The sequence below is a fragment of the Streptomyces coeruleorubidus genome, from assembly GCF_008705135.1.
Lineage (GTDB): Bacteria > Actinomycetota > Actinomycetes > Streptomycetales > Streptomycetaceae > Streptomyces > Streptomyces coeruleofuscus.
The window spans coordinates 7,948,432-8,062,004 of sequence record NZ_CP023694.1 but is presented as its reverse complement, the minus strand read 5'-3'; the positions used below and the strand labels follow the sequence as shown (position 1 = coordinate 8,062,004).

Genomic DNA, 113,573 nt, shown 5'->3' with positions numbered 1-113,573 from the left:
AGGCGCCGAGCGTGGAGTACTGGAGGGAGTAGCGGGCGAGCTGGCCGTCGGTGCAGTCCAGTACGAAGGACGCGATCAGCAGGACGCCGGCCGCGACGAAGCCCCCGCGGGTGCCGGTGGCCGCGCAGGCCGCCGCTATGAGGGCGGTGAGGAGTGAGGCGGTGGTGACCTGGTTGGGGGTCAGGCCGCGGCGGGCGCACCAGCGGGCGATGTAGCGGGAGTACGGGCTGATGCAGTAGGTGGTGAAGAAGCCGTCGCGGGACTTCACTGCCGACTTCAGGCGTACGGCCTCGTCGTCGACGTCCGCCACCGCCTGCCGTGCCTCGTTGCGGGCCTGCGGGTCGGCGGGGACGGTGGCGACGAGGCTGCCCAGTTCGGGGCGGTGCACGTCGGCGCCGTCGGCGTCGAGGGCGGTGAGGATGCGGTCGGCGAGGCTGTCGACGAGGGTGGTGCCGCCGCCCGCGGAGTTCTCGCGGGCCATCGCCCGGGTCAGGGCCTGGCGGCCGGCCGGCTGGGCGGTGACGGCGCCCGGGATCGCGGCGAGCGGGAAGCGGGGGTCGGTGAGACCGAGGCGCAGCGCGTGCACATGCCCCACGAATCGGGCGTCGACCAGGGCGACCCTCTCCTCGCCCGGCACCCCGGCAAGCAGGGTCTCGGCCTCGGCGGCGTCGGCCGCCACCCGCACGTCGAAGCCGAGGGACCGCAGATCGCCCTCGATCGACGATCCGGGGACCGGCTGACCGGTGAGGATGGCGGTCGACAACCGAATTCACTCCCTGGGGACCGACGCGTCCGCGCCAGTGCTGTACATGGTGGGGGCGCCCGCGCCGGAAGCTCCCGGCCGGCATGTCGGCAGAGGCTATCGGATGCCGGGAGGGCCACGTTCACCGCCTGTTCGGCAGATCGATCTACGTGGTTCGCATAAGCCCTTGCCGCGATCATCATCGTGGATCCGGGGCCCGCCCCACAAACCGCGCCCCCCAGACCGGACATCGGGGACATCGCGCCGGGTCCGGCCCTGGCCGCATAGGGTGGACGACCATGACTTGGCTGATCACCGGCGGGGCCGGCTACATCGGGGCCCACGTGGCCAGGGCCATGAACGAGGCCGGGGAGCGCGTCCTCGCCCTGGACGACCTCTCGTTCGGAGTGCCCGCGCGGCTCCCGGCGGACGTACCGCTCGTCGAGGGCTCCTCGCTCGACGGTGACCTGCTGAAGCGGGTGTTCGCCGAGCACGGCGTGACGGGTGTGGTGCATCTCGCGGCGCGCAAGCAGGTCGCCGAGTCGGTCGCGCGGCCGACGCGGTACTACCAGGAGAACGTGGGCGGTCTGGCGACCCTCCTGGACGCGGTCGCCGAAGCCGGGATCGAGCGCTTCGTGTTCTCGTCGTCGGCGGCGGTGTACGGCGACCCGGGGGTGGACCTCATCACAGAGGACACACCCTGTGCGCCGGTGAACCCGTACGGCGAGACCAAGCTCGCCGGGGAGTGGCTGGTGCGGGCGGCCGGCCACGCGCACGGGATCTCCACCGTATGTCTGCGCTATTTCAACGTGGCGGGCGCGGCCGCGCCGGAACTGGCCGACACGGGTGTCTTCAACATCGTCCCGATGGTCTTCGACCGGCTGACGCGCGACGAGGCGCCCAGGATCTTCGGTGACGACTATCCGACCCCTGACGGCACCTGTGTCCGTGACTACATTCACGTCGCCGACTTGGCCGAGGCGCATCTCGCGGCGGCGCGGCGGCTCGCCGGCGAGGACGTCACGGGCGATCTGACGGTCAACATCGGCCGGGGCGAGGGCGTCTCGGTGCGCGAACTCATCACGGTCATCGGCGAGGTCACCGGCGACCGCCGGTCACCGCTCGTCGAGGGACGCCGCCCCGGGGACGCCCCGCGGGCGGTCGCCTCGGCGGCCCGGGCGGCCGGGGAGCTCGGGTGGACCGCGCGGCGCGGGGTGCGCGAGATGGCCGAGTCGGCATGGCGGGGCTGGCTCCTGCACCACGGCTCGTGAGCGCGGCTCCCGACCGGTTGAGGGTGCCCTGACCTGCGCATCGTTTCCGCAGGTCAGGGCACATGACAACGGTGTTCAGTGCCGCGTTGCGCATACCCCCTCCCCGTAGTTCACTGGGTGCCCGAGCGGGATCAGACGGGTACTCGGACGGACACAGGAGGGGCTTTCATGGGGGCTGGGCACGATCACGGGCACGCGCACGGCGCGCCGGCCGGCGGTACGGCGACCTCGGCGTACCGCGGCAGGCTGCGGGTCGCGCTGGCGATCACGCTCGGCATCGTGGTCGTCCAGATCGTCGGAGGGGTGCTCGCCGACTCGCTCGCGCTCGTCGCGGACTCGGCGCACATGGCGACGGACGCGCTGGGCCTGGGCATGGCGCTGCTGGCGATCCGCTTCGCGAACCGCCCGCCCAGCGACCAGGCGACCTTCGGGTACGCCCGCGCCGAGATACTCGCCGCCCTGGCCAACTGTCTGCTGCTGCTCGGGGTCGGCGGGTACGTCGTGTACGAGTCGGTCCAGCGCTTCGTCACCCCGGCGGGCACCGAGGGCCACCTCGCTGTCGTGTTCGGTGCCATCGGCCTGGTCGCGAACATGGTGTCGCTGGCGCTGCTGATGCGCGGCCAGAAGGAGAGCCTGAACGTGCGCGGCGCGTTCCTGGAGGTGGCGGCGGACGCCCTGGGCTCGGTCACGGTGATCGTCTCGGCCCTGGTGATCATGTTCACCGGCTGGCAGGCCGCCGACCCGATCGCCTCGCTGGTCATCGCCCTGATGATCGTGCCGCGCACGGTGAAGCTGCTGCGCGAGACCCTGAACGTCCTGCTGGAGGCGGCGCCCAAGGGCGTCGACATGGCGGAGGTGCGGGCCCACATCCTGGCGACCGACGGGGTGGAGGACGTCCACGACCTGCACGCCTGGACGATCACCTCGGGCATGCCGGTGCTGTCGGCGCACGTGGTCGTCAGCTCGGAGGTGCTGAGCGCGATAGGCCACGAGAAGATGCTCCACGAGCTCCAGGACTGTCTCGGCGGCCACTTCGACGTGGAGCACTGCACCTTTCAGCTGGAGCCGAGCGGGCATCGGGAGCACGAGGCGCACCTCTGTCACTGACGCGTTCGCCTCTGAGGCGTGTGGGACTGATGGCGCTGGTGGGGCGCATTCGGTCTTGAGTGCGCCGGGGTACGCAGCCCTCCGGCGCGCGCCCGCGCCCTGGCTCTCACCGCACCGGCGGGGACGATTTTCGGCCCATCGTGCCGGGCACGCTCACCTACTGGGTCCCTCTTCCGGGGCCGAGCGGCGCCGTCCGCGCTCCGCGCCGCCGCGCGGGACATGCGGGCGCGGCGCGAAGTGCCGGGAGTGCCGGATTCGTACGGCAGACTTGGGGCGCGAAGACCGATGTGAAGGATGGGTATGCCGATCACACCTGCCACCGCGACGCACAGCCCGTCGAGCGGCACCGCAGACGCGATTTTGCTGGAACTGGTCGACGAGGACGGCGTGACGATCGGCACCGCGGAGAAGCTCGCCGCCCACCAGCCGCCCGGGCAGCTGCACCGCGCGTTCTCCGTGTTCCTCTTCGACGAGTACGGCCGGCTGCTGCTCCAGCAGCGGGCGCTGGGCAAGTACCACTCCCCCAGTGTGTGGTCGAACACCTGCTGCGGCCACCCCTACCCCGGTGAGGCGCCCTTCGCGGCGGCGGCGCGGCGGACCTTCGAGGAGCTCGGCGCCTCACCCTCCCTGCTGGCCGAGGCGGGCACGGTCCGCTACAACCACCCGGACCCGGAGTCCGGGCTGGTGGAGCAGGAGTACAACCACCTCTTCGTCGGGATGGTGCAGGCCGTGCTGCGGCCGGACCCGGCGGAGGTGGCGTCGACGGCGTTCGTGACCCCGCCCGAGCTCGCGGAGCGGCACGCCAAGGACACCTTCTCGTCCTGGTTCATGACCGTCCTGGACGCGGCCCGGCCGGCGATCAGGGAGCTGACCGGCACGTCGGCCGGCTGGTGACGACGGCCCTGACGACAGGGTCTACAGGAAGCGCACGGGTTTGAGCGGCAGGGTGGCCCAGATCACCTTGCCGCCGCTCGCGGTGTAGTCGACCTCGCACACCCCGCCCGCTTCCCGGGTGATCTCGCGCACCAGCAGCAGTCCGCGGCCGCCGGTCCGGCCGTGGTCGGTCTCCAGTGCGGTCGGCCGGTACGGGTGGCTGTCCTCCACGGACACGCGCAGCCACTCGGCGCCGACGGCCAGCTCGACGGCGATGGTCGGCGAGAGCACCGCCGCGTGTTTCACGGCGTTCGTCACCAGCTCCGAGACGATCAGCAGCAGCCCCTGGGCCAGGTCGTCAGAGACGGGCACCCCCTGACGCAGCAGCAGGTCCCGTACGGCATGCCGCGCCTGCGGCACCGAGGCGTCGACCGCTGGTGCGGTGAACCGCCAGACCCCTTCGTACGGCAGCGGATCCTCGGGCCCCTGGCCGAGGGGCGCCGCGCCGCCCTCTGGGCGTGGACCGAACCCACGCCCGTCGTCGTCCATCGTCCGGTCGCCACCCTCGCGCTCGATTGTCGCCACACCCCGAGTGTTGGTAACGATGCGCTCCGTACCCCAGAGTTGACCAGAAGTCAGCAAGTATCGAGCACTTCTGACCGTTGGCGTATGACACGGTCAGTTGTGGGACTGGTCCTGTCCCTGTTGTGCCGTCTCGGCGAACTATTCGGGTTGTACGGGTTTGGCATCCGGATAGCATCCGGCGCATGGAGCCGCAGCTGCTGTACAGCGTGACCGACTCGGTCGCGACGGTCGTCATCCGTCATCCCGAGAAGCGCAACGCCATGACGTCCGCCATGTGGCGCTCCCTGCCGCCGCTGCTGGAGGGGCTCGCGGGCGATCCGGCCGTGCGGGCGCTGGTGCTCACCGGCGAGGGCGGGACGTTCTGCGCCGGGGCCGACATATCGACGCTGCGGGGCTCGCCGCAGGAGGCGCAGCGGCTGGCGGTGGAGGCGGAGGAGGCGCTCGCCGCGTTCCCGAAGCCGACGCTGGCGGCGGTGCGCGGGCACTGCGTGGGCGGCGGGGCGCAGCTGGCGGCGGCCTGTGATCTGCGGTTCGCCGAGGAGGGGGCGCTGTTCGGCGTGACCCCCGCGAAGCTCGGCATCGTCTATCCGGCGTCCTCGACCAGGCGGCTGGTCTCCCTGGTCGGGCCGGCCACCGCCAAGTACCTGCTGTTCTCCGGGGAACTGGTCGACGCGGAACGGGCGCTGCGTACCGGGCTGGCCGACGAGGTGCTGCCCGAGGGGGAACTGGGCAAGCGGGTCGCCGAGTTCACCCGGATCCTGGCGTCCCGTTCGCAGCTCACCCAGGCCGCGGCCAAGGAGTTCGCGAACGGGCGCACGGACCGCGACGCCCACTGGGCCGCACAGGCACGCGAGAGCGGCGACACCGCCGAGGGCGTCGCCGCGTTCCTGGAGCGCAGGCAGCCGCGGTTCGGCTGGAGTGTGCCTACGTCAGGATGACGTCCGCGTGTGACCGGAGCAGTTCGACGATGTGCGTGGGCGCCTTCTCGGGTGATCCGGCGTCGTAGGGCGGCTGCGGGTCGTACTCGGTGGCGAGCTGGACGATCTGCGCGTGGTCGTCGCCCGCGATCCGGCCGAGCAGGGTCAGTCCCATGTCGATGCCGGAGGAGACGCCGGCGGCGGTGACGTACTTGCCGTCGGTGACGACCCTCTCCCCCGTGGGCTCGGCGCCGTGGCGCTTCAGCTCCTCCAGGGCCAGCCAGTGGGACGTCGCGCGGCGCCCCTGGAGGAGTCCGGCGGCGGCGAGCAGCAGGGAGCCGGTGCACACGGATGTCGTCCAGGTGCTGGTGGCGTCGGCGGAACGCAGCCAGGTGAGCAGGGGCCCGTCCGCCGCCAGGGGGAGCGGGCCCGGGCCGCCGGGGACCACGATGATGTCGGGGTTCGGCACGTCGGCCAGGGTCCGTTCGGCGAGTAACGCGAGGTTCCGGGAGTCGTTCCGTACGGGGCCGGTCTCCTCGGCGACGAAGACGGTCTCCGCGTCCGGGAGCCGGCCGAGGGTCTCGTAGGGGCCGATGGCGTCGAGGGCGGTGAAGCCGTCGTAGAGGACGATGGCGATCTGCATGGGTCCCTTTCGTCGGTTCGGCGGGTTCAGGGGGTGGTCGCCGGGCGGAAGCGGCGGCGGTACTCGGCCGGGGGTGCGCCCAGAGCCTTGACGAAGGCCCGGCGCATGGCCTCGGGGGTGCCGTAGCCGCTGGTGCGGGAGATCTCCTCGATGCCGTCGGTGGTGTCCTCCAGCAGGCGGCGGGCGTGTTCGAGGCGGACCCGGTCCACGTACCGGCCCGGCGTCATGCCGGTCTCGGACCGGAAGGCGCGGGCGAAGTGCCGGGGCGACAAGCGGGCGCGGGCGGCGAGGGCCTCGACGGAGAGGTCGGCGTCGGGGCGTTCGGCGATGAAGTGCTGGACTTCCCTCAGCGGCTCGCGGTGTGCCGTCTGGGCCGCGAGCTGGGCGCTGAACTGGGCCTGGTTGCCGGGCCGGCGCAGGAACACGACCAGGTGGCGGGCGATGGTGAGGGCGGCGTCCCGGCCCAGATCTTCCTCCACCAGGGCGAGGGCGAGGTCGATGCCGGCGGTGACACCGGCCGACGTGGCGATGGGTCCGTCGCGTACGTAGACGGGATCGGGGTCGATGTCGACGTCCGGGTGGTCACGGGCGAGCCGGTCGCAGTACGCCCAGTGGGTCGTGACCCGGCGGCCGTCCAGCAGGCCGGCCGCGGCGAGCACGGCTGCGCCGGTGCACACGGAGACCAGCCGGGCGGCGCGCGGCCCGTGCTCGCGCACCCAGTCGACCAGGCGCGGGTCGGGGCGCAGGGAGCCCGTTCCGCCGGGGACGAGGAGGATGTCCGGGTCGGACGCGGTGGTCAGGGACTCGTCGGGTACGAGGGTCAGGCCGCTGGTGGTCCGCACCGGCGCGCCGTCGAGGGACGCCGTGCGGATCCGGTACGCGCCCGGGGAGAGCAGCTCCGCGCCCGCGAAGACCTCCACGGGCCCGGTGACGTCGAGGCTCTGCACGCCCTCGAAGAGGACGGCGAGAACGGTGCGCTGGGCCATGCCGTCGATTCTTCGCGGGTCCGGAGTGTGGCCGCAATGACGAGTCCCCCACCTTTTCTGCCATGAGGCGGCCGCAGAGGGCATACCAAGCGGTTGGTAACCTGCCCGGCATGACGACTGCCGCCCTCTCGCCGCTCGCCGGCCGACGCTGCCAGAACGTGCTCAATTCCCTGCACGCGACGCACTACTTCTCCCCGGATCTGGGGCGGGAACTGGGTGCTGCCGGGATCACTCATCCCCACGCCGTGAACTTCGCCGTGCGGGCCGCCGCCCTCGGGCCGGTCGGAGCCGGAACGGTGGCGGCGGCCTTCTACAACTACAAGTACGAGCTCGTGGCCCGGCACGTGCCGGCGGTGTGGGAGACCGCGACGCCCGCCCAGGTGCTGGCGGCACGCGCGCGTGCGGTCGACGCGACGCTGCGCCGCCTGCTGGGCGACGAGGCCCTGGCCTCGGCGGAGATGGCCGAGGCCGCGCGGCTCGCGCTGCGCGCCGCCGAGGCCTGCTCGCGCGGGGCGCGGCCGCTGTACGCCGCCCACGCCGACCTGCCCGTCCCCGAGGAGCCGCACCTCGCGTACTGGCATGCGGCGACCCTGCTGCGCGAGCACCGGGGCGACGGGCATCTGGCCGTGCTGGTGTCCGCGGGGCTGGAAGGGCTGGAGGCCATGGTGACCCACACGGCGACGGGCAAGGGCACGGCACCGAAGTGGATCTTCAGCAGCCGGGGCTGGACCCAGGAGGACTGGGACGCGGCGGCGGGCCGACTGCGTGAGCGCGGGCTGCTGGACGCGGCCGGCGAACTCACCGAGCGCGGTGTCGCCCTGCGTGAGGAGATCGAGCGGGAGACGGACCGCCTGGACCGGGCACCGTACGAGCACCTGGGCGCGGAGGGGGTGGCGCGGCTGACCGAGCTGGGGGCGGCGTTCGCGCAGGCGGCGCTCACGGCCGGGGCCTATCCGGCGGATCTGCTCGGCAAGCGCTGACCGGGGCTCCTGGAAGCGGCCCGCCCCTCATCCGCGCACCGCGCCGACCACATGTGTTCGGCCGTGACGCATGGTGAGGCCTTGGCGAGGTACCCGTTCCCTCCCGGCCGCTGCGGCCGGGAGAGGAGAAAGGGGAATTTCGTGTTCCGTGCCATTGCAGATGTGCTGCGCCAGATCGGCGGTGCCATCGCCACCGTCGTGACGCTGCCCTTCCGGGCCCTGGCCCGGCTCTTCGGCGGCGCTTCGTCCTCCACCCGCAGCCGCAGGGTCTGATTAGAACGGTCCCGACGTGCCGGGTGCCGCCCTGACCCCCGAGTGTCGGTGTCACCTGCCACAATTGCCGCGCAACCTCAGTGGATAGGCGGTACGGGATCGTGACGACACCCGGGTCCCTCGAAGTAGGGTCCATCGAAGGCAGGATCGCCGAGGAGCTCGGCGTACGGGAGCGGCAGGTCAGGGCTGCCGTGGAACTGCTGGACGGCGGTTCTACGGTGCCCTTCATCGCCCGCTACCGCAAGGAAGCGACCGAGATGCTCGACGATGCGCAGCTGCGCACGATCGAGGAGCGGCTGCGCTATCTGCGGGAGCTGGAGGAGCGGCGGGCGGCGATCCTGGACTCGGTGCGCGAGCAGGGCAAGCTCACCGAGGAACTTCAGGCGCGGATCCGGGGCGCGGAGACCAAGGCGCGCCTGGAGGACATCTACCTCCCGTACAAGCCCAAGCGGCGCACCAAGGCGCAGATCGCGCGTGAGGCCGGTCTCGAGCCGCTGGCGGAGGGGCTGCTCGGTGATCCGTCCGTCGAGCCCCTCGCCGCGGCCGCCGCGTTCGTCGACGCCGACAAGGGCGTTGCCGATCCGCAGGCGGCCCTCGACGGCGCCCGGGCGATCCTCACCGAGCGGTTCTCGGAGGACGCCGACCTGATCGGCGAGGTGCGCGAGCGCATGTGGGTGCGCGGACGGCTGGCCGCCAAGGTGCGGGAGGGCAAGGAGGAGGCGGGCGCGAAGTTCGCCGACTACTTCGACTTCGCGGAGCCGTTCACCGAGCTGCCCTCGCACCGCATCCTGGCGATGCTGCGCGGCGAGAAGGAGGAGGTCCTCGACCTCGTCCTGGAGCCCGAGGAGCCGACGGACGGCCCGTCGTCGTACGAGGGGATGGTCGCGCACCGGTTCGGGATCGCCGACCGGGGCCGCCCCGGCGACAAGTGGCTGCTGGACACGGTGCGTTGGGCCTGGCGCACCCGCATCCTCGTCCACCTCGGCATCGATCTGCGGCTGCGGCTGCGCACGGCCGCCGAGGACGAGGCGGTGCGGGTCTTCGCGGCCAACCTGCGCGACCTGCTACTCGCCGCCCCGGCGGGCACGCGCGCGACGCTCGGCCTCGACCCCGGTTTCCGTACGGGCGTGAAGGTCGCCGTCGTCGACGCGACCGGCAAGGTCGTCGCCACGGACGTCATCCACCCCCACGTCCCGGCCAACCGGTGGGACGAGGCCATCGCCAAGCTGGCCCGGCTGGCGAAGGAGCACGCGGTCGAGCTGATCGCCATCGGCAACGGCACGGCGTCCCGCGAGACCGACAAGCTCGCCGGGGAACTGATCGCCAAGCACCCGGAGCTGAACCTCACGAAGGTGATGGTGTCCGAGGCCGGCGCGTCCGTGTACTCGGCGTCCGCCTTCGCCTCGCAGGAGCTGCCCGACATGGACGTGTCGCTGCGCGGCGCCGTGTCGATCGCCCGGCGGCTCCAGGACCCGCTGGCCGAGCTGGTGAAGATCGACCCGAAGTCGATCGGTGTCGGCCAGTACCAGCACGACCTGTCCGAGGTGAAGCTGTCGCGTTCGCTGGACGCGGTGGTGGAGGACTGTGTGAACGGCGTGGGCGTGGACGTCAACACGGCGTCGGCCCCCCTGCTCGCCCGGGTCTCCGGCATCACCTCCGGGCTCGCCGAGAACATCGTGGCGCACCGGGACGCCAACGGCCCGTTCAAGTCCCGTGGTGAGCTGAAGAAGGTGACGCGGCTGGGCCCGAAGGCGTACGAGCAGTGCGCGGGCTTCCTGCGGATCCGCGGCGGTGACGACCCGCTGGACGCCTCCAGCGTGCACCCGGAGGCGTACCCGGTCGTCCGGCGCATGGTGAAGACCGCCGGGCAGGAGGTCGCGGGTCTCATCGGCAACACCGGGGTGCTGCGCTCGCTGAAGCCGCAGGACTTCGTGGACGAGACGTTCGGTCTGCCGACGGTCACCGACATCCTCAAGGAGCTGGAGAAGCCCGGCCGCGACCCGCGCCCGGCCTTCAAGACGGCCGCCTTCAAGGAAGGCGTGGAGAAGATCTCCGACCTGTCGGCCGGGATGGTCCTGGAAGGTGTCGTGACGAACGTCGCCGCGTTCGGCGCGTTCGTGGACGTCGGTGTCCACCAGGACGGTCTGGTGCACGTCTCCGCGATGTCGAAGACGTTCGTCAAGGACCCGCGGGACGTGGTGAAGCCCGGGGACATCGTCAAGGTGAAGGTCCTCGACGTCGACATCCCGCGCAAGCGGATCTCGCTGACCCTGCGCCTGGACGACGAGGCGGCCCCGCAGGGGCAGGACGGCACCGGCGAGCGCAGGCAGCGGGGCGGGCGTCCGCCGCAGCAGCGGCAGGGTGGTCGTGGAGGCGGCCGTGGTGGTGGCGGCGGTGGCGGTTCGCGTCAGGCGCCTCCGCCTGCCAACGGCGCGATGGCCGACGCGTTGCGCCGCGCGGGCCTGGTCGACCCCAAGAACGGCAAGCGTTGACCGTTCGGCTGTGGGGAGCTGCGGGTCCGTTGTGGCTGGTCGCGCCCAGGCGGCGGTAGCCGCATATCGAACGCAGCCCCGCGCCCCTGGTGAAGAGGCGCTTCGCGCCCTTCACGATCTAGAGTGGCCGGTATGTCTGCTTCGCGTGTCATCACCTGGGACGTTTCCGCAAGCCGGGGGGTCGAGACCGCTTGGGTCGAGCTCGGGGACGGAGTGATGCGGGCGCGTGGGCGGGCCGTCGGGACCGTCCCCCAGCCGTACTGGGTCTCCTACGAACTCGAAACCGCTGAAGGGTTCGTGACCCGGCGACTGAGCGTCACGGTGGAGACAGAGGCGCAAGACCACGTCCTCGACCTGCGGCACGACGGCGGGGGCGGGTGGACCGCGAACGGCCACCCCCTCCCCGCCGTCGACGGCGCCCTCGACTGCGATCTCGGGCTGTGTCCGCTCACCAACACCATGCCGGTGCTCCGGCACGGCCTCCATCGGGGGCCGGGCGAGCTGGAGTTCCTGATGGCCTGGGTGTCCGTTCCGGACCTGGCGGTGCGGCCGTCCCGGCAGACCTACACCCACCTCGCCCCGGGGCGGGTCCGGTATGCCTCCGGTGACTTCCGCAGCGACCTGGAGATGGACGAGGAGGGGTACGTCGTGGAGTACCCCTCGCTGGCCACCCGCCTGACGGTTCGTTAGCGCTCGGTCACCTTGCCGGCCGCCACCTCGAGGCGGCGCGTGACGTGTACGGCGTCGAGCATGCGGCGGTCGTGGGTGACCAGCAGGAGGGTGCCCTCGTAGGCGTCGAGGGCCGACTCCAACTGCTCGATGGCGGGCAGGTCGAGGTGGTTGGTCGGCTCGTCGAGGACCAGGAGGTTGACGCCCCGGCCCTGGAGCAGTGCCAGGGCGGCTCTGGTGCGCTCGCCCGGGGAGAGGGTCGCCGCGGGGCGCAGGACGTGGTCCGCCTTGAGGCCGAACTTGGCCAGGAGGGTGCGGACCTCGGCCGGTTCGGTGTCCGGGACGGCCGCGCGGAAGGCGTCCATCAGGGGCTCCTGGCCGTGGAATAGCTTGCGGGCCTGGTCGACCTCGCCGAGCAGGACGCCCGAGCCGAGCGCCGCGTGCCCGGCGTCGAGCGGGACACGGCCGAGCAGGGCGGCGAGCAGGGTGGACTTGCCGGCGCCGTTCGCGCCCGTCACCGCCACCCGGTCCGCCCAGTCGATCTGGAGGGACACCGGGCCGAGCACGAAGCCGCCGCGACGCACCTCGGCGTCCCGCAGGGTCGCGACGACGGCGCCCGAGCGCGGGGCCGACGCGATCTCCATGCGCAGCTCCCACTCCTTGCGGGGCTCCTCGACGACGTCCAGCCGCTCGATCATGCGCTGGGTCTGCCGGGCCTTGGCGGCCTGTTTCTCGCTGGCCTCGCTGCGGAACTTGCGGCCGATCTTGTCGTTGTCGTTGCCCGCCTTGCGGCGCGCGTTCTTCACGCCCTTGTCCATCCAGGAGCGCTGCATCTGCGCGCGGTCCTGGAGGGCCGACTTCTTGTCGGCGTACTCCTCGAACTCGTCGCGGGCGTGCCTGCGGGCGACCTCCCGCTCCTCCAGGTAGGCCTCGTAGCCACCGCCGTAGAGGTTGATCCGCCGCTGGGCGAGGTCGAGTTCGAGGACCTTGGTGACGGTGCGGGTGAGGAACTCGCGGTCGTGGCTGACGACCACCGTCCCGGCGCGCAGGCCGCTCACGAAGCGTTCGAGGCGCTCCAGCCCGTCGAGGTCGAGGTCGTTGGTGGGCTCGTCCAGGAGGAAGACGTCGTAGCGGGACAGGAGCAGGGAGGCGAGGCCGGCCCGGGCGGCCTGGCCGCCGGACAACGACGTCATCAACTGGTCCAGATCGACCGCGAGGCCCAGCGAGTCGGCGACCTCCTCGGCACGTTCGTCGAGGTCGGCGCCGCCGAGTCCGAGCCAGCGCTCCAGGCTCGTGGCGTAGGCGTCGTCGGCGCCGGGCGCCCCGTCGACCAGGGCCTGGGTCGCCTCGTCCATGGTGCGCTGGGCCTCGGCGACGCCGGTGCGACGGGCCAGGAACGCCCGTACGGTCTCGCCGGGGCGGCGGTCCGGCTCCTGCGGCAGATGGCCGACGGTGGCGGTCGGCGGGGACAGGCGCAGCTCGCCCTGCTCGGGGGCGGTGAGTCCGGCGAGCATCCTGAGCAGGGTGGACTTGCCGGCGCCGTTGGCTCCGACCAGGCCGATCACGTCGCCGGGCGCGACGACGAGGTCGAGTCCGGTGAACAGGGAGCGGTCGCCGTGGCCGGCGGCGAGGTTCTTGGCGACGAGGGTGGCAGTCATCAGACCGCGATCCTAACGGCCGTCCCGGGCGGTCCGCGGCTGGGTTTCAGGAGGTCACGGCTGTCACCAGCACGCTGGTGGCGGTGCGCGCCACCAGGAAGGACCGCCCCTTCACCGCCTTGGTGTCGAGGGCGATGCGGTGGCGGCCCGGTTCCAGGACGCCGTCGAAGATCTCGTGGGTGTGGGTGCGGGAGAGCCGGTCGAGGCGGTACGCGGTGAGGGTGACCCGGCAGGCGGAGGTGACCTCGACGTCGGCCTCGCCGTCGGTGGCGGTCAGGCCGGTGAGGCGGCGCAGCTCCAGTGGGCTGCGGTCCAGGGCGTGTTCGATCTGGGCGACGAGGAGGGGGACGATCGGGGCGAGGCCGTCGACGTAGGCGACGGGGACCTCGGCACGTTCGAAGGCGCGGCGGACGGCGGCACGTTCCCGCTCGTCGGTCCCGCGGCCGAAGGCGACCGCGCCGTAGCCGCGCAGTTCGTCGGCGGGCACGTGGTCGGCGTCGTGGGCGATGTCGGCGCCGACGCCGATGGTGCGCAGGGCCGCGGCGAGCTTGGCCGGGACGGCGACGCGGGCGCCGATCAGCAGGACGCGGCGGCGGGTGTCGGGGGCGGAGCCGTTCAGCAGGGCGCTCAGCGCCGCGCGGTACTCGGCGCCGCGGAAGCGGAACGGGCCGATGCCGTGGTAGCCGTTGAGCTCCAGATCGGCGTGTTCGTCGGTCTGCCAGGCGAAGTCCCGCCAGATGAAGTCCTCGCCGTCCCGGCGGATGACCGCGGTGACGGCGCCGCAGGCCAGGTCCTCGCACTCGGGGCAGCCGTAGACGACGTAGCGGCCGCCGGGCAGCGGTGCGGGGCTCTCCAGGAGCAGGCTGCGGACCTGCGCGGTGAAGATCGAGGGTGGTACGTCGGAGGCGAGCGGGGAGACCGCGTCGAGGTCGGAGAGCCGGAACAGCAGCGGGCGTCCGTCGACGATGAAGTCCACGAAGTCCCGGTGGACCTGGTAACCACCGTCTGTGAGGACGCCGCCGGCCCGCATCGCGGGTGCCAGGCCGAAGGTCGTGTACTCGGCACACATGCTGTGAGTATTCCCATACTGCGCGTGATGTGAGCACGGCATGACACATTCCGCTACGGTCCGGGCATGACGGGTGAGCGCGGTGGCGAGATCGTGGTGGTCGGTGGCGGCGTGGTCGGGCTGACGACCGCGGTGGTTCTCGCCGAGCGGGGGCGGCGGGTACGGCTGTGGACGCGGGACCCCGTCGAGGCGACCACGTCAGCGGTCGCGGGTGCGCTGTGGTGGCCGTACCGGATCGAGCCGATCGCGCTGGCGCGGGTGTGGGCGCTGCGGTCGCTCGAGGTGTACGAGGAGCTGGCCGCGCGGTCCGGGGCGAGCGGCGTACGCCTGGTCGAAGGGGTGCTGGGCGAGACGCGTCTCGACGAGGTCGACGCGTCGCTGGCGGAACGGATGCCGGAGCTGCGGGCGGCCACGGCCGGGGAGTACGCGGGGTCGGGGATCCGGGCCCGGTTGCCGCTCATCGACATGCCGGCCCATCTGCCGTGGCTGCGGGAAAGGTTGGCGGCGGCTGGCGGTGTGGTCGAGGCTCGTACGGTGTCCGGGCTGGCCGAGGCCGACGCGCCGGTCGTGATCAACTGCACGGGGCTCGCCGCGCGGGAGCTCGTGCCGGATCCGTCCGTGCGGCCCGTGCGCGGGCAGCTGGTCGTCGTGGAGAACCCCGGGATCGACACCTGGCTGGTCTCCACCGACGCGGCCGGGGAGCACGCGTACATGTTTCCGCAGCCGGGCGGGCTCGTCCTCGGCGGTACGGCGGAGGAGGACGCGTGGTCGCTGGAACCCGACCCGGCGGCGGCCGAGGCGATCATCCGCCGCTGCGCGGCCCTGCGGCCGGAGATCGCCGGGGCGCGCGTACTGGAACACCGGGTGGGACTGCGCCCCACCCGCCCGGCCGTCCGCCTGGAGCGCGACACCCTGCCGGACGGCCGCCTGTTGATCCACAACTACGGCCATGGTGGTGCGGGTGTGACGGTGGCCTGGGGGTGCGCGGAGGAGGCGGCCCGGCTGGTCGGCTAGGACCGCCTGCCGTGAGCTGCCGGGACTGGGCTGCTTGACGTGGCCTGCTTGACCTCGACGCCCCCGGCCGAGGGCGTCGAGGTCAAGCGGCTGGGGCGGTCGGGTCAGTGCTTGCCGATCGGGTCTCCCTCCACGTCCGGGCCGCGGCCCGGGCCGACGCGGAACTCGAACTCGCCGTCGTACTTCTTGTGGCCTTCCATGACGGCCATTTCGACGGCCTCGGACCCCATCTGCTCACGCACGATCACCGGGTCGCGGCGAAGGTCGCGCATCAGGGCGATACACATGAAGATCATCACGATGACGAACGGCGCCGCCGCGAGGATCGTGAGGTTCTGCAGACCGGTCAGCGCGTCGCCCTGGCCACTGCCGACCAGGAGCATGATCGCGGCCACCGCACCGGTGACCACGCCCCAGAACACCACCACGAACCGGCCCGGTTCGAGCGCGCCCTTCTGCGACAGGGTGCCCATGACGATCGAGGCCGCGTCGGCGCCCGAGACGAAGAAGATGCCGACGAGGACCATCACGAGCAGGCTCGTGGCGGTCGCGACGGGGAACTGCTGGAGCACACCGAAGAGCTGCCCCTCCGGGGTGGCCTCCTTGCCGAGCTGCCCCTGCTCCTGCATCTTCATCGCCGAGCCTCCGAAGATCGCGAACCAGATCAGGCTGACGGTGCTGGGCACGAGGATGACACCGCCGACGAACTGGCGGATCGTGCGGCCCCGGCTGATGCGGGCGATGAACATGCCGACGAAGGGCGTCCAGGAGATCCACCACGCCCAGTAGAAGACCGTCCAGCTGCTCAGCCAGTCGGCGACACCCTCGCCACCGCTCGCCTCGGTCCGGCCGGCCAGCTGGGGCAGGTCGCCGAGGTAGGCGAAGACGGAGGTGGGCAGCAGGTCGAGGACGATGATGGTCGGGCCGGCCACGAACACGAACAGGGCGAGCACGAGCGCCAGCACCATGTTGGTGTTGGACAGCCACTGGATGCCCTTCTCCACACCCGAGATCGCGGACGCGACGAAGGCCAGGGTCAACACCGCGATGATCGTGACGAGCAGCCCGGTGCTCACCTTGTCCATCCACTTCAGCTCCTGCACACCGGAGCCGATCTGGAGCGCGCCGAGACCCAGCGAGGCGGCGGAGCCGAAGACGGTCGCGATGATCGCGAGGATGTCGATGGCCCGGCCGATGCCGCCGTTGGCGTTCTTCGTGCCGATGAGCGGGGTGAAGACGGCGCTGATGGTCTGGCGGCGCCGCCGGCGGAAGGTGCTGTAGGCGATGGCGAGGCCGACCACCGCGTAGATCGCCCATGGGTGGAGCGTCCAGTGGAACAGGGTGGTGGCCATGGCCGTCTCCATGCGGTCACCCGAGTCGGCCGGGTTCGTGCCCGGCGGGGGCGTGCCGTAGTGCGACAGCGGCTCGCTCACGCCGTAGAACATCAGGCCGATGCCCATGCCCGCGCTGAACATCATCGCGACCCAGGACACCGTGCGGAACTCGGGTTCTTCGCCCTCCGCACCGAGATGGATACGGCCGTAGCGGCTGATCGCGAGCCACAGGGCGAACACGACGAAGCCGGAGGCCGCGAGCATGAACGCCCAGCCGCCGTTGTGCATCAGCCCGCCGAGCATGCTGGTGGAGACGTCTTCGAGCGAGTCGGTAGCCGCGGCTCCCCAGACCACGAAGGCGAGGGTGAGCACGGCCGTGACCCCGAAGACAATACGGTCGGTTTTAGGGCGTTCCTGACCGGGGAGGCCCGCTTCCGAACCCGGAAGCGCGGGCCCCTCTTGGTGATCGCTCTCACTTGGTCGGTCGTGCGTCACAGGCGGCACCTTTCATCGGGACGTAGGAGGAACGTAAGTCCTCCGTACGCCCCTACCACGTGTGGCGCAATTTCACCCCCCTCAACATTGCGTTTCCGGATTCCCTGCCGTCAGGTGGTACGTTCCGCGCTCGTCGAGCAGCAGCGGCACGAGCGCCCGCAGGGACTGGCGCAGGGGTACGAGCACGCCCTCCGCGTCCCGGCGTACGCGCACACCGTGCAGCGCGAGTTCGTCTCCCACCTCGGCGTACTGCGCGGCCGTGAGCCGGTAACCGCAGGGCGGGTTCTGGATCACCTCGGCCGGTTCGGGCGAGTCGTTGTCGGCGCCTCCGACGTACACGGGGCCGGTGGTGACGTAGCCCGCGAGCCGGGCCCTGCCCGTCGCCGCCTCGACCGCGCCGCGGCGCTGGTCGACGTATCCGAACAGGCCTCCCAGTGCGTCCAGTTGGGAGGTGACACGGCGGCGGTTGTTCAGCGCCTCGTCCGCCTTCTCGGCCTCGGTGAGCGGGTCCACGCGGCTCTCGATGAGCAGCCCGATGCCATGCTTGGTGCCGGACATATTGCGCAAAATGCGCTCCTGGCCGTCTCCGGCGACCTGTTTGACCGGCTCGCCGGTCTCGGGGTCGGTCCAGATGCCGTAGGTGCCGGTCGAGTGGCCGGCCCGCTGCGCCGCGGGGCGGACGTACTTCTCGGAGAGGGTCTTCGCCTCGTCGTGGACCGCCTCATGGGTGTTGAGGTTGCGCGGCCACAGGTCGAAGAGGTCCTTGTCGTAGTACGGGGGTGTGGCGCCGTACTCGTGCAGGTCGTAGACGAGGTCGGGACGCTGGTCGCGGAGGAGCTTCGCCAGCGCACGGCCTTCGGCGGTCCGGAGCGCCAGGTGGTCGCGGTTGATGTCCACGCCGTCGCTGTTGCCCCGGGTGTCGGCGGCCCGGCCGTCGGGGTTGGCGGTGGGCACGACGAGGACCGTGGTGCGGTCCAGGAAGCGCCGGGTGCGGCTGTCACGGGCGTACGCGAGGTCGCGGATGGTGGTCAGACAGGCCTCGCGGCCGGAGGGCTCGTCGCCGTGCTGGCTGCACACGAGCAGCACCTTGTTGGGCGTCGGGTGGGTGCCGATGCGGACCAGCTGAAGCGGGCGGCCCTGCTTCGTCGTACCGAAGCGGGTCATGGAGACGCGGCTGCTCGACCGATCGACGGCGTTGAGGAAGTCCTGTTCCTCGGGCTGGGTGGTCCAGCGGGCGCCGTTCGTCTGCTCGAAGCCGGTGCGGGGCGGGGAGTCGGTGGCGGCCTGGGCCGGGACGGCGACCAGGGACGCGGCGACGGCCGCGGCGGTCAGGGCCAGGGCGCGGACGCGCGTCGCGCCCCTGCCTGCCGCCTTGCGGGCCACGCGCCCGGCCACGGTGTCGCGGGGCGCGCTCCTGGCTGCGGTGTCGCGGATCACTGGCTTCCCTCCGGGACGCGGTGAGCGGTGCGCGGATCCCGTACGCCGTCCAGCGGGGTGGCGTCGGGCGTGGCGGCCGCTGCGCCCGTGGTGGCGCGGGCGAAGGCGGCGGCTCCGCCGACGAACGGCACGCGGGCCGAGGTGCGGGACAGGTCGACGGTCAGCTTGGGCTTGTCCGCGGGAGGGTCGATGAGGCCCTTGTCGGTGCCCGCGACGATCAGCGCCAGGCGGTGGCCCTTGGGGACGACATGGTCGGTCGCCGCCAGGTCGAGGGTGATCGTGTACCGCTTGCCCGGAGTGAGCGGGGCGCCCGTCAGGTCGGAGGCGTGGTTGCCGAGGTCGGCCCAGCCGCGGCTGACGATCGTGTAGTCGACGTCGGCGGTCTTCGCCTTCGTCTCCTTGAAGCAGGAGCTGTCGCCCGCGGTGCTCGCGCCCCAGCAGGTGCGGTCGGTGAGCGTGGTGATGCCCTCGCCCGCGTCGGCGTAGTCGCGGATGGTGGCGGGGCCGATGTCCACGAGGACGGCGGAGAGGTGGGCCGTCGGGGTGGAGGGCGTCGCGGTGACGGTGACCTCGGAGGAGCCGGACAGACGCAGGTCGCGGGTGAGCGGCCTGGTGACGAACCCGGCCTTCTCCGGTGTCGGCTTGTCGATCTGCGCGGCCCAGTCGGTCTCGCTCAGCTTCGGGTCGTCGGTGAAGGTCGCGGTGCCGTGGCCGCGGTGCAGGCCGAGGGTGCCCACGCCTGCCTGGGCGCCTCGGTCGGGGCGCAGGGTGGCGGCACGGGTGCCGTTCGGCGGCCAGGTCTGCGAGGTGGTCCATCGATCGGGCGCGCGTTCGATGTCGGCCATGGGCTCGCGGTCGATGCCGTTGTCGTAGCCCTTGAGTTCGTGGTCGAACCAGCGGTGGAGCGTCTCGACCCAGGTGGCGCGGCGGAAGTCGAAGGGGTCGACGTGGCCCGTCTGGGAGAGCCAGATCTTGCGCTCGACGCCGTTCTTCGCGAGGGCGTCCCACCACTGGCCGACGTGCTTCATCCGCACGTTGAGGTCCTGCATGCCGTGCACGAGGAAGACACTGGCCTTGACCTTCCGCGCGGCCCTGACGTAGTCGCGCTCGGTCCACAGCGGGGTCCAGTCGCCGGTGCGCGGGGCCCCGTCGACGAGCTTGCGCTGCACGGCGGCGCACTTGGCGCGGGCGTCGGGGCTGTTGACGTAGTCGGACAGCCATTCGGGGCCGGAGTCGTAGAGCGGGGCGCCCTGCTGGAAGTAGTAGTCGTACCAGGAGGAGATGGCGCTGATCGGGACGATGGTCTTCAGGCCCTCGACGCCGGTCGCGGCGACGCCGTTGGCGATGGTGCCGTCCCAGCTCTTGCCGATCATGCCGGTCTTGCCGTTGGTCCAGGCCGCTTTGGCGCGGGTGGTGCCGGTGCGGGTCGTGTAGGCCTTGGCACGGCCGTTGAGCCAGTCGACGACGGCCTTCGCGGACTGGATGTCGGAGCGGCCGCCGACGTCGACGCAACCGTCGGAGCGATTGGTTCCGGCCAGGTCGACGCCGACGAAGGCGTAGCCGCGGGGCACGAAGTAGTTGTCGTAGTACAGCGGCATCTGGTTGACGTCGCCGTTCGCGTCGTACGTCTTCTTCTGGCTCTCGTTGCCGCGCCCGCAGCAGGAGTAGTACGGGCTGGCGTCCATGATGACGGGGACCTTGCGGCCCTGCCGGGCGGGTTCGCGGGGGCGGACGATGTCCACGGCGACCCGGTCGGCCTTGCCGTCGCGGTCCCCGTCGAGTCCGGTGTCCACCCAGACGGCCTCGCGGATGGCGTTGTCGTACGAGTGGACGGGTCGGCTCTCGCGCGGGGCGGCGTCCGCCGCTGCCGGGGTGAGCAGCGTGGCCACCAGGGCGGCCGTGGCCGCCGTCGCGATCGGTCTCCAGGTCGTGAAGCGCGTGCGTTTCGGCATGCGGCGGACGCTACATCGGTGAACTCCCGTTCAGAAGAGGGCAGCTGACGGACCGGCGTGTCCGGAACGGCCCCCTGGGTCCGGTGTCTCATGTCGGCCGAATGGCGATCGTGTGACAGCAGGGGCCATGGACATGATCAGAGAGACAGGGAGTCAATAGGCTCCGGACAGCCCTCGGGACCCTACGACTTGGAGTTTTGCGTGCACCGCAGCATCATCGCGCCGGGAGCCCTGGCCGCGGCCGTTCTCCTGCTGGCGATCCCGGCATCGGCCGCGCCCCGCTCCCCCGGCGCGCCGGGTATCGGTGACCCCTACTACCCGGCCTACGGCAACGGCGGATACGACGTCTCCCACTACGACCTGAGGCTGAAGTACCAGCCGGCCACGGACGAGCTCGAGGGCACGGCGACCCTCGTGGCCCGCACCACGCAGGACCTGTCCAGCTTCAACCTGGACTTCCTGCTGGACGTCGGCGAGGTGCGCGTCAACGGCGCGAAGGCGTCGTTCCGGACGTCCGGCGAGCACGAGCTGGAGATCACGCCGAAGACCCCGCTGGCCAAGGGCACGCCCGTCACGGTCGTCGTGCGCTACCGCGGCGTGCCGTCGTCGAAGAAGGCCTACGGCTTCACGAGCTGGCACCGCACCCCGGACGGGGGCGTCGCGGCGAACGAGCCCGAGGCGGCGGCATGGTGGTTCCCGAGCAACGACCACCCGCTCGACAAGGCCACCTACGACGTGTCCGTACTGGTCCCGGACGGCACGCAGGCCATCTCCAACGGCACGCTCCAGTCGACGAGTTCGCGTCTCGGCTGGACTCGCTGGAACTGGCGCTCCGACAAGCCGCAGGCCACGTACCTCGCCACGCTCGCGGTCGGGAAGTTCGACATCACGACCGGCACGACCGAGAGCGGCATCCCGGTCCTCAACGCCTACAGCAAGGACCTGGGCGGCCACGCCGGCGCGGCGCGGGCGAGCCTCGAGCGGACCGGGGAGATCGCCGACTGGCTGACGGGCTATTTCGGGCCGTACCCCTACAACGCGCTCGGCGGATACGTGCCGAACACCACCACCGGGTACGCGCTGGAGACCCAGACCCGGCCGTACTACAGCCCGCGGCAGTTCGCCAACGGGTCGAACGTCTCCCTCGTCGTCCACGAGCTGGCGCACCAGTGGTACGGCGACGACGTGTCGCTCAAGCGCTGGAAGGACATCTGGATCAACGAGGGCTTCGCGCGCTACGCGCAGTGGCTGTGGTCCGAGCACGAGGGCGAGGGCACGGCACAGGAACTCGCCGACTACGTGTACGCCTCGCATCCCGCCGACGACCCGTTCTGGACGGTGAAACCCGGGGACCCGGGTCCCGAGAACCAGTTCGACATCGCGGTGTACGACCGGGGCGCGCTGGCCGTCCAGGCGCTGCGCAACGAAATCGGCGACGAGTCGTTCTTCGCGATCCTCAAGGGCTGGCCGCAGAAGTACGCCCACGGCAACGCGTCGGTCGCCGACTTCCGGCGGTACGCCGAGGATGTGTCCGGCAAGCCCCTGGCGGCGCTGTTCGACACGTGGCTGTTCCAGCCGTCGAAGCCGGGGGCACCGGCGGCTCGGGCCGCGGCGGTCGCGAAGGGGGTGGGGGCTGTGCCGCAGCCGAGGTCGTGGAAGAAGATCGCGGCGACGAACGGGGTGCACGAGCACGCGGGTGCGGAACACGTGCACTGAGGCGGCTTCCCGCCCCGCTGCGCCCAGTCGCGCACGCGCCCGGCCTGCTGAACGCCGTCCCTCGGTCTACGGTGGAGGGGCTGACGAAGGAGCCGGACGTGCGGAACGTGGCGATCGTCGAGGCACCGTCCGTACTGGGGCTGCGCCCGACCGGCGTCGAGCAGCTGCCGGACGCACTCCTCGGCACCGGGCTCGCCGAAGGGCTGGGCGCGGTGCGCGCCGGCCGCGTCGAGCCGCCCCCGTACAACCCGCAGCGCGACCCGGACACCGGCGTCCTGAACCCCGGCGGCATCGCCGCGTACTCCACCGCGCTCGCCGACACCGTCGGCGCTGTCCTCGACGACGGCCGCTTCCCCGTCGTGCTGGGCGGCGATTGCAGCGTGCTGCTCGGCAACCTGCTCGCGCTGCGCCGCCGCGGCCGGAACGGGCTGCTGTTCCTCGACGGGCACACCGACTTCTACCAGCCGTCGGCGGAACCGGCCGGCGAGGTGGCCTCCATGGAACTCGCCCTGGCCACCGGGCGCGGCCCGCGCCTGCTGGCCGACCTGGAGGGCCGGGGCCCGCTGGTACGGGACGAGGACGTCGTCGCGCTGGGGTTCCGGGACGCGGAGGAGTCCGCGGCGTACGGAATGCAGCCGCTGCCGTCCGCGCTGCACGCGCTGGAGCTGGACATCGTGCGCGCCCTGGGGGCGGGCGAGGCGGCCCGGCGCGCGGTCGGGCTGCTGACCGGCGACGGCGCGGGCGCCGGGTACTGGATCCACCTCGACGTCGACGTGCTGGACGATGCCGTGATGCCCGCCGTCGACTACCGGCTCCCGGACGGGCTGACCTGGCAGGAGCTGGAGACCGTCCTGCGCGGGGCACTGTCCGGCGGCGGTGCCGTCGGCCTCGACGTGGCGATATTCAACCCCTGTCTGGATCCCGACGGGGCGATCGCGCAGCGCCTCAGCGACTGTCTGGTGCGGGCGTTCGACAGGGACGGCCAGGGCTGAGCGCGGCGCCGGTCAGTCCCCGTGGTCGTGCACCGTCGCCTGTATCCCCCGCCGTATCAGCCGCTCCTCGATCAGCGGCTCGACCCGGGACCACTTGCCGCCGGCGAGACCGCAGCCGATGCGGGGCATGTGGACGGTCGCGCCCAGTTCACCCCAGCCCCCGAGGTCGTTGCAGACATGGGCGATGACCTTGGCGCCCTTCACCGACGGAACGGTGGCGTCACCCCGGACATACCTGATCCCCGACATGACGCCACCGTAGGCCCTGCCACCGACAGTGGCTTGGGCCTGCTACTTCGTGAACTGCGACAGCTCCTGGTCGGCCGTCTGCGACACCCGGCGGCGGATGCCGAACCAGCCCGCGACCAGCGCGGCCGCGATCAGCGGGACGAGCAGCAGCGTCTTGCGGCCGACCTCGGGGTCGTTCCACATCATGCCGAGGCAGGCCAGCAGGAAGGCGATCGTGGTGATCTCCGTGACCGGGCTGCCGGGGAGACGGAAGGAGGGGCGGGTGACCAGGCCCTCCTTGGCGCGGCGGACGAAGACCAGGTGGCAGATCATGATGATCACCCAGGTGCTGATGATGCCGAGCGAGGCGACGTTCAGCACGATCTCGAAGGCCTGGGCCGGCACGAGGAAGTTCAGGCCGACGCCGAGCACGCACACCGCGCAGGTCAGCAGGATGCCACCGTAGGGGACCTGGCTGCGGTTCATGCGGGCGGTGAACTTCGGCGCCGAGCCGGCCATCGCCATGGAGCGCAGGATGCGGCCCGTCGAGTACAGGCCCGAGTTCAGCGAGGACATCGCGGCCGTGAGGACCACCAGGTTCATCACGTCGCCCGCCGCCGGGACGCCGATCTTCGACAGCACCGTGACGAAGGGGCTCTGGCCGGCCGAGTAGACCGAGCCGGGCAGCAGCAGGGCCAGCAGGACGACCGAGCCGACGTAGAAGAGACCGACCCGCCACATGATCGAGTTCACCGCGCGCGGGACGACCTTCTCCGGCTCGGCGGTCTCACCCGCGGCGACACCGACCAGCTCCAGCGCGGCGTACGCGAAGATCACGCCCTGCATGACGAGGACGACGGGCATCATGCCGTGCGGGAAGACGCCGCCGTTGTCGGTGATGACGCTCAGGCCGGGCGTCTGGCCGCCCACCTCGTGCTGGGTGGCGAGCAGGAAGATGCCGATGAACATGAAGCCGACGAGGGTTGCGACCTTGATGATCGCGAACCAGAACTCCATCTCGCCGAAGATCTTCACCGAGATCAGGTTCACGGCCAGCACCACCGCGAGGGCGATCAGCGCGAGCACCCACTGCGGGATGTCGGTGAACATGCTCCAGTAGTGCGTGTAGAGCGCGATCGCGGTGATGTCGGCGATGCCGGTGGTCGACCAGTTCAGGAAGTACATCCAGCCGGCGACGTAGGCGCCCTTCTCACCGAGGAACTCGCGCGCGTACGACACGAAGGAGCCCGAGGAGGGGCGGTAGAGCACGAGCTCGCCGAGGGCCCTGACCACGAAGAAGGCGAAGATGCCGCAGACCAGGTAGGCGATCGCCAGGGCCGGGCCCGCGTTGTGGAGGCGACCGCCGGCGCCGAGGAAGAGGCCGGTGCCGATGGCCCCGCCGATGGCGATCATGTTGACGTGGCGGGCCTTGAGGTCCTTGCTGTAGCCGGCGTCGCCCGCGTCCGCGGGCACCTGGGCCGCATCGGTACGCGGCGTGGCCGCAGCCGTGTTCACGGCGTCCTTGCTCACGGGTGGTTCCACTCTCTGGTGCGCCCGGACGTCGTGGGCCCGGGGTCCGTACAGTGCAGTGGCCCGTACCACCCTTGTGACGCGGCACAGACCAAGCCAGCACCTTCCCACACCGATCCGCTCGCATACGGTGACCGGCGTCACAGAGCGTGACTCCTCACAAGATCCATCAGGGAGCGGCACAGCCGCCACCCGACGTTCACTTCAGGGTCACGAGGGAATGCGGAGGAGGTTTCACAGCACTGGTGAGACAGCGATACTGCTGCACATGACGACCGACACCGAGGAACCGACCCTCACGATCGACGAACTGGCCGCCCGGGCCGGTGTCACGGTGCGCACGGTCCGCTTCTACGGCACGAAGGGGCTGCTGCCGCCGCCGGTGCTCGGTCCCCGGCGCGTGGGGCACTACGGGCGGGAGCACCTGGCCCGGCTGGCGCTGATCGAGGAGTTGCAGCACCAGGGCATGACGCTGGCGGGCATCGAGCGCTATCTGCACCGGTTGCCGCCCGACCTCAGCGCGCGCGACCTCGCCGTTCACCGGGCGGTGGTGGCCTCCTGGGCGCCGGACACCGTCGAAACGGTCACGCGGGAGGAGCTGGAGCGCCGGGCCGGGCGGCCGCTCGGCGACGAGGACGTCGAGCGGCTGGTCGCGATGGGCGTGCTGCGGGCGGCGGACGGCGACTACGAGGCCGATCTCGGCCTGCTCCGGCTGGGCGTCGGGCTGCTGGACGTGCCGCTCTCCCAGGAGGCGATCTTCGCGGCGCGCAAGGTTCTCATCGAACACTCGCGCGCCGCGGCCCGTGAACTCTCCCAGCTCTTCCGCGGCGAGGTGGCGGAGCGTGACGCGCGGGACGTGCGGTCCCTGTCGGCGCACATGCAGCCTTTGGTGGTGCAGGCGCTCCTCACCGCTTTCCAGCGGTCGCTGAAGGAAGAGCTGGGCGAGTGGCTCACCGAGCCCTCGGAAGAGTCACGCTGAGTCGCTGAACCGCTCCCCCTTCTCCGCCTTCTCCACCAGCAGCGCGGGCGGCGTGAACCGGTCGCCGTAGCGCTCGGCGAGTTCACGCGCGCGTGCCACGAACCCGGGCAGACCGCCCTCGTAGCCGTTGATGTACTGGAGCACGCCACCCGTCCAGCCCGGGAAGCCGATGCCGAGGATGGAGCCGATGTTGGCGTCGGCGACGGAGGTCAGCACGCCTTCCTCCAGCAGCCGGACGGTGTCCAGCGCCTCGGAGAAGAGCATGCGCTCCCGCATATCCTCGAACGGGATCCGATACCCCGGCTCGGTGAAGTGCTCGCGCAGGCCCGGCCAGAGTCCGGTGCGCTTGCCGTCCTCCCCGTAGTCGTAGAAGCCGGCGCCGCCGCTGCGGCCCGTGCGGCCGAACTCGTCGACCATGCGGTCGATGACGGCCTCGGCGGGATGGGGCGTCCACGTGCCGCCCGCCTCCTCGACCGCCCGCTTCGTCTCGGCGCGGATCTTGCGGGGCAGGGTCAGCGTCAGCTCGTCCATCAGGGACAGCACCTTGGCCGGGTAGCCGGCCTGGGCGGCGGCCTGTTCGACCGAGGCGGGCTCCACGCCCTCGCCGACCATGGCGACGCCCTCGTTGATGAAGTGCCCGATGACGCGGGAGGTGAAGAAGCCCCGCGAGTCGTTGACGACGATCGGTGTCTTGTTGATCTGCCGGACCAGGTCGAAGGCGCGTGCCAGGGCCTCCTGCCCCGTGCGCTCGCCCTTGATGATCTCGACGAGCGGCATCTTGTCGACCGGCGAGAAGAAGTGCAGTCCGATGAAGTCGGCCTGGCGCTCGACGCCTTCGGCGAGCGCGGTGATGGGCAGCGTGGAGGTGTTGGAGCACAGCAGCGCGTCGGGCGCGACGACATGCTGGATCTCCTGGAACACCTTGTGCTTGAGGGACGTGTCCTCGAAGACGGCCTCGATGACGGCGTCGCAGCCCGCCAGGTCCTGCACCTCGGCGGTGGGAGTGATGCGGGCGAGCAGCGCGTCTGCCTTCTCCTGCGTCGTACGGCCCTTGGCGACGGCCTTGGCGCAGAGCTTCTCGGAGTAGCCCTTGCCCTTGACGGCCGCCTCCAGGGAGACGTCCTTCAGCACGACGTCGATGCCGGCGCGGGCACAGGAGTAGGCGATACCCGCGCCCATCATCCCGGCGCCGAGGACGGCGGCCTTGCGGACCTGGCGGGGCTCGATGCCCTGGGGGCGGTTGGCGCCGGAGTTGACCGCCTGGAGGTCGAAGAAGAAGGCCTGGATCATGTTCTTCGACGTCTGCCCGGCCGCGAGTTCCACGAAGTAGCGGGCCTCGATGACCTGGGCGGTCTCGAAGTCGACCTGGGAGCCCTCGACGGCCGCGGCGAGGATGTTGCGCGGGGCCGGGTAGGGGGCGCCGTTCGTCTGCTTGCGCAGCGTGGCCGGGAAGGCGGGCAGGTTGGCCGCGAACTTGGGGTGGGCCGGGGTGCCGCCGGGGATCTTGTACCCCGGCTTGTCCCAGGGCTGCTGCGACTCGGGGTTGGCGTCGATGAAGGCGCGGGCCTTGGCCAGCATGTCCTCCTGGGTGTCGGCCACCTCGTCGACGAGGCCGTTCTCCAGGGCGCGGCGCGGGTTGTACTGGGTGCCCTGGAGGAGGACCTTCAGCAGGGCGTCGGCGATACCGAGCAGGCGGACGGTGCGGACGACGCCGCCGCCTCCGGGCAGCAGGCCGAGGGTGACCTCGGGGCAGCCGATCTTGGAGCCGGGCGCGTCGAGGGCGACGCGGTGGTGGCAGGCCAGGGCGATCTCGTAACCGCCGCCCAGGGCGGCGCCGTTGAGCGCGGCGACGACCGGCTTGCCGAGGGTCTCGATGCGGCGCAGGTTCCGCTTGATCGCCATGCCGCCGTCGAACAGCTCCTGGGCCGTCTCGGGCGTGACCCGGATCAGGTCGCGCAGGTCGCCGCCGGCGAAGAACGTCTTCTTCGCGGAGGTGATGATGACGCCCCGGATGGTGTCCTTCTCGGCCTCCAGGCGGTCGGTGACGGCGGCGAGCGAGTCGCGGAACGCCTGGTTCATGGTGTTCGCCGACTGGTTCGGGTCGTCGATGACCAGGGTGACGAGGCCGGTGCGGTCCTGTTCCCAGCGGATGGTGGTGGATTCAGTGCTCATGTGGAGGTGCTCCGTGTGATCCGTCGGGAGGGGGTCAGATGCGCTCGACGATCGTGGCGACGCCCATGCCGCCGCCGACGCACAGCGTGGCGAGGCCGTAGCGCTTGTCCTGGCGCTCGAGTTCGTCGACGAGGGTGCCGAGGATCATCGCGCCGGTCGCGCCGAGGGGGTGGCCGAGCGCGATGGCGCCGCCGTTGACGTTGACCTTGTCCAGGGACAGGCCCATGTCCTTCACGAAGCGCAGCACGACCGCCGCGAACGCCTCGTTGATCTCGACGAGGTCGATGTCGTCGATGGTGAGTCCGGCCTTGGCGAGGGCCTTGCGGGTGGCGGGGGCGGGGCCGGCCAGCATGATGGTCGGCTCGGAGCCGGACACGGCGGCGGAGACGATCCGCGCGCGGGGCGTGAGCCCGTAGCGCTCGCCGACCTCCTTGGAGCCGATCGCGACGAGCGAGGCGCCGTCGACGATGCCGGAGGAGTTGCCCGCGTGGTGGACGTGGTCGATCTTCTCCACCCAGTGGTACTGCTGGAGCGCGACCGCGTCGAAGCCGCCGAGTTCGCCGATGTCCGCGAAGGACGGCTTCAGCTTGGCGAGGGAGTCTGCGGTGGTGCCGGGGCGCATGTGCTCGTCGTGGTCGAGGACGACGAGGCCGCTGCGGTCCTTGACCGGGACGACGGACTTGTCGAAGCGACCCTCCTTCCAGGCGGTGGCCGCGCGCTCCTGGGAGAGGGCCGCGTACTCGTCGACGTCGCGCCGGGAGAAGCCCTCGATGGTGGCGATGAGGTCGGCGCCGATGCCCTGCGGCACGAAGTTGACCTGGAGGTTGGTCATCGGGTCGTTGAACCAGGCACCGCCGTCGGAGGCCATCGGCACCCGGGACATCGACTCGACACCGCCCGCGAGGACGAGGTCCTCCCAGCCCGAACGGACCTTGGCGGCGGCCAGGTTGACGGCCTCCAGGCCCGAGGCGCAGAAGCGGTTCTCCTGCACACCGGCCACCGTGTCGGGCAGCCCTGCGGCGATGGCGGCGATCCGGGCGATGTCGGAGCCCTGGTCGCCGACCGGGCCGACGACGCCGAGCACGATGTCGTCGACGGCGGCCGGGTCCAGGTCCGGGAAGCGGGCGCGGATCTCGTGGATGAGTCCGACGACCAGGTCGATGGGCTTGGTGCCGTGCAGGGCGCCGCCTGCCTTGCCGCGCCCGCGCGGGGTGCGGATCGCGTCGTACACATACGCTTCGGTGCTCACGAGGAGGCCTTTCACTGAGGGTTGCGGGACGACGGCAGAAGCCCGGGGACGTCCCAGTCCCGGGCGACGTCCGCCGTGTCGGCGCCCGGCCGGGCCGGGCCGGTGCGGACGGAGGTCGGGGTCGTGGAGAAGCGCGGGGCCGGGGCGGGCTGGGTGATGCCGCCGTGGTCGGTGAAGGTGCCGCGGGCGGCCAGGTGCGGGTGGTGCGGGGCCTCGCGCAGCGACAGCACGGGCGCCACGCACGCGTCGGTGCCGTCGAAGACGGCCGTCCACTCGTCCCTGGTACGGGTCTTGAAGCGGGCGGCGACCTGTTCGCGCAGTTCACCCCAGCGGGTGACGTCCTTGCGGGCCGCGGCCTGGTCCTCGATGCCGAGGAGGGTGAGGAACTCCTCGTAGAACTGCGGCTCCAGTGCGCCGACGGCCATGTACCGGCCGTCGGCCGTCTCGTACGTCCCGTAGTAGGGGCAGCCGCCGTCCAGGAGGTTGGCGCCGCGGCGGTCCTGCCAGCCGCCGGCGGCGAGCATGCCGTGGATCATCGTGGCGAGGTGGGAGACGCCGTCGACGATGGCGGCGTCGACGACCTGGCCTGTGCCGGTGGCGCGCGCGTGGTGCAGGGCGGCGAGGACGCCGACGACGAGGTAGAGGGAGCCGCCCGCGTAGTCGCCGAGGAGGTTGGCCGGGACCGCCGGCGGCTCGTCGGGGCGGCCGATCATGCCGAGGGTGCCGGTGGGGGCGATGTACGCGATGTCGTGCCCTGCGCGGTCGGCGAGCGGGCCGTCCTGGCCCCAGCCGGTCATCCGGCCGTAGACGAGGGACGGGTTGCGGGCGTGGCAGGGCTCGGGGCCGACGCCGAGGCGCTCGGCGACACCGGGGCGGTAGCCCTCCACCAGGACGTCGGCGCGGGCGGCGAGGCCGAGCACCCGGTCCGGGCCGTCCGGTGCCTTCAGGTCGACGACCACCGAGCGCTTGTTGCGGTTGGTGACGTCGTACGCCGGGTCGATCGCGAGGCCGGGGCCGCCCGGGCGGTCCACGCGCACGACGTCGGCGCCGAGGTCGGCCAGGAGCATGGCGGCGAACGGACCGGGCCCGATGCCGGCCAGCTCGACGACGCGCACGCCGGTGAGCGGGCCGTGTCCGGGCGTCGTTGCCGTGGTCATCCAGCCCCCAGTGCTGTGACACAAGTGATGTAACACCAGTGATGCTAAGAACACGTTCCACTCGGCACAAGAGCCGAACGAGCAAGCGCTTAGCAATCTGCCCGACGCGTCAGCTTCCGTCCAGCTCCGCTATCAGCCGCTTGGGTGCGATCACCCGGTAGCTCTCCTCCACCCAGTCGCAGAGCACCTCCGCGGCCGGGGCGTCCTGCTGCTCCAGGGGGATGCTCACCCAGCCCGCCTTGCCCAGGCCGTAGCCGGCGGGCTCGGCTCCGGGACTCGCCAGCGCGTGCGCGTGCGCCGTCTCGTCCTTGAGCTTCACGGTCACACCCAGGGGGTAACTGCCGTCCTCGACACCGAGGAAGACGAACACCTTCTTGTTGACCTTCGCGACGGACTCGCCCCAGGGGAACTCCTCGACGGCGCCCGGCAGTCCCAGTGCGAACGCGCGCACTTTCTCCCACTTCTTCAGGGCATTCCTGGGCACGGCCATCGTCGTCCTCCGGGCTCGTCGTCGGGCTCCGCACTCCTCACGCTAGCCTCGGCCACCGACAGCGGCACGGGCTGCACGACCGAGGGGTGTCATGAGCAGGCTGAACAGGACGGACCGTCCGTACGACATCGTGCTCTTCGGAGCCACGAGTTTCGCCGGAGCGCTCACCGCGGAGTACCTAGCGGCCCACGCGCCCGAGGGGCTGCGGTGGGCGATCGCGGGCCGCAGCGCGGAGAAGCTGGAGCGGCTGCGGGAGCGGCTGCCCGGCGGCGAGGAGGTCGGGGTGCTGCGGGCGGACGTCTCCGACCCGGCCTCGGTGCGCGCCCTCACCGAGCACGCGCGCGTGGTGGCCACGACGGTCGGCCCCTACATCACGTACGGCGAGGAACTCGTGGCCGCCTGCGCGGACACCGGGACCGACTACCTCGACCTCTGCGGCGAGCCCGAGTTCGTGGACCTGATGTACGTGCGGCACGACGCACGCGCGCGTGAGACCGGGGCACGGCTGGTGCACGCCGCCGGGTTCGACTCGATCCCGCACGACCTGGGCGTGTATTTCACCGTGCAGCAGCTGCCGGAGGACGTGCCCCTGACCGTGGAGGGCTTCGTCACCGCGGACGCGGCGTTCTCGGGCGGGACCTTCGCCTCCGCTCTCAACCAGTTCGCGCGGCAGCGGGAGATGGCGGCGGCCGCGCGGGACCGGCGGCGGCACGAGCCGCGGCTGGTGGGCCGGCGGGCGTCGGCGCCGGCGGGTGCACCGCGGTTCGCCAAGGAAGTGGGCGCGTGGGCGCTGCCGATGCCGACCATCGACCCGCAGATCGTGCGGCGCTCGGCGTCGGCCCTCGACCGGTACGGCCCCGACTTCCGCTACCGGCAGTACGCGGCCGTCCGGCACCTGCCCGTCGCGGTGGGCGGTGTCGCGGCCGTCGGCGCCCTGGTCGCGGCGGCCCAGGTGCCGCCGGCGCGGCGCTGGCTGTCGGGCCGGCTCAGGCCCGGGGCCGGGCCGAGTCCCGAGAAGCGGGCGAAGAGCTGGTTCTCCCTGCGCTTCGTGGGCGAGGGCGGCGGCCGGCGGGTGTACACGGAGGTCTCGGGCGGCGATCCCGGCTACGACGAGACGGCGAAGATGCTCGCCGAGTCGGCGCTGTGCCTGGCCTTCGACGATCTTCCGAAGACGGCGGGGCAGGTCACCACGGCGGTGGCGATGGGCGACGCGCTGATCGGCCGGCTGCGCGCGGCGGGCATCCGCTTCCGCGTCGTGTCGACCCGCTGAAGGGACCCCGAGGGCTTCTGGCCTAGAGCGGCCACTCGACGATGGTGTAGATCATCCCGGCGATCCAGCCGATCCCCGCCAGCACGGCGAGGATCAGCCCTATGGTGACGGCCCGCTCGACAGTCTGGGTCGGGCCGGCAACAGGCTTGGGGGCGCGGTGCGTTGTCATGGCCCCAGCCTGCCGACGGGGGCGGGGGCCGGGCATCCGTACAGGTACTCAGAGCCGGTACTCAGATCTGCCGCCCCCGCCCGGGCAGGCCCATTCCCCTGGTTTGAGACTTTCCCGCCTTCCGCTCCTGGCGATAGCTCGAAAAGCGCCAAGAAGGAGTTCAATGAAACCATTGAAGGCATGAAGTTTCTTCTGGAAGTCACCATGGACGACGCGGCGTTGGCGAAGGACCCGGCGGGCGAGCTGGGCCGGATCCTCAGGTACTGGGGCGGCAACCTGCGCCACTACTCACTACGGCCCGGGGACGGGTCGGTCATCTACGACTCGGAGTACCGCGAGGTGGGCCGCTGGAGCGTGGCCGGTCAGGCGGAATAGGTCTCCCGCAGCGCCGTCCGGCAGAGCGCGTCCGCCCTGCGCGTGGTCTCCGGGAGGCGGTACTCGGGAGTCAGCGCGAGGGTGTGGGCGCAGGCGTTCGCCAGGGACACGCGGTGGCCGACGGAGACGAAGACCGGCTTGACGCCGTCGCGCGTGCGCAGGGCCCGGCCGACCTCCTCGGGACCGGCGAGCAGCGCGGAGGTGCTGCCGCGCGGGGTGTCCGGGTCGTCGTAGGTGAAGGTGAAGGGGTTCTTGGCGACGCCGATCGTGGGCAGGCCGGTGAGGACGCCGAGGTGGCTGGCGAGTCCGAAGCGGCGGGGGTGGGCGAGGCCGTAGCCGTCGCAGACCACCAGACCGGGCGGGCACGGCAGGGCGTCGAGGGCGGCGAGGACCGTGGGGACCTCGCGGAAGGCGAGCAGTCCGGGCACGTAGGGGAAGGAGACCCGGCCCACGGCCGTGGCCTCGGCGACGACGTCGAGGCTCGACGCGTCCAGGACGACCGCGGCCGCCGCCACGACGTCCCGTTCGTCGTCGTAGGCGACGTCCACCCCTGTCACATGGCCCGTCCCGGGCGGCGGCCCCGGTTCGTCGAGGATCACGCGCTCGCGGAGTTCGTCCTGGACTGCGCGGGCCTGTTCCTCGGTGGCGGGCCAGTCCTCGGGGATGCGTACGGTCGTCATGGTGCCCCCGAGCCTATGGGCTCCTGAGGCCGTGGGCTGCTGGGGCTGCGGCCTGATGGGACTGCGGGCCGCGCGGAGGCCGGCGGGACCCGGGAGTCCCGCCGGCCTCGGGGGGTGTGCGGCTCACTTGCCCAGCGCGCGCTGGAGCTGGCTCTTGTTCATGTGGGAACGGCCTTCGACGCCGCGGCGCTTGGCCTCCTGGTACAGCTGGTCGTAAGTGGGCCCCTGGGAGCCCTGGCCGGAGCGCTGACCGCCACGCTTGCCGGACGACATGTCCTTGGTGGAGGTGCGGCTGGCCGTCTTCGACTCGCCGGAGCGGGCGCGTTCCTTGTTCACCGTCCGCGAGGCGATCTCCTTGGCGCGGCCGGTGCTCTCGCCCCGGTCCTGCGCACTCTTCTTGATGTGCTCGTACTGGCGCTCCCGCTTGGAGCTCGAACCGCGTGGCATGACCGCTCACTTCCTTTCAGCTTCAGTGAACGAGTACCCACACTGCCAACAATCAGGGCATAGCGCGCGCTCAATGCTCCAGGCGGGCAACCCGCCCCTTCTCGCCGGCCGCCCAGCACCCTTGGTCCGGGGTGCAGTCGACGGTGTCGTAGGAACCGGTGTCGACCGTGCGCCAGGTGCGGCCGCCGTCCGTGGTGAGGTCGGTGCCGGTGGGGCCGACGGCGAGGGCGGCGGTGCGGCTGTGCGGGAGCCAGGCGACGCCGGAGCGGTAGGCGGGCGGGGGCGCGGCGGCGGGGCGCCAGGTGCGGCCGCCGTCGCCGGTGCGCGCCGCGGCGTTCGGTGAGGGCCGGCCGGGGGTGAAGTCGCCGCCGACGGCAAGACCGTGGGTGCGGTCACGGAAGGCCAGCGCGAAGACGCCCCGGGCCGGGTCGCCCGCCGGGACGGGCGTGTCGGTGGCCGTCCAGGTCCGACCCCGGTCGGCGGAGTGCAGCACGCGCGCGTGCGCGGCCCCGCCGGTGGCGAGCCAGACGTCCTTCGGTCCGGAGGTCACCAGACACTGGCCGCTCGCGGCGAATCCGGCCTCGCCGTCCTGCGCCGCCGGCATGCCCTCGTCCGGCAGCACCTTCCAGGTGCGGCCGCCGTCGCCGGTCGACAGGATGCGGAACTTCCCGTCCACCGGGTCGCTCATCGCGAGGCCGTGACGGTGGTCGAAGAAGGCGAGGCAGTCGTAGAAGGCCTTCGGGTCGGTGTTGCGGAAGGACTCCGTCCACGTCGCCCCGCCGTCGTCGGTGCGGTACACGCGGGACGCCTCGCCCTCGCCGATGGCCAGGACCACGGCCCGCCGCGCGTCGAACGCCTCGACGTCCCGGAACTGCAACTCCGCCGCGCCCGGGGGCGAGACGTTCCGCCAGGTCGCCCCGCCGTCGGTGGTGCGCAGGACGGTGCCGCCGGTCCCGGCGAGCCAGGCGGTGTTCCGGCTGACGGCGGCCAGGCCGCGGAACCGTACCTCCGGGGTGCCGGTGTTCTTGAGCTCCCAGTGCGGCACCCGGCGTTCCGGTTCGTGCGCCTGCGCCGGTACGGCCGTCAGGGCGGCGAGCGCGACCAACGCCGCCGTCCCCGCCGCCACTCCGGTCGCCCTGCTCCGTGTCCGGCCCGTCCGTCGCGTGATCCCCAAGCGCCTCATGGCCGGCGAAGCTAGCCCACCCCCCGGGTGCCGTCCAGATGGCCTCGCCCATGCCGCGGGTGGTCCGGTGGGCGCCACAAGTGCCCTGCGAGGAACACGAGGAGAGCCACATCACTCTGGTGCATGAACGCGGTGACAGAGGTCACTCGCACTTCGTGTGCACGGATTGGCTGATTCCGTCGTCTCTTCCAGTGCCCGGCCTCATCCGCCCGGAAGTGTCCCGTCCAGCCGTCACAAGGGAGCAAGGCGTTGTCCATCGTCATCGAGCAGCCCGTGGAGGCCCGCCTCGTCGCCGCCGCGCCGCGTATGCCGAGCATTCCCGCGACGCTCCACTACGACCGACGTGATCCGTTCGCCGTCCGCATGACCTTCCCCGCCCCGGCCACGCTGGAGGGCGTCGAGGTCTGCTGGACCTTCTCCCGCGAGCTGCTCGCCGCGGGCCTGAGGAACGCCGAGGGCCACGGCGACGTGCGGGTGCGGCCGTACGGGTACGACCGCACGGTGCTGGAGTTCCACGCTCCCGAGGGCACCGCCGTCGTGCACGTCCGCTCCGGCGAGGTGCGCCGGTTCCTGGAGGCCACGAGCGAGCTGGTGCCGGTCGGGCTGGAGCATCTCCAGCTTGATCTGGACCACGGCCTGGCGGAGCTGATGCGGGACGCGTGCTGAGCCGACGCGTGCCGGGCTGACGTGCCCGCTCCAGCAGGGCGTGGGATGGCCTGGGCGATGCCCGAACCCCGCGGGCAACCCGACCAGCGGCGGCTGGGCCACGGCCGGCAGGAATCCGACGTGGACGTGGGTCAGGGCGGGGTCGTCGCCGTCGCCGTCGCGGCGAGCGCCGTACTGATCTCGCGGACGATCTCCCCGAGCCCGGGCACCGACGACACGGCACGTCCCGCCAGCTCCCGCACGCGCTGCTCGTGGGCGCGGACGTCCTCTCCGGGGAGCAGTTCCGCCGAGGCGGCCAGCGTCACGAGCGCCGCGTCCCGCTCGGAGATCCCGGCGACCGGCTGCGGCCCCCGGAGGACCTGACGCGTCTCCTCCCGCAGCGCCTCCACGGCGGCGACGCGCTCCAACGCGTACTCCACGGACGGGAACACCCCGAGGACCCGCTTCTTCTCCGCCCGCAGAAACCCCTCGGCCACCAGTTGCTCCCGCACCGCGTCGAGGGTCACCCGCGAGCGCAGCGTCACCCAGGTCCGCCAGGGGTGCGGGCACGACTCGCGGACGAGTTCCAGCAGCCCGTCGAGGACCGCGTCACCCGTGCCGGAGTCCAGGTCGACCGGCGTGGCGATGCCGTCCTCGTCGACGAGCAGGCCGCGCCGGGCCAGCTCGGTGAGGGCACCGGCCCGTACCGGGCCGAGCAGGTGGGCGGTGCCGGTGTCGGCCGGCCACGCGGGGTGCCAGGCCAGCAGGCAGAGCCGGGCCGGCAGCGAGAGCGGGCCGTTGGGCACGGGGCCTCCTCGGGGAGGGAAGATCGGGTCTCACGTTAATCCGTTGACAGGCCCGACGCCCCCTCGTACGTTGTACAGCGTCCTGTTGCCGCCGATTGGAGAAGGACGTTGCTCGTCTGAGGTCCTGAGACACCGCGTCACCCACATCCGATGGGTGCGCTGCGTGCGACCTCGGCGTTCGAGCCGTCCTCCGGTGCAGGGCTTTTCTCATGCCCCCTGGAGCCTCCTCCCTGGTCGCAGGTGTCTCGACACGCGTTTGCCCCTGACCGCATCAAGCAACCGCGAAAGAGGCCCGCATGCCTACTTCCATCACCGTCACCTCCCTCGCCTTCACCTGGCCCGACGGCACCCCCGTCTTCGAGGACCTCGACGTCTCCTTCGGCCCGGGCCGGACCGGCCTGGTCGGCGTCAACGGGTCCGGCAAATCAACCCTGTTGAAGCTGATCGCCGGTGAACTCGCTCCGGCCGACGGCACCGTCCGCGTGGCCGGCGAAGTCGGGTACCTCCCGCAGAACGTCACGCTCGACACCACCCTGCGCGTCGACGAGGCGCTCGGCATCGCCGCCCGGCGGGCCGCGCTGCACGCCATCGAGGCGGGCGACGTGGCCGAGGCGCACTTCGAGACCGTCGGCGACGACTGGGACGTGGAGGAGCGCGCCCTGGCCACCCTCGGCGAACTGGGGCTCGGACACGTGGAGTTGGACCGCTCGATCGGCGAGGTGTCGGGCGGCGAGTCGGTGCTGCTGCGGCTGGCCGCGCTGCTGCTGCGCCGGCCCGACGTGCTGCTGCTGGACGAGCCCACCAACAACCTCGACCTGTACGCCCGCAGGCGGCTGTACGCGGCCGTCGAGTCCTGGCCGGGCGTGATGGTCGTCGTCAGCCACGACCGGGAACTGCTGGACCTCGTCGACCAGATCGCGGACCTGCGCTCCGGGGAGATCACGTGGTACGGCGGCAACTACTCCGACTACGAGGAGGCCCTGGAGATCGAACAGGAGGCGGCCGAGCGCATGGTGCGCGTCGCCGAGGCCGACTTCCGCAAGCAGAAGCGCGAACTGACCGACGCCCAGGTCAAGCTGGCCCGGCGCAAGCGGTACGGGCAGAAGATGTGGGACCAGAAGCGTGAGCCGAAGATCGTCATGGGGGCGCGCAAGCGCGCGGCGCAGGAGTCCGCGGGCAAGCACCGGATCATGCACGAGGAGAAGCTCGCCGAGGCCAGGGAGCGGCTGGACGAGGCGGTGGAGGCCGTGCGGGACGACGACGAGATCCGCGTCGACCTGCCGTACACGGCCGTGCCGCCGGGGCGTACGGTCCTCACCCTCCAGGATCTCGGGCTCCGGTACGGCGCCCGGGTGGCGGGCGGCTTCGATCTGCGCGGGCCCGAGCGGGTTGCGCTGATCGGACGCAACGGCGCGGGCAAGACCACGCTGCTGCGCACGATCACCGGGGAGCTCGCTCCCGAGTCGGGCGAGGTACAGGCGCACGTCCCGCTGCGGTTCCTGCCGCAGCGGCTCGACGTCCTCGACGGGGAGCTGACCGTCGCCGAGAACGTGGCCCGGTTCGCACCGGGCGCCACCAACAACCGGGTCCGGGCGCGGCTGGCCCGCTTCCTGTTCCGGGGCGCCCGGGCCGACCAGAAGGCGGCGACGCTGTCCGGCGGCGAACGCTTCCGGGCGGCGCTGGCCGCGCTGATGCTGGCCGAGCCCGCGCCGCAGCTGCTCATGCTGGACGAGCCGACCAACAATCTCGACATGGCGAGCGTGCGGCAGCTCACCACGGCCCTGGAGTCGTACGAGGGGGCGCTGATCGTGGCCAGTCACGACCTGCCGTTCCTGGAGTCGATCGGCATCACCCGCTGGCTGCTGCTGGAGGACGGAGAACTGAAGGAAATCACGCCAGAGGCTGTCGGGTTTCCCGCCTAGCGTCGGTGGCATGACCGACTTCACGCACGATGTCATCACCCTGACCGGAGCCCGCGAGAACAACCTCAAGGACGTCACCCTCCGCATCCCGAAAGGCCGGCTGACGGTGTTCACCGGCGTTTCGGGGTCGGGGAAGTCGTCCGTCGTCTTCGACACGATCGCGGTGGAGTCGCAGCGCCAGCTCAACGAGACGTATCCGTGGTTCGTCCGCAACCGGCTGCCCAAGTACGAGCGGCCGCACGCGGACGGCATGGAGGACCTCTGCCCCGCGATCGTCGTCGACCAGCGGCAGGTCGGCGGCCACTCGCGGTCGACCGTCGGCACGATGACGGACATCTATTCGGTGATCCGGGTGCTGTTCTCCCGGCACGGCGTCCCGAGCGCCGGGCCGGCGACCGCGTACTCGTTCAACGACCCGTCGGGCATGTGCCCCGAGTGCGACGGCCTCGGCCGGACGGTACGGCCCGACTGGGACCGCATCCTGGATCCCGACCGCTCCCTCGCGGGCGGGGCGGTCCGCTTCCCGCCGTTCGCCGCGGGCACCTGGCAGGGCCAGGCCTACACGAACAGTGCCGACCTGGACCCGGACAAGCCGGTGGGGCGGTTCACCGCCGCCGAGCGCGCGTTCCTGATGCGCGGACGGCCCGGCAGCAAGGTCACCGTCAACGGCAGCGGCGGCACCTGGACCACCGAGTACGAGGGGCTGGCCGACCGTTTCGAGCGGCTGTACCTGAAGCGGGACCTGTCGGCCATGAGCCAGAAGACCCGCGACCTGGTCCGGGAGTTCCTGGTGGAGGGCACCTGCCCGGTCTGTCACGGAGCGCGGCTCAATGCGGCTGCGCTCGCCACCCGGATGGGCGGCCGGAACATCGCCGACTGCACACGGATGCAGGTCACGGACCTGATCGCCGTGCTGAAGGAGATCGACGACCCGGTGGCCGGGCCCATCGCGGGGGCGGCCGTGGCCGCGCTGGAGCGCGTCGAGGCGATCGGCCTCGGCTACCTCAGCCTCGACCGGGAGACCGCGACCCTCAGCGGCGGGGAGGGGCAGCGGCTCAAGACGGTGCGGCACCTCGGCTCCAGTCTGAGCGGGATCACGTACATCTTCGACGAGCCGAGTGTCGGCCTGCACCCGCGCGACGTGGGCCGTCTCGGCGATCTGCTGCTGCGGCTGCGCGACAAGGGCAACACCGTGCTGGTCGTCGAGCACGACCCGGACGTCATCGCGCTGGCCGACCACGTCGTCGACATGGGGCCCGGGGCCGGCACCGAGGGGGGCCGCGTGGTCTTCGAGGGCACACCGGCTGAACTGGCCGCCTCCGACACCCTCACCGGGCGCTGTCTGCGCCGCCGTACGGCGGTCAGGGAACAGGTGCGGCGGGCCGACGGCGAGCTGTGGGTCAAGGGCGCCGACCGGCACAACCTGCGCGACGTGACCGTACGGTTCCCGGCCGGTGTGCTCACGGCCGTGACCGGGGTGGCGGGGTCGGGGAAGAGCACCCTGGTCGGGGAGTTCACCGCCGCGCACCCCGACGCCGTGGTCGTCGACCAGTCGTCGATCGGGATCTCCGGCCGGTCCACCCCGGCGACCTATCTGGGGATCATGGACACCGTACGGAAGGTCTTCGCCCGCGAGACGGGAGCCGAGGCGGGCTTCTTCAGCTTCAACTCCAGCGGCGCCTGCGGCACCTGCGAGGGCCGGGGCATCATCTACACCGACCTCGCCTTCATGGACCCGGTGACGACGACCTGCCACGACTGCGAAGGGCGGCGCTTCAAGGACGAGGTGCTGCGGCTGACCGTCAAGGGCAGCTCCGTCGCCGACGTCCTTCAGATGACGGCCGAGCAGGCGCTCGGCTTCTTCGACGACCCGGGCGTACGGCGCCGGCTGCGCGCCCTGCGGGACGTCGGACTGACGTATCTGACGCTCGGCCAGCCCCTCTCCACGCTCTCCGGCGGCGAACGCCAGCGCATCAAGCTGGCCACGCGGCTGCACCGGACGGGCGCGGTCTACGTCCTCGACGAGCCGACGACCGGGCTGCACATGGCGGACGTGGAGGGCCTCGTCGCCCTGCTGGACCGGCTGGTCGACACGGGCAACACGGTCGTCGTCGTGGAGCACAACCTGGACGTGATCGCCCGGGCCGACTGGGTGATCGACCTCGGCCCGGACGGCGGCAGGGACGGCGGCGAGGTCGTCTTCGAGGGGACGCCGCGACAGCTCCTCCACGCACGGGGATCGTTGACCGGGGAGCACCTGCGGCGGGCGATGGCGGCATCGCCCGTCACCACGCGGGTGTGAGCTCCCCGGTGAGCGGGACGTCCGGGAGCGCCGTGTTGCTGACGACGGCGAGGCGCGGGCCGCCCGGGCCGTGCTGCCACTGCCCGCCGACCAGTGGCAGCAGGGCGTTGTCGGGGGTCGGTCCGCGGGTCCAGTCGAGGGTGCCGGCGATGGTGTCGAGGGTCGTTCCGGCGAGGGCCTGCGCGACGGACGCCCGGTCGGTGGGGTCGGCCGCGACGGTGAGGGCGTGGTGGGCGGTCTCCACCAGGGCGTGGGCGAGGCCGAGGGGCTGGAGCCAGCCGTCGCCGGTGGCCTTCCGGTAGGCGTGGGTGAGTTCGGCGCAGGTGGTGCCGTCCAGGCTGGAGCGGTAGGGGTGGCCGGGGCTCCAGCGCTCGCCCGAACACCCGCTGAGACGGCCGGACCGGAAACCACCCAGGCCAAGTGCCACGCGCACCGGCAGCGGGCCGAACCAGCACCCGCTCGGGTGCCCTCTGAGACGCCGGTCGGAGCCGACCGGACCAAGTGCGGCCCTGGCCGGCAACGAGCAGGCCCGCCCACGCCTGGACGCCCTTCTGAGGTGCCGGGCCCAGAATCGCCCAGCCGGGCACGGCCCGGTCCGGCAGCAGGCCGGGTCCGGCGGAACCCTGCCGGATGGCCCGCCGAGGCGTCGGGCCGGGGCGGGACGGGCTGCCGGCCGGTCGGGGCGGCAGCGGGTATTCACCTGCTGCCTGGCGAGGTACCGGGCTGCCCGCCACCTCCCCGGGGGTGTCGCCCCCCGGGTTCGCCCTGCATGATGGTCGGCTGACGCCCGATGGGTTCCGGCCGATCCCGGAGGCTCCGTCGGCGCTGTCCAGACACGTCCCATCCGATACGGAGTCACGCTCGTGCCCAGCAAGAAGGCCCTCGTCCGCCGCCCCAGCCCGCGTCTTGCCGAAGGGCTGGTGACACACATCGAGCGCGAGAGGGTCGACGCCGACCTCGCGGTCGAGCAGTGGGAGGAGTACGTGAAGGCCCTGCGCACGCACGGCTGGGAGACCATCGAGGTGGACCCGGCCGACGACTGCCCGGACTCGGTGTTCGTCGAGGACACGGTCGTGATGTACAAGAACGTCGCGCTGATCGCCCGCCCGGGTGCCGAGTCCCGGCGTGACGAGACCGCCGGGGTCGAGGAGGCCGTGGCCGGCCTGGGCTGCTCGGTGAACTGGATCTGGGAGCCGGGCACGCTGGAGGGCGGCGACGTACTGAAGATCGGCGACACCGTGTACGTGGGCCGGGGCGGGCGCACCAACGCCGCCGGCGTCGAGCAGCTGCGTGCCGCGTTCGAGCCGCTGGGGGCGCGGGTCGTCGCCGTACCGGTGAGCAAGGTGCTGCACCTGAAGTCCGCGGTCACGGCGCTGCCCGACGGGACGGTCATCGGGCACATCCCGAGGATGGACGCGCCGTCGCTGTTCGCGCGCTTCCTGCCGGTGCCGGAGGAGGCCGGGTCGCACGTCGTGCTGCTCGGCGGTGCCAAACTGCTGATGGCGGCGAGCGCGCCGAAGACCGCGGAGCTGTTCGCGGACCTGGGGTACGAACCGGTCGTCGTGGACATCAGCGAGTTCGAGAAGCTCGAGGGATGTGTGACATGCCTCTCGGTGCGGCTGCGGGGGCTGTACGCCTAGGGGACGGGCACTCCACCTGTGCGGCCCCTCTACCTGCGGGTCCGCCGGAGGGGTGGTGTGCCTTCGGGCGACGCCGCTGATCAGCGGTCTTTACAGCGTTCTTAACTTACGGCAACGTAACCTACGGAAACGTAGCCTACGATTCCGTAAGTTACCGCTCACCGCTCGTACGCATGTCCCCCTGGAGAGTCCATGACGATCACCACTCCCCACCTCGGTAGCCCCGCCGGCGCCTGGACCGACGCTCAGCTGCTGCACGCACTGGAGGAAGTGGTCGAGAAGGAGCTCAACCGGCATCTGCAGGTCGCCAAGGACTGGATGCCGCACGAGTACGTCCCCTGGAGCGACGGGCGCAACTTCCCCGGCCTCTTCGAGGACGGCGAGGCCTGGGACAAGGAGCAGTCCAAGGTCACCGAGATCGGCCGCATCGCGCTCGTCGTGAACCTGCTGACCGAGGACAACCTGCCCAGCTACCACCACGAGATCGCCTCGCTCTTCGGCCGCGACGGCGCCTGGGGCACCTGGGTGCACCGCTGGACGGCCGAGGAGGGCCGGCACGGCATCGTGATGCGCGACTACCTGCTCACCTCGCGCGCGGTCGACCCGGACAAGCTGGAGCAGTTCCGCATGTCGCACATGAGCGAGGGCTTCGAGTCGGACAACCGGCACTCGATGCTCCACTCGATCGCCTACGTCGCCTTCCAGGAGCTGGCCACCCGCATCTCGCACCGCAACACCGGCCACCAGTCCGGCGACCCGGTCTGCGACCGCATGCTGGCCCGCATCGCGACCGACGAGAACCTGCACATGGTCTTCTACCGCAACCTCCTCAAGTCGGCGTTCGAGCTCGCCCCCGACCTGACCATGCAGGCCGTGCGGGACGTGGTCGTGAACTTCCGGATGCCCGGCCACGGCATCCCCGGCTTCGAGCGCGCCGCCGCGCAGATGGCCATCGGCGAGGTCTACAACGTGCGCATCCACCACGACGACGTGCTCCAGCCGGTGCTGCGCTTCCTGAAGGTCATGGAGATCGACGGCCTGGGCCCCGAGGGCCGCAAGGCGCAGGAGGAACTGGGCCTGTACATGGACGGCCTGGACAGCGAGGCGACGAAGTTCGACGAGAAGCTGGCCGCGCGCAAGGCCCGCATGGCGGCCCGGGCAGCCGGCGCCTGACGCCCGACCCGGCACATCCGGTTCCACGACTGCGGAGCCCCGACCGCCACGAGCGGCCGGGGCCCCGGCGTGCCGGCGCCCGGCCACGGGCCGGCCGCCACCCGCGCGACGCGCGAGGGCTTGCGGAGACTTCCACGCGGCCGCGACCGCGCCACGGCACACGGCTACCGCGACGTACGCCGCAGTTCCAGCCGCTCCTTCTCCGACAGACCGCCCCAGACACCAAAGCGCTCGTCGTTGTCCATCGCGTACTCGAGGCAGGCGTCACGGATCGGGCACATGCCGCAGATCCGCTTCGCCTCCCGCACCGAGCTGCCGGGTTCGGGGAAGAAGAAGTCCGCCCCGGTCTGCGCGCACAACGCCTCCTGCTGCCAGGCGAGTTCGGGCGAGATCATGGTGTCGATGTGCATGGCCAGAAGCGTTCCGGACGGCGAAAAACGTTCGATCAACGCGGGATCAACACCGTATTGACGGGCCTCCGGCCACCTTGATGGTCACCCGCCGGACGGGCTGACGCACGGCGGCGCGCGGAAACCCGGCATCACGCCACGGCGGCACTCCGGCGGCGCTCCAGCGGCGCTTGTCAGTGGGCGGTGCGAGACTCGGCAGAGTGGACGAACGGGCCCCAGCGCGAGGAGGGCGACGATGCTCACCACCCGTTATGTGACCGGCGCTCCGAACTGGATCGATCTCGGCACCCCCGACATCGACGGCGCCACCTCCTTCTACGGCGACCTGTTCGGCTGGGAGTTCCAGCCCGGCGGCCCCGAGGTGGGGGGCTACGGCCTCTTCCAGCTGGGCGGCAGAACCACCGCCGGTGGCATGCAGACCACACCGGAGCAGGGCCCGCCCTCCTGGACGGTGTACTTCCAGGCCCCGGACGCGGACGCCACGGCGCGGGCGGCCGGGCAGGCGCACGGGTCGGTGCGGATGCAGCCCATGGACGTGCAGGACCTGGGCCGCATGGCGATCCTCGCCGACCAGGCTGGGGTGTCCTTCGGCCTGTGGCAGCCGGGCCGCAACACGGGCCTGGACGTCGTCCGGGAGCCCGGCTCGCTGTGCTGGCTGGAGCTGTACACGGCGGACGTCCCGGCCGCTGCCGCCTTCTACCACTCCGTGCTCGGCCTGGAGACCTTCGGCGTCGACTTCCCCGGCGGCACCTACACCACCTTCGCCCCGGCCGGAGAGGGTGAGGACGCCATGTTCGGCGGCGTCGTCCCGCTGGCCGACGACCCGGCCGAGGAGGAGGCGCACTGGCTGCCGTACTTCGAGGTCACCGACACGGACGCCACCGTCGCCCGGGCCCGGGAACTGGGCGGCACGGTCCGCATGCCCGCCACGGACGTGCCGGACGTGGGTCGCGTCGCCAAGCTCACGGACCCGTACGGAGCGCGTTTCGCGGTGATCCGCAGCGAGCCCCAGCCGGGCTGAGGCACGCCCGCCGCATCTCTGCGGACACCCGCCGGTCACGCGGGCCCCCACCGGACTACGCGGACACCCGCCGCACCACGCGGGCACCCGCCGGATCACGCGAGCGCCCCCGGACTACGCGGACGCCCGCCACATCACTCGCCCCCCACCGGACTACGCGGACACCCGCCGCACCACGCGGCGCCCCCCGGATCACGCGGGCACCCCCGGACTACGCGGACGCCCGCCGCACCAGCGTCGTCGGGAGGACCACACTGGAGGGCGTGCCGCCCACGCCCTCCCGCGGAGTGCCGCGGTCGAGCCCCCGCAGCAGCAGGCGGGCCATCAGTCGGCCCATCTCCTCGATGTCCTGACGGACCGTCGTGAGGGGCGGGTCGGTCTGTTCGGCGACGGGCAGCATGTCGTCGAAGCCGATCAGGGCGACGTCGTCGGGGACACGCCGTCCGGCCTCGCGCAGAACGCGCAGCGCCCCCGAGGCCGTGAGGTCGTTGGCGGCGAACACCGCGTCCACGTCCGGGCAGCGGTCGAGGAGCTCGCGCATCGCCCGCTCGCCGCCGGCCGGGGTGAAGTCGGCCTCGGCGATCAGCCGCGGGTCGGCGTCCACCATGACGTCCCGGTAGCCGTCGAGCCGGTCCACCGCAGAGGTCTGGTCGAGGGCGCCGGTGATGTGCGCGATACGGGTGCGGCCGAGGCCGGCCAGGTGGCGGACGGCGTCGCGGGCGCCGCCGCGGTTGTCGCTGTCGACGTACACCACGCCCCGCCGCTCTCCGCTCCAGCCGGGCCGCCCGCCGAAGACGGTGGGGACGCCCGCCCGCTGGATCAGCTCCGGCAAGGGGTCGTCGAGGTGCAGGGAGAAGACGAGGGCCCCGTCGACATGCCCGCCGGCGAGGTACCGGCCGACCCGGGCGTGGTCGTCCCGCCCCTCCGTGAGCAGCAGCACGAGCTGGTTGTCGTGGGCCGTGAGCTCCTTGCTGATGCCGCGGAGCTGGTGCGCGAAGAACGGGTCGGCGAACACGCGGGTCTCCGGTTCGGCGACGACGACCGCGATCGCGTCGTGCCGCCGGGTCACCAGGCTGCGGGCCGCCTGGTTGGGCACGTACCCGAGCTCCTCCACCGCCTTGCGGACCCGCTCGACGAGGATGTCCCTGACCCCGTCACCGCCGTTGACCACGCGCGAGACGGTCGCCCGCGAGACACCGGCCCGGGCGGCCACGGCCTCCAGGGTGGGACGCGGCGCTGTGTCGGTCACTTCGGGGCTCCTCACCTGCGGGTGCGGATCAGGATAGCCCCGGTGGCCAAGTGTGGTGAGAGCGCTCTCCCGCTGACCGGAGAGCGCCCGGGCTCAGGCGCCCGTCAGTGGTCGTGGCCGCCCCCCGGCGGCTCCTCCCCGTGCTCGTGCGGGTCGTAGCCGGGAATCGTCCCGTCCGGCTTCTTCACCAGGAACAGGCCGACCATCCCCATGTCGGAGTGGCTCTGCACATGGCAGTGGTACATCCAGGCGCCGGCGCCGACCCCCTCCCCCGCGATCACCTGGAAGCCGAACGAGTCCGCCGGTCCCGTGATCTTGTTGTCGATGACCTGGCTGGGGTCGTCGGGGCCGGTCAGCATGCCGGTGCGGTTGTCCGCCCAGCGGTGACCGTGCATGTGGAACGTGTGGTAGAACTCGCCGTGCGTGATCACCACGAACTCGACGCGATCCCCCACCGTGGCCTCGAAGTCGGGCCCGGAGTGCGGCGGCCTGTTGTTGATGAGCATGTCGTTGAAGACGACCGTGTGCGTCCGGTCGGGCAGGACGTCGCCCTTGCGGCGGACGATGACCGGGCCGTAGAGCCCCTTCTGGAGCCCCTGGGTGCCGTGGTCCGTGCCGACGACGTGGTCGTGGTAGTGCCAGTAACCCGCACTGCCCGCCCGCCAGGTGCCGTCCTTGCGGCGGCCGGGGGCGTGAGTGCGCCAGGTGTAGGTGCGGGTGCCGCCCGGCTCGACATGACTGCGGTTCAGCTTGGTGCCGTCGCTGGTGATCTCGTAGTCCAGGCCGTGGACGTGCAGGCTCACCGCCACGTCCATGGTGTTCTCGAACTCGATGTGCAGCGTGTCGCCCTCGTTGAGTTCGATCAGCGGGCCGGGGACGGTCGCCTTGCCCTTCTCCAGGCCGTAGCCCATCTTTCCGTCGGCGAGCTTCTCGGCGTACAGCTTGATGCGTCTCACCTCGCCCCCGGCGGGTGCCGTCTTCGCCGGTCCGGCCGCACTGACGGCCTCCGGCGCCACGGACAACGATGTCGCGACGGCCGCGCTCCCCAGCAGGACCCGCCGGTTGAAGCTGCGTCTGTCCATGCGGAACTCCCCACCCTGGTAAGGCCTTTACGGAGACGTACCTGTGATGAACCTGTGAGACGGTACCGGCCACGCTCCCGTTTATCCACACTCAAGACAAAGTTGGGGCCATCACGGTCATAGGTATTGGCGAGCCGGGCAAAGGGGTTTAGCTTCCTTGGCGGTGTTGCTGTGACCGTGGAGGTGCCCATGCACTTACGAGGGTTGAGCAAGGGAAGACGTGTCTGGGCGGCCTCCGTGGCCGCCGGGGTCGTGACCGCCGGACTCCTGGCGGGGCCCGCCAACGCGGGCCCGTATCCGGACCCCCCGCTGACAACGATGTCGATCAAGTCGCCGCCGGGCGGCGCGAATGTACGGGTGCTGATCTTCCACGGTTCCGCGGCGGCCGGGGACGAGTCGCCGGTGGTGAACGCCGGGATCGAGGCCATCGAGGACATCGGGCTGTCGGGACCGGCCAACCGCCGCTTCAAGGTCCAGGCCACCGCCGACGCCTCGGTGTTCACCGACGAGACGAAACTCGGCCGCTTCAACGCGATCGTGTTCCTGACCGGCGGGGGCGACGTCCTCGACGCGGAGCAGGAGGCGGGCCTGGAGGCCTACATGGAGGCCGGCGGCGGGTTCGTCGGCGTCCATGACGCGGCGCGCGCGGAGCCGTACTCGGACTGGTTCACCGGACTGGTGGGGGCCCGCCCGGCCGCGTCGAGCCCCGCGGCCGTCCAGCGTGCGACCGTCGAGGCCGGCGACCGCCGGCACCCGGCCACCAAGGACGTGCCGGTGCAGTGGAAGCGCCCCGACAAGTGGCTGAACTGGGTGAAGAACCCGTCGGGCGACGTCCACACGGTGGCCCGGGTCCGGGAGTCGACGTACCAGCCCGGGACGAGCACCAACGGCTGGGACCACCCGGTGAGTTGGTGCCGTGACTACGACGGCGGCCGCTCCTTCTACACCGGCATGGGCGGCACGGTGTCGTCGTACGACGAGAGCGACTTCCGTGCCCATCTGCGCGGCGCGCTGATGTGGACGACCCGGCTGGAGCAGGCCGACTGCAAGGCGACCATCAACGCCAACTACGCGGCGGAGCGGCTGACCAAGCCCAACCAGCCGGGGCGGAACGACCAGATCGGCGAGCCGCACGGGCTGGTCACCGCGCCCGACGGCCGGGTGTTCTACATCGGCCGGGGCGGCGCCGACTCCTCGCAGCCGGTGGTCACCGACTGGAACAACCCCGACATCGGCAAGGGCAAGGGCGAGATCCACGTCTACGACCCGAAGTCCAAGCAGGTCACCCTGGCCGGTGCGCTGACCGTGTTCGGCAACAAGGGCGGCGGCGACGAGCTGGTCAAGGTCGAGGAGGGGCTGCTCGGCATCGAGCTGGACCCGAGGTTCGAGCAGAACGGCTGGGTGTATCTGCACTACACGCCGCACTCCCAGATCAACCGGGACACGCGGATGGCCGAGCGGCGGGTCTCCCGCTTCACGCTCGACCAGGCCACCAACAAGCTGGATCTGGGCAGCGAGAAGGTGCTGCTGAAGTGGCCGGTGCAGATCCACAGTTGCTGCCACTCGGGCGGCGGGATGGCCTGGGACTCCAAGGGCAACCTGTACATCGCCACCGGTGACAACAACTCCAGCGGGTTCAGCGGCGGTTACTCGGGCAACAACCCGCAGCCGAACTACAAGGGCGTCTCCTTCGCGGACGCGCGCCGCACGGCCGGCAACACCAACAACCTCAACGGCAAGATCCTGCGCATCCACCCGGAGCCGGACGGGACGTACACGCTCCCCGAGGGCAACCTCTTCACCGGGAAGGAGACCGACGAGGGCGGCGGCAAGACGCGCGGCGAGATCTATGTGATGGGGGTCAGGAACCCCGCCCGTATCTTCGTCGACAAGTCGACCGACGTGCTCTACGCGGGCTGGGTCGGCCCGGACGCGAGCGCGCCCTCGACGACCTGGGGTCCGGCCAAGTACGACACGTTCGCCGCCATCACCGAGGCGGGCAACCGGGGCTGGCCGTACTGCATGGGCAACAAGCAGCCCTACCGGGACCGCAATCTGCCGGACCCGTCCCAGCCGCTCGGCTGGTACGACTGCGACCACCCGAAGAACGAGTCGCCGAACAACGACGGTCTGGTCAACCTGCCGCCGGTCACCGGCAACAACATCTGGTACTCGCCGCAGGGCGGCGCGCCGGACTACCCGCGGGACGCCAGTGGTGTCCCGTCGTACAAGCCGGAGGAGGCGACGTACCGGCTGCCCTGGCTGAAGGGCGGCGGGCAGGCCGCGATGAACGGGCCGGTCTACCGGTACGACACGGTTTCGGCGGACAGTGCCGTCAAGTGGCCGGCGTACTGGGACGGCAAGTGGTTCGTCGGTGACTTCTACGACGCCGACCAGCCGCGCAACGCGGTGCTCATGGACCCGAAGACGCAAGGAGACGGCGGTCTGCCGGTGCACTCGGAGTCGCTGAAGAAGATCGTGCCGATCGGCAACGACGGCATCAGGAACCTCATGGACTGGAAGTTCGGTCCGGACGGCGCGCTGTACGTCCTCGACTACGGCCGCGGCTTCTTCACCTCGGACTCCAAGTCGGCCCTGTGGCGGGTCACCTACAAGGGCGGCGGGCCGACCCCGGCCGCCGGTCGGCTGGCGAGGGGGACCGAGTGATCCGGCAACGAAGAATCTGGGCCGCCCTGCTGGCCGCCCTGCTCGTGATGCTCGGCGTGCAGGCGATGCCCGCGGCCGGGCAGACGGAGGCGCCGGCCGCCGAACAGGTCCTCACCTGGACGGCCGGCAACGACATCGACAAGTACCTCTCGGCGCCGAAGACGGCGGTCGCCGGCACGGCGACGATCGTGTTCGAGAACAGCGTGGCGACCGGCAACACCACGGGCATGCCGCACACGCTGACGTTCGTGACCAGTGATCCCGAGTTCAACAACGACGTGCAGCTCAACATCCTGGCCAATCCGAACGACGCCCAGGGCGGCAAGCACACCGCGCAGGTCACGCTCACGCCCGGCCGGTACTTCTACCACTGCACCATCCCCGGCCACGGTCAGATGCAGGGCATCCTGGTGGTGACCGAGGGCACCGGCGAGGACACGACCGCGCCCGAGGCGTCGGCGCACGTGAGCGGGACTCAGAACACGCAGGGCGAGTACGTCGGTTCGGCGAGCGTGGCGATCCACGCCACCGACGAGGGCGGCTCCGGCGTCGACAGGATCGAGTACGCGATCGGCGACGCGGGCGCCTGGCAGCCGTACACCGCGCCGGTCGTCGTCGACCAGGTCGGCGCCCACAAGGTCCGCTATCGCGCCTTCGACAAGGCGGGGAACGTCTCCGCCGAGAAGAGCGCCGCGTTCACGGTCGTGGCGCCGCAGTCGGACGACACGACCGCGCCGGAGACCTCTGCGACGGTGAGCGGCGAGCGCGACGCCGACGGGGCGTACATCGACATGGCGACCGTCACCGTCTCCGCGTCCGACACGGGTTCCGGGGTCAACACGATCGAGTACGCGGTCGGTTCCGGCGCCTGGCAGCCGTACACCGCGCCCGTGATGGTGCACGAGGTGGGCGCGCACACCGTCCGCTACCGCGCCACCGACAAGGCGGGCAACGTGGCGGCCGAGAAGAGCGTGCGGTTCACGGTCGTCGCGGCTCCGCCGCAGGACACCACCCCGCCGGTGACGGGCGTGACCGTGGGGGGCACGAGGAACTCCGCCGGGGCGTACGTCAACAGCGCCCGGGTCACCGTCACGGCGACCGACGCGCACGGCTCGGGCGTCGAGAGGATCGAGTACTCGCTGGACGGCGGGCCGTACCTGGCGTACACGGCTCCGGTCGTGGTCGACCGGGCGGGCGCGCACACCGTGGCGTACCGCGCGACCGACAAGGCGGGCAACACCTCGGCGGCCCTGACGGTGACCTTCACGGTCGTCTCCGGCCAGGTCCCGGCGCCCAACTGCCCCGAGTACGACGAGCGGTTGACGGTGATCGTCGGCACGGTCGACTCCGGGGTGCGCAACCGCGTCACCGACAACCGCTGCCGGATCGGCGAGCTGATCGAGGACGAGAAGGAGTGGACGTCCCACGCGCTGTTCCTCAAGCACGTGACGTCCGTCCTCGACCGCCTGCTGAAGGAAGGGGTCATCGACCAGCGGGAGTACAACGCGATCCGCAAGGCCGCCCGCCAGTCCGGCATCGGCAAGCCGGGACAGACCGAGGGCTACCGGGCGATCTTCGACGGCAGCGCGGAGTCCCTGGCCGAGTGGCAGCAGGTGGGCGGCGGCTCGTTCGGGCTGAACCCGGACGGGACGATCACCTCCAGCACGACCACACCGGGCATGGGCATGCTGTGGTTCCCGCAGCGCAAGTACGGCGACTTCTCTCTGAAGCTCCAGTGGCGTGACGACGCTCCCGGCACGGGCAACGCCAACTCGGGTGTCTTCGTGCGCTTCCCGTGGGTCCACGACCACCCGGAGGAGTCCCGGCCCGAGTGGGTCGCCATCAAGTACGGGCACGAGGTGCAGGTGCTCGACCGGCCCGACGGCGACATGTACAAGACGGGGTCGGTGTACGGCTTCGACCGCGTGGGGCTGGCCGGCGCGGGCGTGACGCAGAAGGGCACCTGGAACGACTACGAGATCCGTGTGGAGGGCCAGCACTACTCGGTGTTCCGCAACGGCGTGCTGATCAACGAGTTCGACAACACCGGCGGCCAGGAGTTCACCCCGCCCCGCTCGGACGACCCGGGCACGGACGGACGGCGGTTCGCCTCCGGCTACATCGGGCTCCAGGTGCACGGCACGACGGACGTGGTCTCGTACCGCGACATCCGGATCAAGGAGTTGTAGGCCCGCCGGGCGTCTTCCTGGCCCTGCTCGGCTGTACCCGCCTCGGTTCTCCCGGCATCTTGGGATACTCGGGCGGGTACGGCAGGTCTCCCAGCCCGTGGTCGTGTTCGTCGCGGCGGGCGAGGTCGAGCAGGGCCTCCAGGGAGTAGCGGTGGTCGTCCATGTCCGCGTGCACGTCGCCGAGTTCGGCGAAGCGCGCGGGCATGGTCGCGAGGTCGAAGTCCTGGGGGTGCGCGACTCCCACCTCGTCCCAGCGCAGGGGCGCGGAGACGGGGGCGTGCGGGCGGGGCCGTACGGAGTAGGCGGAGGCGATCGTGCGGTCGCGTGCCGTCTGGTTGTAGTCGATGAAGATGCGCTTGCCCCGCTCCTCCTTCCACCACTTGATGGTGACCTGCTCCGGCATCCGCCGCTCCATCTCGCGGCCGACGGCGATGGCGGCGCGCCGGACCTGGGTGAAGGTCCAGCGGGGTTCGATGGGCACGAAGACGTGCAGGCCCCGGCCGCCGGACGTCTTGGGGAAGCCGCGCAGGCCGCCGAACTCGTCGAGTACGGCCCGTAGTTCGTGGGCGGCGCGGACGGCGTCCTCGTAGTCGGTGCCGGGCTGCGGGTCGAGGTCGATGCGGAGTTCGTCCGGGCGGTCGACGTCGCCGCGGCGGACCGGCCAGGGGTGGAAGGTGAGGGTGCCGAACTGGGCGGCCCACACCACGGCGCCGACCTCGGTGGGGCACATCTCGTCGGCGCTGCGGCCGCTGGGGAAGGTGATGTGCGCGGTCGGGATCCAGTCGGGCATGTTCTTCGGGGCCCGCTTCTGGAAGAAGTTCTCGCCGGTCACGCCCTCGGGGTAGCGCTCCAGGGTGGTGGGCCGGTCGCGCAGGGCGCGCAGGATGCCGGGGCCGACGGCCAGGTAGTAGCGGGCGAGGTCCAGCTTGGTGAAACCGCGCTCGGGGAAGAAGATCTTGTCCGGGCTGGACAGCCGTACGGTCCGGCCGCCGACCTCCAGTTCCACCGCGTCACCCATGCGAGCCACGGTAGGCGTACCCCCCACACCTCGCACATCGGGCACACCTGGCTCTATGGGCGCAGAATCGGACCATGGATCTGCCGGTGATGCCCCCTGTGCTGCCGATGCTCGCCAAGTCCGTGGCGGCGATCCCGGCGGGCATGCAGTACGAGGCGAAGTGGGACGGGTTCCGGGCGATCGTCTTCCGCGACGGGGACGAGGTCGAGCTCGGCAGCCGTACCGGAAAGCCTCTGACCAGGTATTTTCCCGAGCTGGTGACGGCCGTGCGGGAGCGGTTGCCCCAGCGCTCGGTGGTGGACGGGGAGATCGTGATCGCGCGGGAGGGGCATCTGGACTTCGACGCGCTGACGGAGCGGATCCACCCGGCGGACTCGCGCGTGCGGATGCTGGCCGAGCGGACACCGGCCTCGTTCGTCGCCTTCGATCTGCTGGCGCTGGGAGACGAGTCGGTGATGGACGTCCCGCTGACCGACCGGCGGGAGCTGCTCGAACGGGAGCTGTCGGGGGTGACGGCGCCGGTGCACCTGGCTCCGGCGACCACCGACATCGAGGTGGCGCGCAGCTGGTTCGAGCAGTACGAGGGGGCGGGCCTGGACGGCGTCATCGCCAAGCCGCTGACCGTGCGCTACCGGCCGGACGAGCGCGCCATGTTCAAGATCAAGCACGAGCGTACGGCGGATGTGGTCGTCGCCGGGTACCGCCTGCACAAGAGCGGCCCCGTGGTGGGCTCGCTGCTGCTCGGCCTGTATGACGACCGGGGCACGCTCCAGCACGTGGGCGTGTCCGCCGCGTTCGCGATGAAGCGGCGCGCCGAGCTGGTGGAGGAACTGGAGCCGCTGCGCATGGACGACGTCCAGGGGCATCCGTGGGCGGCCTGGTCCGACGAGGCCGCCCACGAGAAGGCCCGGCTGCCTGGGGCACCGAGCCGCTGGTCGGGCCGCAAGGACCTGTCGTGGGTGCCGCTGCGGCCGGAGCGGGTGGCCGAGGTGGCGTACGACCACATGGAGAACGGACAGCGCTTCCGCCACACCGCCCGCTTCCGCCGCTGGCGCCCGGACCGGACTGCGGAGAGCTGCACGTACGCGCAGCTTCAGGAGCCGGTCCGCTATGACCTGACGGAGATCTTCGGCGCCTAGGAGCGGTCGCCCGTGAGCCTGCGGGAGTGAGTGAACTCGGTCCCGGGAACCCCACGCGCCCCGCCCGGCGTCTTGGCCGGCGTCACCGCAGAACCGCATGGGAGGTCAGGCCGGCCGATGGCACCCGACGGAAACCAGTCGACCGGCCGCGCGGCCGTCGGCATCGGCGGGGCGCTCGGCGTCGTGGGACGCCACCGCCGCGCGCTGTACGGCCTCACCCTCCACGTCTCCGTCCTGACAGCGGTGGCGGGCTGCGTGATCCTGGCCGGCGGATTCGCGGCGACCTGGGACACCTTCGAGGGCGTCCGCGACTACGCGGACTCCAACATCGCCGACGAGGACTCCTACGTGGCGTACGCCGACGGCGGCATGCCCCCGTTGGTACGGGCCGGGGCCGCGGTGTCGCTGCTGCTGCTCGTCCTGGCCCTGCTCGTCGTCTCCGTCCTGCACGCCGCGTACGCCGTCGTCGACGCTCACGCCGCGCGCGACGGCGGACCGCTGACCACCCGAGAGGTGTGGCGGCGCACCCGTCCGCGCTTGCCCGCCGCCCTCCTGGTCAACGCGCTGACCGGACTGGCCGTGGGCGCCGTGGAGGTGGCGGGCCTGGCGCTGTGGGGCCTCGTCGACAGCGGCGAGGTGCCCGGTGTCGAGCCCACTCCCCTGCACGAAACCGCGACCCCGCAGTGCATGCTCGTGGGCTGGGCGCTGCCGATCGCGATCGGGTGCCTCGGCCCGCTGCTGTACTTCCGCCTCTCGGTGGCCACTGCCGAGACGGTGCTGGAGCGCCGTTCCCCGTTCGCGGCCTTGCACCGCTCCTGGGTGCTGACCCGCCGCGCACGGTGGCACACCCTCGGGGTGGGCACGCTGGTCACCGCGGCCGCCGTACTCGTCTTCGGGGCGGCCCGCTACGCGGCCGCTCCCCTCGCCCACCTCGCCGGACTCGGCATGCTGTGGCTCAGCGACGACAACGTGTGGATCACCGGCGTGCTGGTGAAGATCCTGCCCACAGCCGTCGCGCTTCTCCTGCTGCCCCCGGTGGTCATGCCGCTGGTGTGCGCGGTGTTCGCCCGTCTCCACGGAGACCTGCGCGCACGCGAGGAGGCGGCGCGGGGGATCAGGGCTGCATCAGCACCTTGACCGCGCCGTCCTGCTTGCGCTGGAACATCTCGTACGCGTGCGGGGCCTGCGACAGCGGCACGCGGTGGGTGGCGAAGTCCTCGACGCCGAGCGGGTCCTCGTCGGTCAGGTACGGGATGATGTCGTCGCTCCAGCGGCGGACGTTGGCCTGGCCCATCCGCATCTGGATCTGCTTATCGAACAGCGTGAGCATCGGCAGCGGGTCGGCCATGCCGCCGTAGACGCCGGACAGCGAGATGGTGCCGCCGCGCCGGACCAGGTCGATGGCGGTGTAGAGGGCGGCGAGACGGTCGATGCTGAAGCGTTCGGCGAGCGGGCCGCCCAGCTTGCGGGGCAGCATCGCCGAGGCCTGCTGGGCGAGCTTGGCCGCCGCGCTGCCGTGGGCCTCGGTGCCGACCGCGTCGATCACGGCGTCGGGGCCGCGGCCGTCGGTCTCGTCGCGGATGGCCTCGACGAGTTCCTTCTCGCTGTCGAAGGACCTGAGGTCGTAGGTCTCCACGCCGCGCGAGCGCGCCCGGTCCAGCCGCTCCGGGACCAGGTCCACGCCGAACACCCGACCGGCGCCCTTGACCTGGGCCACGCGGCAGGCCATGTCGCCGATGGGGCCGAGGCCGAGCACGGCGATGCTGCCGCCCTGTGGGACGTCGGCGTAGGCGACCGCCTGCCAGGCGGTGGGCAGGACGTCGGAGAGGTAGACGAAACGGTCGTCGGGCGGGCCCTCCGGCACCTTGATCGGGCCGTACTGCGCCTGCGGGACGCGCAGGTACTCGGCCTGGGCGCCCGGCACCGCGCCGTACAGGCGGGTGTAGCCGAACAGGGCGGCTCCCATGCCCTCGCCGTGGACCTGGGTGGTCTCGCACTGGGTGGGCAGGCCGGTGAGGCACATCCAGCAGTTGCCGCAAGCGATCTGGAACGGCACCACGACCCGGTCCCCGGCCTGGAGGTCCGGGACGCCGGCGCCGACCTCCTCGACGATGCCGATGGGTTCGTGGCCGAGGATGTCCCCGGGGGTCATGAACGGTGTGAGCACCTCGTACAGGTGCAGGTCGGAGCCGCACAGCCCGGTGGAGGTGACGCGGATGACCGCGTCCGTCGGTTCCTGGATCTCCGGATCGGGCACGTTCTCCACGCGGACGTCCCGCTTGCCCTGCCAGGTCACTGCCCTCATCGCCTCGCGCTCCCTCCGTCAGCGTGCGCGTCGGTGGTTCGGCGACGCCCGGGTACCCGGGCGTCCCGCCCTGCAACCTTGCGCCGATCGGCGGACGAAGCGGAGATCCTCCGTCAAAAACGATCGGGTATAGCCACCGGTGGACATATAAGTACACAATCAAGGCAAATCGATGACATGAGGCCGGTGGCGACGGTGACCAGGGAACGAGGGGCGCGCGGTCGGCGCGCCGCGACGACGGCGGCGCTGCTGGCCGCCACGGTGACGGCCGCCCTGGCGGCGGGCTGCACCGGCGGGGGCGCCCCCGGCGACGACGGACGGGGATCCGCCGGCGAGTCGGAGCAGGGCGCATCGCCCTCGGCGACCGGCCCCTCTCTGCTCGCCGTCAAGCTCGACAACGCCGCCGCGGCCCGGCCGCACACCGGCCTCGACGCCGCGGACGTGGTGTACGCGGAGCAGGTCGAGGGTGGACTGAGCCGGCTGATGGCGGTGTACGCGACGCGGTTGCCGAAGTCGGTCGGCCCGGTACGCAGCGCACGCGAGTCGGATCTGGAGCTGCTGCGCCAGTTCGACCGCCCCGTCCTCGCCTTCTCCGGCGCGCAGAAGAAACTCCTGCCACTGATCGACAGCGCACCGCTGCGGGCGGAGACGCCGGGCAGCGCCTCCGAGGCCTACTTCCGCGGCTCCGGCAAGCCCGCCCCGCACAACCTCTACCTGCGGCCGGAGCGGCTCGTGCCCGAAGCACCGGGACAGGCCGCCCTGACCACCGGCTTCCGCTACGGCTCCGCCCCGGACGGCGGCACGGCGACGGCCTCACAGACGGTGCGCTACCCGGCGGCCCGCTTCACCTTCACCTGGTCGGACTCCCGGGACCGCTGGCTGGTCGGCATGGACGGCGCGCCCGCCACCACGGCCGACGGGAAGCAGATGGCGGCCGCGACGGTCGTCGTGCAGTACGTGAAGGTGCGCGAGTCCGGCTTCCGCGACTTCCTCGGCAACAACACGCCGTACACCGAGACGGTGGGCTCCGGGAAAGCCAGGGTGCTGCGCGACGGGCGGGCCTACGACGTGAACTGGGAGCGCGAGGACGCCGCGGACGGCACGGCGTTCACCACCGGTGACGGCTCACCGGTGAACTTCGCGAAGGGCCAGGTGTGGGTGGTGTACGCCAAGGCGTCCTGACCTGCGGACCGCGCCCGTCAGCCGGGCGCCACCAGGGACTCCCCCGGGTTGCGCAGCCCCTCGGCCGCGTCCGCGACACGCCGGATGAGGTCGAAGAACACCGTCCGCTCCTCGGCGGTCAGCGGGGCGAGGAACACCTGGTTCATCCGGGCGGTGCGCACGGTCAGCTTGCGGTGCGTGCGCACGCCCTCCTCCGTGAGGCGCAGCAGGAAACGGCGGCCGTCCTCCGGGTCGCGGACCTTGTCGAGGAGTCCGCGCCGGCAGAGCCGGCTGATCACCTCGGCGATGGTCGACCGGTCCAGGCCCACCCGCTCCCCCACCGTGCGCTGGTCCAGCCCGGGCTCGTCGACAAGCGTGTTGAGGACCGCGTACTGGGGCGAGGTGATCTCCTCGGAGACCATCGTGTTCCACAGCAGGTAGTGCGCCTGCTGGAGCCGCCGGGCCAGGTGCCCGGGGTGGGTGGTGAGGTCCGCCGCCGCCATGTGCACCCCTCGCTCGTTTTCGTTGGTGCACTGAACAATACCCGGCTACTCCTGGACTGTCCGCCCTCCGCGCAAGGCATCAGAGGCCGATCTCCCCAGGTCTTGACGCCCTGCCGTCCCGGTGGCAGCGTGAGGGGAGCTTCGCGGAAATACTCAGTGCCCTGACTAAATCTGGGTCAGGACGCTCGGAAGAGATGGGGCTTCTCGGATGGACAAGGTGGTCGCCACAGCCCTGGAGGCGGTGGCCGACGTCCCGGACGGCGCGTCGCTCGCGGTGGGCGGTTTCGGGCTGAGCGGTGTGCCGAACGTGCTGATCGGGGCGCTGTACGAGCGCGGGGTGGCCGGGCTGTCGGTGGTCTCCAACAACTGCGGGGCGATGGAGTCGGGCCTGGCGGTCCTGCTGGCCGCCGGCCGGATCGCCCGGGTGACGGGCTCCTACATCGGCGCCAACAAGGAGTTCGCCCGGCAGTACCTCGCCGGTGAGCTGGAGGTCGAGCTGATCCCGCAGGGCACGCTGGCCGAGCGGCTGCGGGCCGGCGGCGCCGGGATCCCCGCCTTCTACACCCCCGCCGGGGTGGGCACGCAGGTCGCCGAGGGCGGGCTGCCGTGGCGCTACGACGGCTCCGGGGGTGTCGCGGTGGCCTCGCCGGCGAAGGAGGTCCGGGAGTTCGACGGGACGGAGTACGTGCTGGAGCGGGGCATCCGGACCGACTTCGCCCTGGTCCGGGCCGCGAAGGGCGACCGGCACGGCAATCTGGTCTTCAGCAAGTCCGCCCGGAACTTCAACCCCCTGGCCGCGATGGCGGGGCGGGTCACGATCGCCGAGGTGGAGGAGCTGGTGGAGCCCGGCCGGATCGACCCGGACGCGGTGCATCTGCCGGGGATCTTCGTGCAGCGGGTGCTCGCGCTCACCCCTGGGCAGGCGGCGGACAAGAAGATCGAGCAGCGGACGGTGAGGTCCTGATGGCCTGGAGTCGCGAGGAGATGGCCGCACGGGCGGCGCTGGAGCTGCGGGACGGCCAGTACGTCAATCTGGGCATCGGCCTGCCCACCCTGATCCCCAACTACCTCCCCGAGGACGTCGAGGTCGTCCTCGAATCGGAGAACGGCATCCTGGGCACGGGCCCCTACCCCACCGAGGACCAGGTCGACCCGGACCTGATCAACGCCGGGAAGGAGACGGTGACGGTCCTGCCGGGCGCCTCCTACTTCGACTCGGCGCTGTCGTTCTCGATGATCCGGGGCGGGCACATCGACGTGGCCGTGCTCGGTGCCATGCAGGTGTCCGCGCGGGGCGACCTGGCCAACTGGGCGATCCCCGGCAAGCTGATCACCGGAATCGGCGGGGCCATGGACCTGGTGCACGGCGCCCGTACGGTCATCGTCGTCATGACGCACACCGCCAAGGACGGCACCCCGAAGATCCTCACCGAGTGCGCCCTGCCGCTGACCGGCAAGGCGTGCGTGAACCGGATCATCACCGACCTCGGCGTCCTGGACGTCACCGACGACGGGCTCGTCCTGGTGGAGACCGCGCCCGGCGTGACCGCTGCCGAGATCGCCGCCAAGACCGACGCCGAACTGACCGTGCCGGAGGGCGTGAAGTGAAGGACGTCTACATCGTCGACGCGGTCCGCACGCCGATCGGCCGCTACAACGGCGCACTGGCCGGCGTGCGCCCGGACGACCTGGCCGCGCACGCCATCCGCGAACTCCTCGCCCGTTCACCGGAGTTGGATCCGGCGCGGATCGAGGACGTGTACTTCGGAAACGCCAACGGCGCCGGTGAGGAGAACCGCAACGTCGGCCGGATGGCCGCCCTGCTCGCGGGCCTGCCCACCTCCGTGCCGGGCGTGACCGTCAACCGGCTGTGCGCGTCCGGCCTGGAGGCCGTGATCCAGGCGGCCCGTGCGATCGCCGTCGGCGACGCCTCGATCGCGCTGGCCGGCGGGGTCGAGTCGATGACCCGGGCGCCGTACGTCCTGCCGAAGAGCGACAGGCCCTTCCCGGCCGGGCACACCGAGCTGTACTCCACCACCCTCGGCTGGCGCATGGTCAACCCGCGCATGGAGCCGCAGTGGACGATCCCGCTGGGCGAGAGCGCGGAACTCATCGCCGACAAGCACAAGATCGGACGGGAGCAGCAGGACGAGTTCGCGCTGCGCAGTCACGAGAAGGCCGCGGAGGCTCAGCGGGCCCGGTTCTTCGACGCCGAGTTGGCGCCGGTGGAGATTCCGCAGCGCAAGGGCGACCCGGTGGTCTTCGCCGCCGACGAGTGTGTCCGTCCGGATGCGTCCCTGGCGGCGATGGCCAGGCTGAAGCCGTCGTTCCGTACGGAGGGCGGGACGGTGACGGCGGGCAACGCGTCGCCGTTGAACGACGGTGCGGCGGCGCTGCTGCTGGTGGATGAGGAGGGGTTGAGGGCTACGGGGCGCGAGCCGCTGGCCCGGGTGTCCGCCACCGGCGTCTCCGCGATCGACCCGCACTACTTCGGGCTGGCGCCCGTGGAGGCGGTCAACCGGGCTTTGGCCAAGGCCGGCAAGGGCTTCGACAACCTGTCCGTGCTGGAGCTGAACGAGGCGTTCGCCGCGCAGGTGCTGGGGTGTGTGGCCGAGTGGCCCGAGTTCGATCCCGCGATCCTCAATCCGCAGGGTGGTGCGATCGCTCTCGGGCATCCGCTGGGGGCGTCGGGGGCTCGGCTTGCCGGCACCGTTGCCCATCAGCTGGCCCGGCGTGGCGGCGGTGTCGGTGTCGCCACGCTTTGTATCGGGGTGGGCCAAGGCCTCGCCCTCGTCCTCGAACGTTGACGAAACGCAGGATCACGATGACTCTCACCCAGCACGACATCGACCAGGAGATCGCGGCCGAGCGCGCCGCGTACGAGAAGCGGCTCGCCGACGGCGGGCCCGTCGAGCACCAGCCGCGTCGTGACTACGCCCCGTACCGCTCCTCAGTGCTCCGCCACCCGAAGCAGCCGCTGGTCACGATCGACGTCAGCAAGGACCCGGAGCTGGTGGAGCTGGCCTCCCCGGCCTTCGGGGAGCGGGACATCACCGAGGTCGACAGCGACCTCACCCGGCAGCACGACGGCGAGCCGATCGGCGAGCGCATCACCGTCTCCGGCCGGCTGCTGGACCGCGACGGCCGCCCGATCCGCGGGCAGCTCGTGGAGATCTGGCAGGCCAACTCGGCGGGCCGCTACGCCCACCAGCGCGAGCAGCACGACGCCCCGCTGGACCCGAACTTCACGGGTGTGGGCCGCACGCTCACCGACGACGAGGGCCGCTACCACTTCACCACCGTCCAGCCGGGCCCGTACCCGTGGCGCCAGCACCTCAACGCCTGGCGCCCGGCGCACATCCACTTCTCGCTCTTCGGCACCGCGTTCACCCAGCGGCTCGTGACGCAGATGTACTTCCCGAGCGACCCGCTGTTCCCCTACGACCCGATCATCCAGTCGGTGACCGACGACGCGGCCCGGCAGCGGCTGGTCGCGACGTACGACCACGCCCTGTCGGTGCCGGAGTTCTCGATGGGCTACCACTGGGACATCGTGCTGGACGGCCCGAACGCCACCTGGATCGAAGAAGGGCGCTGACCTGCCATGACGAAGATCGACACCAGCAGGCCGGAGAACGTGCTGCCCACCCCGTCGCACACCGTCGGCCCGTTCTACGGCCACGCCCTGCCGTTCCGCGGTGGCGAGGACATCGCACCCCTGGGGCATCCGGACACGGTCACCGTGCACGGGTACGTCACCGATGGCGCGGGCGTTCCGCTGCCGGACGCCCTGATCGAGCTGTGGGGCGCGGCCCCGGACGGCAACGTGCCGACGGCGGACGGGTCGATGCGTCGCGACCCGGCGTCGGGCGGCTTCCTCGGGCGCAACGGCGTGGAGTTCACGGGCTGGGGACGGATCCAGACCGACGCGAACGGCCACTGGTACGCGCGCACGCTGCGGCCCGGTGCGCGCGGGCGGAGCGCGCCGTACATCAGCGTGTGCGTCTTCGCGCGGGGGCTTCTCGTGCACCTGTACACCCGCATCTACCTGCCGGGCGACGAGGCGGTGCTCGCCGCAGATCCGCTGCTGTCCGGGCTGGAGGACGGGCGGCGCGACACGCTGATCGCCGTGGCGGAGGCCGGCGGCACGTACCGTTTCGACATCCGTCTTCAGGGCGAAGGCGAGACGGTCTTCCTGGAGTTCCAGTGACAGCTGCTCAAGGTGACACCGGCCTGCTCGCCCCCGGGTGGGCCGGCTCGGCGGCGGCGTCCGCCACGAGCGACCACGCCTATCTGCGGGCGCTGCTCGACGCGGAGGCCGCGCTGACCCGGGCCCAGGCGGCGCTCGGGCTGGCCCCCGCCGAGGCGGCGACGGCGGTGACCGAGGCGGCCGACGCCGGTGCCTTCGACGTCCGGTCCCTCGCCGAGCGGGCCCGCGCGGGCGGCAACCCCGTCATCCCCCTGGTCGCGGAGCTGACGAAGGCCATCGGCGAGGAGTACGGCCCCTACGTCCACCGGGGCGCGACCAGCCAGGACATCATGGACACCGCGACGATGCTGGTCGCGGTGCGCACCCTGGAGCTGGTCCTCGCCGATCTCGGCCGCACGGAACGGGCGCTGGCGCGGCTGGCCGCCGAACACCGTGACACCGCGCTGCCGGGGCGGACGCTGACCCAGCACGCCGTACCGACGACGTTCGGGCTGAAGGCGGCCGGATGGCGGGCGCTCGTCCTCGACGCGCGGGACCGGGCGAAGGCCGTGAGGGACTCGCTGCCGGCCCAACTCGGTGGCGCTGCGGGCACGTTGGCGGCTTTCGGGGCGTACGGCGCGAGCGATCCGGCCGCGCTGCCGGTGGCCTACGCCCGTGAACTCGGCCTCCGGGCACCCGATCTGCCCTGGCACACCCTGCGGACGCCCGTCGCCGATCTCGCCGGCTGCCTGGCCTTCACGGCGGGCGCGCTCGGCAAGCTCGCCGTGGACGTCCTCACCCTGTCGCGCACCGAGATCGGCGAGGTCGCGGAGAGCAGCGGCGGGGGTTCGTCCGCCATGCCGCACAAGTCCAATCCCGTGCGGTCCACCCTGATCGCCTCCGCCGCGCGGCGGGCACCGCAGCTCGCGGCCACGCTGTACGGGTCGATGGCGGCGGAGGACGAGCGGCCGGCCGGGGCCTGGCACGCGGAGTGGGAGCCGCTGCGCGACCTGCTGCGGCTGGCCGGCGGGGCCGCCCGGGACGCCGCCGAGCTGGCGGAGGGACTGCGGGTCAGGCCCGGCGTCATGCGCGAACACCTGGATCTCACCCAGGGGTTGATCATCTCCGAGCGGCTCTCCGCCGAGCTGGCCCCGGTGCTGGGCCGCGCCCGCGCCAAGGAACTCCTGACCCGGCTGGCCTCCGAGGGGCGCCCGCTGGCCGAGGCACCGGAGCTGGCGGACACTGACCTCGATCCCACCCACTACACCGGCTCCGCCGGAGCCCTCACCGACCGTGCTCTGGAGCGACGTTGACACTCCTCGACCACCGTGCCGAAGGGCCCGCTTCCGCACCCCCGCTGCTGCTCGGGCCTTCCCTCGGCACGTCGAACGCCCTGTGGGACAAGGTGGCCCCCGAGCTGTCGATCGCCCATCGGGTGGTCCGCTGGGACCTGCCGGGACACGGCGGCTCGGCCGCCGGTCTCATCAGCGCGGGCGCGACGGTCGGGGACCTCGCCGACCTGGTGCTTGCGCTCGCCGACTCGCTCGGGATCGAGCGGTTCGCGTACGCGGGTGTGTCGCTGGGCGGGGCCGTGGGGCTGCATCTCGCGGTGCACCGTCCGGAGCGGCTCTCGACCCTCGCCGTGATCTGCTCCTCCGCGCACTTCAACGGGTCGAAGCCCTGGGAGGAGCGGGCCGCGCTGGTGCGGCGGGAGGGGCTGGCCGGGCTGGCGGAGAGTGCGGACGCGCGCTGGTTCACGTCCGGTTTCACCGTGCCGGAGCTGGTGGACGACCACCGCCGCGCCGATCCGGACGCGTACGCCGCCTGCTGTGACGCGCTCGCCGCGTTCGACCTGCGGGACCGGCTGCCCGAGATCGCCGTGCCGACGCTGCTGGTGGCCGGGCGGGACGATCCGGCGACACCGCCCGCGCATCTGCGGGAGATCGCCGACGCCGTGCCGGGCGCGGCGCTCGTGGAGATCCCGGGCGCCTCGCACCTGGCGCCCGCGCAGTGCCCGGAGGCGGTGCTGACCGCGCTGCGCGCGCACTTCGGCGGGCCCGCCGGGCGCGGTATGGAGGTGCGGCGCGAGGTGCTCGGCGACGCACACGTCGACCGGGCGCAGGCCCGGCAGACCCCCTTCACGGCCCGCTTCCAGGACTTCATCTCGCGCTACGCCTGGGGCGAGATCTGGACCGATCCGACGCTGTCGCGCCGCGAGCGCAGCATGATCACCCTCACCGCCCTGGTGGCGCACGGCCACTACGACGAACTGGCCATGCACGTCCGGGCGGCCCGCCGCAACGGGCTCACGCCGGAGGAGATCGGCGCGGTGCTGCTCCAGACGGCGGTGTACTGCGGGGTCCCGGCGGCGAACTCGGCGTTCGCTGCGGCCCAGCGGGTGCTGGCGGAGGAGGACGGCGCCTCGTAGACGCCGGAGCGCCTCGTGGGCGCCGGGGTGGGTGTCCCTGCCGGTCGTAGGTTCGCAGGCAGCTCGCTCCGGCCCGCCCGGCGTGCCTACGGTGGGGGCATGTCCACCATCCTGATCACCGGCGCCACCTCGGGGCTCGGCCGGTACGTCGCCTTCGAACTCGTCCGCTCCGGGCATGTCGTCCTCGTCCACGGCCGGGACGCGGACCGCACCGAGCGGCTGGCCGGGGAACTGCGCGCCGAGGGGGACGCCGAGGCGTTCGTCGCCGACCTGGCCTCGCTGGCGCAGGTGCGCGAGCTGGCCGGGCACGTCGCCGACGCGCATCCCGACCTCGACGTGCTGGTCAACAACGCGGGCGTGGGGTTCGGGACGCCCGGTGCGGGCCGTGAGCTGAGCGCCGACGGGCACGAGCTGCGGCTGGCGGTGAACTATCTGGCGCCGGTCGTGCTGACCCGGGCCCTGCTGCCGGTGCTGCGGGCGAACGCTCCGGCGCGGATCGTCAACGTCGGTTCGGCCGGTCAGGAACCCCTCGTCGTCGAGGATCCCGAGTTCACCCGCGGCTACGACGGCGTGTCGGCGTACTGCCGCAGCAAGTTCGCGCTCGCCGCGCACACCTTCGCGCTCGCCGGGGAACTGGACGACACCGGCGTCTCGGTGAACGTGCTGCACCCGGCGACCTACATGGACACGTCGATGGTCCGCGAGGCGGACGTCACGCCGTGGAGCACGGTCGCCGACGGGGCGGCCGGTGTGCTGGCCCTGGCCACGCGCGACCTGGGCAGCGGCCGGTACTTCGACGGGACGAGCCCGGCACGGGCCCATGAGGCGGCGTACGACCCCGGGGTGCGCGAGCGGCTCGCCGCAGTGACCGACCAGTTGCTCGCCGCCTGAGCTACCCGGGTCCGGCACCCGCCTTCAGCGCCGCCCGGGCCCGCTCGGCCAGTCCGTCGGCGCCGCAGGAGACCGCCAAGTCCAGGCCGCGGTGGAGGTCGGTCGCCGAGCGGGCGGCGATGCCGTACTCGATGCGGGCCGCCGCGTGCTCGTACTGGCAGGGCGAGGACTCCAGGTAGGCGACGGCCTGGGCGGCGAGGCGGACCGCGCGCTGGCCGGTCTCCAGGGCGGCGGCGCAGCGCAGGGCCTCGCCTATGGCGGTGTCCGTGCCGAAGCGCTCGGCATGGCGGCGGACGTCCACGGCGAGCCGGGCGGCGCGGGTCGGGTCCTCGGTGGCCAGGGCCCGGGCGAGGTCGGCCGCCCAGGGGACGAGCACGGGGTTGTGGTGCCCGCGCGCCGCCGCTGCCTTCTCGGCGGCCTCCAGTTCGTTGACGCCGTCCTTGGTGCGGCCGACGGCCAGCAGCAGCCGGCCACGCACCGAGCGCGGGTCCGGCAGGACGATGGTGGACGGGTAGGGCGGGGCGAAGCCGTACCGTTCGGCGACCTCCCAGGCCTCCTCGACATGGCCGCGGGCGAGCAGCGTGTCGACGAGGTTGCAGGTCGCGGTCCAGTACAGGGGCAGGCGGCGGCCGACGCGTTCGGCGAGGCGCAGCGACTCGCGCAAGGACGCCTCCGCGTCCTTCAGCCGGCCCCGTCTGCGGTGGCCGAGCCCGACGTAGGCGTGGGCCAGGGCGAGGTGGCCGCCGCTCCAGCCGGCGGTCTCGTAGGCGCGCAGGGCCTCGTTGTAGAGGGTCTCGGCGCGGTCGAGGCGGTCGGTGAAGGCGTAGGCGTTGGCCAGCATCAGCAGCAGTTCGATGCCCCACTCGGTGTCGGTCCAGCCGAGCCCGGGGGCCAGGCGGCCGTTGACGAGGGCGCGGTCGCACAGTTCGGCCACCTCCTCGGCGTTCTCGCCGTGCATCAGGGCGTCGAAGCCGCGCAGGATGAGCAGCGCGCGTTCGGAGTTGTCCCGGCCGGTGCAGGTGCTCGCGAGGTCGGCGAGCCGCCGGGAGCGGTCGGGTGAGGTGGCCTCGCCGGCGTGCAGGCCCTCCCACATGAAGTGCACGGCCTGGAGCCGCATCCGGGCGGGACCGGGCTGGAGCCGGGCGGCCTCCGCCTCGACCGTGCGGACGGCCTCCTCCAACTGGTCGTTGTGGAGCAGCGCCTGGGAGAGCCGGAAGACGGCGTCCACGCGTTTGCCGCCGTCGAGGCCCGGCATGCCGAGCGCGGCCCGCAGCTGGCTGATGGTGCGGGCGCGGTCAGGAAGGTGGCCTCGGCCAGTTCGTACAGCACGTGGGGGTGCGATTCGGGCCGGGGCGGTTCCTTCAGGGCACGCTCCAGGCAGCGGCGGGCCGCGTCGGGGGCGCCGACGGCGAGGTGCTCGCGGGCGGCCTCGCGCAGTTGGCCGACGAGTTCCTCGTCGTCGTCCGGGTGGACTTCGAGGAGGTGCCGGGCGGCCGCCGCGGCGCCGTGTCCCTCGTCGGTGACGATGCGGGCGGCGATGCCGTGCATGGCGGTGCGCAGGGCGTCCGGGATGGAGTTGTAGACATCGGTGGCGATCAGCGGGTGGACGAACTCCAGGTCGCCTTCTCCGGTGCGGCCGGTCGTCGGGTCGGGGGCGGTGAGGATGCGGGCGGTGCGCAGCAGTTCGGCGCAGCGGCGGGCGTCGTCGGGCCGCAGGGTGGCGAGCTTGGCGACCAGGTCGATGGAGATGCCGGTGCCGAGGATGGCGGCGGCCCAGGCGAACCTGGTGGCGTCGATGCCGAGTTCCTCCAGGCGGGCGACGAGGCCGCCGCCGCGGGCCGAGCGGTTCAGCTCGCGCAGTTCCCCGGCCCGGGCCTCGACCGGTTGGAGGTCGCTGTCCCGCACCTTGGCGAGGAGTTCGACGGTCTCGTAGGGGTTGCCGGCGGTGACGGCCCAGACCTCGCGGCAGAACGCGGCGTCGGCGTGCTCGCCGAGGGTGGCTCGGGTGAGTCCGGCCGTGGCGTCCGGGGTGAGGGCGCTGAGGGCCGTGACGGGGCCGTTCGCGGCGGCGGCGACGGTGTCGAGGTGCCGGGCGCTCGCGCCGGAGACCTTGCCCGGGCGGCGGGCCACCACGACCAGGACGGACATCTCGTCGAGGCGCTCGGCGAGCCCCGCGAGCCAGTGCAGCGTCTCCTGGTCGGCCCAGTGGGCGTCGTCGATCAGCAGCACCAGCGGCCACTCCCGGCGGGCGAGCCGGCGCACGGCGGCGACCAGGCCGTCGCACACGCCCTGCGGGTCGGCCTGCCGGTCGCCGGGGTCCGCTATGCCGAGGGCGGGGCCGGCGATGTCGTACCAGTCGCCGAGGTACTCGCGTGCCTCCTCCGGCAGCATCGACACCAGTGCGGGTTGCAGCAACTGCCGTACGACGTTGAAGGGGACGGACCTGAGGGTCTCGCCGCCGCGGGCCGACCAGACCGTGCAGCCGCGTGCCTCGGCGATGCGGCGGGTTTCGGCCAGCAGCGCGGTCTTGCCGAGTCCTGCCTCGCCGCTGAAGACCAGGAGTCCGCCGGCCGAGGAGCGGTCCGCGCACAGGCGGTCGACCGCCCGCGCGACGGCGGCGACTTCCTCGTCGCGCTCCCACAGGGAAGCCGAGGCGCCGGCCGTGGGCCGTACCTCCGTCATCCCGCTACCTCCCCAAGTCGCCCGAACGACGTACAGACGTCGAGCGTAGTCCTCCGATTGCCTGAGTGGAGGGCGGACCGGGCACCTGTTGCCGTGACGGGTGACATGGGGTGCGGCCGCACGACGCGACCGGCCCGCCACCAGCTCCCTTCGGGTCAACGCGGCGCGACAGCACGGGAGGTGACGTTCATTCACCAGGAACGGGACACACGGCGCGGCCGCCGGGCGCTGGTCGCGGGGTCGGTGGGCAATCTCATCGAGTGGTACGAGTTCGGCGTCTACGGCTACTTCGCGACGATCATCGCGGCGCGGTTCTTCACGCCGGAGGGCGGCAGCGAGGCCGAGGCGCTGGTGAAGACGTACGCGTCGTTCGCGCTCGCGTTCTTCTTCCGGCCTGTCGGGGCGGCGCTTTTCGGCCGCCTGGGCGACCGGGTCGGCCGTCGTCCGGTGCTGATTCTGGTGATCGCGCTGATGACGGTCGCGACGACGCTGATCGGCGTGTTGCCGACGTACGCGCAGGCGGGAGCCCTGGCGCCCTGGCTGCTCACCTGTCTGCGGGTGCTCCAAGGGTTGTCCGCCGGTGGGGAGTTCGGCGGCGCGGTGTCGGTGATGACGGAGTTCGCGCCGCCGGGCAGGCGAGGGCTGTACGGGTCGTTGCAGTCGTTCACGGTGGCGCTGGGGCTGCTGGCCGGTGCGGGCGCGGCGGCGTTGCTCGCCACGGTGCTGACCGAGGAGCAGTTGGGAACGTGGGGCTGGCGGCTGCCGTTCCTGCTGACGCTGCCGTTGGGGCTGGGGGCGTTGTGGCTGAGGCTGCGGCTGGACGAGACGCCGGCGTTCGTCGCGGAGGCGGCACGGCAGACGCCTCCCCCGCGCGAGGTCGTCGGAGCCGTCGTGCTGGGCGCGGGGCGGATCATGGGGTGGGCCGCGGCCGGTTACACGTTCCTCGTCGTGCTGCCGTCGTATCTCCAGAGTTCGCTGGGCGCGAGTTTCCAGCAGGCGCTGGTCGCCACCGTGCTGGCCAACCTGGGCTTCGCGGTGACGATCGTGCCGGCGGGGCTGCTCAGCGACCGGCTCGGGCGGCGGGCGGTGATGCTGACGGGCGCGGTGCTGGTCGTGGTCCTCGCGGTGCCGCTGCTCAACCTTCTTCAGGCGCCCGGCGTTTCGAACACCGTGAAGGGAGTGGCGGTGTTCGGCGCCGGTGCGGTGGTGGGGCTGATGGCGGGGCCGGGTCCGGCGATGCTGTCGGAGATGTTCCCGACCCGGGTGCGCTACACGGGCCTGGGACTCGCCTACGCGCTGTCCAATGCGGTGTTCTCCGGGTGCGCCGGGCTCATCATCACGGAGACGATCGAGCGGACGGGGAGCGTGGACGTCCCCGCGTACTACGCGGCGGTGACGTGCGCGGTGAGCGTGCCGGCGCTGCTCACGCTGTCCGGGCGGCGGGTGGGGGTCGCGGTGGCCGACACGGCGGAAGAGGCGGAAGAGAAGGCGGGTTGAACGGATGCGGGTGATCGGATGCGGGTGATCGGTCTCATGTCCGGGACGTCGTACGACGCCATCGACGCGGCGGCGGCCGAGCTGGACCTCGTCGGGGACAGCCTGGTGCTGAAGCCGCTCGGCATGGTGAGCGAGCCGTACGACGGCGAACTGCGCGAGAGCCTGGCCGCCGCCCTGCCGCCGGGCACCACCACGCTGGGCGAGGTGTGCCGGCTGGACACCCTCATCGGGCAGGCCTTCGCGGCGGCCGCGGTCCGGGCCGACCGGGAACTGTGCGAGGGGCGGGCCGAGTCGGTGGCCTCGCACGGGCAGACCGTCTACCACTGGGTCGCCGAGCAGGAGGTGCACGGCACGCTCCAGCTCGGGCAGCCGGCGTGGATCGCCGAGGCGACCGGACTGCCCGTGGTCGCCGACTTCCGGCCGCGTGACATCGCCGCCGGCGGGCAGGGCGCTCCGCTGGTCAGCCTGTTCGACCTGCTGTGGCTGCGCGGCCGGCCGGGCAGGCCCGTCGCGCTCAACGTCGGCGGTATCGCCAACCTCACCGCGCCCGACGGGACCGCTTTCGACACCGGGCCGGGCTGCGCGCTGATCGACGCGGCGGCCCGGGGGTTCAGCGGCGGGGCCCTGGCCTACGACACGGACGGGGCCCTGGCCGGCCGCGGCCGGGTGCACGGGCCGCTGCTCGACCGGCTGCTGGAGGAGCCGTACTACGCGCTGCCCGCGCCCAAGACGACGGGCAAGGAGCTGTTCCACCTCGGCCATCTGCGGGACGCGCTGGCCGGGTTCGGGACACTGCCCGCCGAGGACGTCGTCGCCACCCTGACCATGCTCACGGCCCGGACGGTGGCGGACGCCGTGCGGTCGGTGGGCGCGACGGAGGTCGTCGCCTCGGGTGGCGGGACCCGCAACCCTGTGCTAATGGGCATGCTCGGAGATCTGCTGCCCGGGGTGGCGGTTCGCACCTCGGACGAACTCGGGCTGCCGTCCGACGCGAAGGAGGCCTACGCCTTCGCTGTCCTGGGATTCCTCACGCTGCACGGCCTGCCCGGCACCGAGCCCGCGAGCACCGGTGCCCGGCGTCCGACCGTGCTCGGGTCGGTGACCCCGGGCCGGGACGGGCTGCGGCTTCCCCCGCCGGCCGACCGGAGTCCGACGCGTCTGCTGCTGGACTGACGCGAACCGTTCGGCTCCTCTCATGCCACTTTCACCGACGCCTCATACGGTGGGGGCATGACGCAGGAGACTCCTCCCGGGTGGTACCCCGACCCCGGACAGAAAAGTGACGGGCCCGCCACCGTGCGCTGGTGGGACGGCAAGGCCTGGACGGACCGCATCCGTCCGGCGGACCCGGCCGCGACCTGGGGTCCCCCCACGCAGCCGCCGACGGCGGAGGCCTCCCCGACGGAGCCGGCCCCTGGTGATGCGCCGTTGTCGGATCCAGTGCCCTCAGGGGACACGTCGCCCTCAAGGGACACGTCGTCCTCGGAGCAGTCGGGGGCCGCTGAGCAACCAGGTGATGCGGGGGCACCGGGAGCCCCCGGGTATCCGGATGGTGCCGGGAATCCGGCCGCCGCCGGGCAGTTGACCGGCGTTGGACAGCCCGAAGCGGGGCAGCCGGCTGATGCCGGGGCACCGGGGGCCACTGGCAGTCCGGGTGGTGCCGGCACCCCAGGAACACCGGGGTATCCGGGCAATCCCGGACAACCGGCAACCGCCGGAAACCCGGCCGACGCCGGACAGCCGACCGGTGCCACACTCCCAGGAACCGCCGGGCATGCGGGCGATGCCGGACAGTCGGCAGCCGCCGAAAACCCGACCCACTCCGGACAGCCGACCGCCGCCGCATCCTCAGGAGCCTCCGCGTATCCGGGCAATCCCGGACAACCGCCAGCCGCGGGGTATCCAGGCGGCGCCGCTTACCCGGCCGCCGCCGGCTATCCGCCCGCCGCCGGCCATCCGGCAGTTCCCGGCTATCCCACCTACCCCGCCGCACCTCCGCCCGCCCGCCGGGGGCGAGGGCTGCGGATCGGGATAGCCGTGGCGGCAGCCGTCGTCGTGCTCGCCAGCATCGGTGTCGGTGTGTACGCGCTGACCGACAGCGGCGGCTCGGGCGGCGGTTCCGCCAGCCCACAGGCGCCGGGCGGACCGGGCGGACCCGGGGGCCAGGGCGGGCCGTTCGGCGGGCCGGGCGACTCCGGGGGCTCCGGAGGGGACGGTGGATCCGGCGGCTCCGGTGGTCAGAGTCCGTCGCCCGGGCAGTCCCAGCCGCCGAAGATCAGGAGCGGGTCGGTGACCGACGCGGTCAGCGGGATCAGCCTGCCGATCCCGAAGGGCTGGTACGGCCAGGAGGTCCCGGTCGGCGCGCAGATGACGTCCGACGACTCCTACAAGTGCCCCGGCGACACCGCCTCGACCTGCACGAAGGGCGGAGCCTACTCGGCACCGGCCCTGGCCCTCGGCACCAAGGGCGCCACCGCCGAGGAGGTCGCGAAGGCGGACATCGCGGCGAACGCCGAGGAGTCCTACGGCGGGAAGTCCTACGGCGGGATCACCTCCCACGACGTGCTGGCCGCCAAGTCCGTGACCGTGGCCGGGCAGAAGGGCTATCTGGTCCGCTGGAAGGCCGTCACGAGCAAGGGCGCCGACGGCATCGTGGAGTCGCTCGCGTTCCCCTCCCCCGCGAACCCCAAGCAGATGGTCGTCGTGCGCTTCGGCGTCGACGCCGACCAGAAGGAGTCCGTCCTCGACGAGATCACCGAGGGCATCAAGGTGTCGACGGGCGGCGGCAACGGCCAGGTCGTCTGACCGGACCGGACGCAGCCGGACCACAAGGGACCCGGACACTGTCGGCCGGGTGGGGCGCCCCCGCCGCTCACAGGGGAACCCCACCCGGCCGGGGGTGCGCGCCGCCCCCGTCCCCACGGGTCGGCGCGGTCGGGTCGCCGTCCGGTCATCCCGTGGACGGCGGCCCGGGTCTCAGGTGAGGCCGAGTGCCGGCAGCACCGCCGCCTCCACGAATCGCACCAGATACTCCGGGTCCGCGTCCTCGCCCTCCAGGACGGGCCGGATGCGCAGGACGCCGAACATCTGCGCGGGGATGTACTCCAGCGCCGGGTGATCGGCGGGCACCTCCCCGCGTTCGACCCCGCGCCGGATGATCTCCTTGAGCGCGGCGATCTCCGGTTCGACCAGCGCCTCGCGCAACGCGCGCTTCAGCTCGGGGTCCTGGGGCGCGGCATGGGCGAGCGCCTGGAGCAGCCTGGTGTCCCGGCCCGACAGCTCGCCCGCGGCCCGGGCGGCCTCGCGCAGGTCGTCCGCGAGCGAGCCGGTGTCGATGCAGCGCGTCCGCCGGTGTGAGCGCAGCGCCGCCGCCACGAACTGGGGCTTGGTCTTCCACTGCCGGTAGAGCGTGGACTTGCTGCACCGGGTGCTGGCCGCGATCCCCTCCATGGTGACGGAGTCGTAGCCGCACTCGCGGAGCTGCTCCAGCACGGCGTCGTAGAACTCCTGCTCACGCTCGGGCGTGATCTTGGAGCGGCGCGAGGAACCGGCCGGCTCGGGCCGGTCCGCAGCCTGCGACGTCATGGGCTGTGCTCCTGGCTTCCTCGGGCGGCCGGAAAATTCCCGGCCGGCGGTGTGTCGTTCGTCTATCGATACGCCAGTGTACCGGTACGCCGCCGTATCGGTACACTGGCGTATCGGTACGCACTCGTACCGATAACAGCAGTACCGTCACCGAAAGGGCCGGGGGATGAATGCCCGCACCGAGCCTGCGCCGGCGGGGTCCGACGCGATAGCGCGACCGCCGCTCGTCCGGGAGCTCCTGCTCGTCGCAGGGCTCTTCCTCGTCTACAAGCTCGGCCGGCAGCTGGCCACGGGTCACACAGTCGAGGCCTTCCACAACGCGTACCGCGTGTGGGACTTCGAACGAGCGGTCCGGCTGCCCGGCGAGGGGGCGGTGCAGTCCCTGCTGCTGCACGGCGAGGGCCTGGTGCACCTCGCGAACACCTACTACGCGGCCGTCCACTTCCCGGCCACCGCCGCCTTCCTGATCTGGCTCTACCTGCGCCGCCCGGCCCACTACGTATGGGCCCGCCGGGTCCTGGCCGCGGTCACCGCCGCCGCCCTGGTGCTGCATCTGCTGTTCCCGCTCGCCCCACCGCGCATGCTGGCCGCGACCGGGCTGGTGGACACGGCGCGGGTGTACGGCCCGTCGGTGTACGGCAGTCCCGCGACCGACTCCCTGTCGAACCAGTTCGCGGCGATGCCGTCGCTGCACTTCGGCTGGGCCCTGATGGTGGCGGTCGGCCTGATCGTGGCGACCCGCTCGCGGTGGCGCTGGCTGTGGCTGCTGCACCCCCTGCTGACGCTGCTGGTGATCGTCGGCACCGCGAACCACTACTGGCTCGACGCGATCGTGGCGAGCGCCTTGCTGGGTCTCGCCTTCGCGGCAATTCTCCCCCAGACTTCGTCCGGGGGGACCCCCATCTCGCTTCGCTCGCCGCATCGCACCGTGACGACGGCGGGCCGCGCGCAGGGCAGGCTCGCACCGGCCCAGGCCCAGACCCAGGTCCGGGCCGAGGAGCAGGCGCTCGCGGGAGCGGGCCGATGAGCGCCGTCCTCGTCGCCGTGGTCCTGTCCCTCGTCTCCGCCGTCGCCTACGCGGCCGCCGCGGTCGCCCAGGAGCGGCTCGCCTCCCGCTCGCCCGGTGCGGGCACGCTGCGGCTGCTCGGCAGTGTCGCCTGGTGGTGGTCGGTCGGGCTGAACGCGGCTGCCGCGCTGCTACACGTCGTGGCACTGAAGTACGGTCCGCTGACCGTGGTCCAGCCGCTCGGCGCGCTCACCCTGGTCGCGGCCGTGCCGATGGGCGCGCGCCTCGCCGGGCGGCGGGTGAGCCCCGTCGAGTGGAGGGGCACCGCGCTGACGCTGCTCGGCCTGGGCGCGATCCTGGTCACGGCGTCCGGTCCGGCGCCCGACGACGTGCTGAGTGTCCCCGAGGCACTGGCGGTCGCGGGCGCGACCGCGGCCGTTATCGGGGTGCTGTCCCGGCCGGGCGCCCGCCCGGGGCTGCGTCACGCGAGCGCGTCCGGCGTGGCCTCCGGGGTCGCCTCGGCCCTCACGCAGACCGTGACGGTGGCGGCGACGGACCGGTCCGGTCCGCTGCTGAGCGTCCAGGTGATCGGGGTGGCACTGCTCGTGGCGGCCTTCGCGGCCGGCGGGCTGCTGCTGTCGCAGACGGCCTACCGGGGCGGTCTCGGCGGCCCGCTCGCGGTGGTGACCCTGGCCAACCCGCTGGCCGCCGCGGTGATCGGCCTGTCGCTGCTGGGCGAACGCCTCCAGGGCGGTCCGGCGGGCGTGCTGCTGGCGCTCGCCGGGGGCGGCCTGGCGTCCTGGGGCGTGGTGCTGCTCAGCCGGGCGACGCCCGCGGCCGCCCCGGCGGACGACGACCATCCGGTGGCCGCCGTCCTGGCGCTGGAACCCGGTTCGGCCACGGCCGAACCGGCGCTGGTGCCCCGGCCGCACGATCCGGGGCACCTCACCTCGGCTACGCGGTGATGAACGCCGGGTCGCTCACGCCCGGCTGCCCGTTCTCGACGTGTCCCGCGAACCGCCGCAGGAACGCCGCGTCGCCCTCGGCGGTGACGGTCAGGTCGTACCAGCGGCGGCCCGCGGCGAGGTCGACGGTCCGCCTTACCTTGGCGCCGGGCCGGACGGTGACGGTCGAGGGCCGGCCGCCGTAACCGTCGGAGAGCTTCAGCCGTGCCGTGCCGGAGCCCTTGTTGGTGAAGGTCAGCTCGATGTCGTCACCGGTGTGGCGTGCGGTGACCTCGCAGCCGGCCGTCCTGTTCGACCCCCTGAAGACCCGCACGAAGCCGTTCGGGCCGTGCACGGTCAGGTCGTACGAGCCCGCCGACCAGGCCGAGTTCCAGGTGTCGGAGAGGGTCTTGCCGGCCTCGGTGGTGTACATCCAGGGGCCGTCGGCGCGGTTGCCGGAGGTGACGTGGAAGGCGGCGCCGGCCTTCGGCCCGGAGGCGAAGGCGAGGGTGAGCTTGCCGGCCGCCGGGTCGACCGAGGCGTCCACGTGCGGTGCGTACTTCAGCGGCCGGGCGCGGCGCAGGCCGCGTTCCTGCCGGGGCATGCGCGGGTCGGCGGGCGGGGTGGGCTTGTAGTCGGGGTGGCGTTCGCGGTCCTGCGGCTCGTACTCGTCGGTGCCGGGCAGCAGGGCGGGGCGCGTGTCCTTGCGGGAGAAGTCGAACGCGGAGGTCAGGTCACCGCAGATCGCCCGGCGCCATGGCGAGATGTTGCTCTCGCGCACGCCGAAGCGGCGTTCCATGAACCGCAGGATGGAGGTGTGGTCGAACGTCTCCGAGCAGACGTATCCGCCCTTGCTCCACGGCGAGACGACCAGCATCGGCACCCGGGGTCCGAGACCGTAGGGGCCGGCCGTGTTCTTGCCGTCGCCCGGGAAGAGGTCGAGGGACACGTCGACGGTGGACTTGCCGCGGGAGGCGTCCTTCGGCGGCAGGGGCGGCACGACGTGGTCGAAGAAGCCGTCGTTCTCGTCGTAGGTGATGAACAGGGCCGTCTTCGACCAGACCTCCGGATTGGCGGTGAGGGCGTCCAGGACCTGGGCGATGTACCAGGCGCCGTAGTTCGACGGCCAGTTGGAGTGCTCACTGAAGGCCTCGGGGGCGGCGATCCAGGAGATCTGCGGCAGCTTGCCGGCCTTGACGTCGGCCTTCAGCAGGTCGAAGTAGCCGTCGCCGGCCTTGGCGTTCGTGCCGGTACGGGCCTTGTCGTACCAGGGATCGCCGGGCTGGGCGTTGCGGTACTTGTTGAAGTACAGCAGCGAGTTGTCACCGTAGTTGCCGCGGTAGGCGTCCTCGATCCAGCCCCAGGAGCCCTTCGCGTCGAGGCCGTCGCCGATGTCCTGGTAGATCTTCCAGGAGATGCCGGCCCGCTCCAGGCGCTCGGGGTAGGTCGTCCAGCCGTAGCCGAGTTCGTCGTTGCCGAGGACCGGGCCGCCGCCGGTGCCGTCGTTGCCCGTGTAGCCGGACCACATGTAGTAGCGGTTCGGGTCGGTGGAGCCGATGAACGAGCAGTGGTAGGCGTCGCAGACGGTGAAGGCGTCGGCGAGGGCGTAGTGGAAGGGGATGTCCTCGCGGGTCAGGTACGCCATGGTCGTGGTGCCCTTGGCGGGCAGCCACTTGTCGTACTTGCCGCCGCTGTAGGCCTGCTGGCCGTCGGGCCAGGAGTGCGGCAGGCCTTCCAGGAACTGCATGCCGAGGTCGTCGGCGTCCGGGTGGAAGGGCAGGATCTCCTTGCCGTCCTTCTCCTGGTGCCATATCGGTTTGCCGTTGTCGAGGGTGACCGGACGCGGGTCGCCGAAGCCGCGGACGCCTCTCAGGGTGCCGAAGTAGTGGTCGAACGAACGGTTCTCCTGCATCAGGACGACGACGTGCTCGACATCGTCGATCGAACCGGTGCGGTGATTGGCCGGGAGCGCGGCGGCGCGCTGGATGCTGGCGGACAGCGCGCTGAAGGCCGTGGTGGCACCCGCGAGTTGGAGAAAGCGGCGCCGGTTGACTTCGGACATGAAGGACAAACCTCTCATGCTGAGGTACGGGATGGCCGGAACGTGACGGAATCTGCGCGGAAGGAGTGTTTCAGGGACACCGAACGTCAAGGAAGGGGCCGGTGACACTCGTGTGAAGGTCGCCGGTACGTGAGGTGTGCCGGGGCATCGTCCGGGGAGGGTCATGGACGTGACAGAGACCCAGACGGCCTCCCCGCCGACGAAACGGCCCGTTCGCCAGCTCCTCGCCGCCTCCGTGGGCAACGCCGTGGAGTGGTACGACTGGTACGCCTACACGTTTCTGGCCACCTACATCGCCGCCCAGGTCTTCCCGAAGAGCGCGGACAACTCGCTGGTGCCGCTGCTGTCCACGTTCGCGGTGTTCGCGGTGGGCTTCTTCATGCGGCCGGTCGGCGGGCTGCTGATGGGGGCGGTCGCGGACCGGCACGGGCGGCGGGCCGCGCTGACGGTCACCATCCTGCTGATGGGCGGCAGCAGCCTGCTCGTCGGGCTGACCCCGACGTACGCGGCGGCGGGGGTGCTGGCGCCGGTGATCCTCGTCCTGGCGCGGCTGCTGCAAGGCCTGTCCGTGGGCGGCGAGTTCGCGGCCTCGACGACCTTCCTGGTGGAGTCGGCGGGCCCCGGCAGGCGCGGGCTGTTCTCCAGCTTCCAGTACGTGTCGACGACCGTGGGTCAGCTCGTCGCCTCCGGCATCGCCACGCTGCTCGTGGACACGCTGAGCGACGGGCAGATGAACGGCTGGGGCTGGCGCGTCCCGTTCGTACTCGGGGCGGTGCTGAGCCTGGTCGGCTTCTGGATCCGGCAGGGCGCGCAGGAGACCCGCAGCGCCGAGCAGCAGCAGGCCCCGCGTCCCGGCCTGTTCGAGGCGCTGCGCCGGCACCCGCGCGAGTCCCTCCTCATCGGCGGCATCACGGCGGGCGGCACCATCGCCTACTACACGTGGACGTCGTACCTTCCGACGTACGCCGAACTCAACGCGGGGCTGGAGAAGTCGGACGCCCTGCTCGCGGGCACGATCTCACTGGCCTTCTTCGCCCTGCTGCAACCCCTCGGCGGCCTCCTGTCGGACCGCTTCGGCCGCCGCCCCCTGCTCCTCTTCTTCGGCCTGGGCTTCGCCCTGCTCACGGTGCCCCTGCTGCACGCTCTGCGCGACTCGTTCGCGGTACTGCTGCTCGTGCAGTGCGCCGGCATGGTGCTGCTGACCGGGTTCACCTCGATCAGCGCGGCCGTGAACGCGGAGATCTTCCCGCCGCGGGTGCGCGCGGCCGGCATCGGCTTTCCCTACTCGCTGACGGTCGCCCTCTTCGGCGGCACGGCTCCGTACGTGGGCACGCTGTTCAAGGAGATGGGCCACGCCGGGCTCTTCCCCTGGTACGTCGCGGTGCTCTGCCTGCTGTCGTCGCTGGTGTACCTGCGGCTGCCGGAGACGGCGCACACCCCGCTCAAACGGTGAGCGGGCGGCCGGTCAGGGCCCGGCTCGCGGACGAGACCCCTCCGCCTCGTCGTCCCGGTGCGCTCCCTCGCGCACCCTCTCCTGCGGCCCTTCGTGCGGTCCCGCGCCGTCCTCGAAGGCGGTCGGCGGTCCGGACGCCCCGGTCGTCTCTCCCAGCAGGTTGCTCTCCCTCACCGCGGCTCTCTCGGGGTCGATCACGGCGTCGGTCGTCCTGCCCACCTCCGCCAGCGTCATCTGGGCACGGTCGTCGACCAGTCGGGTCACGAGATGCTGGGCGGCGCCGAAGGCCGCGGCCCAGCCGAGGACCTGCGCCCTGCTGTCGAGATCACTGAGCCCGGGGACGAAGGCGCCCCGGATCAGCAGCAGTCCGAGGAAGGCGGAGAGGGCGCCGGTGGGGAACTTCAGCACCGCCGACGCCAGGGGCAGCATGTAGGGGGAGTCGGTGCCCCGGATGCGGCGCAGTGAGGCGATGACGGTGAGTGCCGCGCCGGCGAGCCCGGCGATCTCGACGGTGAGGATGTCCCTCGACTGGGCCCGCTCGCTGGCAGGGGTGTTCGCCGGCACGTCGTGATACTCCGCGGTGGGGCACACGACATCGATCCCGCTCGCGTCCCCGGGGCTCACTTTGGGCGTGAAGCACATGCTCAGTGACTGGGGGAAGAACCAGCCGTAGACGGCGAGGCCCGCCACGCCGAGCAGGACGAGGAACGTCGCGGCCCACAGGATGTTGCGCAGGCTGCGCACCCGGGCCAGTTCGTCGTCCAGGGCGTTGTACGCGGCGTCGAGCGCCCGGACCATGAGGTCCCGGTCGCTCGAGGAGATCTCGCCGGAGATGACGGAGCGGAGCCGCCGGGCGAGACGGACCCGTCGTGGGTCGTCGGTGGCCAGATGATCCTTGACCAGCGCCATGACCTCACTGGCGCGGCCGGCGGCTTCCTCGTCGGACACCAGTTGGAGGAGCGTCACCTCCGCGCTGCGGATATTCGACCAGACGCCTTCACGGGCGGCCGACCCCGACCACATGCGCCGCCATCCGAAATCCTCGTCGGCAGCCGAGCCGGCTTTTTCCAGATGGCTCCGCATTCCGTCGACGAGCGTCATACGGTCTTCGGGGCAGGGTCGGACGCTCTCGCGTTCCAGCTGTGCTTCGAGATAGGCGATCCGGGTTTTCGCCCGTGCGCGCCATGCGGTCCGCGGCGGCCGGCCCGGAACGGTGCCGGTCACTCGAAGACGGCGGGCACGTGCAGCCTCTCCCACGACTTCCGGCCCGGCGTGCCGTCAGCGTCCCGGCCCGTGAATCCGAGTTTGTGCTGCCAATTCGAGTACGACTTCCGGTCCGCCTCGCTCCACTGCGAGTCGGGCCCGTCGGCGTACGCCGAGCAGCCCTCCTCGATGAGGCGGAAGCCCATGGCCTCGATGATCGGGCTGGTCACGGAGGACTGGAAGAAGTCGGCGCCCGGAAAGGGTTCGTCGCCACCATGGTGCATTTCTGGAGCCACGCGGATCCGCTGTCCGGGATGGATGATATCCGGATTCGTGATCTGGGGGTTCCACTCCAGAATCTGGTCCAGCGTCACGCGGTGCATAACCGCGATCTTACCGAGCGTGTCGCCACGTTTCACTGTGTAAAACTCTACTGTTCTTTCCATGCACCCACGGTAAATGAATTCCCGGCATCAGGAAAGTCGAGAATTCCGTTTCAATTTCACTTTTTGATGCGGAAACGGCTTTCGCCGAAACCGGCTCACAGGCGGACGACGACCAGGGCGATGTCGTCCTGGCCACCGCCGGAGACGCCCATGCGGGCCAGCAGTCCGTCGGCGAGTTCCTCCACCGGGAGGGTGCCGTCCTGAGCGAGAGCGTCGGTCAGCCGGGTCAGGCCGATGTCGATGTCCTCACCGCGGCGTTCGATGAGGCCGTCGGTGTAGAGCACGAGGGTGTCCCCTCGGGAGTAGGACAGGCCGGCCTGGGGGCGGGGGACATGTTCCGGCCGGGCGCCGAGCGGCGGGTCCGTGGCCTGGTCCAGCAGTTGGCAACTGCCGTCCGGACGGAGCAGGACCGGCGGTGGGTGGCCGGCGTTGCTGTAGATGATCAGCCGGCTGCGCGGGTCGATGAGCACCTTGGCCACAGTGGTGGCCAGCGCACCGTCGACCGCCCGGGCGTACAGGCCCAGGACCTCCAGAGCCTGGGCGGGGCTGGGAACGGCCCGGATGGCGGCGCTCAGGGCGCTGCGCAGCATGCCCATCACGGCGGCGGCCTCGATGCCGTGGCCGACGACGTCCCCGACGGCGACGGAGTAGCGGTCGGGCGGCAGATCGACCACGTCGTACCAGTCGCCGCACACGTTGAGTGAGCCGCTGGCCGGCAGGTAGCGCACGGCGATGTCCCGGTGCCTGTTCAGGTCGGGCGAGCGGAGCATGACCTCCTGGAGGGTGACGGCGATCTCCCGTTCGCGGGCGTGCGCCTGGCGCAGCCGCTCGTTCAGCTGTTCCAGATCGTGCGACCGGGCGTACACCTGGGCGGCGATCCCTGTCACCTGGTTGCTCAGCGGTGGGGTGAACTCCCGGATGACGGGCGAGCGCATCAACTCGGTGACGTCGTCGGCCCGCGCGATGATCCATTTCACGGTGCCGTCCGACGCCAGGACGGGGCTGGACATCCCGCACCACCACCGCTCCTCCACCTCTCCCGGCCGGCCCGCGACGGGGATGTCGAATCGCCGCGGTGCCACCACGTCCGGCTCGCGGGAGTCCAGCACGCGCCGGAGCGAGGCTCCGAACTCACGCGCCGCGGCCGGCGCGCCGGGTGCGTCCGGGAACGCCTCCAGGATGTACCGCCCGGCCAGTTCTCCGCGGGTCCTGCCGATGACCTGGAGATAGGCCCGGTTGGCATGGCGGACCACCAGGTCGGCGTCCAGCACCAGGTACGGGTTAGGCGCGGCGTCGAACAACTCCTCGAAATCGATCTCCGCTGTCGTCACGCGGGTGACCTGCCGATCTCTACAAGCGCGACCGCATCATCTCCAAGCTACGAGCCGACCGCCGCACGCGCCCGCCGGACGAGCCTGATCAGCAGCTTTACCGAAGCCCTTCCGCGGGACGGAAGAGGCATTGCGGTCCCATGGCGCCCTCCCGGACGATGCCACCACCACGAGAGACGGGAGCCGACCCCCATGCCTCACATGACCGCCTTCGCCAGGAACCAGTGGTACGTCGCCGCCTACAGTCACGAGGTCGGGCGGGAGTTGCTCGGACGGACGATTCTCGGTGAGACGCTCGTGCTCTACCGGACCGAGGAGGAAGGCACGCCCGTCGTGCTGCACGACCGGTGTGTGCACCGGCGGTACCCGCTGTCCGAGGCCCCGACGCGGCTCGACGGCGACCGGATCGTCTGCGGGTACCACGGGTTCACGTACGACACGACCGGTACCTGCGTGTACGTGCCGGGGCAGAAACGGGTGCCGCGCACGGCCCGGGTCGCCTCCTACCCGGTCGTCGAGCAGGACTCGCTGATCTGGGTGTGGATCGGTGACCCGGCGCTCGCCGATCCGCAGGACATCCCGCGGGCCAGGCACCTCGACTCCCCCGGCTGGGTCACCGTGCGCGGCATGGAGCCCATCGACTGCGACTACGGGCTCCTCGTCGACAACCTCCTGGACCTGTCCCACGAGACGTACCTGCACGGCGGGTACATCGGCACTCCCGAGGTCGCCGAGACGCCGATCACGACGGAGGTCGACGAGGGCGCCGGCATCGTCCGGGTCAGCCGGCACATGGACGACGCCGAGTGCCCGCCCTTCTACGCCAAGTCCACCGGCATAGAGGGCCGGATCACCCGCTGGCAGGACATCGAGTACCACGCGCCCTGCCTGTATCTGCTGCACAGCCGCATCGCCCCGGTCGGTGTGCTGCCCGAGGCGGACGGCAGCGACCCGAACGGCTTCCACACCGAGATCACGTACGCGATCACACCGTCCGGCGACGGCAAGGTGTACGACTTCTGGGCCGTCTCGCGCGACTGGGCGACGGACGACGCCGAGGTCACCGAGTTCCTGCGCGGCAACAACCACACGGTCGTGATGCAGGACGTCACCGCCCTCAATCTGCTCCAGAAGACCCTCGGCACCGAGCGCACCGGCTACCAGGAGCTGAGCATCAACATCGACACCGGTGGTCTGGCCGCGCGCCGTATCCTCGCCCGGCTGGTCGAGGAGGGCGAGAAGCCCGTGGAGAAGGTCCAGTGACGAGCCCGACCGGCGAGATCTACCGCATCGACTGGCTGCCCGGCACCGACGTCCTGCACGGCACCTGCCACTGCGGCCGCGAGCACACCGCGCAGGACCCGGTGGAGATGTGGGAGTGGATGCTCGCCCACCCCCAGGGGCATGACGTCGACGAGCCGCGAGGAAACAGTTCATGAGCGTCTACGAAGCCGAACTCGTCGTCGAGCGGCGTGAGTTCGCCGCCGACGGCGTGCTCGCCCTCACCCTGCGTCACCCGCTCGGCGAACCGCTCCCGGCGTGGGAGCCGGGCGCCCACATCGACGTCGTGCTCGGCCCCGGGCTGGAGCGGCAGTACTCACTGTGCGGTGATCCGGCGGACCGGTCGGCCTGGCGGATCGCGGTGCTGCGCGAGCCGGACGGCCGGGGTGGTTCGGCCCATGTGCACGCGCAGGTGGGGCAGGGCGCAAAGCTCCGCGTACGCGGGCCCCGGAACAACTTCGGACTGGAGCCCGCCCCCCGCTACCGCTTCGTCGCGGGCGGCATCGGCATCACGCCGATCCTGCCGATGCTGGCCGCGGCCGAGGCGGCGGGCGCCGAGTGGACGCTGCTGTACGGCGGGCGCAGCCGCCGGTCGATGGCGTTCGGCGGGGAACTCGCCCGGTACGGGGACCGGGTGACGATCGCGCCCGAGGACGAGACGGGGCTGCTGGACCTGCCCTCCGTGCTGGACGACGTACCCGAGGGCACGCTCGTCTACTGCTGCGGCCCGGGGCCGCTGCTGGACGCGGTCGAGGAGCGCTGCCCGTCCGCGGTGCTGCGCGTCGAGCGGTTCCGGCCGAAGGAGCAGGAGACCGAAGGCGACACCGGGTTCGAGGTGGAGCTGGCGCGCAGCGGCAGGACGCTCTCGGTCGCGCCGGACGTGTCCGTGCTGGACGCCGTGCGCGACGCCGGGGTCGAGGTCCTCTACTCCTGCACCGAGGGCACCTGCGGGACCTGTGAGACCGACGTCCTGGACGGCACCCCGGAACACCGGGACTCGGTGCTCACCCCTCAGGAGCGGGAGAGCGGCGAGACGATGATGATCTGCGTGTCCCGGTGCCGGGGGCGGCGGCTGGTGCTGGACTTGTGATCCGCAGGTCGGCCTCGATCCCGGCGACGGTCGCCAGCAGATGCGGCAACAGGTCGCGGCGTACGGAATCGACGGAGTTGCGCCCGGCGTGCACGGCGATGTTGACGGCCGCGACCACCTCGCCGTCCCGGTCCCGCACCGGGGCGGCGACCGACCTCAGCCCCTCCTCCAGTTCCTGGTCGACGACGGCGTAGCCCTGCCGGCGGACGCGACGCAGCTCCGTCCGCAACGCTCCCGGGGTGGTGATCGTGCGCGTGGTGAGGGGCTTCAACTCCGCCCCGGCGAGCCTGGCTTCGACGTCCTCGTCCGGCAGATGGGCGAGGATCACCCGGCCCACGGAGGTCACATACGCCGGGAACCGGGTGCCGACCGTGATGGAAGCGGTCATGATGCGGCGGGTCGGGACCCGGGCGACGTACACGATGTCGTCGCCGTCGAGGACGCAGAGCGACGACGATTCCCGTACCCGCGCGACGAGTTGCTCCAGATGGGGCTCGGCGAGCTGGGGCAGCGTGTAGCCGGCGAGGTAGGAGTAGCCGAGTTCCAGCACCCGCGGGGTGAGGCGGAAGCGGCGGCCGTCGGTGTGCACGTAGCCGAGGTCGGCGAGGGTGAGCAGGAAGCGGCGCGCCGCCGCGCGCGTCAGTTCGCAGGCCCGCGCGACCTCGCTGAGGGTCAGCGCCGGATGCTCGGCGTCGAAGGCGCGGATCACGGCGAGGCCGCGCTCGAAGGACCGGACGAAATGCGGTGCACGGGCTTCAGCGGACATCCTGGGCCTCCGGCGTGACGTACGACCGTGCGCTGTGCGCACGCTAGGAGTGCGGATCTCGTGATGTCAACGAGCGGTGCCGGCAAGGGCATTGACCATGGAGCGGACACGGCCATACGTTCTCGCTGAGCACAAGCGTGCTGTCTGCGCACAACCTGTCGGAGAACCACTGCCGGTCCCACAGGAGGAGTCTTGCGTCGTCGTCTCTTCACCCGTCTCGCGGCCGTGTCCGTCCTGCTCACCGCGGCGGCCTGCGGCTCGTCCGACGGCGGTGACACCTCGGACGCGGGCGCCTCGTCCGGCGGAGTGACCACCGTCGAGGTCGGGCTCATTCCCATCGTCGATGTGGCACCGCTCTATCTCGGCCAGAAGAAGGGCTTCTTCGAAAAGCAGGGCCTGAAGCTGGAGTTCACCGCCGCGCAGGGCGGCGCGGCGGTCGTGCCCGGTGTGGCCAGCGGTCAGTTCCAGTTCGGGTTCTCCAACGTGACGTCGCTGATGATCGCCCAGTCCAACAACGTGCCGATCAAGGCCGTCGCGAACGCGATCGCCTCGACCGGTGTCGAGGGCGAGGACTTCAGCGCGATCACCGTGGGCGAGGACAGTCCGATCAGGTCGCCGAAGGACCTGGAGGGCAAGCGGGTCGCCATCAACACTCTGAAGAACATCAACGAGACGTCCGTACGCGCGTCGGTGCGCAAGGCGGGCGGCGATCCGGACAAGGTGAAGTTCGTCGAGCTCGCCTTCGACCAGATGCCGGCCGCCCTCGACAGCGGGCAGATCGACGCCGCCCAGGTGGTCGAGCCCGCCCTCGCCACCGTCAAGAGCCAGGGCGGACGCGTCATCGCCTCGCCCTTGGTGGACGTGGCACCCGACCTCACCGTCGCGCTGTACTTCACCTCGACCCGGTACGCCCAGCAGAACCCGGAGGTGGTCGAGAAGTTCCGGAAGGCCACCGCCGAGTCCCTCGCCTACGCCGACGCCCACCCGGACGAGGCCCGCCAGATCGTCACCACGTACACGAAGATCCCGGCGGCGGTGCTGGAGAAGGTGACCCTGCCCAAGTGGCCGGCGGAGCCGAACCGCGCCTCCATCGAAGCGCTGATGAAGCTCGGTGAGGACGACGGCCTGTTCAAGTCGGCGCCGGATCTGGACAAGCTGCTGCCGTGAGGGACGCCGACGCATGAGGGGCGTGAACGCCGCACTCGGTGCGGCCGGACTTGCCGCCTTTCTCGCCCTGGGTGAGGCGGTGCCGCGGCTCGGCCTGGTCGAGGAGGCCTACTTCCCACCCACCAGCCGTATCGCCGAAGCGCTCGCGGACGAGACGGCGGACTCGGCCTTCTGGACGGCGCTCGGCGACACGCTCACCGGCTGGGCGCTGGGCCTGGCGATCGCGTCCTGCGCGGGGATCGTGGTGGGCGTGCTGATCTCCGTCGTGCCGTATCTGCGGGCGGTGACGGCCTCGACGATCGAGTTCCTGCGCCCGATCCCGTCGGTCGCGCTGATCCCGCTGGCGGTGCTGCTGTACGGCACCGAACTGCGCTCGGTACTCCTCCTCGTCGTCTACGCGTCGTTCTGGCAGGTCCTGATCCAGGTCCTGTACGGCGTCCAGGACGTCGACCCCGTCGCCGACGAGACGGCGCGGTCGTACGGCCTCGGTGCCTGGGCCCGGATCCGGCACGTGCTGTGGCCGACCGCGCTGCCGTACGTCATGACCGGCGTCCGGCTGGCGGCGGCGGTCGCGCTGATCCTCGCCATCACCTCCGAACTCGTCATCGGGGCACCGGGGCTGGGCAGGCGCATCGGGGTGGCACAGGCCTCGCAGGCCGTGCCCGAGTTGTACGCGCTGATCGTGGTGACCGGGCTGCTGGGTCTGCTGATCAACGTCGGCGCGCGCACGGTGGAGCGGCGGGCGCTGGCCTGGCACCAGTCGGTGCGCGGGGAGGTGGCGGTGTGAGGCGTCCGCTGCTGCGGCTGGTGTTCGCCGTCGCCCTGCCGGCCCTCCTGGTCACGGTCTGGTGGGTGGCGTCCGCCGGCAGTACGGACGTGTACTGGCCGCCCTTGCGGACGATCCTGGAGGCCTTCCCGGACGTGTGGACGGCGGAGCGCCTGCGGGGTGACGTACTGCCCAGCGTGCTGCGGCTGGCGGGCGGTTACGCGCTGGCGGCGGTCGTGGGGGTGGCGCTCGGTACGGTCATCGGGTCGTACCGGCGGGTGCGGGCGGTGTGCGAGCCGGTCCTGGAGTTCCTGCGGGCGGTGCCGCCGCCGGTGCTGGTGCCGGTCATCATGCTGTTCGCGGGGATCGGCGACACGATGAAGGTCACGGTGATCGCGGCCGGCTGCGTGTGGCCCGTCCTGCTCAACACGGTCGAGGGCGTGCGGGCGGTGGACCCGGTGATGGCCGAGACGGCGCGCTCGTACGGCATCACGGGCGTGGCGCGGCTCAGGAAGCTGGTGCTGCGGTCGGCCAGCCCGCAGATCTTCGCGGGTCTGCGCCAGGCCCTGTCCATCGGCATCATCCTCATGGTGATCAGCGAGATGTTCGCCGCGAGCAACGGGCTCGGCTTCACCATCGTCCAGTTCCAGCGCGGCTTCGCCATCCCGGACATGTGGACCGGCATCCTCGTGCTCGGTCTGCTCGGCTTCCTGCTGTCGGTCGTCTTCCAGTGGGTCGAGCGGCGGGTGCTCGGCTGGTACCACGGTCTGCGCGCCTCGGCCCGGCGGTCGCCGTGAGCCTCTCGAAAGGGCGGTCCATGCTCGACGTACGGGGTCTGAAGAAGGTCTACGAGGGGTCGGGGCGGCGTGTGGAGGCGGTCCGCGACCTCACCTTCACCGTCGGCGCCGGAGAACTCGTCTGTCTCGTCGGGCCGTCGGGCTGCGGCAAGACGACGCTGCTGAAGTGCGTGGGAGGGCTGCTCACGCCGACCGGCGGTGAAGTGCTCCTGGAGGGGCGCAAGGTGAGCGGTCCCCCGCCCGGGATGGCGTTCGTCTTCCAGGAGTACGGGCGCAGCCTCTTCCCCTGGATGCGGGTCGGCGAGAACGTCGAACTTCCGCTGAGGCAAAAGGACTTGGGCAAGGCACGGCGCCGGGAACTGGTCCGCGACGCGCTGGAGTCGGTGGGGCTGGCGGACGCCGTGGGGGCGTATCCCTGGCAGCTGTCCGGCGGTATGCAGCAGCGGGTCGCCATCGCCCGGGCGCTGGCGTACGAGCCCCGCGTGCTGCTGATGGACGAGCCGTTCGCGGCGGTGGACGCGCAGACCCGGGCCGATCTGGAGGACCTGGTCCGGGGGCTGTGGCGGGAGCGCGGCATCACGATCCTGTTCGTCACCCACGACATCGACGAGGCCGTCTACCTCGGGGAGCGGGTGATCGTGCTGTCCGCGTCCCCCACCGTCGTCCGGGAGCAGCTGAAGGTCGATCTGCCGGTGGAGCGGGATCAGTTGCACACGAGGGTGGATCCGCGCTTCGCCGAGCTGCGTACGCATGTGTACGAGCAGATCCAGGCCGCGAAGAAGGGGGTCGTCGCCTCCTAAGAGCTCGGTCCTACATGCCCTCTGGAGGCTGCAGGCCGTGGGGGCTGGTCGCGCAGTTCCCCGCGCCCCTTGGCGGCACTCGCCCACAGGCCCCTGACGTGGCTCAGGTGACGGGTCATCACCGCCCGGACGGCCTCCTCGTCCTGGGTGAGCAGCGCGTCGAGGATTTCCAGGTGTTCCTCCGCCGACGCTTCCAGCCGCCCCTGCTCGGCGAGCGCGGTCAGGCCGTACAGGCGCGAGCGCCGTCTGAGGTCCCGTACGACGTCGACGAGGTGGTCGTTGCCGGCGAGGGCCAGCAGGCCGAGGTGGAAGCGCAGGTCGGCCTCGACGTAGGCGATGAGGTCGCCGGCCGCGGCGGAGGTGACTATCTCCTGTGCGACCGGCCGGAGTTCCTCCAGCGCGACCGGGTCGGCCGTGGCAGCGAGGCCCGCCGTGGTGGGGATCTCGATCAGCGCGCGGATGTGGGTGTACTCGTCGAGCTGTTTCTCGGAGACGGCGGTGACGCGGAAGCCCTTGTTGGGCACGGTGTCGACGAGGCCTTCCTTGGCGAGGTCGAGCATGGCCTCGCGCACCGGGGTGGCGGAGACGCCGAAGCGGGCGGCGAGGCCGGGGGCCGAGTAGACCTCTCCGGGGAGCAGCTCGCCCGCGATCAGGGCGGCCCGCAGCGCGTCCGCGACCCGCTCCCGGTGGCTGGGTTTCCTGCTGCCCAGCACGGGCAGGGCGGGGGTGTGCTGCGGGGCCATGACGGTCGGGGTTCCTCTCGTGGTCGGACGCGTGCGGCTTACAGGACGAACCCGGCCGGGAACGGGTCCTCGGGGTCCAGCAGGTACTGGGCGGTGCCGGTGATCCAGGCGCGTCCGGTGAAGCTGGGCAGCACGGCCGGGCGGCCGGCCACCTCGGTGGTGCCGAGCAGTCTGCCGGTGAACCGGGTGCCGATGAAGGACTCGTTCACGAACTCGGTGTGCAGCGGGAGTTCGCCGCGCGCGTGCAACTGTGCCATGCGCGCGCTGGTGCCCGTGCCGCACGGCGAGCGGTCGAACCAGCCGGGGTGGATGGCCATGGCGTGCCGCGAGTGGCGGGCGGTCGAGCCGGGGGCGGCCAGGTAGACGTGGTGGAGGCCGTGGATGGACGGGTCCTCGGGGTGGACGGGCGGGTCCTCGGCGTTGACGGCGGCCATGAGGGACAGCCCGGCCCGGAGGATGTCGTCCTTGCGGGACCGGTCGAAGGGCAGGCCGAACCGCTCCAGCGGCAGGATGGCGTAGAAGTTGCCGCCGAAGGCGAGGTCGTACGTCACGGTCCGGCCGTCGGCGAGGGTGGCCTTGCGGTCGAGGCCGACGGCGAAGGAGGGCACGTTCCGCAGGGTGACCGACTTGGCGGCCCCGTCCGCCACGGCCACCTCGGCGACGACCGGTCCCGCCGGGGTGTCGAGCCGGATGGTGGTGACCGGCTCGACGACCTCGACCATGCCGGTCTCGACGAGCACGGCCGCCACGCCGATCGTGCCGTGCCCGCACATCGGCAGATAGCCGGAGACCTCGATGTAGACGACGCCCCAGTCGCAGTCGGGCCGGGTCGGCGGCTGGAGGATCGCGCCGCTCATGGCGGCGTGACCGCGCGGTTCGTTCATCAGCAACTGCTTGATGTCGTCGCGGTGTTCGCGGAAGTGCAGCCGCCGCTCGTTCATGGTGGCGCCGGGGATGGTGCCGATGCCGCCGGTGATGACGCGGGTCGGCATGCCCTCGGTGTGCGAGTCGACGGCGTGCAGGACGAGTCTGCTGCGCATGATTCCTACGCCAATCCGGCCGCTACGGCCTTCTCGGTGGCGGCTCGGACAGTGGCCTCCTGCTCGGGCAGCAGCGGCATGCGCGGCGGGCGGCAGGGTCCGCCGTGGCGGCCGACGAGGTCCATGGACAGTTTGATGGCCTGGACGAACTCCACGCGCGAGTCCCACCGCAGCAGCGGATGCAGCTGCCGGTACAGGGACCGCGCGGTGTCGAGGTCGCCGTCGACGGCCGCGTGGTACAGCTCGACCGAGGCCTGCGGCAGCGCGTTCGGGTAGCCCGCCACCCAGCCCTTGGCGCCCGCGACGGCCAGCTCCAGAAGGACGTCGTCCGCGCCGATCAGCAGGTCGAGTTCGGGGGCGAGCTCGGCGATGCGGTAGGCCCGGCGGACGTCTCCGGAGAACTCCTTCACCGCCCGGATGTACCCCTCGCCGTGCAGCCGGGCGAGCAGCTCGGGCACGAGGTCGACCTTGGTGTCGATCGGGTTGTTGTACGCCACGACCGGCAGGCCCGTCTTCGCGACCTCGGCGTAGTGGGCGAGGACGGAGCGCTCGTCGGCGCGGTAGGCGTTCGGCGGCAGCAGCATGACCGCCCGGCAGCCCGCCTCGCCCGCCTGCTCGGCCCAGCGCCGGGACTCGGCGGACCCGTACGCGGCGACGCCGGGCATGACGCGCTGCCCGCCGATGGCGGCGACGGCCGTCTCGACGACCCGGGCGCGTTCCTCGGGGGTGAGCACCTGGTACTCGCCGAGGGAGCCGTTCGGCACGACGCCGTCGCAGCCGTTCTCGACCAGCCAGGCGCAGTGCTCGGCGTACTTGTCGTAGTTCACGGAGAGGTCGTCGTTCAGCGGGAGCGCGGTGGCCACGAGGACGCCGTGCCAGGGGCGGTGGTCGGTCATGACAGTTCCTCCTGGGTGTGTTGCCGTGCGAGGACGCCGAGCGGTACGGGACGGGCGAAGGGCCTTCTGGACGGGGTGGGCGGACAGCCGGCGAGACCCGCGACGGCGGCCTGGCACATCCGGCCCTGGCACCAGCCCATTCCGGCCCGGGTCAGCAGCTTCACGGTGCGCTCGTCTCCCGCTCCGAGGTCCAGGGCGTCGCGCACGGCACCGGCGGTGACCTCCTCGCAGCGGCAGACGACGGTGTCGTCGGTGACCTGCTCGGTCCAGTGCGCGGGCGGCGCGTACGCGGCGTCGAGGGCGGCCGCGGAACGCCTGAGTTTCGTACGGGCCTTGAGAGCGGCGGGGGCCGGGCCGGGGGCGGTGCCGCGCAGGTGGGCGGCGGCGGAGCACCCGGCGATGTGCCCCTCCGCGAGGGCGAGGGCCGCGCCGCCGATACCGGTGGACTCCCCGGCCGCCCACACGCCGGGTACGTCCGTGCGCTGCTCGGCGTCGACGGCCACCGCGAGCCCGTCCAGGCCGCAGCCGAGGCCCTCCGCCAGGTCGGTGTGCGGGAGCATGCCGTGGCCGACGGCCAGGGTGTCGCAGGGCAAGTGCCGTTCGGTGCCGGGGCGGACGCGTCCGGCGGTGTCGAGAGCGGCGACCGTGACGCCGGTCAGCCGGTCGTCGCCGTGGGCGCGGACGACGGTGTGGCGGGCCAGGACGGGCACGCGGTGGCGCAACAGCCGGGCGGCGTATCCGGCGCCCTCGGGGAGCTTGCCGGCCAGGGCCCGGCCGTGGCGGGCCAGGCGCCCGGGGCCGGTGGACTCGACGAGCGCGGCGACCTCGACGCCGGCCGCCGCGAGCCCGGCCGCCACGGGCAGCAGCAGCGGCCCGGTCCCGGCCACGACGGCTCTGCGCCCCGGCGCCACGAGCGCCCCCTTGAGCATGGCCTGGGCGCCTCCGGCGGTGACGACACCCGGGAGGGTCCAGCCGGGGAAGGGCAGCACGTGTTCGTATCCGCCGGTGGCCAGGAGTACGGCACGGGCGTGCACCTCGGCCGGCTCCTCCTGCTCCGGGCCGAGCAGCGCGTGTACGGTGAAGCCGCCGGGCGTCCGCTCCACACACCACACATGGTGATCGGTCAGCACGCGTACGGACCTGGCGGCGAGGCCGTCCCGCAGCCGCTCCCAGGTCCGCCACCGGTGGTGCAGCGCCTCGGGCCGCCCGGCCCCGAGAGCGGCGGCGGGCTGCCGGTAGAACTGCCCGCCGGTCTCCGTCGCCGCGTCGACGAGCACGACCCGGGTGCCGCGCGCGGCCGCCGCGAGTGACGCGGCAAGGCCGGCCGGTCCGGCGCCGATCACGACGAGTTCAGCCCGCATGACCGTCTCCCCCGTCGTCCGCTCCCTCGTCGTCCGCTTCCCCGTCGTCCGCTCCCTCGTCGTCCGCTTCCCCGTCGTCCGCCCCTTCGTCGTCCGCTTCCCCGTCGTCCGCTTCCCCGTCGTCCGCCCCCGCATGGCCCGTCCCCTGCTGCGTGCCGATCACGTCACCCGGCCGCACCGGCACCAGACAAGCGCGTTGGTTGGGGCGGTCGTTGATGGTCACCAGGCAGTCGAAGCAGACGCCGATCCCGCAGAACACCCCGCGCGGACGGCCCTCGCCCCGGGTGGTGCGCCAGGAGGTGACGCCCGACGCCCACAGCACGGCGGCGACTGTCTGACCCGGCAGCGCCCGGACCGGCCGCCCGTCGAACATGACCGTGAAGGCGGGGCCGGGCCTGGCCTCCGCCAGCTCCAGTGGGTTCACTCTGCCTCCTCGGGAAAGCGGTCGGGCCGGAACGGGACGAGATCCAGATCGGGCGTCCGCCCGGTCAGCGCCTGGGCGATCAGCCGCCCGGTGCCGGTGGCGAGACCGATGCCCGCGCCCTCGTGCCCGCAGGCGTGCAGCAGTCCGGGCGCCCGAGGGTCGGGGCCGATCGCGGGCAGATGGTCGGGCAGATACGGCCGGAAACCCACGTACGTCCGCACGGCCCGGACTCCGGCGAGGAACGGGAAGAGCCGCGTCGCGCCCGCCGCCAGCGCCCGCAGTGCCGGGAGCGACAACGACCGGTCGAAGCCGGCCCGTTCGCGGCTGGCGCCGATGAGGACCGGCCCGGCGGGGGTGCCCTCGACGACCGGGGAGGTCTGGAGGGCCGCCGAGTCGCTGGCGACGTCGGCCACGTAGTCGGCGGCGTACACCTTGTGCCGGATACGGGGCGGCAGCGGCTCGGTGACCAGGACGAAACCGCGCCGGGGCAGCACCGGCAGGGACACCCCGGCGCGGGCCGCCACCTCGCCGCCCCAGGTGCCGGCCGCGTTGACGACGGCCGGGGCGTGGATGTCGCCCCGGTCGGTACGCAGCCCCCGCACCGCACCGTCGGGGCCGCGCAGCACCCCGGTCATCTCCCGGCCGGTGAGCAGCCGGGCGTTCGAGGCGCGCAGCAGGTGGGCCGCCGCCAGGGCCGGCATCACCTGGGCGTCCTGCGGGTAGTGCACGCCGCCCGCGAGGCCGGGGGCCAGACACGGCTCCAGGTCGGGGAGCCGGTCGGGCGGCACCGGGACCGCCTCGACCCCGGCCGCGCGCTGCCCGGCGGCGAGTCTCTCCAGCCCGGCCAGCGCCTCGCCGGTGCCGGCGACGACGAGCCCGCCCTTGGCCTCGTACTCGACCGCCTTCCCCAGCCCCTCCCGGGCCAGTTCGGCCCACAGCCGGGCGGACAGCAGCGCCAGGTCGAGCTCGGGGCCGGGTTCCTTGTCGGAGACGAGGAGGTTGCCCTCCCCCGCGCCGGTCGTGCCGCCGGCCACCGGGCCCCGGTCCACCACGACGGTGTCCAGGCCCGCGCGGGCCGCGTACAGGGCGCAGGCGGCGCCCACGACTCCGGCCCCGACCACCACGACATCGCAGGTCAGCGACTCGATCACGTCAGTACTATGTCACACACCACACTGCCTGGGAATGGGGCGGACACCGGTGATGTGGTGCTGTGGTGACGGGGAACCCGGCGGGACTCAGTCGGCCGCGGGGACGACCCTCAGATGGGAGGCGGTACGGCGTGTCCGGCGGTCCCGGGACGGGGTACGGCGGGCGTCGCGCAGCGCGAAGGTGAGCCGGGTGCAGCCCAGTTCTTCGAGCGTTCTGGACGTCTCGACGACGATCCGGCAGTCGGTGGCGCCCCAGCGCGGATCCGGGTGCAGCAGCGGCCGTACGGCGCCGTCCTGCTCGACGGCGCTCTCGCCGACCGAGCGGATCCAGTGCGGCAGGCCGTGCCGGTAGGCGGCCTCCATGATGGGGTCCTGGGCGATGTCGCGGCGGATGGCCTGGAGGCCGTGGTCGGGGCCGTGGCTCTCCACGGTCCGCGCGAAGTCCGCGAGCATCGGCAGGCACCAGCTCGCCTCGTGCTCGCCGAGCACCGTGGGAGCGTCGGGGTGGAACAGCACGAACCTGAGGAAGTTGTCGCCCGGCATGGCCGTCGGGTGCGGACCGACGCCACCGAAAAGTGACCGGAAGGCGCTGTTGGTCAGCAGGACGTCCCAGGAACGGTCGACGACGAGCGAAGGGAAGGAGACGGCCTCCAGGAGCCCGGCGTAGTCCCCCAGGTAGGCCTGGACATCGGAAGTCCCGGGGACGGGCCGCGGTGCCGGCCGCTGCCCTCCTGCCTGATATGCCATCGGGAGGTCACCCCTCTTGCCTGTGCGGCCTTGACGCGGCGCCCCGATCCTGCTGCCCCGAGTTGAGGCGTGTCAACTATCGTGGCATTTTATGCCTGTTGACGGCTGAAATTGGCCACAGTTGTGGCGAGACCTGGATGTGAGTTCGAACCACCCGCTACGCTCCGGGAAGTTAACGCCGGGGTAGGTCACGGCATCCACTTGTGAGAAGCCTGTGAGAGACGTAGGAGATCTGTCGGTGACGGGTGGCTTCGTCGAAGGTCCGGGCGCCACGCCGACGGCCGTGCTGGCGGCCGTCGTCTCCCGTGTCACCGCCCTCGCCGACCGGCTCGGCGTGCCGCACGCCGAGGTCTTCGACATCGGCCGGCTGTCCGTCGCCTCCGGAGTCCCGGAGCCCGTGGTCAAGGCCCTGCTCGGCGGCAGGCCGGCGGGCGAACCCGATGTCCAGGCCCGCTTCCTCCAGCGCCTGGACCTGCTGCGCCGGACCCGGCTCAAGCCCAACGGCCGCAAGTACACCCAGCAGGAGATCGCCGACGGAGCGGGCATGTCCCGGCAGCAGGCCGGCGCCCTCATCAACGGCGACCGGCGGCCGACCATGGAGCACTGCGACGCCCTCCAGCGGTTCTTCCGGGTGCATGCCGGTTTCCTCACGGCCGAGGACCCCGAGGCGCTGCTGAGCGCCCTCCAGCACACCGAGCAGGAACTGCTCCAGAAGCTCGCCGACCGCGAGCGGGAGGCGGCCGCGGCGGCCGACGACCCGCTGGAGCGGCTGTTGCAGGACCACGGCGTGCGGGGCATCGCCTGGCGGGCCGCGCAGCTGCCCACCGACCAGCACCGCGACAAGGTGGCGGAGTGGCTGGACATGCTCCTGGAGAGCGTCAAGCGGCCCGAGTCGTGACCGTGGGGAGAACTGTGGGCATCGGTAAGGAAATGCGCCGCCTGTGCGGTGAACTGGTCGCGGAGCTGACCCTCCCCGCACCGGCGCGGCCCGACGAGCTGTACGCCGCCCTCTGCAACGCCATGAGCAGACGCCGGGGCCGCCCCGTCCACTTCCGCACGGCCGCCTTCCCGCCCGGGACCGCGAGCGGGCTGTGGCTCGACATGGCCGAGCAGGACCTCGTCGTGATCGAGGAACGCACGGCTCCCGACCACCAGTTGGTGATCCTGGGGCACGAGCTGTGGCACATGAAGGCGGGACACTGCTCCCACCACGTCGAGGGCGCCGCCGTCGCGGCCCGGCTGCTCCACGACGACGCCGACCTCCAGGCGACGGTGCACAAGGTCGCCGCGCGCACCCGCTTCGACCTCGACGACGAGAAGGAGGCCGAGAGCTTCGGCCTGCTGCTGGCCAGCAAGTGCCGGGCCTGGCTGGCGGGTTCGTCGTCGCGGGGGCCGGTGCAGCGGGACCATCTGGCGGGACGGATCGAGGCGTCGCTGGGGTACCCGGGGCCGCAGGGCTGACAGGCGGTACGCCGGGTCGAGGCGCGGTTTCCCCTCCGCCGAGCGGGCGAACCGGCGGGCTGCGGGGCCGGATTGTCAGTGGTGGACGGCAAGCTGGAGGTGCGCCCCTTGTGTGCGGGGCGTGACCGATGACTCCGACACACGGGGAGAGCCGACCGATGCCCACCGCCGTACTGACCGACCGCGAACGCACCGCCGTCCAGGCCTACCTGCGCCTGCTGCACACCGTCCGGGCCGCCTTCGACCTGGAGACGGACCCGCGCGGCTCTCACCGGCCCCCGGTCGTCCCGCCCGGCGTCCTCGCCGAGGCGGAAGAGGCCCTCGAACGAGCGGGCCTGACCGGCAACGAGGAGGAATTCTTCCGGCTGCTCCAGAACTGGTGCCCGGAGCCGGGGCCCTGAGCCGGCGGCCGGTGACGACCTGAGCGGCGGCCGGTGACGAGAGGCCCAAGCGTGCGGGCCGCTGGCGGAGACGTGGGGCGTGCGGCCGCTGGCGCAGACGTGGGGCGTTCGGCCGCTGGCGGGGATCTGGGCCAGTGGCCGATGACGAGGGGGACCCAGCCGATGGCCACTGGCGGAGACGTGGGCCGGTCACCGCTGACGGGGACCTGGGCCAACGACCGATGACGGGGCCCCAGCCGACGGCCACTGGCGGAGACGTGGGCCGGTCGCCGCTGGCGGGGACCTGGGCCAGCGACCGATGACGGGGGGCTGCAGCCGACAGCCGATGGCTGGCGTCCGAACCAACAGCGGGCGCCGAGGGACCTGAGCCGGCGGCCGGGTACGGGAGCCTCAGCCGACAGCCGCAGGCTGAGGCCCGAACCAACTACGGACGGCGTGGGCCTGAGCCGACGGCCGGTGACGGGAAACCTCAGCCGATACGGGGCGGCCAGGCCCTGAGCCGACAGCGAGCACCCGGAGACTTCAGCCGACAGCCAGCAGCCGGAAGCCTCAGCCCGGCAGCCGGCGGCCTGGGCCGGCGGCCGGGGAGGGCCGACCGGGCGCCGGAGCGACGGTGGGTAGGGGCGCCGAGAGTCGAGGTTCGCAGGCCCGCCCCGCCGCTCGGCGGGCTCAGTCGTGCGGTACTGCGACCGCCGTCGCGACCAGGCCCCGGTCGGCGGTCCAGTGGCCGTCGAAATGGCCGAGGCGGCGGTCGCCGACCCGCGGGCCGGGGACGAGGAGTGTGGCGCGGAAGGTGCCGCGCAGGTGTTCGCCGGGGTCGGCGGAGATCTCGATGTCGGCCTCCGTGAAGTCCAGCCACTTGCCGGTGAGGGGGAACCACGCCTTGTAGACGGACTCCTTCGCGCTGAACAGCAGCCGGTCCCAGTGGACGTCGGGGCGCTGTGCGGCCAGCCGTCGCAGGCGCTCGGCCTCGGCCGGGAGGGCCACGGCGGGCAGGACGCCCTCGGGCAGCGGCCCATGGGCCTCGGCGTCGATGCCGAGGGAGGCGAGGTCGGTGGCACGGACCAGGGCGGCGGCGCAGTAGCCGTCGCAGTGGGTCATGCTGCCGACCAGGCCGGCAGGCCAGCGCGGGGCGCCGCGTTCCCCGGGCAGGACCGGCTGCGGCGGCATGCCGAGCTTCTCCATGGCACGGCGGGCACAGGAGCGGACGACGGCGAACTCCCGGCGCCGCTTGGCGACCGCCCGCGCCACGAGCGCCGCCTCCTCGGGGTACAGCGGGGCGTCCACGCTCTCGTGGGCGTATGCCTCCACCGTGACGACGGTCTGTGGCAGCAGATCTTGCATCACAGCTCCTCCCCCTCCCCCGGCAGGATGCGCCGCAGCCGCCCCGGCTCCCCGGACCGCTTGCGCCACTCGCGGGGGTAACCCACCGACACCTCCTCGAAGCGCACGCCCTCGTGCCAGGTGGTGCGCGGGATGTGCAGATGGCCGTAGACCATCGTGTGGACACGGAACCTGCGGTGCCAGTCGGCGGTCAGACCGGTGCCGCACCACATGGCGAACTCGGGGTGCCACAGCACGTCCATCGGGTGGCGGTGCAGCGGGTAGTGGTTGACGGGGATCACGGGCAGGTCCTCGGGCAACTCGGCGAGTCTGCGTTCCGACTCGGCGACCCGGGCCCGGCACCAGGCCTCCCGGCTCGGGTACGGGTCGGGGTGCAGCAGGTGCTCGTCGGTGCACACGATCCCCGTGCCCTGGGCGTACTCCAGGCCCTGCTCCTTGGTCGCGCACCCGGCCGGCAGGAACGAGTAGTCGTACAGCAGGAACAGCGGTGCGACGGCCACGGGGCCGCCGGGCCCGTCCCAGACCGGGTAGGGATCCTCTGGTGTCGTCACGCCGAGGTCCCGGCACAGCTCGACCAGATGGTCGTACCGGGCGACGCCGCGCAGGGTGACGGGGTCGCTCGGATGGGTCCACAGCTCGTGGTTCCCGGGCACCCACACGACCTTGCGGAAGCGGCCGGCGAGCGTCTCGAGGGCCCAGCGGACGTCGGCCACGGTCTCGGCGACGTCCCCGGCCACGAGCAGCCAGTCGTCGTCCGTCCCGGGCCGCATCCGCTCGACCAGGGCGCGGTTCTCCCGGTAGCCGATGTGCAGATCGCTGATGGCCAGTAGTCGTGCGGCGCCACCGGCCGTCGACGTCACCTCTCGCCCCCTCTTCACGCCCGAACGCGAACGCCACCAAGAGATCACATCCGCGGGCGGGGGGACAAGGGCGGCCGGACGGTCATGGTCGTGAATCCGTAACCCGCGCGTTGCACGACACGGCCCGCCGAAGCCGTATGATCTGCCCCAACACCACCGCTAAGAACTTCCCTCTCACAGGGGCGGTTTGGTGACCCTCCATTCATCCTGCCCGGGCACGGGCTGCTGAGCCCTGCCCGCGAACCGTGAAAGGCGGCCTGCATGGTCTCTCGCGTACGCGTCTGGCTCAACCGCACGTACGCGGAGAACGTGTTCTTCATGGATCAGCTGCGGAGAAATCCCAGCGACCGGGCCGTCGAGATCCATGCCACGCACGGCGATCCCGACTCCCCCGTGCTGGCCGCCGCCGACACCGCCGAGCTGGAGCCCGAGAACCTCTCCCCCGCCGGGTACGTCGAGTACGCGCTGGACCAGTGCGCGCGGCGCGGTATCGACGTGTTCGTGCCCCGGCTGCACCAGTCGGCGATCGTGGCGCACCGCGCCGACTTCGAGGCGGTCGGCACGGCTTTGCTGGCACCGCCGCCCGAGGCGGTGGCCGTCTTCCAGGACAAGGTGATCGCCTACGAGGCGGTCCAGGCGATCGGCGTGCCGGTGCCGCCGTGGTGGCGGGTCCGGTCGAGTGACGAACTCGTCGCGGCCGTCGAGGAGTTGGAGGACGCCGGGCACAAGGCGTGCTTCAAGCCGGCGTCCGGGGCGGGCGGGGTGGGCTTCCGCGTGATCACGCGCTCGCCCTTCTCGCTGATGCACCTGAGCGGCTTCCCGAGCCCGTACGTGCCGCTCGACCTGGTGCTGGAGGCGCTGCGTCGGGCCGAGGAGCCGGTCGACTGGCTGGTGATGCCGCGCCTGGAGCAGCCCGAGGTGTCGGTGGACTGCCTGACCGGTCCGGACAACCGGGTCCGGCTGGCCATCGGCCGCACCAAGAACGGCCGCCGCCGGGGCTTCACGCTGCACGAGCAGTGGCTGGAGCCCGCCCGGCTGATCGCGGAGGGCTTCGGCCTGCACTACCTGTCCAACATCCAGTTCCGGATGTTCGGCGACCGGCCGGTCCTGATGGACGTCAACACCCGCCCGGCCGGCGGCCTGCACCAGCTTTCCCTGTGCGGTGTCAACGCGCCCTGGGCCGCCGTCCAGCTGGCGCTCGGCGAGGACCCGGGCGAGGTGGTCCCGCCGTTCCTGGGCCAGGACTACACGGTGGTGTCGGGGCCGCGTCCGCTGCGGCCGGTGTCGCTGCCGCACCAGCGGCCGGAGGCGGCGGAGCAGCAGCCGCTGCCCGCGGTGCCGGCCGACTCCGTCGAGGCGGCGGCCCCGCAGGCCACGGTCGGGGCCCTGCCTCTCTAGCCCCTGTACTCCTCTAGTCCCTGTACCCCCACGCCTGGGCCAGTTCCCTCAGGCGTGGGGGGAGTTCGACGTCCGGGGCGGCGGAGCGGGCCGACTGGATGCGGCCGGACTTGATCGTGCTGGACCAGTCGCCGAGCTGGGGGCGGAAGGTGCCGTGGTCCTTGCTGCCGTAGTCGAGCATGCCGGGCTCCCACGGAACGCCGAGGTGCTCGCAGATGCCCCGGGTGACCTTCTCCGGCTCGGCGGTGAGCTCCTCGTAGGTGATCACATGGGGGTCGAGGTTCAGGCGGGCCTCCTCCAGCTTCTCGCTGTAGTCGAGGACCTCGGCGCGGACGGCTTCGTGATCGGGGTCGGCGCGCCGGGCGGTGAGGGACGTGACGACCGCGCCGGGGTGGCGCAGCAACAGGATGTAGCGGGCGTTGGGCCAACATCGCCGCAGGCGGGGCCAGATGAGGGTGTTCGGCGGGGTCTTGTCGACGATGACGTCCTTGCCGCTGCGGCTGAGTTCCAGGTGCAGCACCCGGTCCCACAGCACGTGTTCCAGCTCGTCCTTGTCGAGGTGGAGCGCCCGCATGGCGTCCGCGGTGAAGTCGCGGGAGAGGTTGACGTGCACCGTGCGCAGGTGCATCTCGTGCGGGGCGCGGATACGGCTGTGGCTGTTGAGCAGGACGCGCAGCAGGGTCGACCCGGAGCGCACCGACGACAGGACGAAGACCGGCGAGTCCACCAGCCGGGGCGCGGGCGGGGCGGTGTAGGTGTCGGCCGCCGGGCGGGGGGCGGGGATGGCGTCGAGGTTCCGGCGCGGTGGACTGGCCGCGTTCCGGCGCGGTGGACTGACCGCCTGCATCACCAGCCTTCCGCGACGCTTCAGGCCCTTGCCGATCGCAGCCATACGCGGGTCTCGCACGGTGACACCTTTCGTTCGCGTTGTGCGTTCCGCATCCCAGGGGGAACGGGCGAACTTCAGGTGTCCCGAAGGCGAACCGGCGTGCTCACGGGCGTCCACATACCGCCCGTGAGCAGGCCGCTTACCGGTTTCTTAAACTTTCGTCAGAATCGGCCGGCTCCGCGGTACAGCTCCAGTTCCCCTTCCAGTTCCACGGCCAGCACCGTGGCGTGCGGGTCGAGGTCCGGCGCGGCGGGAGGCTCGATCCAGAGGACGCCCGGTGTCTCGTGGAGGCCGCCGGTGACCCGGTGGGCCAGTTCCGTGCCGCTGCCGAGCACCGAGACCCTGCGGACCTTTCCGAGGAGGCCGCGCACGTTGATCTCGGCGCGTGGGGCGTCGAAGAGGATCAGGTAGAGCGTGCGGCGGTCCTTGGAGAGGGTGCTCGGTCCGTAGTGGTGGCCCGGCGGGAGTCCCCGTTCGGTGCCGTACACCGCTTCCGCGTGCCTGGCGATCCAGTCGCCGAGCCCTTCCAGCCGCTCCGCCTGCTCGGCCGGGATCGTGCCGTCTTCCCGCGGGCCGACGCTGAGCAGCAGGTTGCCTCCGCCGCCGATGGTCTCGGTGAAGTAGCGGATGAGCTGATCGACCGACTTGTGGTTGTGGTCGTGGTGCTGGTGGCCCCAGGAGTCGTTGATCGTCAGGCACAGCTCCCAGGGGCCCTCGGGCGGGACGACCGGGGCGCCCTGTTCCGGCGTCGCGTAGTCGCCCTGGGAGAGCATGCGGGCGTTGAAGACGACGTCCGGTACCTCGGAGCGGATGAGGGCGGCGAGTTCGGGGATACGCCACTGCTCCTCGCTGCGGTCCCACTCGCCGTCGAACCACAGCAGGTCGGGCTTGTAGCGGGAGGTCAGTTCGCGGATCTGGCCGTCCCGGTAGGCGAGGAACCTCTCCCAGGCCTGAAGGTCCTCGTCCTCGGCGGCGACCTCCGAGTAGCGGTTGTCCTCCAGCTCCGGCGGGCGGCCCGGCTTGCGGGTGGAGGCGTAGTCGGGGTGGCTCCAGTCCGAGTGCGAGTAGTAGAGCCCGACCTTGAGGCCCTGCTCGCGCAGGGCGTCGGCGTAGCCGCCGATCAGGTCGCGGCCCACGTTCAGGTCGCCGTACGCCGTGTCCCACAGGGCGACGCCGTCGTGGTGGCGGCTGGTCAGCACGGCGTACTTCGCTCCGGCCCGCGCGAAGAGCCTCGCCCAGTCGCGCGGGTCGTAGCGGGCGGCCGTGAAGCGGTCGAACTGGGACATGTACTGGTCGTAGGGGACGATGTCGTCGTAGAACGACCAGGACTCCTGGACGCCGTCGACGGCGTAGATGCCCCAGTGGATGAAGATCCCGAGCTTGGCGTCGGTGAACCAGGGTTGCATGGCCATGCGTCAGCCCCTGCGCAGACGGAGTGTCAGGATCTGGAAGGGCCGCAGTTCCACGGGGACGGCGCCGTCGCCGTCCACGGGCGCTTCCTCCAGCGGTCGCTCCAGCAGGTCGGTGATCTGCGCGCCGGCGAGGGGGAAGCCGGTGCGCAGGACGCCCCGGGCCCGGCCGCCGCGGGACTCGTAGAGCCGTACGACGACGTCGCCCGACGCGTCGTCGGCGAGCTTGACCGCCTCCACGGTCACGCCGTCGCCCTCGGTGGAGACGACCGGTGCGGGGGCGCCCGCCGCGTCGGCCACCCGGAGCGGGAGGTTGAGGGCGTAGCCTTCGGCGACGGCGTCCTCGATGGTCGCGCCGGGCAGCAGCGCGTAGGTGAAGCGGTGCCGGCCCTGGTCGGCGTCGGGGTCCGGGATGCGCGGGGCGCGGACCAGGCTGAGGCGGACGGTGGTCGTGGTGCCGCCGTCCTCGCGGACCGTGCGGGAGACGTCGTGGCCGTACGTCGAGTCGTTGATGACCGCGACGCCGTAGCCGGGTTCGCCGATGTGCACCCAGCGGTGGCCGGAGACCTCGAAGCGGGCCGCCTCCCAGCTGGTGTTGGTGTGCGTGGGGCGCTGGATGTGGCCGAACTGGATCTCGGCGGAGGAGTGCGGGGCGCGGATGTCGATCGGGAAGGCCGCCTTGAGGATCTTCTCGGTCTCGTGCCAGTCGATGTCCGTCTCGATGTCGATCCGGGGGCTGCCGGCGCGGACGGTGATCGTCTGGGTGATCTTGGAGCCCTTGCCGAAGCCCCGCTCGACGCGGATGGCGCCGACCAGCGCGTCCTGCTCGACGACCGTGACGGACGAGGCGTCGAGGAGGTCCGTGTAGCGGTTCTTGTAGTGCTTGTCGATGTCCCAGGCGTCCCAGTAGTTGGGCAGGTCGGTGTGCAGGCGCAGCAGGTTGCCCGGGTCGGCCAGGACCTCGCGGTTCGCGCGCAGGTCGCGGACGGACGACAGGGTGCCGTCCTCGGCCACCTCGACGCGGACCAGCCCGTTGTCGAGCACCCGGCCGCTCACCGTCACCGGCTGCGGAGGCTCGGCGTCGGCGAGGGGCGCGGAGCCGCTCGCGGGCACCTCCACGTACACCGGTGCGCCGTCGGCGGTGCGGACCACCTCGGCGCGGTCGTAGGGGCTGGTGTTGAAGACGCGGGTCCCGCCGGCGCCGAGGGCCGTGAGGGCATCGGCCGTCAGCGCCTGGAGTTCGCGGGCCACTCGGGCGTACTCGGCCTCGGCCTCCCGGTGGACCCAGGCGATCGACGAGCCGGGCAGGATGTCGTGGAACTGGTGCAGCAGCACCGTCTTCCAGAGCCGGTCCAGCTTCTCGTGCGGGTACGTGTAGCCCGGCGCGTGCAGGGCCGCCGTGGTCGCCCACAGCTCGGCCTCGCGCAGGAGGTGCTCGGAGCGGCGGTTGCCCTGCTTGGTGCGGGCCTGGGAGGTGTAGGTGGCGCGGTGCAGCTCCAGGTAGAGCTCGCCGACCCAGACGGGCGCGTCCGGGTACTCCTCGCGGGCCTTGGCGAAGAACTCGTCGGGGTGTTCGACGACGACCTTCGCGGAGCCCTCCAGGTCCGCCAGCCGGCGGGCGCGTTCCATGATCTCGCGGGTGGGGCCGCCACCGCCGTCGCCCCAGCCGAAGGGGGCCAGGGAGCGGCTGGCGCCGCCCTTCTCCTGGTAGTTGCGGACCGCGCGGGACATCTCCTCGCCGCTGAAGCGGGCGTTGTAGGTGTCTACCGGCGGGAAGTGGGTGAAGATGCGGGTGCCGTCGATGCCCTCCCACCAGAAGGTGTGGTGGGGGAACTTGTTGGTCTGGTTCCAGGAGATCTTCTGGGTGAGGAACCACTCGTTGCCGGCGAGCTTGGCGATCTGCGGGTAGGCCGCGTTGTAGCCGAAGGAGTCCGGCAGCCACACGCCCTTGGTCTCGATGCCGAAGTGCTCGATGAAGAACCGCTTGCCGTGGATGAACTGGCGGGCGACGGCCTCGCCGCCGGGCAGGTTGCCGTCGGACTCGACCCACATGCCGCCGACCGGCGCCCACTGGCCCTTCTTGACCGACTCCTGGATGCGGGCCCAGACCTTGGGGTAGTTGTCGCGGACCCACTCGTACTGCTGGGCCTGGGAGCAGGCGAAGATGAAGTCGTCGTACTCGTCGGCCAGGGACGTGACGTTCGAGAACGTGCGGGACGTCTTGCGCTTGGTCTCCCGGATCGGCCAGAGCCAGGCCGAGTCGATGTGGGCGTGGCCGACGCCGGAGACGGTGTGCGCGCTGGCGTGCGCGGGGCGGGACAGGACCGGCTTCAGCGCCTCGCGAACGGCCGATGCCGAGCCGGAGACGTCGTCCAGGTCCAGCAGGTCCATCGCCCGGTCGAGCGCGTGCGCGATCTCGTGCCGGCGCGGGTCGTGCTCACCGAGCTCCAGCATCAGCTCGCGCAGCACCTGGACGTCGAGGTCGAGGTGCCAGACCTCCTCGTCGAGGATGGCGATGTCGGCGCTGCGGAAGGTGTAGAGCGGCTTGTCGCCTGCGGTGAGGATGTCGCCGAGCGGAGTGGTCTTCGAGAAGTTGTCGGCGAGGATGTCCGGGTTGGAGGCGGCCTCGACCAGGTACTCGACCGTCTCGCCGCCCGTCGCCGGGTTGGCGATCGCCACGTACTGGTTGAGCGGGTTGACGGCCTTCAGCGGGGTGCCGTCCGTGAGGTGCACCAGGGCCTCGGCCTGGTTGCCGGGCCAGTCGCCCACGAATCCGAGGTCGATGACCGCCTCGACGCGGCGGCCCGCCCACTCCTCGGGGACCTGTCCGCGCATGCGGAACCAGGTGGTGCCCCAGGGCGGGCCCCAGGGGGTGCCCATCGCGAAGGGCGCGTACGGGGCGGCGGCGGCCTCCTCGAACGGGACCGGCTCCCCGGGAGCCTGCCAGGCCTCCACCTCGAAGGGGACGGTGGCCGCGTAGATCGCGGCCTTGATGCGCTGGTCGTGAAGGCGCTGCACGCGCTCCTCGATCCGGCGGCTTTCGTCATGCATGAGATGTCTCCAGGAAGCGGGAAGAGCGAGCAGGCGGGAAGCGGTGGGGGAAAGCGCTTACCGAGCGGCGTTCACCTAAGGTACGCCAGGCCGGGGTGGACCTCGGAGTAACCCTCGACCAGCCTGCGGGCCACATTGACGGAGTCGACGAGCGGGTGCAGCGCGAAGGCCTTCACGGCACTCGCGCGGGAGCCCGAGTCGGCCGCGGCCAACACCTCGCGCTCGACCGCCTTGACCGCGCAGACCAGGCCGGTGGCGTGGTCGGGCAGCGGGTCGACGGTGACGGGGTGGGCGCCGTTGGCGTCGACGAGGCAAGGGACCTCGATGACGGCGTCCGTGTCCAGGACCGACAGGGTGCGCTGGTTGCGGACGTTGAGGATCAGGGTCGTGCGCTCGTCCAGGGCGATCGCCCGCATCAGGGCGAGGGCCACCTTCTCGTAGCCGCCGGACAGGTCGTCCTCGTCGCGTTCGCCGGCGCCGGCGGTCTCCCGGTTCTCGGCCATGTAGGTGGCCTCGCGCTCGGCGCGGGTGCGGTCCCAGACCTTCCACGCGGGGGCGTCCGGGTTGCGCATCTCGGCGTAGAAGCGGGCCTGCTGGTCGTGCAGGAAGGCGCCGCGGGTCTTCTCGGCCTGCTGGTAGGCGCGGACGGCTTCCCGGTTGAAGTAGTAGTAGTGCAGGTATTCGTTGGGGATCGCGCCCAGGGACCGGAGCCAGTCGACGCCGAAGAGCTTGCCCTCCTCGAAGGAGCCGAGCAGGTCCGGGTCGGCGAGCAGGCGCGGGAGCTCGTCGCGGCCGGCGACGCGCAGGCCGCGCACCCAGCCGAGGTGGTTGAGGCCGACGTAGTCGATCCAGGCCTCCTTCGGGTTCGCGCCGAGCACCCGGGCGATGCGGCGGCCGAGGCCGACCGGGGAGTCGCAGATGCCGATGACGCGGTCGCCGAGGTGGCGGGACATGGCCTCGGTGACGAGGCCGGCCGGGTTGGTGAAGTTGATGACCCAGGCGTCCGGCGCCAGGCGGGCGACCCGCCGGGCGATGTCGACGGCGACCGGGACGGTGCGCAGGCCGTAGGCGATGCCGCCCGCGCCGACCGTCTCCTGGCCGAGGACGCCCTGGTCCAGGGCCACCCGCTCGTCGTTCGCCCTGCCCTCCAGGCCGCCGACGCGGATCGCGGAGAACACGAAGTCGGCGCCGCGCAGGGCCTCGTCCAGATCGGTGGTGGCGCTCACCTCGGGCGCGTCGGGGACTCGGGCCGCCTGCTCGGCGAGGACGCGCGTCACCGCGGACAGTCTCGCGGGATCCAGATCGTGCAGGACGACGTGCGTCACCCGGCCCTCGGCGTGGTCCTGGAGGAGCGCCCCGTACACCAGCGGCACGCGGAATCCTCCGCCGCCCAGAATCGTCAGCTTCACGCCTGCACCCTTCCCGTCACGACGACCTCGACTCCTGCCTCCTGGAGGGAGGACCGCGTCGCCGTGTCGACCGGCTCGTTCGTCACCACCACGTCCAGCTCCTCGGGACCGCAGACCTTCGCCATCCCGTGCCCCGGGAACTTCGCCGCGTCGGCCAGCAGCACGACCTTCTCGCCCGCCTTGATCATCGCGCGCTTGACCGGCACCTCCACGACCGTCGTGTCCATGACCTGCCCGCCGGGCCGCACGCCGCTGGTGCCGAGGAAGAGCCAGTCGGCGTGCAGCTGGCGCAGGTTGTCCTCGGTGAGGAAGCCGACCAGGGAGCGGTACTCGCGGCGGACCATGCCGCCGAGCAGGACCAGCTCGATGCCCTCGTCGTCGGCGAGCTCCTCGTAGACCACCAGGTTGCTGGTGATCACGGTGAGCCGGCGGCCGTGCAACTGCCGGGCCAGACGGTAGGCCGTGGTCCCGATGTCCAGCAGCACCGACTGGCCGTCCCTGACCATGGCCGCAGCGCGCTCGGCTATGGCGTCCTTCTCGGCCACGCGCACCTCGGCGACCTCGGCGAAGGGCTGGTCGCCCTCCTCGACCACGGCGCCGCCGTGGACACGGGTGAGCAGCCCGTCTTCTTCCAGTTTGACCAGGTCACGCCTGATTGTGGCGGGACTCACGCCGAGTTGCTCCGAGAGGTCGGTCACGGACGCGGGCCCGCCGGAGCGCAGGGCCCGCAGGATGAGTTGGTGTCGTCGTTCTGCCAGCACGGCGTGAACAGTACTCGTCATCCTCAATCATTTCCATGCTCACTTCTGCTCGGGTATTGACCAATCTCCCCGAGCGGCGCACGATTCCGGTCACCGAAATGAAGAGTTTTGACGAGCTCGCGGGGTGGGCTCCTCGAACGCTTCCGAACGAGAGGACCCCTCCGTGGACGACGACCGGCCCGATGTGCTGCTGACCGGGCTGCTCTTCTACGACCTCGTCCTCACGGGGCTCGGCAAGCCCCCGACCCCGGGCGAGGAGATCTGGACTACGGGCATGGGCTGCGGCCCGGGCGGCATCGCCAACCTGGCGGTGGCGGCCAGCCGCTTCGGCCTGCGCACCTCGCTGGCCACCGTGTTCGGCGACGACCTCTACGGCGAGTGCTGCCGGGACATCCTGTGCGACCAGGAGGACGTCGACCTCTCGCTCTCCCGTACGGCCGACGGCTGGCCCACCCCGGTCACCGTCGCCCTGGCCCACGGCACGGACCGTGCCCTGGTCACCCACGGCCAGGAGCCCCCGTACTCGCAGGACGTGCTGGTGGGCGACCCGCCCGCGGCGCGTACCGCCCTGGTGCACCTCGAGGCGCAGCCGCGCGACTGGCTCGCCAAGGCCGCCGCGGGCGGCACGCAGATCTACGCGGACGTCGGCTGGGACCCCAGCCAGGAGTGGTCGACGGCCCTCCTGGACCAGCTCGCGCTCTGCCACGCCTTCCTCCCGAACGAGACGGAGGCCATGGCCTACACCCGCACGGACAGCGCGGTGGCCGCGCTCGGCACGCTGTCCGAGCTGGTGCCGGTCGCGGTGGTCACCCGGGGCGGGGACGGCGCGATGGCTGTCGACCAGACGACCGGCGAGTACGCCGACGTGCCCGCCCTCGACGTCGAGGTACTGGACGCGACCGGTGCCGGAGACGTCTTCGGCGCCGCGTTCGTCACCGCCTCGCTCGGCGGCTGGCCGCTGGCGGAGCGGCTGCGGTTCGCGGTGCTCGCCGCCGGGCTGTCCGTCCGGCACCACGGCGGGGCACTGGCCGCCCCCGGCTGGTACGGCGTCGACCGCTGGTGGCACTCCCTGACCGACCCCGATCTGAAGCGGACCTACGGCTTCCTCGCGGACCGGCTCCCGGAGAACCCCGGGCCGCCGGTCGCGCACGCCCCCGTCACCCCTCCCGCACGGCAGCACTGACCTTCACCCACACCTCGGCACCACGAACAGGAAAAACAGGAGTGACCCGTGGACCTTTCTCGTAGAGGCTTCCTCCAGGCCGCCGCGCTCACCGCGGCCGCCTCCGGCCTGACCGTCGCATGCGGCGGCAGCTCGGGATCGGGCGGTACCAAGAACGGCAAGAGCCTCACCATGTGGTACTGGGGTGGCGCACTGAGCGACAAGGTGGTCGCGGAGGCCAAGGCGCACTTCGGCAGCCAGATCAAACTGACCGCCGCCTCCATCGGCGGCGACTTCAAGCAGAAGCTCACCACCACGCTCGCGGCGGGCAGCTCCGTGCCCGACATCACCGGCATCAAGGGCGAGGACATCGCGTCCTTCCTGCCCAACGCCGGCCGCTTCCTCGACCTGAACGAGCTGGGCTTCAAGAAGATCTCGTCGCAGTACCTGGACTGGAAGACCAAGCTCGCCCAGACCGAGGACGGCAAGCAGATCGGGTTCCCGATCGACATCGGTCCCACCGCGCTCTTCTACCGCGCGGACCTGTTCCGCAAGGCCGGGCTGCCCACCGACCCCGACAAGGTCGCCGCCGAGGCCGGGACCTGGGACGACTACTTCGCGCTCGGCTCCGAGCTGAAGAAGGCCGTGCCCGGCACCTACCTGATCAACAACATGGGCTCGGTGTTCAACATCGCGGTCGGCCAGGGCACCAAGCGGTTCATCGACGAGAACAACCACTTCATCGGCGACCAGGACCACATCCGCGCCGCGTGGACCACGGCGATCCGCCCCTACACGCTCGGCATCGACGCCAAGATCAACGACCAGACCTGGAACGCCGCCATCGGCAAGAACCTCGGCACCGAACTCGGCGCGGCCTGGCACGCGCTGGACATCGAGCAGGCCGCCCCCGGCACCAAGGGCAAGTGGCGGGTCTGTGCCACGCCCGGCGGACCGGCCAACCAGGGCGGCTCCTACCTGGCGCTGCCCAAGCAGTGCCGTAACCCCGAAGAGGCATTCAAGATCATCAGCTGGATCCTCAGCCCGGCCAACAACGCCCGCGGCTTCACCGACGCCGCCATCTTCCCCGCCTCCCCGGCCTCGTACGCCATGCCCGCCATGACGGGCGCCGACGCCTTCTTCGGCGGGCAGAAGATCATCGAGGTCTTCGGCCCGGCCGCCAAGGACATCCCGGTCACTTACGAGGCACCCGCCGACGCCGCCGTCATGGCCCCCTACTTCACCGAGCTGACCAACATCGAGGCCAAGGGCAAGAAGCCCGACGCCGCCTGGAAGGACGCCGTCAGCCAGGCCAAGCAGATCGCCCGGCGACAGGGGGTGAACTGAGGTGTCATCACCTCCGGTCACCGGTCCCGCCACGGTGCCCGAGCACCGCGGCGGGCCGGGCCCGGCCCGGTTCCGCCCGCGGCGCACCCCGCCCGCGGGCGCCGTCCGGCCGAGCCGGCGCGGGGTGCTGTCGCACTGGCGGCAGTACCTGGCGATCTCGCCGTTCTACCTGATCTTCATCGCTTTCTCCTTCTTCCCCGTCCTCTACTCGCTGTATCTGGCCTTCCAGCGCTACGACGGCCTCGGCGCCAAGCAGTTCGTGGGCCTCCAGCAGTTCGAGTTCCTCTGGAACGACCCGGTCTTCTGGCTGTCGATCCGCAACACCCTGGCGATTTGGGTCCTGTCCACCGTCCCCACGCTCTTCGGCGCCCTCGTCCTGGCGACGCTGCTGCATTCGGTGCGCCGCTTCAAGGGCTTCTACCGCATCGCCCTCTACGTGCCGAACGTCACTTCGATCGTCGCGGTGGCGATCTTCTTCGGCGCGGTGTTCAGCAACAACTTCGGCCTCGTCAACGCGATCCTGGGCACGGTCGGCATCTCGCCCGTCCCGTGGCTGAGCAACCCGTGGCTGATCAAGCTGGTCATCGCGCTGCTGATGACCTGGATGTGGACCGGCTACAACATGATCATCTATCTGGCCGGTCTCCAGGCGATCCCGACCTCGATCTACGAGGCGGCGAAGATGGACGGCGCCGGCCCCGTCCGCACGTTCTTCCAGATCACCATTCCGATCATGCGGCCGATCATCCTGTTCACCGTCGTCATCTCGACCATCAACGGCCTGCAGAGCTTCAGCGAACCCCAGGTCCTCTTCGCCAGCAACGCCGCGAACCAGAACCTCGGCGGCCCGGGCCAGGCGGGCCTGACCACGCTGCTGTACTTCTACCAGTCGGCCTTCCTCAACAACGACTACGGCTACGGCGCGGCCATCGTCTGGGCCTTCTTCGTACTGATCATCGTGCTCGTCGTCGTCAACTGGCGCCTCGTGCAGCGCGGGAGGAAGTCATGACGACAGCGGACACGACACGGCCGGCCACGGGCACGCGGCGGCTGCGCCGCCCCAAGGGCATGACCGCGCACATCCTCCTCATCGTGGCCGTCCTCATCTCGGTCTTCCCGTTCGTGTGGACGATCGTCATGGCGACCAACACCACCGAGGACATCTACAAGAGCCCGCCGAAGCTGACCTTCGGCTCCCACCTGCTGGAGAACATCCGGCACGTGCTGAACACCATCGACTTCTTCGGGTCGATGCTCAACACGATCGTCGTCGCGAGCGTCACCACCGTCCTGGTGCTGTTCATCGACTCGCTGGCGGCCTTCGCCTTCGCCAAGTTCGACTTCCCCGGGCGCAAGGTGCTCTTCGGCACGCTGCTGGTGTTCATGATGCTGCCGCTCCAGCTGGCCGTCCTGCCGCAGTTCATCCTCATGTCGGAGATCGGCTGGGTCGGCATGCTCAAGGCGCTGGCCCTGCCCGCCCTCGCCAACGCCTTCGGCATCTTCTGGCTGAACCAGTACATCCAGAACGGCGTGCCCGACGAGCTGCTCGACGCCGCGCGCATCGACGGCGCCGGGTTCTTCCGCCAGTACTGGAACATCGCGCTGCCGATGATCAAGCCGGCGCTGTCCTTCCTCGCCATCTACGCCTTCGTCAACGCCTGGAACGACTACGTCTGGCCGCTCATCGTGCTCACCGACCCCAGCCACGTCACGCTCCAGGTGGAGCTCGCCCAGCTCCACGTCGGCCACACCACCGACTACAGCATGGTCATGGCCGGTGTCCTCATGGCGGCCCTGCCGCTGGTCGTGGTCTTCGCCATCTTCGCGCGCGGCTTCATCGCGGGGGCGACCGAGGGAGCGGTACAGGGCAGCTGAGGACCGCGCCCCGCAAGGGGCGCGGGGAACTGCGCGACCAGCCACAGCGTCCGGGCAGCCGACAACGGACAAGCCGCCCCGAGCTCGTGGTCGATCGGGCCAGTGCAGCACGCACGAGCGACGAGGGAGGCAGGCAGTGACGGACAGCAGCGCACGCGCCAAGGTGCTCGTCGTCGGCATGGACGGGCTCCGCCACGACCGGCTGATCCGATCCCACGCCACCGCACCCGTGCTGCACGGCCTGATGGCCACCGGCGCCCACGGCACCAGCCTGCTGCCCTACGGCGAGGCGGACGGTCAGGCCGAGCACGGACCGTCGACCAGCATGGCCTACACCGACTCCGGCCCCGGCTGGTCGAGCGTGCTGACCGGCGTGTGGCCGGACCGCCACGGGGTGACCGGCAACGACTTCACCGGCGCCGACTACACCCGCTACCCCGACTTCCTCAGCCGCGCCGTCAGCGCGCGGCCCGCGCTGCGCACCGCGGCCGCGGTGTCCTGGCCGGAGCTGGTCCACCACGGCACCCTCGGCCCGGCCATCGGCAAGCGCGCGGTCCACGACGGCGAGTCCGACGGCTACGAGACCGCGGACCGCCTCGTCGCCCGCACCGCCGCACGGTGGCTCACCGAGGACGACCCGGACGTCGTGTTCGCGTACTTCGGCGCCACCGACGAGGCCGGCCACGCCACGGGCTCCCTCAGCCCCGCCTACGACCGGGCCCTGCTCGCCCAGGACACCCACCTCGGGCGGCTCCTGGAGGCGATAGACGCGCGGCATGCCCACGAGCACTGGACCGTACTGGTCACCACGGACCACGGTCACCTCGACACCGGCGGCCACGGCGGCGACACGCAGGCCGAACGGGAGGTCTTCGTCATCCTCGCCGAGCCCGGCATGCCCGGAGGCACCCGGCTCGACACGCCCCGCCTCGTCGACATCGCGCCCACCGTCCTGGACCGTCTCGGCATCCCCGTCGACCCCGCCTGGGGCCTGCGGGGCCGTGCCCTGCCCCCGCCCACCCCACCGACTTCGGAATGGTCATGACCGACGCACTCCCCGATCCCCTGATCTCCCTGCGCCCCTGGGTAGCGCC

At 71.8% G+C, this 113,573-nt stretch carries 101 protein-coding genes and 4 pseudogenes (2 of these 105 only partly in view); 57 read left to right on the top strand and 48 right to left on the bottom strand.

The features are described from left to right. A protein-coding gene (locus tag CP976_RS37040; protein ID WP_150484248.1) for a DUF5941 domain-containing protein crosses the window boundary here: on the bottom strand, positions 1-763 show its 5' portion. The gene continues 1,043 nt to the left of window position 1, outside the view; 763 of the gene's 1,806 nt are visible here — the first part of the coding sequence; the start codon lies at positions 761-763; its stop codon lies off the left edge, out of view. A gap of 278 nt (positions 764-1,041) precedes the next feature. Here CP976_RS37040 and galE point away from each other — a divergent pair, with 278 nt between their 5' ends. The 3 genes from galE (at position 1,042) to idi (ending at position 4,014) form a co-directional block, all read left to right on the top strand. Next, a complete protein-coding gene (gene galE / locus CP976_RS37035; RefSeq protein ID WP_150484247.1) occupies positions 1,042-2,013 on the top strand; it encodes a UDP-glucose 4-epimerase GalE in 972 nt (323 codons plus the stop codon). 168 nt (positions 2,014-2,181) lie between these two features. Next, entirely contained in the window at positions 2,182-3,120 is a 939-nt protein-coding gene (locus CP976_RS37030; protein WP_150484246.1) for a cation diffusion facilitator family transporter, read from the top strand. 300 nt (positions 3,121-3,420) lie between these two features. Continuing rightward, entirely contained in the window at positions 3,421-4,014 is a 594-nt protein-coding gene (idi, locus tag CP976_RS37025) for an isopentenyl-diphosphate Delta-isomerase (protein ID WP_150484245.1), read from the top strand. Positions 4,015-4,035: 21 nt separating this feature from the next. Here the strand turns inward: idi and CP976_RS37020 are convergent, their stop codons facing one another. Then, positions 4,036-4,542: an ATP-binding protein gene (locus tag CP976_RS37020; protein ID WP_150485667.1), complete on the bottom strand. Its 507-nt coding sequence runs from the start codon at positions 4,540-4,542 to the stop codon at positions 4,036-4,038. Positions 4,543-4,760: 218 nt separating this feature from the next. Here CP976_RS37020 and CP976_RS37015 point away from each other — a divergent pair, with 218 nt between their 5' ends. Continuing rightward, positions 4,761-5,516: an enoyl-CoA hydratase/isomerase family protein gene (locus CP976_RS37015; RefSeq protein WP_150484244.1), complete on the top strand. Its 756-nt coding sequence runs from the start codon at positions 4,761-4,763 to the stop codon at positions 5,514-5,516. On the opposite strand, the gene CP976_RS37010 is transcribed toward CP976_RS37015, so the two are convergent. Beyond that, entirely contained in the window at positions 5,503-6,138 is a 636-nt protein-coding gene (locus CP976_RS37010; RefSeq protein WP_150484243.1) for a DJ-1/PfpI family protein, read from the bottom strand. The two genes, CP976_RS37015 and CP976_RS37010, sit on opposite strands and share 14 nt — an antisense overlap. 26 nt (positions 6,139-6,164) lie before the next feature. Beyond that, entirely contained in the window at positions 6,165-7,124 is a 960-nt protein-coding gene (locus CP976_RS37005; RefSeq protein ID WP_150484242.1) for a GlxA family transcriptional regulator, read from the bottom strand. 110 nt (positions 7,125-7,234) lie between these two features. Between CP976_RS37005 and CP976_RS37000 the strand changes: the two genes are divergently transcribed. The 4 genes from CP976_RS37000 (at position 7,235) to CP976_RS36990 (ending at position 11,559) form a co-directional block, all read left to right on the top strand. Continuing rightward, positions 7,235-8,104 (top strand): SCO6745 family protein, encoded by an 870-nt coding sequence (locus CP976_RS37000; RefSeq protein WP_167537493.1) that lies wholly within the window; start codon positions 7,235-7,237, stop codon positions 8,102-8,104. Between the two features lie 141 nt (positions 8,105-8,245). Next, positions 8,246-8,377, top strand: coding sequence for an LPFR motif small protein (locus tag CP976_RS44385; RefSeq protein ID WP_010042827.1), 132 nt, complete (start codon positions 8,246-8,248; stop codon positions 8,375-8,377). A gap of 101 nt (positions 8,378-8,478) precedes the next feature. After that, positions 8,479-10,869, top strand: a complete 2,391-nt coding sequence (locus CP976_RS36995) for a Tex family protein (protein WP_150484241.1) — start codon at positions 8,479-8,481, stop codon at positions 10,867-10,869. Positions 10,870-11,001: 132 nt separating this feature from the next. Next, a complete protein-coding gene (locus CP976_RS36990; protein WP_150484240.1) occupies positions 11,002-11,559 on the top strand; it encodes a putative glycolipid-binding domain-containing protein in 558 nt (185 codons plus the stop codon). Here CP976_RS36990 and CP976_RS36985 read toward each other — a convergent pair. Continuing rightward, a complete protein-coding gene (locus CP976_RS36985) occupies positions 11,556-13,196 on the bottom strand; it encodes an ABC-F family ATP-binding cassette domain-containing protein (protein WP_150484239.1) in 1,641 nt (546 codons plus the stop codon). The genes CP976_RS36990 and CP976_RS36985 overlap by 4 nt on opposite strands. Positions 13,197-13,242: 46 nt before the next feature. Continuing rightward, positions 13,243-14,265 carry an oxidoreductase gene (locus CP976_RS36980; protein WP_150484238.1) on the bottom strand — a complete coding sequence of 341 codons (1,023 nt, stop codon included), beginning with the start codon at positions 14,263-14,265 and terminating at the stop codon, positions 13,243-13,245. Positions 14,266-14,331: 66 nt separating this feature from the next. Here CP976_RS36980 and CP976_RS36975 point away from each other — a divergent pair, with 66 nt between their 5' ends. Continuing rightward, complete coding sequence (locus CP976_RS36975) at positions 14,332-15,279, top strand: FAD-dependent oxidoreductase (RefSeq protein WP_150484237.1); 948 nt, start codon at positions 14,332-14,334, stop codon at positions 15,277-15,279. Positions 15,280-15,383: 104 nt separating this feature from the next. On the opposite strand, the gene CP976_RS36970 is transcribed toward CP976_RS36975, so the two are convergent. From CP976_RS36970 to CP976_RS36960, 3 genes are all read right to left on the bottom strand, one after another. Next, positions 15,384-17,108 (bottom strand): BCCT family transporter, encoded by a 1,725-nt coding sequence (locus CP976_RS36970; protein ID WP_150484236.1) that lies wholly within the window; start codon positions 17,106-17,108, stop codon positions 15,384-15,386. Positions 17,109-17,189: 81 nt separating this feature from the next. After that, positions 17,190-18,491 (bottom strand): M14 family metallopeptidase, encoded by a 1,302-nt coding sequence (locus CP976_RS36965; RefSeq protein ID WP_150485665.1) that lies wholly within the window; start codon positions 18,489-18,491, stop codon positions 17,190-17,192. 50 nt (positions 18,492-18,541) lie between these two features. Then, the gene (locus CP976_RS36960; protein WP_150484235.1) at positions 18,542-20,497 is read right to left on the bottom strand and encodes a Xaa-Pro dipeptidyl-peptidase; all 1,956 of its coding nucleotides are present in this window, start codon (positions 20,495-20,497) and stop codon (positions 18,542-18,544) included. 201 nt (positions 20,498-20,698) lie between these two features. Between CP976_RS36960 and CP976_RS36955 the strand changes: the two genes are divergently transcribed. After that, the gene (locus tag CP976_RS36955; RefSeq protein WP_167537492.1) at positions 20,699-22,213 is read left to right on the top strand and encodes a M1 family metallopeptidase; all 1,515 of its coding nucleotides are present in this window, start codon (positions 20,699-20,701) and stop codon (positions 22,211-22,213) included. 98 nt (positions 22,214-22,311) lie between these two features. Beyond that, the gene (locus CP976_RS36950; RefSeq protein WP_150484233.1) at positions 22,312-23,205 is read left to right on the top strand and encodes an arginase family protein; all 894 of its coding nucleotides are present in this window, start codon (positions 22,312-22,314) and stop codon (positions 23,203-23,205) included. A 12-nt stretch (positions 23,206-23,217) separates the two neighbouring features. Here the strand turns inward: CP976_RS36950 and CP976_RS36945 are convergent, their stop codons facing one another. Continuing rightward, on the bottom strand, positions 23,218-23,454 hold the full coding sequence (locus tag CP976_RS36945; RefSeq protein WP_150484232.1) for a macro domain-containing protein: 237 nt from the start codon (positions 23,452-23,454) through the stop codon (positions 23,218-23,220). 42 nt (positions 23,455-23,496) lie between these two features. Continuing rightward, positions 23,497-24,963 carry an amino acid permease gene (locus CP976_RS36940; RefSeq protein ID WP_150484231.1) on the bottom strand — a complete coding sequence of 489 codons (1,467 nt, stop codon included), beginning with the start codon at positions 24,961-24,963 and terminating at the stop codon, positions 23,497-23,499. 268 nt (positions 24,964-25,231) lie between these two features. Here CP976_RS36940 and CP976_RS36935 point away from each other — a divergent pair, with 268 nt between their 5' ends. Then, positions 25,232-25,942 (top strand): MerR family transcriptional regulator, encoded by a 711-nt coding sequence (locus CP976_RS36935; protein ID WP_190146909.1) that lies wholly within the window; start codon positions 25,232-25,234, stop codon positions 25,940-25,942. On the opposite strand, the gene CP976_RS36930 is transcribed toward CP976_RS36935, so the two are convergent. The 4 genes from CP976_RS36930 to CP976_RS36915 all read right to left on the bottom strand — a co-directional run bounded on the left by CP976_RS36930 (position 25,934) and on the right by CP976_RS36915 (position 31,010). Continuing rightward, positions 25,934-28,114, bottom strand: a complete 2,181-nt coding sequence (locus CP976_RS36930) for a 3-hydroxyacyl-CoA dehydrogenase NAD-binding domain-containing protein (protein ID WP_150484229.1) — start codon at positions 28,112-28,114, stop codon at positions 25,934-25,936. The two genes, CP976_RS36935 and CP976_RS36930, sit on opposite strands and share 9 nt — an antisense overlap. A gap of 34 nt (positions 28,115-28,148) precedes the next feature. Continuing rightward, entirely contained in the window at positions 28,149-29,363 is a 1,215-nt protein-coding gene (locus CP976_RS36925) for an acetyl-CoA C-acetyltransferase (RefSeq protein ID WP_150484228.1), read from the bottom strand. Between the two features lie 11 nt (positions 29,364-29,374). After that, positions 29,375-30,520 carry a CaiB/BaiF CoA transferase family protein gene (locus CP976_RS36920; RefSeq protein ID WP_150484227.1) on the bottom strand — a complete coding sequence of 382 codons (1,146 nt, stop codon included), beginning with the start codon at positions 30,518-30,520 and terminating at the stop codon, positions 29,375-29,377. Between the two features lie 109 nt (positions 30,521-30,629). Continuing rightward, entirely contained in the window at positions 30,630-31,010 is a 381-nt protein-coding gene (locus CP976_RS36915) for an MmcQ/YjbR family DNA-binding protein (RefSeq protein WP_150484226.1), read from the bottom strand. 91 nt (positions 31,011-31,101) lie between these two features. Here CP976_RS36915 and CP976_RS36910 point away from each other — a divergent pair, with 91 nt between their 5' ends. After that, positions 31,102-32,280, top strand: a complete 1,179-nt coding sequence (locus tag CP976_RS36910; RefSeq protein WP_150484225.1) for a saccharopine dehydrogenase family protein — start codon at positions 31,102-31,104, stop codon at positions 32,278-32,280. Between the two features lie 22 nt (positions 32,281-32,302). Here CP976_RS36910 and mmpA read toward each other — a convergent pair whose 3' ends face one another. Beyond that, positions 32,303-32,449, bottom strand: coding sequence for a morphogenic membrane protein MmpA (gene mmpA, locus CP976_RS43115; RefSeq protein ID WP_167537491.1), 147 nt, complete (start codon positions 32,447-32,449; stop codon positions 32,303-32,305). Between the two features lie 180 nt (positions 32,450-32,629). Here mmpA and CP976_RS36905 point away from each other — a divergent pair, with 180 nt between their 5' ends. Then, complete coding sequence (locus CP976_RS36905; protein ID WP_150484224.1) at positions 32,630-32,824, top strand: hypothetical protein; 195 nt, start codon at positions 32,630-32,632, stop codon at positions 32,822-32,824. On the opposite strand, the gene CP976_RS36900 is transcribed toward CP976_RS36905, so the two are convergent. From CP976_RS36900 to CP976_RS36890, 3 genes are all read right to left on the bottom strand, one after another. Continuing rightward, positions 32,812-33,504, bottom strand: coding sequence for an endonuclease V (locus CP976_RS36900; protein ID WP_150484223.1), 693 nt, complete (start codon positions 33,502-33,504; stop codon positions 32,812-32,814). The two genes, CP976_RS36905 and CP976_RS36900, sit on opposite strands and share 13 nt — an antisense overlap. Positions 33,505-33,627: 123 nt before the next feature. Continuing rightward, positions 33,628-33,951, bottom strand: coding sequence for a plasmid stabilization protein (locus CP976_RS36895; protein ID WP_150484222.1), 324 nt, complete (start codon positions 33,949-33,951; stop codon positions 33,628-33,630). 70 nt (positions 33,952-34,021) lie between these two features. Further along, the gene (locus CP976_RS36890) at positions 34,022-35,134 is read right to left on the bottom strand and encodes a WD40/YVTN/BNR-like repeat-containing protein (RefSeq protein ID WP_229875656.1); all 1,113 of its coding nucleotides are present in this window, start codon (positions 35,132-35,134) and stop codon (positions 34,022-34,024) included. A gap of 249 nt (positions 35,135-35,383) precedes the next feature. Here CP976_RS36890 and ssgD point away from each other — a divergent pair, with 249 nt between their 5' ends. Beyond that, positions 35,384-35,800 (top strand): spore wall synthesis regulator SsgD, encoded by a 417-nt coding sequence (gene ssgD, locus CP976_RS36885; protein ID WP_086852655.1) that lies wholly within the window; start codon positions 35,384-35,386, stop codon positions 35,798-35,800. Between the two features lie 131 nt (positions 35,801-35,931). On the opposite strand, the gene CP976_RS36880 is transcribed toward ssgD, so the two are convergent. Further along, positions 35,932-36,585 (bottom strand): GOLPH3/VPS74 family protein, encoded by a 654-nt coding sequence (locus tag CP976_RS36880; protein WP_150484221.1) that lies wholly within the window; start codon positions 36,583-36,585, stop codon positions 35,932-35,934. A 296-nt stretch (positions 36,586-36,881) separates the two neighbouring features. On the opposite strand from CP976_RS36880, the gene CP976_RS36875 reads away from it, so the two are divergent. Beyond that, positions 36,882-38,507, top strand: a complete 1,626-nt coding sequence (locus CP976_RS36875) for an ABC-F family ATP-binding cassette domain-containing protein (protein WP_150484220.1) — start codon at positions 36,882-36,884, stop codon at positions 38,505-38,507. A gap of 10 nt (positions 38,508-38,517) precedes the next feature. After that, the gene (locus CP976_RS36870) at positions 38,518-40,809 is read left to right on the top strand and encodes an ATP-binding cassette domain-containing protein (protein WP_150484219.1); all 2,292 of its coding nucleotides are present in this window, start codon (positions 38,518-38,520) and stop codon (positions 40,807-40,809) included. On the opposite strand, the gene CP976_RS36865 is transcribed toward CP976_RS36870, so the two are convergent. Next, entirely contained in the window at positions 40,793-41,236 is a 444-nt protein-coding gene (locus tag CP976_RS36865; protein WP_190146908.1) for a type 1 periplasmic-binding domain-containing protein, read from the bottom strand. The genes CP976_RS36870 and CP976_RS36865 overlap by 17 nt on opposite strands. 436 nt (positions 41,237-41,672) lie before the next feature. On the opposite strand from CP976_RS36865, the gene ddaH reads away from it, so the two are divergent. After that, a complete protein-coding gene (gene ddaH / locus CP976_RS36860) occupies positions 41,673-42,449 on the top strand; it encodes a dimethylargininase (protein ID WP_150484218.1) in 777 nt (258 codons plus the stop codon). 192 nt (positions 42,450-42,641) lie between these two features. Next, entirely contained in the window at positions 42,642-43,622 is a 981-nt protein-coding gene (locus CP976_RS36855) for an acyl-ACP desaturase (protein ID WP_150484217.1), read from the top strand. Between the two features lie 164 nt (positions 43,623-43,786). Here the strand turns inward: CP976_RS36855 and CP976_RS36850 are convergent, their stop codons facing one another. Further along, positions 43,787-44,032 (bottom strand): WhiB family transcriptional regulator, encoded by a 246-nt coding sequence (locus CP976_RS36850; RefSeq protein ID WP_059415692.1) that lies wholly within the window; start codon positions 44,030-44,032, stop codon positions 43,787-43,789. 235 nt (positions 44,033-44,267) lie between these two features. On the opposite strand from CP976_RS36850, the gene CP976_RS36845 reads away from it, so the two are divergent. Continuing rightward, a complete protein-coding gene (locus CP976_RS36845; RefSeq protein WP_150484215.1) occupies positions 44,268-45,053 on the top strand; it encodes a VOC family protein in 786 nt (261 codons plus the stop codon). Between the two features lie 211 nt (positions 45,054-45,264). Here CP976_RS36845 and CP976_RS36840 read toward each other — a convergent pair whose 3' ends face one another. Then, complete coding sequence (locus CP976_RS36840; protein WP_150484214.1) at positions 45,265-46,302, bottom strand: LacI family DNA-binding transcriptional regulator; 1,038 nt, start codon at positions 46,300-46,302, stop codon at positions 45,265-45,267. A 104-nt stretch (positions 46,303-46,406) separates the two neighbouring features. Beyond that, positions 46,407-47,384 carry a multicopper oxidase domain-containing protein gene (locus tag CP976_RS36835; RefSeq protein ID WP_150484213.1) on the bottom strand — a complete coding sequence of 326 codons (978 nt, stop codon included), beginning with the start codon at positions 47,382-47,384 and terminating at the stop codon, positions 46,407-46,409. A gap of 189 nt (positions 47,385-47,573) precedes the next feature. Between CP976_RS36835 and CP976_RS36830 the strand changes: the two genes are divergently transcribed. Together CP976_RS36830 and CP976_RS36825 are read left to right on the top strand one after the other, a co-directional pair. Further along, a complete protein-coding gene (locus CP976_RS36830) occupies positions 47,574-50,051 on the top strand; it encodes a ThuA domain-containing protein (protein WP_190146907.1) in 2,478 nt (825 codons plus the stop codon). A gap of 47 nt (positions 50,052-50,098) precedes the next feature. Then, positions 50,099-52,240, top strand: coding sequence for an OmpL47-type beta-barrel domain-containing protein (locus CP976_RS36825; RefSeq protein WP_229875686.1), 2,142 nt, complete (start codon positions 50,099-50,101; stop codon positions 52,238-52,240). On the opposite strand, the gene ligD is transcribed toward CP976_RS36825, so the two are convergent. Beyond that, the gene (gene ligD, locus CP976_RS36820; RefSeq protein WP_150484212.1) at positions 52,227-53,258 is read right to left on the bottom strand and encodes a non-homologous end-joining DNA ligase; all 1,032 of its coding nucleotides are present in this window, start codon (positions 53,256-53,258) and stop codon (positions 52,227-52,229) included. The genes CP976_RS36825 and ligD overlap by 14 nt on opposite strands. 74 nt (positions 53,259-53,332) lie before the next feature. Between ligD and CP976_RS36815 the strand changes: the two genes are divergently transcribed. Both CP976_RS36815 and CP976_RS36810 read left to right on the top strand, forming a co-directional pair. Then, positions 53,333-54,397 (top strand): ATP-dependent DNA ligase, encoded by a 1,065-nt coding sequence (locus CP976_RS36815; RefSeq protein ID WP_150484211.1) that lies wholly within the window; start codon positions 53,333-53,335, stop codon positions 54,395-54,397. 117 nt (positions 54,398-54,514) lie between these two features. Continuing rightward, positions 54,515-55,534, top strand: a complete 1,020-nt coding sequence (locus CP976_RS36810) for a hypothetical protein (RefSeq protein ID WP_150484210.1) — start codon at positions 54,515-54,517, stop codon at positions 55,532-55,534. Here the strand turns inward: CP976_RS36810 and CP976_RS36805 are convergent. After that, positions 55,512-56,702: a zinc-dependent alcohol dehydrogenase gene (locus CP976_RS36805; protein WP_150484209.1), complete on the bottom strand. Its 1,191-nt coding sequence runs from the start codon at positions 56,700-56,702 to the stop codon at positions 55,512-55,514. The two genes, CP976_RS36810 and CP976_RS36805, sit on opposite strands and share 23 nt — an antisense overlap. Before the next feature lie 177 nt (positions 56,703-56,879). Between CP976_RS36805 and CP976_RS36800 the strand changes: the two genes are divergently transcribed. Beyond that, positions 56,880-57,884, top strand: a complete 1,005-nt coding sequence (locus CP976_RS36800) for a DUF3048 domain-containing protein (protein ID WP_150484208.1) — start codon at positions 56,880-56,882, stop codon at positions 57,882-57,884. Between the two features lie 17 nt (positions 57,885-57,901). Here CP976_RS36800 and CP976_RS36795 read toward each other — a convergent pair whose 3' ends face one another. Beyond that, positions 57,902-58,366 carry a MarR family winged helix-turn-helix transcriptional regulator gene (locus CP976_RS36795; RefSeq protein WP_150484207.1) on the bottom strand — a complete coding sequence of 155 codons (465 nt, stop codon included), beginning with the start codon at positions 58,364-58,366 and terminating at the stop codon, positions 57,902-57,904. 208 nt (positions 58,367-58,574) lie between these two features. Between CP976_RS36795 and CP976_RS36790 the strand changes: the two genes are divergently transcribed. The 8 genes from CP976_RS36790 to CP976_RS36755 all read left to right on the top strand — a co-directional run bounded on the left by CP976_RS36790 (position 58,575) and on the right by CP976_RS36755 (position 65,874). Next, complete coding sequence (locus CP976_RS36790; protein WP_150484206.1) at positions 58,575-59,330, top strand: CoA transferase subunit A; 756 nt, start codon at positions 58,575-58,577, stop codon at positions 59,328-59,330. Then, complete coding sequence (locus CP976_RS36785) at positions 59,330-59,974, top strand: CoA transferase subunit B (protein WP_150484205.1); 645 nt, start codon at positions 59,330-59,332, stop codon at positions 59,972-59,974. Before CP976_RS36790 ends, CP976_RS36785 begins: the two co-directional genes overlap by 1 nt. After that, positions 59,971-61,173 (top strand): thiolase family protein, encoded by a 1,203-nt coding sequence (locus CP976_RS36780; RefSeq protein ID WP_150484204.1) that lies wholly within the window; start codon positions 59,971-59,973, stop codon positions 61,171-61,173. Before CP976_RS36785 ends, CP976_RS36780 begins: the two co-directional genes overlap by 4 nt. 17 nt (positions 61,174-61,190) lie before the next feature. Next, the gene (gene pcaH / locus CP976_RS36775) at positions 61,191-61,964 is read left to right on the top strand and encodes a protocatechuate 3,4-dioxygenase subunit beta (RefSeq protein WP_150484203.1); all 774 of its coding nucleotides are present in this window, start codon (positions 61,191-61,193) and stop codon (positions 61,962-61,964) included. A gap of 6 nt (positions 61,965-61,970) precedes the next feature. After that, entirely contained in the window at positions 61,971-62,576 is a 606-nt protein-coding gene (gene pcaG / locus CP976_RS36770) for a protocatechuate 3,4-dioxygenase subunit alpha (RefSeq protein ID WP_150484202.1), read from the top strand. Continuing rightward, positions 62,573-63,868, top strand: coding sequence for a 3-carboxy-cis,cis-muconate cycloisomerase (gene pcaB, locus CP976_RS36765; protein ID WP_150484201.1), 1,296 nt, complete (start codon positions 62,573-62,575; stop codon positions 63,866-63,868). The genes pcaG and pcaB overlap by 4 nt, the downstream gene beginning before the upstream one ends. Next, positions 63,865-64,983: a bifunctional 3-oxoadipate enol-lactonase/4-carboxymuconolactone decarboxylase PcaDC gene (gene pcaDC / locus CP976_RS36760; protein WP_150484200.1), complete on the top strand. Its 1,119-nt coding sequence runs from the start codon at positions 63,865-63,867 to the stop codon at positions 64,981-64,983. The genes pcaB and pcaDC overlap by 4 nt, the downstream gene beginning before the upstream one ends. A gap of 99 nt (positions 64,984-65,082) precedes the next feature. Beyond that, positions 65,083-65,874: an SDR family NAD(P)-dependent oxidoreductase gene (locus tag CP976_RS36755; protein WP_150484199.1), complete on the top strand. Its 792-nt coding sequence runs from the start codon at positions 65,083-65,085 to the stop codon at positions 65,872-65,874. Between the two features lies 1 nt (position 65,875). On the opposite strand, the pseudogene CP976_RS36750 reads toward CP976_RS36755, so the two are convergent. Continuing rightward, positions 65,876-68,556: pseudogene (locus CP976_RS36750) on the bottom strand (ATP-binding protein). A 180-nt stretch (positions 68,557-68,736) separates the two neighbouring features. On the opposite strand from CP976_RS36750, the gene CP976_RS36745 reads away from it, so the two are divergent. From CP976_RS36745 to CP976_RS36730, 4 genes and pseudogenes are all read left to right on the top strand, one after another. Then, entirely contained in the window at positions 68,737-70,053 is a 1,317-nt protein-coding gene (locus tag CP976_RS36745) for an MFS transporter (RefSeq protein ID WP_150484198.1), read from the top strand. Between the two features lie 18 nt (positions 70,054-70,071). Next, positions 70,072-71,226 (top strand): anhydro-N-acetylmuramic acid kinase, encoded by a 1,155-nt coding sequence (locus CP976_RS36740; RefSeq protein WP_150484197.1) that lies wholly within the window; start codon positions 70,072-70,074, stop codon positions 71,224-71,226. Positions 71,227-71,283: 57 nt separating this feature from the next. Further along, positions 71,284-71,400, top strand: a pseudogene (locus CP976_RS44000) (DUF2510 domain-containing protein); the annotation flags it as partial. A 537-nt stretch (positions 71,401-71,937) separates the two neighbouring features. Continuing rightward, positions 71,938-72,858, top strand: a pseudogene (locus tag CP976_RS36730) (hypothetical protein); the annotation flags it as partial. Between the two features lie 171 nt (positions 72,859-73,029). Here the strand turns inward: CP976_RS36730 and CP976_RS36725 are convergent. Continuing rightward, complete coding sequence (locus CP976_RS36725; RefSeq protein WP_150484196.1) at positions 73,030-73,638, bottom strand: TetR/AcrR family transcriptional regulator; 609 nt, start codon at positions 73,636-73,638, stop codon at positions 73,030-73,032. Positions 73,639-73,804: 166 nt separating this feature from the next. Between CP976_RS36725 and CP976_RS36720 the strand changes: the two genes are divergently transcribed. Together CP976_RS36720 and CP976_RS36715 are read left to right on the top strand one after the other, a co-directional pair. Then, complete coding sequence (locus CP976_RS36720; RefSeq protein WP_150484195.1) at positions 73,805-74,665, top strand: phosphatase PAP2 family protein; 861 nt, start codon at positions 73,805-73,807, stop codon at positions 74,663-74,665. Next, positions 74,662-75,609, top strand: coding sequence for a DMT family protein (locus CP976_RS36715; RefSeq protein WP_150484194.1), 948 nt, complete (start codon positions 74,662-74,664; stop codon positions 75,607-75,609). Before CP976_RS36720 ends, CP976_RS36715 begins: the two co-directional genes overlap by 4 nt. Here the strand turns inward: CP976_RS36715 and CP976_RS36710 are convergent. Beyond that, the gene (locus CP976_RS36710; protein ID WP_150484193.1) at positions 75,599-77,650 is read right to left on the bottom strand and encodes a phosphocholine-specific phospholipase C; all 2,052 of its coding nucleotides are present in this window, start codon (positions 77,648-77,650) and stop codon (positions 75,599-75,601) included. The genes CP976_RS36715 and CP976_RS36710 overlap by 11 nt on opposite strands. Positions 77,651-77,819: 169 nt before the next feature. On the opposite strand from CP976_RS36710, the gene CP976_RS36705 reads away from it, so the two are divergent. After that, entirely contained in the window at positions 77,820-79,103 is a 1,284-nt protein-coding gene (locus CP976_RS36705) for an MFS transporter (protein ID WP_229875655.1), read from the top strand. Positions 79,104-79,115: 12 nt separating this feature from the next. On the opposite strand, the gene CP976_RS36700 is transcribed toward CP976_RS36705, so the two are convergent. The 3 genes from CP976_RS36700 to CP976_RS36690 form a co-directional block, all read right to left on the bottom strand. Beyond that, positions 79,116-80,204, bottom strand: a complete 1,089-nt coding sequence (locus CP976_RS36700; protein ID WP_229875654.1) for a hypothetical protein — start codon at positions 80,202-80,204, stop codon at positions 79,116-79,118. A gap of 119 nt (positions 80,205-80,323) precedes the next feature. Then, on the bottom strand, positions 80,324-80,752 hold the full coding sequence (locus tag CP976_RS44725) for a peptidoglycan-binding protein (protein WP_150484191.1): 429 nt from the start codon (positions 80,750-80,752) through the stop codon (positions 80,324-80,326). 95 nt (positions 80,753-80,847) lie between these two features. Continuing rightward, positions 80,848-82,083, bottom strand: coding sequence for a PP2C family protein-serine/threonine phosphatase (locus tag CP976_RS36690; protein ID WP_150484190.1), 1,236 nt, complete (start codon positions 82,081-82,083; stop codon positions 80,848-80,850). A gap of 192 nt (positions 82,084-82,275) precedes the next feature. Between CP976_RS36690 and CP976_RS36685 the strand changes: the two genes are divergently transcribed. The 3 genes from CP976_RS36685 to CP976_RS36675 are packed head-to-tail and all read left to right on the top strand — an operon-like array spanning position 82,276 to position 84,454. After that, the gene (locus CP976_RS36685; protein ID WP_190146905.1) at positions 82,276-83,346 is read left to right on the top strand and encodes an aromatic ring-hydroxylating dioxygenase subunit alpha; all 1,071 of its coding nucleotides are present in this window, start codon (positions 82,276-82,278) and stop codon (positions 83,344-83,346) included. Further along, a complete protein-coding gene (locus tag CP976_RS36680) occupies positions 83,343-83,522 on the top strand; it encodes a hypothetical protein (protein WP_059416872.1) in 180 nt (59 codons plus the stop codon). Before CP976_RS36685 ends, CP976_RS36680 begins: the two co-directional genes overlap by 4 nt. After that, positions 83,519-84,454: a PDR/VanB family oxidoreductase gene (locus tag CP976_RS36675; RefSeq protein WP_150484189.1), complete on the top strand. Its 936-nt coding sequence runs from the start codon at positions 83,519-83,521 to the stop codon at positions 84,452-84,454. Before CP976_RS36680 ends, CP976_RS36675 begins: the two co-directional genes overlap by 4 nt. On the opposite strand, the gene CP976_RS36670 is transcribed toward CP976_RS36675, so the two are convergent. Beyond that, positions 84,369-85,220 (bottom strand): IclR family transcriptional regulator domain-containing protein, encoded by an 852-nt coding sequence (locus tag CP976_RS36670; protein ID WP_150484188.1) that lies wholly within the window; start codon positions 85,218-85,220, stop codon positions 84,369-84,371. The genes CP976_RS36675 and CP976_RS36670 overlap by 86 nt on opposite strands. Positions 85,221-85,412: 192 nt before the next feature. Here CP976_RS36670 and CP976_RS36665 point away from each other — a divergent pair, with 192 nt between their 5' ends. Genes CP976_RS36665 through CP976_RS36650 form a run of 4 tightly spaced genes read left to right on the top strand, consistent with a single transcriptional unit; the run spans position 85,413 to position 88,750 of the window. Beyond that, complete coding sequence (locus CP976_RS36665) at positions 85,413-86,387, top strand: ABC transporter substrate-binding protein (protein WP_150484187.1); 975 nt, start codon at positions 85,413-85,415, stop codon at positions 86,385-86,387. 13 nt (positions 86,388-86,400) lie between these two features. After that, positions 86,401-87,174, top strand: a complete 774-nt coding sequence (locus CP976_RS36660; protein WP_150484186.1) for an ABC transporter permease — start codon at positions 86,401-86,403, stop codon at positions 87,172-87,174. Then, entirely contained in the window at positions 87,171-87,950 is a 780-nt protein-coding gene (locus tag CP976_RS36655) for an ABC transporter permease (protein WP_150484185.1), read from the top strand. Before CP976_RS36660 ends, CP976_RS36655 begins: the two co-directional genes overlap by 4 nt. A 20-nt stretch (positions 87,951-87,970) precedes the next feature. After that, the gene (locus CP976_RS36650; RefSeq protein ID WP_150484184.1) at positions 87,971-88,750 is read left to right on the top strand and encodes an ABC transporter ATP-binding protein; all 780 of its coding nucleotides are present in this window, start codon (positions 87,971-87,973) and stop codon (positions 88,748-88,750) included. On the opposite strand, the gene CP976_RS36645 is transcribed toward CP976_RS36650, so the two are convergent. From CP976_RS36645 to CP976_RS36615, 7 genes and pseudogenes are all read right to left on the bottom strand, one after another. After that, on the bottom strand, positions 88,747-89,493 hold the full coding sequence (locus CP976_RS36645) for a GntR family transcriptional regulator (RefSeq protein WP_229875652.1): 747 nt from the start codon (positions 89,491-89,493) through the stop codon (positions 88,747-88,749). The two genes, CP976_RS36650 and CP976_RS36645, sit on opposite strands and share 4 nt — an antisense overlap. A gap of 38 nt (positions 89,494-89,531) precedes the next feature. After that, positions 89,532-90,533, bottom strand: coding sequence for a proline racemase family protein (locus CP976_RS36640; protein WP_150484183.1), 1,002 nt, complete (start codon positions 90,531-90,533; stop codon positions 89,532-89,534). Positions 90,534-90,538: 5 nt separating this feature from the next. Further along, positions 90,539-91,429: a dihydrodipicolinate synthase family protein gene (locus tag CP976_RS36635; RefSeq protein WP_150484182.1), complete on the bottom strand. Its 891-nt coding sequence runs from the start codon at positions 91,427-91,429 to the stop codon at positions 90,539-90,541. Further along, positions 91,426-92,790, bottom strand: a complete 1,365-nt coding sequence (locus CP976_RS36630; protein WP_150484181.1) for an FAD-dependent oxidoreductase — start codon at positions 92,788-92,790, stop codon at positions 91,426-91,428. The genes CP976_RS36635 and CP976_RS36630 overlap by 4 nt, the downstream gene beginning before the upstream one ends. Before the next feature lie 133 nt (positions 92,791-92,923). Then, positions 92,924-93,214, bottom strand: a pseudogene (locus CP976_RS36625) ((2Fe-2S)-binding protein); the annotation flags it as partial. Next, positions 93,211-94,365 carry an NAD(P)/FAD-dependent oxidoreductase gene (locus tag CP976_RS36620; protein ID WP_150484180.1) on the bottom strand — a complete coding sequence of 385 codons (1,155 nt, stop codon included), beginning with the start codon at positions 94,363-94,365 and terminating at the stop codon, positions 93,211-93,213. The pseudogene CP976_RS36625 and the gene CP976_RS36620, both read right to left, overlap by 4 nt. 87 nt (positions 94,366-94,452) lie before the next feature. Then, entirely contained in the window at positions 94,453-95,112 is a 660-nt protein-coding gene (locus CP976_RS36615; protein WP_150484179.1) for an MmyB family transcriptional regulator, read from the bottom strand. A gap of 238 nt (positions 95,113-95,350) precedes the next feature. Here CP976_RS36615 and CP976_RS36610 point away from each other — a divergent pair, with 238 nt between their 5' ends. From CP976_RS36610 to CP976_RS36600, 3 genes are all read left to right on the top strand, one after another. Continuing rightward, on the top strand, positions 95,351-96,010 hold the full coding sequence (locus CP976_RS36610) for a helix-turn-helix domain-containing protein (protein WP_150484178.1): 660 nt from the start codon (positions 95,351-95,353) through the stop codon (positions 96,008-96,010). Between the two features lie 32 nt (positions 96,011-96,042). After that, a complete protein-coding gene (locus tag CP976_RS36605; protein ID WP_150485657.1) occupies positions 96,043-96,573 on the top strand; it encodes a toxin-antitoxin system, toxin component in 531 nt (176 codons plus the stop codon). A 158-nt stretch (positions 96,574-96,731) separates the two neighbouring features. Then, the gene (locus CP976_RS36600; RefSeq protein WP_086847642.1) at positions 96,732-96,974 is read left to right on the top strand and encodes a hypothetical protein; all 243 of its coding nucleotides are present in this window, start codon (positions 96,732-96,734) and stop codon (positions 96,972-96,974) included. Between the two features lie 669 nt (positions 96,975-97,643). Here CP976_RS36600 and CP976_RS36595 read toward each other — a convergent pair. Next, on the bottom strand, positions 97,644-98,321 hold the full coding sequence (locus CP976_RS36595; RefSeq protein ID WP_150484177.1) for a 4'-phosphopantetheinyl transferase family protein: 678 nt from the start codon (positions 98,319-98,321) through the stop codon (positions 97,644-97,646). Continuing rightward, positions 98,318-99,178: a metallophosphoesterase family protein gene (locus CP976_RS36590; protein WP_150484176.1), complete on the bottom strand. Its 861-nt coding sequence runs from the start codon at positions 99,176-99,178 to the stop codon at positions 98,318-98,320. Before CP976_RS36590 ends, CP976_RS36595 begins: the two co-directional genes overlap by 4 nt. Before the next feature lie 261 nt (positions 99,179-99,439). Here CP976_RS36590 and CP976_RS36585 point away from each other — a divergent pair, with 261 nt between their 5' ends. Beyond that, entirely contained in the window at positions 99,440-100,576 is a 1,137-nt protein-coding gene (locus CP976_RS36585; RefSeq protein WP_150484175.1) for an ATP-grasp domain-containing protein, read from the top strand. A gap of 13 nt (positions 100,577-100,589) precedes the next feature. On the opposite strand, the gene CP976_RS36580 is transcribed toward CP976_RS36585, so the two are convergent. The 5 genes from CP976_RS36580 to CP976_RS36560 all read right to left on the bottom strand — a co-directional run bounded on the left by CP976_RS36580 (position 100,590) and on the right by CP976_RS36560 (position 108,095). Beyond that, entirely contained in the window at positions 100,590-101,483 is an 894-nt protein-coding gene (locus CP976_RS36580) for a sulfotransferase family protein (protein WP_229875649.1), read from the bottom strand. A gap of 143 nt (positions 101,484-101,626) precedes the next feature. Beyond that, complete coding sequence (locus CP976_RS36575) at positions 101,627-102,877, bottom strand: alpha-L-fucosidase (RefSeq protein ID WP_150484174.1); 1,251 nt, start codon at positions 102,875-102,877, stop codon at positions 101,627-101,629. A 3-nt stretch (positions 102,878-102,880) separates the two neighbouring features. Next, positions 102,881-105,925, bottom strand: coding sequence for an alpha-mannosidase (locus tag CP976_RS36570; RefSeq protein WP_150484173.1), 3,045 nt, complete (start codon positions 105,923-105,925; stop codon positions 102,881-102,883). A 71-nt stretch (positions 105,926-105,996) separates the two neighbouring features. Then, positions 105,997-107,334 carry a 6-phospho-beta-glucosidase gene (locus CP976_RS36565; RefSeq protein ID WP_150484172.1) on the bottom strand — a complete coding sequence of 446 codons (1,338 nt, stop codon included), beginning with the start codon at positions 107,332-107,334 and terminating at the stop codon, positions 105,997-105,999. Continuing rightward, on the bottom strand, positions 107,331-108,095 hold the full coding sequence (locus CP976_RS36560; RefSeq protein ID WP_150485655.1) for a DeoR/GlpR family DNA-binding transcription regulator: 765 nt from the start codon (positions 108,093-108,095) through the stop codon (positions 107,331-107,333). Before CP976_RS36560 ends, CP976_RS36565 begins: the two co-directional genes overlap by 4 nt. 163 nt (positions 108,096-108,258) lie before the next feature. On the opposite strand from CP976_RS36560, the gene CP976_RS36555 reads away from it, so the two are divergent. The 6 genes from CP976_RS36555 to CP976_RS36530 all read left to right on the top strand — a co-directional run. After that, complete coding sequence (locus tag CP976_RS36555; protein WP_150484171.1) at positions 108,259-109,278, top strand: carbohydrate kinase family protein; 1,020 nt, start codon at positions 108,259-108,261, stop codon at positions 109,276-109,278. Positions 109,279-109,326: 48 nt separating this feature from the next. After that, positions 109,327-110,604, top strand: a complete 1,278-nt coding sequence (locus tag CP976_RS36550; RefSeq protein WP_150484170.1) for an extracellular solute-binding protein — start codon at positions 109,327-109,329, stop codon at positions 110,602-110,604. A gap of 124 nt (positions 110,605-110,728) precedes the next feature. Beyond that, positions 110,729-111,613, top strand: coding sequence for a carbohydrate ABC transporter permease (locus CP976_RS36545; RefSeq protein WP_150485654.1), 885 nt, complete (start codon positions 110,729-110,731; stop codon positions 111,611-111,613). Then, the gene (locus CP976_RS36540) at positions 111,610-112,479 is read left to right on the top strand and encodes a carbohydrate ABC transporter permease (RefSeq protein ID WP_150484169.1); all 870 of its coding nucleotides are present in this window, start codon (positions 111,610-111,612) and stop codon (positions 112,477-112,479) included. Before CP976_RS36545 ends, CP976_RS36540 begins: the two co-directional genes overlap by 4 nt. Positions 112,480-112,657: 178 nt before the next feature. Then, positions 112,658-113,524, top strand: a complete 867-nt coding sequence (locus CP976_RS36535; protein WP_150485653.1) for an alkaline phosphatase family protein — start codon at positions 112,658-112,660, stop codon at positions 113,522-113,524. Beyond that, positions 113,521-113,573, top strand: partial view of a glycoside hydrolase family 2 TIM barrel-domain containing protein gene (locus tag CP976_RS36530; RefSeq protein WP_150484168.1) — the 5' end (the start) only. It continues 2,881 nt past the right edge of the window; only the first 53 of its 2,934 coding nucleotides appear in the window; the start codon lies at positions 113,521-113,523; its stop codon lies off the right edge, out of view. The genes CP976_RS36535 and CP976_RS36530 overlap by 4 nt, the downstream gene beginning before the upstream one ends.

What these genes read in the sequence shown, in the direction of transcription:
- galE (WP_150484247.1), top strand. Translation starts at nt 1,042, where the DNA reads ATGACTTGGCTGATCACCGGCGGGGCCGGCTACATCGGGGCCCACGTG.
- CP976_RS37030 (WP_150484246.1), top strand. Translation starts at nt 2,182, where the DNA reads ATGGGGGCTGGGCACGATCACGGGCACGCGCACGGCGCGCCGGCCGGC.
- idi (WP_150484245.1), top strand. Translation starts at nt 3,421, where the DNA reads ATGCCGATCACACCTGCCACCGCGACGCACAGCCCGTCGAGCGGCACC.
- CP976_RS37020 (WP_150485667.1), bottom strand. Translation starts at nt 4,542, where the DNA reads ATGGACGACGACGGGCGTGGGTTCGGTCCACGCCCAGAGGGCGGCGCG.
- CP976_RS37015 (WP_150484244.1), top strand. Translation starts at nt 4,761, where the DNA reads ATGGAGCCGCAGCTGCTGTACAGCGTGACCGACTCGGTCGCGACGGTC.
- CP976_RS37010 (WP_150484243.1), bottom strand. Translation starts at nt 6,138, where the DNA reads ATGCAGATCGCCATCGTCCTCTACGACGGCTTCACCGCCCTCGACGCC.
- CP976_RS37005 (WP_150484242.1), bottom strand. Translation starts at nt 7,124, where the DNA reads ATGGCCCAGCGCACCGTTCTCGCCGTCCTCTTCGAGGGCGTGCAGAGC.
- CP976_RS37000 (WP_167537493.1), top strand. Translation starts at nt 7,235, where the DNA reads ATGACGACTGCCGCCCTCTCGCCGCTCGCCGGCCGACGCTGCCAGAAC.
- CP976_RS36990 (WP_150484240.1), top strand. Translation starts at nt 11,002, where the DNA reads ATGTCTGCTTCGCGTGTCATCACCTGGGACGTTTCCGCAAGCCGGGGG.
- CP976_RS36985 (WP_150484239.1), bottom strand. Translation starts at nt 13,196, where the DNA reads ATGACTGCCACCCTCGTCGCCAAGAACCTCGCCGCCGGCCACGGCGAC.
- CP976_RS36980 (WP_150484238.1), bottom strand. Translation starts at nt 14,265, where the DNA reads ATGTGTGCCGAGTACACGACCTTCGGCCTGGCACCCGCGATGCGGGCC.
- CP976_RS36975 (WP_150484237.1), top strand. Translation starts at nt 14,332, where the DNA reads ATGACGGGTGAGCGCGGTGGCGAGATCGTGGTGGTCGGTGGCGGCGTG.
- CP976_RS36960 (WP_150484235.1), bottom strand. Translation starts at nt 20,497, where the DNA reads ATGCCGAAACGCACGCGCTTCACGACCTGGAGACCGATCGCGACGGCG.
- CP976_RS36945 (WP_150484232.1), bottom strand. Translation starts at nt 23,454, where the DNA reads ATGTCGGGGATCAGGTATGTCCGGGGTGACGCCACCGTTCCGTCGGTG.
- CP976_RS36935 (WP_190146909.1), top strand. Translation starts at nt 25,232, where the DNA reads ATGACGACCGACACCGAGGAACCGACCCTCACGATCGACGAACTGGCC.
- CP976_RS36930 (WP_150484229.1), bottom strand. Translation starts at nt 28,114, where the DNA reads ATGAGCACTGAATCCACCACCATCCGCTGGGAACAGGACCGCACCGGC.
- CP976_RS36920 (WP_150484227.1), bottom strand. Translation starts at nt 30,520, where the DNA reads ATGACCACGGCAACGACGCCCGGACACGGCCCGCTCACCGGCGTGCGC.
- CP976_RS36915 (WP_150484226.1), bottom strand. Translation starts at nt 31,010, where the DNA reads ATGGCCGTGCCCAGGAATGCCCTGAAGAAGTGGGAGAAAGTGCGCGCG.
- CP976_RS36910 (WP_150484225.1), top strand. Translation starts at nt 31,102, where the DNA reads ATGAGCAGGCTGAACAGGACGGACCGTCCGTACGACATCGTGCTCTTC.
- mmpA (WP_167537491.1), bottom strand. Translation starts at nt 32,449, where the DNA reads ATGACAACGCACCGCGCCCCCAAGCCTGTTGCCGGCCCGACCCAGACT.
- CP976_RS36905 (WP_150484224.1), top strand. Translation starts at nt 32,630, where the DNA reads ATGAAGTTTCTTCTGGAAGTCACCATGGACGACGCGGCGTTGGCGAAG.
- CP976_RS36900 (WP_150484223.1), bottom strand. Translation starts at nt 33,504, where the DNA reads ATGACGACCGTACGCATCCCCGAGGACTGGCCCGCCACCGAGGAACAG.
- CP976_RS36895 (WP_150484222.1), bottom strand. Translation starts at nt 33,951, where the DNA reads ATGCCACGCGGTTCGAGCTCCAAGCGGGAGCGCCAGTACGAGCACATC.
- CP976_RS36890 (WP_229875656.1), bottom strand. Translation starts at nt 35,134, where the DNA reads ATGAGGCGCTTGGGGATCACGCGACGGACGGGCCGGACACGGAGCAGG.
- CP976_RS36875 (WP_150484220.1), top strand. Translation starts at nt 36,882, where the DNA reads ATGCCTACTTCCATCACCGTCACCTCCCTCGCCTTCACCTGGCCCGAC.
- CP976_RS36870 (WP_150484219.1), top strand. Translation starts at nt 38,518, where the DNA reads ATGACCGACTTCACGCACGATGTCATCACCCTGACCGGAGCCCGCGAG.
- CP976_RS36855 (WP_150484217.1), top strand. Translation starts at nt 42,642, where the DNA reads ATGACGATCACCACTCCCCACCTCGGTAGCCCCGCCGGCGCCTGGACC.
- CP976_RS36850 (WP_059415692.1), bottom strand. Translation starts at nt 44,032, where the DNA reads ATGCACATCGACACCATGATCTCGCCCGAACTCGCCTGGCAGCAGGAG.
- CP976_RS36845 (WP_150484215.1), top strand. Translation starts at nt 44,268, where the DNA reads ATGCTCACCACCCGTTATGTGACCGGCGCTCCGAACTGGATCGATCTC.
- CP976_RS36835 (WP_150484213.1), bottom strand. Translation starts at nt 47,384, where the DNA reads ATGGACAGACGCAGCTTCAACCGGCGGGTCCTGCTGGGGAGCGCGGCC.
- CP976_RS36830 (WP_190146907.1), top strand. Translation starts at nt 47,574, where the DNA reads ATGCACTTACGAGGGTTGAGCAAGGGAAGACGTGTCTGGGCGGCCTCC.
- CP976_RS36825 (WP_229875686.1), top strand. Translation starts at nt 50,099, where the DNA reads ATGCTCGGCGTGCAGGCGATGCCCGCGGCCGGGCAGACGGAGGCGCCG.
- ligD (WP_150484212.1), bottom strand. Translation starts at nt 53,258, where the DNA reads ATGGGTGACGCGGTGGAACTGGAGGTCGGCGGCCGGACCGTACGGCTG.
- CP976_RS36815 (WP_150484211.1), top strand. Translation starts at nt 53,333, where the DNA reads ATGGATCTGCCGGTGATGCCCCCTGTGCTGCCGATGCTCGCCAAGTCC.
- CP976_RS36810 (WP_150484210.1), top strand. Translation starts at nt 54,515, where the DNA reads ATGGCACCCGACGGAAACCAGTCGACCGGCCGCGCGGCCGTCGGCATC.
- CP976_RS36805 (WP_150484209.1), bottom strand. Translation starts at nt 56,702, where the DNA reads ATGAGGGCAGTGACCTGGCAGGGCAAGCGGGACGTCCGCGTGGAGAAC.
- CP976_RS36800 (WP_150484208.1), top strand. Translation starts at nt 56,880, where the DNA reads ATGAGGCCGGTGGCGACGGTGACCAGGGAACGAGGGGCGCGCGGTCGG.
- CP976_RS36795 (WP_150484207.1), bottom strand. Translation starts at nt 58,366, where the DNA reads ATGGCGGCGGCGGACCTCACCACCCACCCCGGGCACCTGGCCCGGCGG.
- CP976_RS36790 (WP_150484206.1), top strand. Translation starts at nt 58,575, where the DNA reads ATGGACAAGGTGGTCGCCACAGCCCTGGAGGCGGTGGCCGACGTCCCG.
- CP976_RS36785 (WP_150484205.1), top strand. Translation starts at nt 59,330, where the DNA reads ATGGCCTGGAGTCGCGAGGAGATGGCCGCACGGGCGGCGCTGGAGCTG.
- pcaH (WP_150484203.1), top strand. Translation starts at nt 61,191, where the DNA reads ATGACTCTCACCCAGCACGACATCGACCAGGAGATCGCGGCCGAGCGC.
- pcaG (WP_150484202.1), top strand. Translation starts at nt 61,971, where the DNA reads ATGACGAAGATCGACACCAGCAGGCCGGAGAACGTGCTGCCCACCCCG.
- CP976_RS36755 (WP_150484199.1), top strand. Translation starts at nt 65,083, where the DNA reads ATGTCCACCATCCTGATCACCGGCGCCACCTCGGGGCTCGGCCGGTAC.
- CP976_RS36740 (WP_150484197.1), top strand. Translation starts at nt 70,072, where the DNA reads ATGCGGGTGATCGGTCTCATGTCCGGGACGTCGTACGACGCCATCGAC.
- CP976_RS36725 (WP_150484196.1), bottom strand. Translation starts at nt 73,638, where the DNA reads ATGACGTCGCAGGCTGCGGACCGGCCCGAGCCGGCCGGTTCCTCGCGC.
- CP976_RS36720 (WP_150484195.1), top strand. Translation starts at nt 73,805, where the DNA reads ATGAATGCCCGCACCGAGCCTGCGCCGGCGGGGTCCGACGCGATAGCG.
- CP976_RS36715 (WP_150484194.1), top strand. Translation starts at nt 74,662, where the DNA reads ATGAGCGCCGTCCTCGTCGCCGTGGTCCTGTCCCTCGTCTCCGCCGTC.
- CP976_RS36710 (WP_150484193.1), bottom strand. Translation starts at nt 77,650, where the DNA reads ATGTCCGAAGTCAACCGGCGCCGCTTTCTCCAACTCGCGGGTGCCACC.
- CP976_RS36700 (WP_229875654.1), bottom strand. Translation starts at nt 80,204, where the DNA reads ATGACGCTCGTCGACGGAATGCGGAGCCATCTGGAAAAAGCCGGCTCG.
- CP976_RS44725 (WP_150484191.1), bottom strand. Translation starts at nt 80,752, where the DNA reads ATGGAAAGAACAGTAGAGTTTTACACAGTGAAACGTGGCGACACGCTC.
- CP976_RS36685 (WP_190146905.1), top strand. Translation starts at nt 82,276, where the DNA reads ATGCCTCACATGACCGCCTTCGCCAGGAACCAGTGGTACGTCGCCGCC.
- CP976_RS36675 (WP_150484189.1), top strand. Translation starts at nt 83,519, where the DNA reads ATGAGCGTCTACGAAGCCGAACTCGTCGTCGAGCGGCGTGAGTTCGCC.
- CP976_RS36670 (WP_150484188.1), bottom strand. Translation starts at nt 85,220, where the DNA reads ATGTCCGCTGAAGCCCGTGCACCGCATTTCGTCCGGTCCTTCGAGCGC.
- CP976_RS36660 (WP_150484186.1), top strand. Translation starts at nt 86,401, where the DNA reads ATGAGGGGCGTGAACGCCGCACTCGGTGCGGCCGGACTTGCCGCCTTT.
- CP976_RS36650 (WP_150484184.1), top strand. Translation starts at nt 87,971, where the DNA reads ATGCTCGACGTACGGGGTCTGAAGAAGGTCTACGAGGGGTCGGGGCGG.
- CP976_RS36645 (WP_229875652.1), bottom strand. Translation starts at nt 89,493, where the DNA reads ATGGCCCCGCAGCACACCCCCGCCCTGCCCGTGCTGGGCAGCAGGAAA.
- CP976_RS36640 (WP_150484183.1), bottom strand. Translation starts at nt 90,533, where the DNA reads ATGCGCAGCAGACTCGTCCTGCACGCCGTCGACTCGCACACCGAGGGC.
- CP976_RS36635 (WP_150484182.1), bottom strand. Translation starts at nt 91,429, where the DNA reads ATGACCGACCACCGCCCCTGGCACGGCGTCCTCGTGGCCACCGCGCTC.
- CP976_RS36630 (WP_150484181.1), bottom strand. Translation starts at nt 92,790, where the DNA reads ATGCGGGCTGAACTCGTCGTGATCGGCGCCGGACCGGCCGGCCTTGCC.
- CP976_RS36615 (WP_150484179.1), bottom strand. Translation starts at nt 95,112, where the DNA reads ATGGCATATCAGGCAGGAGGGCAGCGGCCGGCACCGCGGCCCGTCCCC.
- CP976_RS36605 (WP_150485657.1), top strand. Translation starts at nt 96,043, where the DNA reads ATGCGCCGCCTGTGCGGTGAACTGGTCGCGGAGCTGACCCTCCCCGCA.
- CP976_RS36600 (WP_086847642.1), top strand. Translation starts at nt 96,732, where the DNA reads ATGCCCACCGCCGTACTGACCGACCGCGAACGCACCGCCGTCCAGGCC.
- CP976_RS36585 (WP_150484175.1), top strand. Translation starts at nt 99,440, where the DNA reads ATGGTCTCTCGCGTACGCGTCTGGCTCAACCGCACGTACGCGGAGAAC.
- CP976_RS36575 (WP_150484174.1), bottom strand. Translation starts at nt 102,877, where the DNA reads ATGGCCATGCAACCCTGGTTCACCGACGCCAAGCTCGGGATCTTCATC.
- CP976_RS36570 (WP_150484173.1), bottom strand. Translation starts at nt 105,925, where the DNA reads ATGCATGACGAAAGCCGCCGGATCGAGGAGCGCGTGCAGCGCCTTCAC.
- CP976_RS36540 (WP_150484169.1), top strand. Translation starts at nt 111,610, where the DNA reads ATGACGACAGCGGACACGACACGGCCGGCCACGGGCACGCGGCGGCTG.
- CP976_RS36535 (WP_150485653.1), top strand. Translation starts at nt 112,658, where the DNA reads ATGGACGGGCTCCGCCACGACCGGCTGATCCGATCCCACGCCACCGCA.